The following is a 114,587-nucleotide window of genomic DNA, read 5'->3' on the forward strand; positions in this document are numbered from 1 at the left end:
TGCCATGTTCTCATATCCACTTGCTCAGACCTCATCCTGAGGAGCGCCGGAGGCGCGTCTCGAAGGATGGGCCGCGAATGCGGCACGGGCCTCATGTGGTTTCAGATGCGCTTTGCGCGCCTCACCATGAGGGGAGAGAGAAATTCACATATGTCCGACTTCGTCGGGAACGTCGTAGAAGGTCGGATGGCGGTAGATCTTGGATTCCGCCGGTTCGAACATCATGCCCTTCTCGGACGGATCGGACGCGGTGATCGCGTTCGATGGCACCACCCAGATCGACAACCCCTCGCCGCGGCGGGTATAGATGTCGCGCGCGGCCTGCAGGGCGAGCGTCGCGTCGGCCGCATGCAGCGAGCCGACATGCTTGTGCGCCAGGCCATTGCGGCTGCGGATGAAGACTTCCCAGAGCGGAACGTTCGGCGTGGCCATCTCGGCGCTCCCTTATTCTGCGGCTTGCGCGAGCTGGCGGCGCTTGCGCTTCTCGGCATAGGCCATCGCGGCCTCGCGCACCCAGGCGCCCTCCTCATGCGCCTTGCGGCGCGCGGCGAGACGATCGCGGTTGCAGGGGCCGTTGCCTGCCAGCACCTGCTTGAACTCGTCCCAGTCGATCGGGCTGTGTTCCCAATTGCTGTTCACGTTCTGCTTCATGCCGGGATCGGGGATCGTCAGCCCGAGGAACTCGGCCTGCGGCACGGTGGCGTCGATGAATTTCTGGCGCAGCTCGTCATTGGAGAAGCGCTTGATCTTCCATTTGGTCGAGGTGTCGCTATGCTGGCTGACCTGGTCCGGCGGACCGAACATCATCAGCACCGGCCACCACCAGCGATCGAGCGCGTTCTGCGCCATCGCCTTCTGCTCCGCGGTGCCGCGGCACAGCGTCACCATGATCTCGAAGCCCTGGCGCTGGTGGAACGACTCCTCCTTGCAGACGCGGATCATCGCGCGCGCATAGGGGCCGTAGGAGCAGCGGCACAGCGGGATCTGGTTCATGATCGCCGCGCCGTCGACCAGCCAGCCGATGGTGCCGATGTCGGCCCAGGTCAGCGTCGGGTAGTTGAAGATCGAGGAATATTTCGCCTTGCCCGAGAGCATCGCGTCGACCAGTTCTTCGCGCGAGGTGCCGAGCGTCTCGGCGGCGGCGTAGAGATAGAGGCCGTGGCCGCATTCGTCCTGCACCTTGGCGAGCAGCGCGGCCTTGCGGCGCAGCGACGGCGCGCGGGTGATCCAGTTGCCCTCGGGGAGCATGCCGACGATTTCGGAATGAGCGTGCTGGGAAATCTGCCGGGTCAGCGTCTTGCGATAGGCGGCGGGCATCCAGTCGTTCGGCTCGATGCGCTCGTCGGCATCGATGCGGGCCTGGAACTGACCGGCACGGGCCACATCCTCGACGCCGCGATCGTCGCCGTCGGATGAGTTGAGCGCCTGCGTGTACATGGCCGACCTCCCAATGTGTTGTTAGGCGACATATATAACACAAATTTCAGAATGCAAGATATTTCTGTAACATGTTCAGACGCCCTCGAAACGGCGCGCCACCGCCCCGTTGGGCTTCGGCAGCGGCCCGTCCTCGTTGGTTGCATGGCCGTCAAGCCATTGTTCCGACGGCGAAAGCAGCCCGCGATAGATCTCGCCGCAGAGTTTCCGCGCCGCCCTGCCCGGCCAATCCTTCGGCAGCAGCTGATACGGCAGCAGCGGATCGCGCAGCACGACGCGGCGGTAATGGTGGATCAAGAGAATGCGCGCAGTGAAGGCGTCGGCGTCGCTCAGCTGCTCGCCGCGGATGATTGCGCCGTGCAGCGGCTCGAACGTCTTCATGAACTTCAGATAGGCGTCCGCGGTGCGGTCGAGCGGCCAGCTTTCGCTGAGCAATCGGCGTCCGCTGTCATCCTCGGCGGAGACTTCGAGACGGATCGCACGCGACGCCTCAACGGGGATCGGCACGCCCGACGGCGCGACCCACACGCCGGGCAGCGGGCTGCCGAAGCCGGCATTCTTCAGCGCCTCGCGCGCGGCGTCGCGGTCCTCGGCATTGCCGATCAGCAGCAGTTCGAAGCGGCCGGTCCAGTCCGACGGCGGCGGATCGTAGATGTGCCGCGTCGCGGTGTCGAAGGTCTGCCGGCCCCTGGCGTTCAGCCGATAGAAGCTGTTGCGGCCGACCTTGTTGCGTTCGAGCCAGCCGTCGGCAGCGAGCCGCGACATCGCGGTGCGCACCACATTGCCGTCGATGTCGAGGGACTTGAAGAATTCGAGCAGCGTGCCGAGCCACACCGAGCCGCCGCGCGGGACGATGGAATCGCCGAATACGGTGATGATGATCGAGCCGGTGCGTGACGGCTCGCGCTTCAGCTGATCGACGATGCGGGCAAGCGGCTCTGGCATGCCCAACGCATAGCGCGTTTTGTCGATTCACGACAATGCGCGGATCTTCTCCTTCTCCCCGTGTGCGGGGAGAAGTTCGGGATGAGGGGGAGTCTCCGCAAATGCGGTGAGAGACGACACCTGGAGAGTCCCCCCTCGCCGGATTGCTTCGCAATCCGACCTCTCCCCGCAAGCGGGGCGAGGTGAAGAGAGACCTTCGCAAGATCTACCGATTGGGATCCGGATAAACGATGCTGCGCCAGCCGCTGCGATCGAACGGCGCCCACTCGCCTTCCTTCTGCGCGAGGCGATCGGCGACCGCGTAGACCACGGCCGGGTGATGACCCATGCCGCAATGGCTGCTCTCGACTTCGATGCTGTCGGTCATCGACGAGGACTGCTCGCGGCAGCCCTGCCAGGCGCAGACGCCGTCGGTGCGGCTGAAGATCGCGGTGGTCGGCACCGGCGGCGCTCCGGCGAGCGAGCCGCCGAAACGGGAATCCTCCTCGTCGGCGCGGCGGCCGCTGGCCATCTCATAAACACGCCAGGCATTGGTCGACTTCGGGCCGGCGGCAAACGGGCTGCCGAGCGTGATCACCTGGCGCACACGCTCCGGCATCATCTTGGCGAGCTGGCGCGCGTAGAGGCCGCCGAGGCTCCAGCCGACCACCGAGACCTTGCGGCCGGTGGTTTCATTCATCTCCCGCAGCAGGTCGACCATCCCGTCCTGCACGCCGGAGCGAAGCCCGAGATTGCGGCCCTGGCGCCAGCCGCTGACGGCGTAGCCCTTGCTCCTGAGAAAGTCGCGCAGCGGCCGGGTCGACATGTCGGAGGCAATCAGCCCCGGCAGCACCAGCACCGGGTGCCCGTCGCCGCGCGGCGCGAGGCTGAGCAGCGGCAATGCACCAAGAAAGGCGCCGAGCTCATGAATGGCGCGGCCTTCCAGAAACATCAGCGTCCTGGACGGCGGGCGTAGCGTCTGCGCAGCAACGGACATTTCAGCTCCTCTTCCGGCAGGGCCGCCGGCAATGGGACCAACGAGAATGGGTCAACGGAATTGACGCAAACCCGGCGGAATCGTTCCGCAACGCAACAATCTGTCCTGAAAAGCTAGGGAACCGGACACTTTCGTGCAAGCGGTCCAGGTCACACTTGCCACAACTAAAGTGACGTTCGTGCCCAATCGGTCACAGCCGCAACGTGTACTCCAGGGTGTAAAGCGCGAGGCCGGCAAGCCCGCCGATCAGCGCGCCGTTGAAGCGGATGTATTGCAGGTCCTTGCCGACATTGACCTCGATCAGGGAGATCAGCTGCTCCATGTCCCAGCTCTTCATCTGGTCGGCGATGAAGCCCGAGACGCCGCTCTTCTGCTCGGCGACGACGGTGCGCAGGATGGCCACCAGGCCCTGATTGATCTCGCCGCGCAGGTCGGCGTCGCCGTCGAGCGCGTCGCCGGCCTCGACCAGCATTCGCGCCAGCTGATGCTGCAGCACCTGCGACTCGCCCGAGGCGCTGCGTTCGATGAAGTCCTTGACGTTGGCCCAGACGGTGCGCCCGAGATTGGCCAGCTCCGGCCGCGCCATCAAATCGCGCTTGAGACCATCGATGCGATCGGCGAATGCCTTGTCGCTGCCGAGCCGGTCGACAAAGGACAGCAGCATGCGGTCGAACTCGCCGCGGAACGGATGTTGCGGGTCGTTGCGCACTTCTTCGAAGAATTTCGTGGCGGACGCGATGATCCGGTTCACCACGAACTTGTCGGCGCGATAGAGCCTGAGCAGCGTCGGCATCTCGGCGCGGACCTTGTCGCGGATCACGGCCATGGTCTCCTGCTGCGTCAGCGTCTGGTGCAGCACGCGCAGGATGTCGTCGAGCAGGCCGCCATGCTTGCCCTCCTGCACGAAGCCGCGCAGCGCGCCGGCCGCAAGCGGCGCGAGGTCGATCGCGAGCACCTGCGTCGTGACGCGGCGGCTGATGAACTGCATCAGGCCGGAACTCTCGGTCGCCGCAAACGCCTCGGGCAGCATCCGCAGCACGAAGCGGGCGAGATCCTCCGAACGTTTGCGATCGCGCAGCCAGTCGGCGATGAACGAACCGAAATCGATCTCGCGCAGCTTGGCCTCGACCGGCCCGGACTCCAGAAAATTGTTCTCGATGAACTCGCCGAGCTTCTCGGCGATGCGCGCCTGATTGCTCTGGATGATCGCAGTATGCGGGATCGGCAGGCCGAGCGGCCGCTTGAACAAGGCGACGACGGCATACCAGTCGGCGAGCCCGCCGATGGTCGCGGCCTCGGCAAATGCCGCGATGAAGCCGAACACCGGATGCACCGGCAGCAGCGTCTTCGCTGCGATGAAAATAATGAAGGTTGCCGCCAGCACGCCGGTCGCCAGCCACTTGACGCGCCGCAGCTCGGCGGCGCGTTCGGCATCGACGGGCGTTGCGATGAGGGCGGCGGGAAGGGTCATGGGTTTCGCAGGGGTGACGAACGAAGCATAGCATGGCCCACTGCCGTCATTCCGGGGCGTGCGAAGCACGAACCCGGAATCTCGAGAATCCGGATCGCCGCTTCGCGTCGTCCGGAATGACGGTGGATACGATGAGTTATGAAGGACACCTGCAAAAAAGAAGGCCCGCAATGGCGGGCCTTCGAAAAGGGCAGTCGGTCAGCGCAAGCGCGATCAGGCGGTCTTGCCGTAGACCTTGGCGAAGTTGTCCTGCGCGGTCTTCGCACCGTCGGTGACGAGCTTGCCGAGATACTCGGTGGTGGCCTTTGCCCGCGAGACGAACAGCTCGCCACGCGCACGGGCCAGCTCCGACTGGATCTGGGCGGCTTCGCTCAGCGACTTGGCGGACGCGAGCTTGTCGATACCGGCGAAGAACGCCTCGGCGTCCTGGTAGATCGCCTGCTGGATGTTGCGGCTGATCTTGGCGGCTTCGGTCACCGAACCGGCAACAGCGGACTCGATCACGTTGGTCACCTTCTCCGAGCCGGCATAGGCATCGGCAGCGCGGGTCTTGGCGGCCTCGGCCTGCTTCTTCACGAACTCACGGGCGGCTTCCGGAACTTCCAGGTTCTGAAGCTTGGTGAACGCCTCGGTGACGGGCGCGAAGGCTTCCTTGACGCTGTTCAGCACGGAATTGGTTTCGGTGGTCATTGGGGTCTCTCCATCCTCAGGTTTGAGCTATGGGCTCACCCCGTCCGAATTGGCCCGGGGCAATGGTGTTATGACACGACCCATGGTGCATCGCAACATCAATGTTGCGATGCGATATCACGAACCTGTGAACAGCATGAAAATCCGGCAGGTCGCCTACCGAAAAGGCGATAGAAGGTTTCTAATTACCTCCAACCGCCTCGGAGACCCCATATGCCTCCATCTGTGCCCGGACCTGCGCCACGTTGTGCCCCAGCACGACGATGTCGTGGGTCTTGCCCTCGACGTCGCGGACATGGTCGCGCAGCAGCGCCTCCGCCTTGAAGCCGAGGCTCTCGAACAAGGCGATCGCCGCCCGCTGGTCGACCGTCATCTGCACCGAAAACTTCTCCAGCCCGGCACCGAGCGCGATGGCGAAGGTCTCCTGCGACAGCGCCCGTCCGACGCCCTGCCCGCGTACGTCTGGTGACACCACCATCCGGATCTCGCCGACATGCGGCGACCAGGAGTGCGGATCGCGCACCAGGGTGCCGCAGCCGACCACCTTGCCGTCCTTGATCGCGAGCAGGCTCGTGATGTCGCCGCGCTCGATCTCGTTGATCCAGGCCGACAGCACCTTCGGCTGGCTGATATTGCGCGGCAGGAACAAGAGATCATGCGTCGGCAGCTTCTGCGCGAAAGCCAGCACCGCGGCCTCGTGATCCCGAATCATCAGGCGAAACTCGATGTCGCCTGCTTCGGTCTTGATGCGGCGCGGATAGGAACGTTGTTCGGTCATGTCGATCTCTCTCAAGTCGCCCTTCTCAGGTCGATCTCTTGCCCAGCCAGGAGTCCAGTTTCGGCCACAGCCGCTTGATTGCATTGGCGCCGGCAACCAGCGAGACGTGACCGCCTTTCAGCATCACCTCCTCCTTGTCAGCGGAGCCGATCTTGGTGATCAGATGCTTTGCCGCATCATACGGCACGATGTGGTCGTGCTCGGCGACCGCGTGCAGGATCGGCACCTTGATGTCGGCAAGCTTCGCCTCGCGGCCGCCGACCGTCATGGTGTCGTTGTAGAGCTTGTTGTCCCACATCAGGTCCTTGGTGATGGCGCGGAAATATTCGCCCGCGAGCGGCAGCGTGTCGGTCGCCCAGCGATCGAACATCCGGTACGACTTGACGAACTCGTCGTTCCAGATGTTGTCCCAGAGCTGGATCTGGCCGACGACACGCGCGGCCGGCCGCAACATGTCGAACGATTGCAGGATCAGTTCGGGCGGCATGTTGCCGGTGCTGTCGATCAGGCGGTCGACATCGAAATAGCGGCGGTCGGCGAAATTCGAGAACAGCTTCATCTCGCGGAAATCGATCGGCGTGGTGAAGCAGATCAGGTTCTTCATCGGCCCGTCGTTGAAGATCGAGCCGTAGAGCAGCGACAGCACGCCGCCGAAGCAATAGCCGATCACCGAGACGTCCTTTTCGCCGGAATCCTGCTGCACGCGGCGGACCGATTCCGGGATGAAGTCGAGGACGTAATCCTCCATGCGCAGCGATTTTTCCTCGGGCTTCGGCGCAGTCCAGTCCAGCATGTAGACGTCGAAGCCGCGCTTGAGCAGGAACTCGATGAAGCTCTGCCCCGGCACCAGGTCGAGGATGTAGCCGCGGTTGGTGGTCGCCATCACGATCAGCACCGGCACGCGATAGACTTCGCTGGCCAGCGGCCGGTAGTGATAGAGGTTCATGGTGCCGCGCGAATACAGCACGTCTTTCGGCGTCGAGCCGAGCGAGGGGCCGGAGCTCGAGAAATACTCGACGCCCTTGATGCTGCGCTGGATCGCGCGCTGCACCTCGGACTGTACCCGCTCGGAGATCGAGGCGAAATCAAAGGCGGTGGGAGCATTCATTTGCTGCCTCCCTCCGCCGGCGGCTGCTTGGTGCGCGGTGGCCGTGGCGTTGCGCCGTGGCCGTCGTCCGGCGCCAGCGAATTGTGGTGCACCTGCTGCAGCAGCGTCTTGATCTCGTTGAGCTGGTTCTCCATCGACTGCAGGCGCTCCGCCATGCCGACGAGCTGGGCGCGGCTCGGCAAATTCATCGCCAGCAGATATTTCTCCATCAGCTCGCCGAGCTGCTTCTGCGCGCCGGCCGCGACGCCGCCGGCCTGGTTCATCACCTTGGAAAATTCCGGCGAGGTCATGAGCTGGTTGCCGAAGGAGTTGAACCCCTTCTCCATCTCGCCAATCATCGTCTGCCAGATCACGGCAGGGTCGTTGCCCTTGTCGGCCATGCGGCGCTCCTCCACACCAATTTTGAGCGCTTGCCGCGCTTCCATTTGTTTCTGCCATACGACACTGTTGCTGCTGATCGGTCAACTGCGCGGCGCGACCAGCGACGCCGAGGCTCTTCTGCGCTGCGTCAATCCGTGGCATAGAGGTTCCTGACCGCGACACCAGCAGGGGACGCCCGTGACCACGCTCGCCCATCAGCCGCCGCAGATCATCCGCGCCAATGGCATCGACATCTGCTACGAGATTTTTGGCGATGCGAATGCCGAGCCGCTGCTCCTGATCATGGGCCTCGGCGCCCAGATGATCCATTGGGACGACGAGTTCTGCCGCCAGCTCGCCGCGCGCGATTTTCGCGTCATTCGATTCGACAACAGGGATATCGGCAAATCCTCCCGCCTGAGCGGCGGCAAGCGGCTGACCGCGCTCGAACTGCTCAAGCTCCGCTTTCTGAAGATCCCGGTCGCAGCGCCCTACAAGCTGGCCGACATGGCCCGCGACACGATCGGGCTGATGGATGCGCTCGGCATCCGCACCGCGCATCTGGTCGGCGCCTCGATGGGCGGCATGATCGCGCAGGAGGTTGCGATCACCTTTCCCGAGCGCGTGCGCTCGCTGACCTCGATCATGTCGACCACGGGCAATCCAAAGATCCCGGGGCCGACCCGCGAGGCGACCGCGGTGCTGATGGCGCCACCGCCGAAGAGCAAGGAAGAGTATTTCGTCCGCTTCGGGCAGACCTGGAAGGTGCTGCGCAACGGCTCGTTCCCCGAGGACGAGGCGCTCGATCCCGAACGCGCGCGGCGCACTTATGAGCGTGGCCTCAATCCGGAGGGCGTCGGCCGCCAGCTCCGCGCCATCCTCGCCTCCGGCAGCCGCAAGGAGCGCCTGCGCGGCGTCAAGGCGCCGACGCTGGTGATCCATGGCACCATCGATCCGCTGGTGCATCCCGAAGGCGGCAAGGACACCGCGGTCTCGATCCCGGGCGCGAAGCTCGTGATGATCGAGGGCATGGGCCACGCCCTGCCGATTCCGATGTGGCCGCGGATCATCGACGTCATCGACAAGCACGCGCATGGCGCGGCGTCGAAGGCGGCCTAACTAGAGCGGGATGAGTTTTGGTTGAATCTGCAGGGGCGTCTCGGTTCACCTCTCCCCGCCGGGGAGAGGTCGGATTGCGCCTGGCGATGCGAAGCACCGTCCAGAGCAATCCGGGTGAGGGCTCTTTGCTCTCTGGATAGACCCTAACCCCTCACTCGATTTGCTACGGAAATCGACCTCTCCCAAGGGAGAGGTGAACTTTCGACGCCGATCCAGCTCAACCTGATCTCATCATGCTCCAGGCAGGTATCTTCCGGTAACCATGTGAGCCAGGAGTGCGTTCTTCCGGGCGCGGCATGGACGCTGTAGAGAGCGCTATCCATCGCTCAGCCACCGGGAGTCTCCAGATGAAGACCCTTCTCCGGCCACGGACAGCCGTCGCCGCTCTCCTCCTCGCGCTGGCGTCTTCATCGGCAATGGCGGCCGCCAGCGAAGCGCAGCAGGAAGCCAACCGCAAGGCGGTGCTGGCGTTCTACGAGAAGGGACTGAGCCAGAAGGACGCCGACGCGGCGCTGGCCTATGTCGGCAACCGCTATGTGCAGCACAATCCCGGCGCGGCCGACGGCCCGGAAGGCTTCCGCAAGTTCATCGGCTTCCTGCGCGAGAAGTTTCCGAACTCGCGCAGCGAGATCAAGCGCTCATTCGTCGACGGCGACTACGTGATCCTGCACGTCCACGCCGTGCGCGAGCCCGGCACCCGCGGCAATGCGATCATCGACATCTTCAGGCTCGAGGACGGCAAGATCGTCGAGCATTGGGACGTGGTGCAGCCAGTTCCGGAAACCCCGGCGAACGGCAACACGATGTTCTGAGACATCGTGACGGCTTGTGCTCGGCATCTGGCATGATCAGGCCGGCGAGCGCGCCGGGACGCCGGCTATTGCTTGACCGCGATCCAGATCACGTGGCGGACACCGCGGCCCCGGCCGGTGGCACGGACGGCAATTTCGTTGACCGCGAACCCGGCCCGGGACAGCGATTTCGGGAACCTGGCATTCGGACCGGACGACCAGACGGCGAGCACGCCGCCGCGCCGCAATGCCGTGTGTGCGACCTTGAGCCCGGCGACATCGTATAGCGCGTCATTGGCCTTGCGGGTCAGACCTTCAGGCCCGTTATCGACGTCGAGCAGGATGGCATCGAAGGCGAGCGGTTGGCGTTCGATCACGCTGGCAACATCCTCCTCCCGGATGCTCACACGCGGATCGTTCAGGCTGTCGCCGAAGATCGCCGCCATCGGGCCTCGCGCCCAGGCAACGACCGCCGGCACCAGTTCGGCCACCGTGATCTGCGCCTCGGGCCCGAGCACGGCGAGTGCGGCCCGCAGCGTAAAGCCCATGCCGAGGCCGCCGATCAGAAAATGCGGCCGTGCGACCTTCTCGATCTTCTTCGCGGCAAGCGTCGCCAACGCCTCTTCCGAGCCCGACAGGCGGCTGTTCATCAGCTCGTTGGTGCCGAGCATGATCGAGAATTCGTGGCCTCGCCGCATCAGACGCAATTCACCCTCGGTGCCGGGAATGCGCGCGGTATCGATCTTTTCCCATGGAATCATGCGGCGGCTTGTAACATGGACGTCAGGGCGAGCGAAGCTGGCACCCAGAGCATCCGAATAGTGACTCACGAACGGCGCAACAAACTCAGTGTCGTCCCTGCAAAAGCGACGATGGGAAAGAAAGTCGCACTCAACCACATCACCGTCGTCCCGAGCGCCGAGCCTACCCGCCTGCCCAGACGTCGAGCACGTAGCGATTCCCTGTGCCCATTTCCTCGATCCAGCGCGCGGCGGCGTCGGTGTCGACACCGATGCGCTCGCGATAGATCGACATCAGGGTCGCCTTGACGTCGGGCTCCATCTTGCCGCCGTCGCCGCAGACATAGACGATCGCGCCCTTCTGGATCAGTTCCCAGACCCGGTCCTTCTGCGCGGCGACGAGGTGCTGCACATAGGTCTTCGGGCCATCGGCGCGCGAGAAGGCGGTGTGGAGTTCACTGACGCCGTCGGCTGCGAACGCCTTCAGCTCATCCGCATAGATGAAGTCCTGCTCGGGATGCCGGCAGCCGAAGAACAGCATCGCCGGCCCCAGCGTCGCGCCCTGCGCCTTGCGCGCGGCGCGCTCCTGCAGGAAGCCGCGGAACGGTGCGAGCCCGGTGCCCGGCCCGATCATGATGAGCGGCACGGCATTGTCATCGGGCAGGCGGAAGCCGGCCTTGGTCTCCTTGATGGTGGCGTGGACGGTGTCGCCGGCGCGGCGGCGCGCCAGATAGTTCGAGCAGACGCCCTTGTAGATGCCGCGCCCGGAACTTGCCGGCGCCTCCACCACGCCCACGGTGACACTGCAGCGCTGCGCCTCGCCGGCCGGAGACGACGAGATCGAGTAGTAGCGCGGCGCGAGCAGCGACAGCATTTCAAGATAGAGGTGGAACGGCAGCTCGCAGGCCGGATATTCCTCGAGCAGGTCGAACACCGATTTGCGCTTCGCCAAGACGTCGGTGCGATAGTGCACGGCCGAGACATCGTCATCCCCGACATAGGCCATCAGCTTTGGCTTGGTCACCGGGCAGCGGGTGTGCTCGGCCATGATCTGGATCTGCTTGCGGGTCGCGACCTGCTGCAGCTCGACGAACTCGGTGAGCAGCCGCCCGACCGACACGGCGTTGCCGACCGGCAATTGCGCGCGGCGGCCTTCGGAGACCTGCAGGCGGATCTGGTCGGCCGGCAGGAAGCCGAAGCGGCGCGCAACTGAATCGACCAATGTCGGATCGTTGCGCGGCACCACGCTGAGATGATCGCCGACGCGGTATTTCAGGCCGGCCGGCAGCTCGACCTCGATATGCCGGGTCGAGCGCTCCGACGGATGGGCGCCTGCCTTGGTCTGCAGCTCGTTATTGGCGAGCACCTTCGTCGGCACCGCGCCGCCCTGCGTCACGATGGTGTTGACCGCGTCCTGCGCCACCGGCTCGATCGCATAGAGCGGCTCGTCCTCGGCGGTGCGGGTGAAATTCCAGTCGATGCCGAATTCCTTGGTCGCGACCTTGGCCGCCTCCGGGAACCATTTCTGGAACTGGCCGTCGAGATCGCTGCGCGCATCGCCCTCGCCGCGCGGATAGACGGCGCGCGCGCCATGTTTGGTGAGCTGCTCGTCAATGAAACGCGGCACCGACTGGTAGGTCGCCGCCCAATCGCTGTTGCCGCAACCGAACACCGCGTAGCGGACCTTGGCGAAGGCATCCTTCGGCAGGTCGCTTTCGAGCCATTTGACGAACTGCGTGGCGTTGTCGGGCGCCGCGCCATTGTAGGAGGCGCAGATGATCAGCACGCCGCCCTCCTCCGGCAGCTTGCCGACATAATCGTCCAGCGGGCCCAGCCGCGTGGCGAAGCCGTTGATCTCGGACAGATCCGCCATGCGGGTCGCCAGTTCCTCGGCGGAGCCGAGATTGGAGCCGTACAGCACCAGCATCGGCGTGTTGTGGCCGGGACGCGTGGCCGGCGCGCGCGGGGCCTTCGGCGCGGCCGCAACCGCGCCCGTGCTGCCGGCGAACGCGCCGCGGTCCTTGTCGTCGCGCGGCCGCACCTTGATCCTGAAACCATCCGGCTTGACGGTCAGCGTCTCCTTCAGATGCATCTGGTAGCGATGCACGTCGATCAGCTTGAAGCGTTGAAGGATCATCCCGATCGCCAGCGCCGCCTCGTGCATGGCAAAGCCGCGGCCGATGCAGGCACGCTGACCGTTGCCGAACGGCTTCCAGGCATTGATCGGGCGCTTGGCCTCCGCCTCGCGGCTGAAATTTTCGGGATCGAACACGTCGGGGTTCGGGCCCCAGACGCTGGGATCGCGATGCAACGCCATCACCAGGATGGTGATGAAGGTGTTCTTCTTCAGCTTGTACTTGCCGCCGATCGTCTCATCGGCCAAAGGCGCGATGCCGTAGGCCGGCGCCGGCGGCCACAGCCGCAGCGCCTCCTTCAGGCATTGCGTGATGTAGGTGAGCTGGGTCACCTGCTGATAGGTCGGCCGCGCATCGACGTCGGGTCCAAGGACGCGATCGACCTCCTCATACGCCTTCTTCAGCACCTCCGGGTGCTTCAGCAGCGCGTAGATCGTGCACGACAACAGGCCGCTGGTGGTCTCATGGCCGGCGATCAGGAAGGTGTTGATCTGGTAGCGGATGTTGACGTCGTCGAGCTGCTCGCCGGTGGCGCGGTCGACGCCGGTCATCATCGCCGCCAGCATGTCCTTCTTGTCGTCGGTCGCAGCGGTGTTGCCGCGCCGCTCGGCGATGATCTCGTCGACCATCTTGTTCATGAAGGCGACGTCGTCGGCCAGCGTCTTGCGCCGCTTCTGCATCCACAGACCCTCGAGCGGCAGGCCGCGGGTCATCATGATGGTTTCGAGCGAGCGCACCAGCGATTCCACGAACGGGTGGTAGTCGCGGCGGTAGAACGAGTTGAAGCGGTAGTCGAAGCCGCAGAGGCCGATGGTGTCGAGGGTGAGCGCCGTCATGTCATGGACGACCTCGATCTCCTCGTCGGCGTTGAGGCGCTCCCATTTCTTGACCAGCTGCTCGGCGATGTCGACCATGCTCGGGTGGTACGACTGCATGGCGCGGTTGCCGAACGGCTGCATCAGGATGTTGTGCGCCTTGCTCCAGTTCGGCTCCTTGGTGTCGGCGGTGAACAGGCCGTCGCCGCCGACCGCGCGCACCCGGCGCAGCGAGCCGCGCACCGCCTTGTCGAAGCGCTTCTCGTCGGAGAGCTCGTCGACGAGGTCGTGGCCGGACACGATCACCAGCGGCGCGCCCATCATGTCGAGCCAGAAGATCGGTCCGAGCTCCTTGGAGAGCTTGACGAGGTGCTGCACCGGCGCGGTCGAGTCCAGCGACAGCATGTTGCCGACCACCGGCTTCGTCGGCGGATGCGGAATCGGACTCAGTCTGTTGCCGGACGCCATGTTGAGATTGCCCCCTGCTCGGCTTTCTATTCCGTCATTCCGGGGCGATGCGCAGCATCGAACCCGGAATCTCGAGATTCCGCGGCCGGTCCTTCGGACCATCCCGGAATGACATCAAGCGCCACGCGCGATCGCTTCCACCTCACCCAAACCGCTTTCTGCGCCATTCGATCAGCTTCGCGCTGACTTCGTCAGGCTTTTCCTGCTGCGTCCAATGGCCGCTGTCCTTGACCAGGTACTTCTCGAGGTCCGGCACCAGCCGCTCCATGCCGTCGGCGGCCGAGGGCGGCAGCACCGCGTCGTTCTCGGCCATGATCATCAGCGACGGCACCCGGACGTGATGGTCCAGCCCGGCCGAGCGCTCCCAGTTGCGGGTGAAATTGCGATACCAGTTGATGCCGCCGGTGAAGCCGGTCTTGGTGAAGGTGTCGACGAACACCTTCTTCTCGTCCGCCGACAGGATCGGCGTGCGCGGATCATGCCTGGCGTCGTAGTTCGCGATCATCTGCGGAAACGCCAGATTGAGCCGCGCCGAGGCGCCGACGCCGGCAATCGGCTGTTCGGGTGGCGCATCCGCCGGACGCGGCACCGGCTTGCGCATGAAGGCGTCGAAGGTCTGCTCGACGCGGCTGCCGAAGATGCGGTCGGGCTCGCGCCCCGGATCCTGGAACTGGACGATGTACATGTGATCGCCGAAGCGCTGGCGGAACAGCGCGATCGGGTCCATCGGTGCGCGGTCCCAATGCGGCGTGTTGACGCCGACGACGCCGGCGACCCGCGCAGGATACCTGAGCGGCATCTGCCAGACGACAAAGCCGCCCCAGTCGTGACCGACGAAGATCGCCTTGTCGATCTTGAGATGGTCGAGCAGCCCGACGAGATCGCCGGTCAGGTGCTCCATGTCGTAGGCCTCGACCGGCTCCGGCCGGTCGGTCGCGCCATAGCCGCGCTGATCCGGCGCAATCACCCGGATGCCGGCCTCGCCCAGCGCCTTGATCTGGTGGCGCCAGGAGAACGCCAGTTCAGGCCAGCCGTGGCACAGCACCACCGGCGGCGTGTCGGTCTTGGGGCCCGCTTCATAAAACCCCATGCGGATGCCGTTCGTCTCGGCGAACTGCAGCGGTGGCATCTCAATCATCGGCAGGGATCCTTATTCGGCTGCGCCCTTGATGTCCGCAGGCGGGGGCGCGAACGCCGCCTCGAGTAGATCGAACTCGAGCGGCAGCATGTCGCACATCACCTGCACGTGGGGAATGATGTTGGCGCCCACGATGAAGCCGAAATCGAGCTGATCGCGGTAGCTCTGCACGGTGATGTTGAGCGCCACGCCGTGGGTCGAGATCGAAACCGGGAAGATGTGCAGCAGCTCGGCACCCGCCGCATACAGCGTCTGCCGCGGCCCCGGCACATTCGAGACCGTGATGTTGGTGGCCGGCGGCAGCACGTTGGACAGGTCGGAGCGGCTGTAGAGCAGCGCCAGGATCTGCACCAGGATCGGCGCGCCGAGCAGCGAGATGTTGGTGACCTGCGGCACCAAAGCGCGCAGCGGATGCGACATCTCCTTGGACTTGGTCGACTGCGCGATGATGGTTTCCAGCCGCTTCCTTGGGTCCTCGATGTCGGTCGCGATCGAGCAGATCATGCCGAACACCTGGTTATTGGACTCGGCATTACCCTCCTCGCGCAGCGAGATCGGCACGCCTGCCGTCAGCGACTTGTTCGGCAGCGCACCCTGGCTGATCAGATAGCGCCGCACCACGCTCGAGGCGAGCGCCAGCACGACGTCGTTGAGTTTGCCGCCGGACGCCTTCGCCAGTGCCTTGGCGCGCGACAGCGAGATCGAGGTGCCGGCAAAGCTGCGCTCCGACGAGATCGCCTTGTTGAGGATGGTCGGCGGCGAGGACATCGCCTGCAGGCTCTCGCGCGACCTCGGATCGGCGACCTTGGCGACGACGTCGGACAGGCTCTTCATGACCGTCGGCATCGAGCCGGCGAACTTCACCGCGCTCTCGATCTGGAACATGGCGTTGTCGAACAGGATCGAGCCGAGGTCGCTCTTGCCGGAACGCGGCAGCTCCAGGCTCTTCTGCGCGGCGGCCGCCGCCTCGAACGGCTGGGTCCAGAGCTGCTGATAGGCATCGATCAGATTGGCCGCGATGTCGCGCGGCTCCTGCGCGACTTTCTTCGCGCTCGGCGGCTCGATCTCGCGCGGCACCGGCGTCAGGTCGTAGATCATGCTGGTCAGCGCCGCGCCGGCGCCGCCGTCGATGCAGGCGTGGTGCATCTTGGAATAGAGCCCGATCTCGTTGTCCTTCATGCCCTCGAAGACGTAGAACTCCCAGAGCGGGCGGGCGCGGTTCAACAGCTTGGCGTGCATCCAGCCGACGATGCGCTCCAGCGTCGCGCGGTCGCGCGGCGCCGGCAGGCTGGCGCGGAAGATGTGGCGGTCGATGTCGAACTGGTCGTCCTCGACCCAAGACGGATGATCGATGTCGAGCGGCGCCTTCTGCAGGCGCGCCTTGAGGATCGGCGCGATGTGCAGCCGCGAGGCGATCATCGCCTTGAACTCCTCGAAGAAGTCGCCCTTGTAGCCGTCGGGCAGGCGGAAGATCGCCATGCTGCCGACATGCATCGGCATTTCCGGCGTTTCCAGATAGAGAAACGATGCGTCCAGCGAGGACAGCTTCTTGGCGTCGCTCATGATCTCCTCCCGAGAGCCTACTTACGCGGGCGCCTTGGGCGGCGCTTCTGGTCGTTTGGTCAGGATAGTGCCTGTTCTGCCGGGCCGTAGGCAATGGCAAAGGGGCCCGAGCGGTCAAAATGCCGGAATTCCCCTTCCGGCTGAGCCAGCCGGTCCGCAATCGCCCACAGCGCCGCGGGATTGACGCCGAGGCCGATATGGCTGGCGAAATGCACCTCGATGTTCTCGGCGGTGGCCGACGGCCGCACGCGCGAGGTCCGCCAGTTCACGATGCCATCGGTGCGGGAGTAGATCGAGGTGGTCGGCACCGGCATGTCGCCGGCGATTGCGGCGCGGATTTCCGGGATGTCGTTCACAGCTTCGCCGGACAACAGCTCATAGAGCCGCGTCGCATTGGTGGCGCGGATGTCGTCGGCGAACGGGCTGCCCAGCGTGATGATGGAGCGCACCAGCTCCGGCATCTGCGACGCCAGGTCGCGCGCATAGACGCCGCCGAGGCTCCAGCCGATGATCGAGACCTTGTGCCCCGACGCCTCACGGACCCGCTTCAGCAGGTCGCGCAGCGCAGCCCGCCGGCTGGAAATCCCGCCGAAATTGCGGCCCATGTTCCAGGCATAGGCGTCGTAGCCGAGCTCCTTCAGATAGCGCCGCATCGGCGCCATCGAAAGGTCGCTGGCAAGGAAGCCCGGCAGCGCCAGCACCGGATGACCATCGCCCTTCGGCGCCTGCATCAGCAGGGGCGACAGCAGCAGGCTCGAATTGAGTTCGAGCACGCCGCGCGCCTCCGCCAGCATCAGGAGCAGGCTCGGCGGGCGCAACCGGCGTTCGGTCCCATCAATGCTCCTGTCCATGCCGGTCACTATTTCTTCTTGCTCGCGCCGCCGAAGCCGGCCATCGCCACGAACATGTCCTGGAAGCGCTCGGCGAGCTTGGGATCGAAGGTGAACCAGCTCTGCATCAGCGATTCCGGCGAAATCTTATCGATGTTCGACGTCATCTGCTGCTGCAGCTTGTCCATCACCGCGGTCTGCATCGGCCCGACATCCGGCAGGCCGAAGAATTGCCGCGCTTCGAGGGGCGTACAATCTATCTCGACGTTGACCTTCATATCCGCCTCCTCAAATGCGCCCTGGCCCGCCATAGTATCGCCGGGACGGGGCGAGTTGCGCAAGCGAGCCGTACCTGTCCCGATCGGCGGTCGGCCTCAATCATCCGTTATGGTCAACCAAACCGCTTGGACCCGTCGATCCAAACCCGTTGGAGCGGCCGGCGTAAAGGAGGCGCGCCGGTGATCATTCCCGGGAGCGACAAGCGGCACGCCGAAAGTCGAATGTCACGCGTTCGCGCCAACAGCCTACTCTCTAATCCGGTTCATTGCGCTGCACCCGCGCGGACGGGTTAACCCTTTGGCAAATCGCGCTTGCGCGGCCGGTAAACTCTGGCAACATGGATCGAATACCAGCCGGACACAGCAGCCGGCGGACAAAAACGGGGACGCGGGATCACATGTCGGTACGTTGGAGTTTTGCGGCGGCTGCCGTCGCATTCGTCGCCTTTGCTTTGCCGGCATCGGCCCAGACGCTGAAGTACGCCAACCAGGGCGAGCTGAAGTCGCTGGATCCCTACACGCTGAAGGAAACCACGACGATCGCGCACCACGCCCACGTCTACGAAGGCCTCACCGCGCGCGACAAGGACCTCAAGATCATTCCGGCCCTGGCGGAAAGCTGGGAGACGCTGAGCCCGACCAAATGGCGCTTCCATCTGCGCAAGGGCGTGAAATTCCACAATGGCGATCCCTTCACCGCCGACGACGTGCTGTTCTCGGCCGAGCGCGTCCGCGCCAAGGGCTCCAACTTCCTCAGCAACGTCCCGGCGGACGCCAAGTTCAGCAAGGTCGACGACTACACCGTCGACGTGACGCTGGACTCGCCCAATCCCATCCTGATCTCGCAATGGGATAGCTGGTACATCATGGACAAGAAGTGGTGCGAGGAGAACAACTCGGTCGCACCGACACCGGCTTCCGCAACCACGCCGAGCTACGCGGCGCTGCACGAGAACGGCACCGGCCCGTTCACGATCGAGAGCCACCAGCCCGGCGTGAAGACCGTGTTCAAGGCGTTTCCAGGCTATTGGCGCAAGCCCGAGCATAATCTCAAGGAGATCATCTTCACCCCGATCGGCTCCGACGCCACCCGCGTTGCCGCGCTGCTCTCCGGCGAAGTTGACGTGATCGAACCGGTTCCGCTCCAGGACATCCAGCGCGTCAATTCCAGCGGCGTCGCCACCGTCATGACCGCGCCGGAGATCCGTACCATCTTCATCGGCATGGATACGGCGCGCGACGAGCTGCTGTATTCCAACATCAAGGGCAAGAATCCGTTCAAGGACATCCGCGTCCGCGAAGCCTTCTACAAGACCATCGACGTCGATCTGATCAAAACCCGCGTCATGCGCGGCATGTCGACCCCCTCGACGCTGATGATCGCGCCCGAGCTCTATCCGCTGTCGAAGGAATTCACCCGGCCGAAGCTCGATCCTGATGGTGCCAAGAAGCTGCTGGCCGACGCCGGCTATCCGAACGGCTTCGAAGTCACGATGGACTGCCCGAACGACCGCTATGTCAACGACGCCGCGATCTGCCAGGCGGTGGTCGGCATGCTGGCCCGCATCGGCGTCAAAGTGAATTTGCTGGCGCAGCCGAAGGCGCAGTATTTCGCCAAGGTGCTGAAGCCCGGCGGCTACCAGACCTCGTTCTTCATGCTGGGCTGGACGCCCGCGACGTCCGACTCGCACAACGTGCTGCACGACATCCTCGGCTGCCGCGACGATCCGAAGGATGCCACAAGGGGCGAGGCCAATCTCGGCGGCTATTGCAACAAGGAAGTCGACGCGCTCACCGACAAGGTCCTGATCGAGGGCGACACTGCCAAGCGCGACCAGTTGATCAAGCAGGCCTACGACATCGTCATCAAGGATTACGGCTACATTCCGCTGCATCAGCAACCGCTGGTGTGGGGCGTGTCGAAAAAGGTCAAACTGACCCAGCGCGCGGACAACCAGGTGCTGCTCTACTGGGCGACCAAACAGGGTGAATAGTGGCTTTGGCGCATTGGGTCCCGGAAGCGCAGGCTTCCGGGACGTCGCGTTTTCCGGCCGCGCAAGGCCGCGCGCCGAATGTCAAGGGCAGTGAAAGGTAGAGATGCTGGCTTTCACTCTTCGCCGCTTCCTGCAGGCGATCGGCGTGATGCTCGCCGTCGGCGTGATTGCGTTCGCCATGTTCCGCTTCGCCGGCGACCCGGTGAACCAAATCGTCTCGATCGACACCTCGGCCGCGCAGCGCGCTGAAATCCGGCAGTCGCTCGGCCTTGACGATCCCGTGCTGGTGCAGTTCGGCCGCTACTTCATCAACGCGCTGCAGTTCAAGTTCGGCGTATCCTACCAGTTCCGCCTGCCGGTCTCCTCGCTGCTGGCGGAGCGGCTGCCGGCGACGCTGGAGCTTTCGATTTGCGCCACGCTGTTCGCGATGGTGGCCGGCATCCTGATGGGGGTCTATTCGGCGCTGCGCCGCGACACCGTGCTCGCCAAGTTATTCCAGGCGGTATCGCTGATCGGCATTTCGCTGCCGACCTTCCTGATCGGCATCCTCCTGATCTATCTGTTCGCGGTGACGCTGGGCTGGCTGCCCTCCTTCGGCCGCGGCGAGGTGGTGAAGCTCGGCTGGTGGACCACCGGACTACTGACCGTCTCGGGCCTGAAGGCGCTGATCATGCCGGCGATCACGCTCGGGCTGTTCCAGATGACCCTGATCATGCGGCTGGTGCGCGCCGAAATGCTGGAAGTGTTGCGGACCGACTATATCCGCTTCGCCCGCGCCCGCGGGCTGACCACGCGCGCGATCCATTTCGGCCATGCGTTGAAGAACACCCTGGTTCCCGTGATCACGGTGGCCGGCCTGCAGTTTGGCTCGGTTATTGCTTTCTCGATCATCACCGAAACCGTGTTCCAATGGCCGGGTATGGGACTTCTGTTCGTGCAGGCCGTGCAAAATGTCGATATCCCAATCATGGCCGCATATCTGTTGATGGTCTCGCTGATCTTCGTCACCATCAATCTCGTGGTCGACATCCTCTACACCGTGGTCGATCCGCGCTTGCGATCGACCGTCGGCCGCGCGGCGTGAGGGGCTGACCGATGTCCGATGCCGTCGTCCCCCATCGCTCCCAAGACCACCAGGCCCCTGCCGGCTGGTTCAGGCGCGCGCTCGACAGCGACATCTTCTATTCGTTCCGTCGCTCCAGGCTGACGATGGTCGCCGCCGTGATCACGCTGCTGTTCTTTCTGCTCGCGATCTTCGCGTCGTGGCTCGCGGTGCAGAACCCGTTCGATCCGGCGCAGCTGCAGCTGATCAACTCGCGGATCGCGCCGCTGTGGACCGCCGACGGCCAAAGCCCGTTCCTGCTCGGCACCGACGAGCAGGGCCGCGACGTGCTCTCGGCGATCCTCTACGGCCTGCGCATCTCGCTTGCGGTCGGCCTGGCCGGCGTGGTCTTTGCCGGCGCGCTCGGCATCGCCCTCGGGCTGATCGCAGGCTATTTCGGCGGCGTGGTCGACACCGTGATCATGCGGATCGCCGACGTGCAGCTCACCTTCCCCGCGATCCTGATCGCGCTGCTGGTTAACGGCGTTGCCAAATCGCTGCTCGGCAACCGGCTCGACGAGATAAGCACGCTCGGCGTCCTCATTATCGCGATCGGTCTCAGTTTCTGGGTGCAATATGCCCGCACCGTGCGCGGTTCGGTAATGGTCGAGAAGAACAAGGATTACGTCGCCGCGGCGCAGCTGATCGGTCTGCCGGCGCCGAAGATCATGCTGCGGCACGTGCTGCCCAACACGATGGGCCCGATCCTCGTGATCGCCACCATCAACCTCGCACTCGCGATCATCACCGAGGCAACGCTGTCGTTCCTTGGCGCCGGCATGCCCGACACCATGCCCTCGCTCGGCACCCTGATCCGGATCGGCAACAACTATCTGTTCGCAGGCGAATGGTGGATCGTCGCCTTCCCCGGCATTGCGCTGGCCGGCCTGATCCTCTCCATCAACCTGCTCGGCGACTGGCTGCGCGACGCCCTCAATCCGAAGCTCCGATGACCAAGCCTGTTCTTTCCGTGCGCAATCTCGAGGTGGAATTCGTCACCCGCCGTGCGACCTTGCGCGCCATCAACGGCGTGTCGTTCGACATCGCCAAGGGCGAGGTACTCGGCGTGGTCGGCGAATCCGGCGCCGGCAAGTCGGTCACCGGCCTTGCCGTGATCGGCCTGATCGATCCGCCCGGCCGCATCTCCGGCGGCGAGATCGAGCTCTCGGGCACGCGGATCGATCATCTGCCGCCCGAGGAGATCCGCCGCATCAGGGGCAAGCGGATCGGCATGATCTTCCAGGATCCGCTGACCAGCCTCAATCCGCTCTACCGGATCGGCGACCAGATCGTCGAGACCATTCGCACCCACGGCAATCTGAGCGAAAGCGCCGCGCGCAGGCGCGCCATCGATCTGTTGGCCGAGGTCGGCATTCCTGCGCCGGAAAAGCGCATCGACGGCTACCCGCACGAATTCTCCGGCGGCATGCGCCAGCGCGTCGTGATCGCGCTCGCGATCTGCGCCGAGCCCGAGCTGATCATCGCCGACGAGCCGACCACCGCGCTCGACGTCTCCGTGCAGGCGCAGATCATCGCGCTGATCAAGCGGCTCGGCCGCGACCACGGCACCGCCGTGATGCTGGTGACCCACGACATGGGCGTGATCGCCGAGACCTGTGACCGCGTGGCGGTGATGTATTCCGGCCGCATCGCCGAGATCGGCCCGGTGCAGGAGGTGGTGCGCAATCCGCTGCATCCCTACGCCAAGGGCCTGATGGGCGCGATCCCGACCCTCGCCGGCGAGGACAAGCGCCTGGTGCAGATCCCCGGCTCGATGCCGCGGCTGTCGGCGATCCCGCCTGGCTGCCCGTTCAATCCGCGCTGCGCATTCGCCTTCGACCGCTGCCGCGTCGAACGCCCCGAGCCGATCCGGCAGGGCACGCAATCCGTCGCCTGCCACCTGTTCGAGCCGCAGAAGGAGACGGCGGCATGAGCGGGACATTGATCGAGGTCAGGAACCTGCGCCGCGTCTTCGACGTCTCCAAGCCGTGGCTCAACCGCGTGATCGAGGGCGGCCATCTCGAATTCCTGAAGGCCGTCGACGGCGTCTCCTTCGACATCAAGCGCGGCGAGACCTTCGCGCTGGTCGGCGAATCCGGCTCCGGCAAGACCACCGTCGCGCGCATGGTGGTCGGCCTGCTGCCGCCGAGCTCGGGCGAGGTCGTCATCGACGGGGTCTCGATGACCGATCCGCGGCACGGCCAGGCGCGCCGCCGCCTGCGCCGGCGCATCCAGATGGTTTTTCAGGATCCCTATGCGAGCCTCAATCCACGCTACCGGGTCGCCGCCATCGTCGCCGAGCCGATCCGCGCCTTCGACCTGATCCAGGGCGAGCGCGACATCAAGGCCCGGGTCGGCGAATTGCTCTCGCTGGTCGGCCTGCACCCCGACGACGGCCAAAAATTCCCGCACGAATTTTCCGGCGGCCAGCGCCAGCGCATCGCGATCGCCCGCGCGCTGGCATCGGAGGCCGAGTTCATCGTCTGCGACGAGCCGACCTCGGCGCTCGACGTTTCCGTGCAGGCGCAGATCCTCAATCTGATGCGCGACCTGCAGGACAAGTTCGGCCTCACCTATCTCTTCATCAGCCACAATCTCGCAGTGGTCCGCCACATGGCGAGCCGGATCGGCGTGATGTATCTCGGCCGCATCGTCGAGATCGCCGAGGGCCGGGAATTGTTCGAGAACCCGCGGATGCCCTACACGAAGATGCTGCTCGGCGCGGTTCCGGACCTTGCGATGTCGGGCCGCCAGCGCATCCCGGTGAAGGGCGAGATTCCGAACCCGATCGATCCGCCGCCGGGCTGCTCGTTCAACCCGCGCTGCCCCCTCGCCTTCGATCTCTGCCGCCAGAAGACGCCGGAACTGATCGACGGCGTCGCCTGCCATGCCGTCAACAGTCCCGCCGCCGTTCCGGCATGATCACGCGGATGGGAGCGGCCATGTCCACCAAGCGGTTGGCATACCAGCCGGCCTGTGATCAAGTGCGCCCGCCAAAGAGGCCCAGCAACAAACCGACGAACGGTCAATCGCCATGAGCAACATCAACCCCGATCCGTTCACAACCCGGCCCGAGATCGAAGGCACCTTCGGCGTCGTCACCTCGACGCACTGGATCGCCACCGCGGTCGGCATGGCGACGCTGGAGAAAGGCGGCAACGCCTTTGACGCCGGAGTGGCCACCGCCTTCACGCTGCAGGTGGTTGAGCCGCATCTGAACGGCCCCGGCGGCGACGTGCCGATCATCGTACACGACGTCAAGCGCGGCAAGAGCGAGGTGATCTGCGGCCAGGGCCCGGCGCCGGCGAAGGCAACCATCGCGCATTACCGCAGCGAGGGCCTCGAGATGGTGCCCGGCACCGGCCTGCTTGCCGCCTGCGTGCCCGGCACATTCGAATCCTGGATGCTGCTGCTGCGCGACTACGGCACCATGAAGCTGCGCGACGTGCTGGAGCCCGCGATCGCCTACGCCCGCGACGGCTATCCGCTGGTCGAGCGTGCATCGGCCACCATCAAGACCGTCGAGCAGCTGTTCCGGAAATACTGGACCACGTCGGCGGACGTCTATTTGCCAAACGGCGAGGTGCCGAAGCCCGGCACCATCTTCACCAACAAGAAGCTCGCGGAGACTTACACACGCATCCTGAGCGAGGCGGAGAGCGCAGGCCACGACCGCGTGGCGCAGATCGAGCGCGCGCGGCAGGCCTGGTCGAAGGGCTTCGTCGCCGAGGCGATTGACAAGTTCTGCCGCACCCAGGAGGTGATGGACGTCTCCGGCTCGCCGCATCGCGGCGTGTTGTCGGCCGACGACATGGCGCGCTGGCAGCCGACCATCGAGGCGCCGCTCATCTACGAATACGGCCGCTACACCGTGCAGAAGGCCGGGGTCTGGAGCCAGGGTCCGGTGATGCTGCAGCAGCTCGCGCTGCTGAAGGGTTTCGAGCTCGACGGCCTCGATCCCGCAGGTCCCGACTTCATCCATCTGCAGATCGAAGCCGCCAAGCTCGCCTATGCCGATCGCGAGACGTTCTACGGCGATCCCAAGTTCGCCGACATCCCGATCGAGACGCTGCTGTCCGATGCCTATAACAACGAACGGCGCAAACTGATCTCGAAAGACAAGGCTTCGCTCGACTTCCGCCCCGGCTCGGTCGAGGGTTTTGGCGGCGTCGTGAAGCTGCGACACGCCGAAGGGCATCGCGAAGCGGTCGGTGCCATGGGCGCGGGCGAGCCGACCGTCGGCCGGTTCGGCGAGGTGCGCGGCGACACCGTGCATTTCGACATCATCGACAAGGCCGGCAACATGATCTCGGCGACGCCGTCCGGCGGCTGGCTGCAGTCCTCGCCGGTGATTCCCGAGATCGGCTTCTGCCTCGGCAGCCGCGCCCAGATGTTCTGGCTCGAGGAGAACCACCCTGCCTCGCTCGCGCCGGGCAAGCGGCCGCGCACCACGCTCTCGCCGACCATGGCGCTGCGCGACGGCGAGCCGTATCTCTCCTGGGGCTCGCCGGGCGGCGACCAGCAGGATCAGTGGATCACGCAGTTCTTCCTGCGTCATGTCCACGCCAAGCTCAATCTGCAGGAGGCGATCGACGCGCCAGCCTGGCACTCCGAGCATTTCCCGATCTCGTTCTGGCCGCGCACGTCGCGGCCCGGCGTGCTGGTGCTGGAAAACCGCGTGCCGAAATCGACCATCGACGAATTGAAGCGCCGCGGCCATGTGGTTGAGATTGGTCCCGATTGGTCGGAAGGCCGCCTCACCGCGGCCTCGAAGGTCGGCGCCCGCCGCCGCGCCGCCGCCAACCCGCGCGGCATGCAGGGTTACGCCGCAGGCCGCTAAACACGAAGGTTTGAGATGACCTGGTCGATCATCGCCCGCGACAGCGCCACCGGCCAGCTCGGCATCGCCGTCGCGACGCGGTTCTTCGCGGTCGGCGCGCTGGTGCCGCACATCGCACCCGGCATCGGCGCGGTGGCGACACAGGCGCTGGTCAATCCCTATTACGGCATCGACGGCCTCGCATTGCTACGCGGCGGCAACAGCCCGCATGAGGTGATCGCGGCGCTGATTGCGCCCGACAGCGGCCGTGAGAGCCGGCAGCTCCATGTCATGGACGCCAGCGGCCGCATCGCGGCGCATTCCGGCAAGGACTGCATCGATTGGTTCGGCCATATCGCCGGCGACCGGTTCTCGATCGCCGGCAACATGCTGGCCGGACCCGCGGTGCTCGACGAGACCGCGCGCGTTTATGCCGAGAACGAGAAGCTGCCGTTCGCAGAGCGGCTGATCAAAGCGATGTTCGCCGGCGAAGCGGCCGGCGGCGACAACCGCGGCAAGCAATCCGCTGCTCTCTTAATTCACGGCGCGGAGGAATGGCCATTGCTCGACCTGCGCGTCGACGACCACGCCGATCCCCTTCACGAGCTTGAGCGGCTGGAAGCCGTCAGCCGTGAGCACTGGGTGCCGTTCCGGAGCTTCATGCCGACCCGCGGCAACCCGGCCGGAACCAGCGATCGCGCCAAAATCGACGCCGGCATCGCAGCGGCAACCACGAGCCGCGAATGACGGCAGGCCCGCTGATCGAGATCGAGGGCCTGCGCGTCACCTTCCAGGGCGATGACGGCCGCAAGACGCATGCCGTCGACAGCGTCGATCTTTCCGTCGCCAACGGCGCCACGCTCGGCCTGGTCGGCGAGTCCGGCTGCGGCAAGAGCGTGACCTCGCTCGCGATCATGGGGCTGCTGCCGAAACAATCCGCCGCGGTCTCCGGCGCAATCCGCTTCGACGGTTTCGACCTGCTCGACGTACCGGATGCGACGCTGCGCGACCTGCGCGGCAATCGCCTTGCGATGATCTTCCAGGAGCCAATGACCTCACTCAACCCGAGCTTCACCATCGGCGACCAGATCATCGAGACCATCTTGCGCCACCGCGGCGGTTCCCGGCGCGCGGCGCGCGAACGCACCATCGAGCTGCTGCGCCGCGTCCACATCCCCTCGCCCGAGAAACGCATCGACGAGTTTCCGCACAAGCTGTCCGGCGGCATGCGCCAGCGCGTGATGATCGCGATGGCGCTGGCCTGCGATCCGCAGCTTCTGATCGCCGACGAGCCGACCACCGCGCTCGACGTCACCCTGCAGGCGCAGATCCTCGATCTGATGCGGGAGCTGAAGGCCGCGAGCGGCGCCGCGATCATCCTGATCACCCACGACCTCGGCGTCGTCGCCGAAGTCTGCGACGAGGTCGCGGTGATGTATGCCGGCGAAATCGTCGAGCGCGCGCCGGTCGACGAACTGTTTGCCAATCCGCAGCATCCCTACACGGTCGGCCTGCTCGGCTCGATCCCGCGGCTCGACCGCCGCACCAGCCATCTCGCCACCATCGAGGGCATGGTGCCGAACATGGCAGACCCGCCCGCCGGCTGCCGCTTCGCCGCGCGCTGTCCGTTCGTGGAACTTGCCTGCACCCGATCGCCGCCGCCGCTCGCGATGCTGAGCGCGACCCACGCCTCGCGCTGTATCCGCGCGCCGCTGGAGCGGCTGGTGTCATGACCGCGCTGCTCGAGGTCGAAGGGCTGGTGAAGCATTTCGTCGCCGAACGCTCGCTGCTCGGCCGGCCGACCGCCCATGTGAAGGCGGTCGACGGCGTCAGCTTCACGGTGGAGGCCGGCAAGACGCTGGCACTGGTCGGCGAATCCGGCTGCGGCAAATCCACCGTCAGCCGGCTGGTGCTGCGGCTGATCGAGCCGGACGCCGGACGTATCCGCTTCGAAGGCCGCGACCTCGGCACACTCAACGCCGAGCAGCTGCGCGCATTCCGCCGCGACGCGCAGCTGATCTTCCAGGACCCCTACGCCTCGCTCAACCCGCGCATGACGGTGAGCCAGATCCTGACCGAGCCGCTGGCACTGCATAATCTCGTCCCGGCCGCGGACCGCCGCGCACGCGTCGAGGAGCTGTTGCGTCTGGTCGGGCTCGAGCCGCGCTTTGCGCGCCGCTATCCGCACGAATTCTCCGGCGGCCAGCGCCAGCGCATCGCGATTGCCCGCGCGCTCGCGGTCGAGCCGAAGCTGATCATCTGCGACGAGCCGGTGTCGGCGCTCGACGTCTCGATCCGTTCCCAGATCCTGAATTTGCTGCGCGACCTGCAGGATCGCCTGAAGCTTGCCTACATCTTCGTCTCGCACGATCTGGCCGTGGTGAAGCACATCGCGGACCGCGTCGCGGTGATGAATCTCGGCACCATCGTCGAGACCGCAGATGCACAGGCGCTGTTCGCGGCCCCGCGCCATCCCTATAGCCGCGCGCTGTTGTCGGCGATCCCGGTGCCGAAGCCGCGCGCCAGACGCAGCCGCATCGTGCTCGAGGGCGAGCTGCCGAGCGCGCTCAATCCGCCGTCCGGCTGCCGCTTCCATACCCGCTGTCCCTATGTGATCGCGCGCTGCCGCAGCGAGGTTCCGCAATTGCGCGAAGATGGCACCGGATATGCAACGGCCTGTCACCGGAGAGGCGAGTTGCCCGGCGCGGAGGCAATCGTGCCCTCCGATGGCGGGTTCTCGCCGACACTGGAAAAGCTGGTGGCGGCGTTCAATGCGGCGGAAGTCTCGGGGCGGCCCGGGGTTATTTCACAGGGAACAAAGGCGTAGGGAATAAGGGGTTGGCGATGAGATTTTGGCGCTTGGCGGTCCTGATGGCGGCCCTCGTGACTTGGTGCGGAACGAGCGCGCGTGCCGAGACGACCCTTCGCATCGGGCTCGCCGAGGACCCCGACATCCTCGATCCTTCAATCGGACGCACCTATGTCGGCCGCATCGTCTTTTCAGCCTTCTGCGACAAGCTGTTCGACATTGACGAGAAGCTGAACATCGTTCCGCAGCTCGCGCTGTCCTACGAGAACTCGACTGACGGCAAGGAGATGACGATCAAGCTCCGGCCGGGCGTCAAGTTCCACGACGGCGAGCCGTTCGACGCCGAAGCCGCCAAATTCTCGCTGGAGCGCCATCTGACGCTGCCGACCTCGTTTCGCAAACCGGAATTGGCTGCGCTGGACCACGTCGACGTCGTTGATCCCCTGACCATCAAGCTGGTGCTCAAGACGCCCTACTCGCCGCTGATCGCCCAGTTGACCGACCGCGCCGGCATGATGGTTTCGCCGAAGGCGGTGAAGGAAGCGGGCGACAAATTCGGCCTGCATCCAGTCTGCGCCGGACCCTACAAGTTCGTCGAACGCGTGCAGCAGGACCGCATGGTGTTCGAGAAATTCGGGGATTACTGGAACAAGGACAACGTCTTCATCGATCGCATCGTGTTCCTTCCCATCGTCGATGCCACGGTGCGGCTCGCCAATCTGAAATCCGGCGGGCTCGATCTGATCGAGCGCGTGCTCGCCACCGATATCAAGGACGTCCGAGCCGACAAGCGGCTCGTGCTGTCGACCGCACCTGAACTCGGCTATCTCGGCCTCACCATCAACATCGGCAACGACAAGAGCAAGGGGCCGCTCAGCCAGTCGGAAAAGGTGCGCCAGGCGCTCGATCTGTCGATTGACCGCGAGGCGCTCAACCAGGTCGTCTTCAACGGCGAGTTCACGCCGGGCAATCAGTGGGTCAGCCCGACGCATCCTTACTATCAGAAGGCGTTTCCGGTTCGGGGACGCGACATTGCCAAGGCCAAGGCGCTGCTGAAGGAGGCCGGCGTCACGCTGCCCGTCGCCATCGACTACATGGTCCCCAAGGGCGCCGAGAACGAAGCCGTAGCCCAGGTCGTGCAGTCGATGGCGGCCGAAGCAGGCTTTGACATCAAGATCCGCGTGGTCGAATTTGCGACGACTTTCAAGCAGGCCCAGGCCGGCGAATTTCAGGTGTTTCAGATCAACTGGAGCGGCCGGATCGATCCTGACGGCAATTCCTATGTCTTCCTGCACACCAAGGCGCCGCAGAACGATGGCGGCTATTCCAGCGCGGAAGCCGACAAGCTGATGGAAGATGCGCGGCTGATCAACGATCCCGCCCAGCGCAAGGCGATCTACGAGAAGATGACCGGGATCGTGCTCAACGACGAGCCGATCATCTATCTCTATCACCGCACACTCCTGATCGCGCACTCCACCAAGGTCGAGGGTTACCGGCAGATGCCGGACGGATTGGTGCGCGTGGTCGGGCTGAAATTGAAATGATCGCCACAGCGCAGGACACGCGGGGCCGACAATGCTGAACTTCCTCGCCAAGCGGCTGGTTCAGCTGGTCCCGACGCTGTTCTTCGTCTCGCTCCTGATCTTCTCGCTGCAACATTTGCTGCCCGGCGATCCGGCACTCGTCATGGCCGGCGAGGAGCGCGACCCGGCCGTCATCGAACAGATCCGCCAGCAATACCATTTGGATCAACCGATCCCGGTACAATACGCCTATTGGGTCAAGGGCGTGCTCATGGGCGATCTCGGCGAGTCGCTGCGCAACAAGATGCCGGTGTCGAGCCTGATCGCGCAGAAGCTGCCGGTCACGACGCAAATCGCCGGCATGGCGATCGTGGTGGCGTTCCTGATCGGCATTCCCGCCGGCATCATCTCGGCGGTGAAGATCGGCACGGCGTGGGACTACGGCGCCAATTTGTTCGCGCTGTGGGGTATCTCGACGCCAAATTTCTGGCTCGGCATCATGCTGATCTTCCTGTTCTCCGTCGAACTTGGCTGGCTGCCAGCCTCCGGCTACGTGCCGCTCAGCGAAAACTGGCGCGCGAGCCTCGCCGCATCCGTCATGCCGGCCTTCGTGCTCGGCAATGCGATCGCGGCGATCCTGATGCGGCATACGCGAAGCGCGATGCTGCAGGTGCTGGAGAGCGACTATGTCCGCACCGCGCGGGCGAAGGGCCTGTCCGAGCGCACGGTGATCCTCAAGCATGCGATGCGCAACGCGCTGACACCGATCATCACGCTCGGCGCGCTCGAGCTCGGCACGCTGCTGTCGGGTGCGGTGCTCACCGAGCAGATCTTCTCGATCCCGGGCTTCGGCAAGCTGATCGTCGATGCCGTGTTCAACCGCGACTATGCCGTCGTGCAGGGCGTGGTGCTGACCACGGCGACGATCTACATCACGCTCAATCTGATCGCTGACATCGCCTACATCCTCGTCAACCCGCGGCTGAGGGGCTGATCGGATGACCGACGCCGCACTCAGCCCCCTCGCTCCGCTTGCCGCCACTGAGGCGCTCGAGAGCCCGGCGCGGCGCGCCTGGCGGCGGCTGATCCGGCGCAAGGGTGCCGTGCTCGGGCTCGCCGTGATCGCGCTCTTTGTCCTGCTCGCCGGGTTTGCGCCGCTGATCGTGCCCTATGATCCGGTCGCGACGAGCTGGTCGCTGGTACGCAAGGCGCCGTCGGCGCAGCACTGGTTCGGCACCGACGAACTCGGTCGCGACGTGTTCGCCCGCGTCGTGTTCGGCGCCCGCGCCTCGCTGCTTGCCGGCGTCATCTCGGTCGGCATCGCGCTTGCGATCGGCGTGCCGCTCGGCCTCGTCGCCGGCTATCGCGGCGGCTTCATCGACGCGCTGATCAGCCGCATCACCGATGCCATGCTGGCTTGTCCGTTCCTGATCCTGGCGATCGCGCTCGCAGCGTTCCTCGGCCCGAGTCTGAGCAATGCCATGATCGCGATCGGCGTCTCGGCGACCCCGATCTTCATCCGCCTGACCCGCGGCCAGGTGATGAGCGTCAAGGTCGAGGATTATGTCGAGGCGGCGCGCGCCATGGGCAATCCGCGCTGGCGCATCGCGCTGGTCCACATCCTGCCGAACATCCTGCCAGCGCTGCTGGTGCAGGCGACGCTGTCGATTGCGGCCGCGATCATCGCCGAGGCCGCGCTGTCGTTCCTCGGCCTCGGCCAGCAGCCGCCGGCGCCGTCCTGGGGCAGCATGCTCAACGCCGCGCAACGCTTCCTGACCAGCGCGCCCTGGATGGCGGTCTGGCCGGGACTTGCGATCTTCCTGGTCGTGCTGTCGTTCAATTTGGTCGGCGACGGCCTGCGCGATGCGCTCGATCCGAAGGCGCGGTGACATATCGGTCAAATCTCAACTCTGGGATGCACGGTTTGTTTACGCGATGCGCCGACCTTCGCGGCGCCGACCGGCATTTCCGTTCGAGGTTCTCATGCGGTTGTTCCTTGCATTACTCTTGATCTGCGGGTCGATCGCGCTGGCGCACGGGGCTTCACTCGACCGTCCGAAGGACAGCCAAATCGCGCGAAACGAGCCGTGCCGGGTACGGGTTGCCAGCGCTCGGCGTCCGAAGCCAGCAACGCTCATCCGAATGAGCCGCCGCAGCGCACTCTACATCATCCGACACGTTCACAAGGCCTGCCGAATCCTCGCCGGCGCAGATGCAGATCGTTCGCGATCTGACTCAATTCGCGCCGATCTCTACAGGAGCTTTGTCCGCCCGATCTACAGGGTTCATCCGAGTGTCGCGGCCGCCTCGTTGAGGCCTTTTACGCCAAGGGCGTTGCATGCAACGTCGCAAGATATTGGGCGATCAACTGCGGAACGACTGAACACCGAGTTCGCGCGATTGCAGAGAGACATATCCGAGCTCGGCCAGGATGCGGTTCGGCAATCCGCCGACGAGAAGACAGCCAAGGCAGAGCTTGAGATATTCCTCGATGCCACGGCCGAACTCGCATTCGCCGGCCACATCGCATTCGAGGCCTACCCTGACCTGTTTGCAAAATCGCTCGATGATGTTCCGGCTCAGCCCCGTACGGCCGAGTCAGACGCTGGTTTTCGCAAGGCGGCTCCGCCCATCGGCTCCGTCAAGCTGAGCGATGCTGCGCTAATCCTAATACAATCGTTCATGCAAGAGGTTCATCGCTCGTCGAGACGCGATCAGGTCGCGGTCATCTTCTGGGCACATGATCGGCAGTCAAAGGGTCCTGGCGACGTGGCATGGTCCAGCCAGGGTTCCGGCTGGACGCTGGGCTCGTACGAGAAAACGCAAATTCCACCTGACGTCATCGACACCGTTCGAGACGTCGAGATCGTGTTCAGCGCCGAAGACCCCTCGGCGCTCGCAGGCAAGACAATTGATGCGACCAAGCAGAAGTTGTTCGTTCGCGACTGAACTTAGGCAAGCGCATCCGCCTAAATCACCACCTCGCGCAGCACCCTGCGGCAATCCATCTCGTATTCAAGATCGACCACCGGCGGGCGGCAGAAGTGCCAGGTCAGGCCGTAGCGGGTGGCGCCGCGGCGGACCAGCTCGTCGACGAGCACCGGATGGATGTCGTGCACGGTGTAGGCCTGCACCGCCGTCGTCTCCTGCCAGCCGAAGCTGAACTCCGCCAGACGGCGCTCCATCTCGCCGGCGGTGAAGCGGACCTTCTCCCGCCACGCGCCGGGACTGAGATCGCGATAGCAAACGATGCGGTCCGGATAGCTGGCGGTGCCGCCGCGCGCCTCGGCGCCGCCGGCGATCACGAAGGACGGCGACGTCGTCGTGCTCGGCCGCGTGAACGAGAACGCATGGAACGACGGCTCGGCTGGCGGATCGATCTCGGGACAGACGTTGCTGCGCGCCACCGGATTGATGCCGTCGAACAGGCCCCATTCGGCGAGCGTCTTGACGTAATGCTGGTTGAAGGCGCGGAAGCCGTCCTCGGTGAAGGCGGCCGGCGAACGCAATTCGCAGGCGCAGAACGCGGTCAGCGGCCGGCCGGCGTCGCGGATGTAGGCCGCGATCCGCGCAAAGCCTTCCGCGAGCGGCTGCAGGCGATCGAAGCGCACCCGCTCGATCTCATAGCTCGCGTTGGCCTGCGCGCCGCTCGAATATTGGAACACGGCCGGAATGAACCGGTAGTTGCCCGCCGCAAACTCGCTCGCCATGCCTGTTTCCTCCGGATTTCCTGAGGCGAGTATTTTCTGCCCGCCATCGGCAAAGCCTATCACGAGACAAAGAAAAGGCGGCAGTGGCTTTCGCCAGTGCCGCCTTCTCTGCGAGCATGAGCTTGGAGGGCTCAGGTCGGTTTCAGCGCGCCGCCGCGCCGGTCGAGCTCGTAGTCGGCGATCTGCTTGGCACGATCGGAACGGGCCGCAGCCTGGTGGTCGGTCGCAATCACCGTGTAGACCATCGGTAGCACGAACAACGTGAACAGCGTGCCGATCGTCATACCGGCCACGACCACAAGCCCGATCGAGAAGCGGCTGGCGGCACCGGCGCCCGAGGCCGTGAGCAGCGGCAGCAGGCCGGTGACCATGGCAGCCGTCGTCATCAGGATCGGACGCAGGCGGATCCGAGCGGCCATCTCGATCGCCGCGCGGCGGTCCAGTCCCTCGTTGAGCTGCAACTCGTTGGCGAACTCCACCATCAGGATGCCGTGCTTGGTGATCAGTCCGACCAGCGTCAGCAGGCCCACCTGGGTGTAGATGTTCATAGTGGCGACGCCGAAGAACAGCGGGATCAAGGCGCCGACGATCGCCATCGGCACCGAGATCATGATCACGAACGGATCGCGCAGGCTCTCGAACTGCGCCGCCAGCACCAGGAAGATGATGATGATGGCGAACGCGAAGGTGACCAGCAGCTGGTTGCCTTCGTGGACGTATTGCCGTGAGTCGGCCAGGAAGTCGTAGCTGAAGCCGGACGGCAGCTTCTTGGCTTCACCCTGCAGGAACTCCACCGCCTGGCCCATCGAGACGCCGGGCATCGGCACGGCCTGGAAGGTCGACGAGTTGAGCTGGTTGTAGTGGGTCAGCGCGTTGGGATCGACGCCGGTCTCGACCGAAACCACGGTCGACAGCCGCACCAGCTGCCCGGTCGCGGTGGGAACGTAGTAATCGTTGAATGCCTCGGGCGCGAGCCGGCTGGCGCGCGGCACCTGCGGGATCACCTGGTAGGAGCGTCCTTCCAGATTGAAGCGGTTGACATAGTTGCCGCCGAGCAGCGTCGCCAGGGCGCCGCCGATCGACTGCATGGTGATGCCGAGATCGCTCGCCTTCGAGCGATCGACCTTCACCCGGACCACCGGCTGGTTGAAGTCGAGGTCGCTGTCGGTGACGATGAACAGGCCGCTCTTGCGCGCCGCATCCTTCAGCTTGTTCATCTGGTCGAACACCTGCTGGAATCCGGCCGTCGAAGAGATCACCATCTGCACCGGCAGACCGCCGGGGCCGCCGGGCAGCGGCGGCAGGCTGAACGCGAACGCGCTGATGCCCTCGATCTTGGACAGCTCGGCCTGAACCAGCGGCTGCAGCGCCTGCGCGCTGCGCTTGCGCTCATCCCACGGCTTGAGCAGCATGCCGGCGAAGCCGCCCTGCGGACCGGTGATGCCGTTCAGGATGAACCGCAGGTCGGTCTCGGGAAACTTCTGGAACTCCTTGTCCATCTTGTCGCCGTAGAAATCGATGTAGTCGATGTTGGCGTATTTCGGCGCCTTGGTCACCGCGAACACGATGCCCTGATCCTCCTGCGGCGCCAGCTCCTTCTGGATGTGCATATAGAGGAAGCCGACCAGACCGAGGATGGTCACGGCGAACAGCGCCGTGATCGGGCGGTAGTCGAGCGAACGGTCGAGCTGGCGGCCATAGGCCCGCGTCAACCCGCCGAACACGCGATTGACCAGCCTGGCGAAACGCCCCTCCTCCGCGCTCTTGAGGAACACCGAGCACATCATCGGCGACAGCGTCAGCGCGATCACGCCCGACACGATCACCGAGCCGGCCAGCGTGAAGGCGAATTCGCGGAACAGCGTGCCGGTCACGCCGCCGAGGAAGCCGATCGGCGCGTACACCGCCGCCAGCGTGATCGTCATGGAGATGACGGGACCGACGATCTCGCGGGCACCCTTCAGCGATGCCTGCACCGGTGGCAGGCCCTCCTCGAGATGTCGATGGATGTTCTCCACGACAACGATCGCGTCGTCGACCACGAGGCCGATCGCCAGCACCATCGCCAGCAGCGTCAGCAGGTTGAAGCTGAAGCCGGCGGCCAGCATCAGGATGCAGACGCCGATCAGCGACAGCGGGATGGTGACGACGGGAATGATCACCGACCGCAGCGAGGCCAGGAACAGGAAGATGACGACGACGACGATCAGGACCGCTTCGGTGAGCGTCTTCTCGACCTCGTCGATCGACGATTGAATGAACTTGGTGGAATCGTAGGCCACCTTCATCTTCATCGACGGCGGTAGGTTGCGCTCGAGGTCGGGGAACAGCGCACGCACGCCCTTCACCAGGGTCAGCGGGTTGCCCTGCGGCGTCGCCTTGATGCCGATGAAGATCGCGTGCTCGCCATTGAAGGCGACGCTGGCGTCCGTGCTCTGCGCCGCGAGCTCCACCGTCGCGATGTCCTCGATGCGCACGAAGCCGCCGTCCTTCGCCTTCACGATCATCCGCTTGAACTGATCGATGTTCTGAAGGTCGGTATTGGCCGAGACGTTGGAGACGATGAAGAATCCCTTGGTCTGGCCGGCGGCGGCCTGGAAGTTGTTGGCCGCGATCGCGGCGGCGACGTCGTTGGGCGACACGCCGCGTCCGGCCATGCGGGTCGGATCGAGCCAGACGCGCATCGCAAAGGTCTGGCCGCCAAGGATGTCGGCCGACGCGACGCCATCGACCGTCGAGAGCACCGGCTGCACGACGCGGGTCAGGTAGTCGGAGATCGACGATCCGGTCAGCTCTTCGCTGGAGAAGCCGAGATACATCACGGCGATGGTGTCACCGGTCGCCTTGGTCACGACGGGATCGAAGGCTTCCTTCGGGATCAAATATTTGACCGAGTTGACCTTGGCGAGCACCTCGGTCAGCGCTTGGTTCGGATCGTGGTTGAGCTTGACGTAAACCTGAATCGTCGAGGTGCCGAGCACCGAGTTCGACGTCATGTAGTCGACGCCTTCGGCCGACGCGACGGCCTGCTCGATCGGCGTGGTGATGAAGCCGTTGATCAGCTCGGGCGACGCACCGGGGTATGACGTGGTGATCGTCACGACAGTGTTCGAAAGATTCGGATATTGCCGGATTGGCAAAACCATCGCCGCGCGCAGGCCGATCAGCAGGATCAGCAGGCTGACGACGACCGACAGCACCGGGCGCTTGATGAAAATATCAGTGAAGGCCATCGCCAACTCGATTCGTGTTCTGCCGGCTTGCGGCAAGATGTGGCGGAGGGCCAATGGCCCTCCGAGTTCGATGAATGAAGATCAGTAGCGCGGCGGTTCGGCCGGAACCGGCGGCGGCGGATCGGTCGAGATCGCAACCGCCATGCCCGACTGCAGCTTGATCTGGCCGACGGCGACGACCTTGTCGCCCGCCTTCAGTCCCTTGAGGATCTCGACACGGCCCTCGACGCGGTTGCCCGTCTTCACGAAGGTGCGGTCCGCAGTCAGGGTGGTCTTGCCGTCGTCGCCCTTCTTCTCGGTGATCAGGAACACCGAGTCGCCGTACAGCGTGTAGTCGACCGCGGTTTCCGGAATCGTCACGACCGGCGGCTTCCCGGGCAGCACGATCGTGGTGGTCGCGAACATGCCGGGCTTGAGGATGCTGTCCGGATTCTGGATCGTGGCCTGAACCCGGATGTTGCGGGTGTCGGTCGCGATCTGCGGCTCGATGGTCGTGATCTTGCCCTCGAAGGTGCGGCCCGGATAGGCGTCGACCGAGACCCGTACGGCCTGGCCGACCTTGATCTGCGAGCTCTGCTTCTCGGTGACGGTCAGGTTGGCGTACAGCACCGACAGATCGGTCAGCGACACGATCTGGGTGCCGGCCGTCAGGTACTGGCCGACTTCGACCTGGCGCACGCCGAGATCGCCTTCGAACGGTGCGCGCACCAGCTTCTGCGAGATCAGCGCTTCGGTCTTGGCAATGCCCGCCTTGGCCTGGTCGTAGGCAGCCTGCGCGGTGTCGACGGTCGATTGCGGACCGAACTGGCGCGATGCGAGCTGCTTGGCGCGGTCGAGTTGCAGCTCGCCGACGGTCGCCTGCGCCTTGTAGTTGGCGAGGTCGCCCTGCTCCGGTGCGTCGAACAACTGCACCAGCGGCGTGCCGGCCTTTACATGGCTGCCGGCGGTGAACAGGATCTCGGTGATGCGGCCCGGCACGTCGGTCGTGACGTTGACCTGGTGCACGGCGACGAGATCGCCGACGGCGGTCAGCAGGTTCGGAATCACCTCGGTCTTCGCCTCGACGGCCGACACATTCGCCGGCGGCGGCTTATTGTTGGCAAAGAACTGCGCGATCATGTGGCTGCGGAAGGCATTGAAGCCGACCAGCGCACCGACGAGCAGGGCCAGCAACAGGCCCACGATGATGAACCAGCGCACCATGCGGACGGGACGCTTGGCTTGCTTCTCCTTGATCGGTTGCCCCGAGATGTGGCTTTCGGTCTGAATATTCATGTCATGCACTTTCTGCAGTTACCGACGGTCCTGCGATCGGCGACGGCTGGCGGCCCAAATGAGTTGAAATTGCGGCTTCGGTAAGTCCGATGCCGCGAAGGATGAATTGGCAAAGCTGCCGCTCGGCCGCGGCGGCATCACCGTAGGGGAGGCATGGTGTCGCAGGCAGCTGCGTCAGCGCACCCATCAGCACGGTATGGTGCGCAAACCAGAACAGGTTGAGCGGCGCGTCGCCGATCTTCGTGGCCTCGCCGGCGGCGATCGCCCGCTCGAGCGAGGCGGCGAAGGTCGGACCGATCAGCTTGCCGACCTTGTCGTAGAGCAGGCGCGCAAACTCGCCGTCGTCGAGATGGCTCGTCACCATCAGCCGCATCCGCTGCGCCTCTTCCTGGTCCGGCGCATTACGCAACTGCATGAAGTGACCGACCATGCCTTGCACCAGTTCGACCAGCGTCGCGGTCGAGGGCTCCTGCCCGAGCAGATGCGCGAGATCGGGATCCGCCTCGCACTCTTCGGCAAGGATCTCGGCATAGAGCGCCGCCTTGGACGGGAAGTGCTTGAACAGCAGCCCTTCCGAAATGGCAGCCGCGGCCGCCACGCTCTTTGTCGTGGTGCCGGCAAAGCCGTTGCGGGCGAAACACCGCTTGGCGGCGCTCAGGATCAACTGACGCCGCAAGTCACTCGTCATGCGTAAGGTAGACATTTGGGTCGTGAGTAATCACTCACTTTACCAAAAGTCAAGGTTCTATTGCACCGCGAAAGCCACTTTAAATAGGAGTGTGGCCGATCGACCCTCTGATGCGGTTCACGAGGTAGGTGCCGTCGCGGCTGGACAGCACGCGCTCCAGATTGGCCCCGTCGATCTTGGCGCTGGCGAACCGCGGCCCCGCCGTAACGTCTTGCAAAGACAAGGCAAAAGCTTCGACCTCAGCCATGGTGCTGATCGCCCGGCTATCCCCGATTCCGCAGGCTTTGGCAACACCCACGAGGTCGGCGGTTCCGCCGGTGTGGCTGGCCTGGCCGCCGGTCTCGCCATAGGCCTCATTGTCCAGCACGATGATCGAGAGATTTTTGGGCTGCTGCAGGCCGACGGTGGCGAGGCTTCCCATCCCCATCAGCATCTCGCCGTCACCGGTGATCACGACGACCGGCAGCGTCGGCTGGGCCAGCGCGAGGCCGAGCCCGATCATCACGGCGCCGCCCATGCCGCCCCAGAGATAGAAATTGCGGTCGTGGTCGCCGGCGGCGGCGATGTCATAGGTCGAGGCGCCGAGGCCGCCGACGGCAAAGGCGCCCTTGCGATCCTTCAGCAGTTCGGCAACGACGGCACGGCGGTCGAGGAGATTGGCTTTGCTCATTTGGTGAAGACCTTTGCCCCGATCAGGCGCTGCGACAGCAGGACGGCGGTCGGCGTGCAGGCGTTATAGGCCTGCGCTGCGCCGGCCTCGACGACTTCGCGGACCTCTTCAGGGTGCGAGGCGCGCAGCACCTTGATCCCGGACAATTCGAGAATCCCCTGCGTGTTCGAGCCCATCGGCACTTGCCAGGGATTGAACTCGCCCCATTCGCCGCGCATCGTCACCAGCGTGAGGAACGGCAAGCGGAAGATCTGAACCAGCGACAGCATGTTGATGCAATTGCCGACCCCGCTCGACTGCATCAGCAGCACGCCGCGCTGGCCGCCGGCCCAGGCGCCCGCGAGCAGCGCCACGCCCTCTTCCTCGGCGGTCAGGGCGATGCCGCGCATCGAGGACGACCCCAGCACCCGCTCGATCAGCTCTGAATGGCCGGCGTCCGGCACGTAGGGCACCTGACGCACCTCGAAGCGCTGCAATATCGAGAAGATCTCCTCGGGCCAGGAGGCCGCAGTGTCGGCACGGGCATGCATTGGCGTTTCCGGTCTTGTTGTTTGGTCGCGACTGTAGAGGGGCGCGCGCGCTTCATCAAAGCGCAAAACCGCATATCGCTCTGCGCTTTGCTCGCACCACGCGACGCCCGGCGCGCTGTTCCCGGCGCCTGGCAAATTGTGTTGCGCGGCCGCCGCCCGCGGCTTACGATAGTTGCAAATGAAACTAATTGGGTTGGATGCGCCATGAACGGACACGCGCGCGAGCTGGCTGACAGCTTCGACCTCGAGAAGCTGGCGCCGGAGTTCTACGCCGACCCCTACCCAACCTATCGCGCGTTGCGCGAGAACACGCCGGTCAAGCGGCTGCCGAACGGCTGCTATTTTCTCACCCGCTACGACGACCTCATCGCCGCCTACAAGAACACCAAGGTGTTCTCCTCCGACAAGAAGAAGGAGTTCTTGCCGAAATACGGCAACTCGCTGCTCTACGAGCATCACACGACCAGCCTCGTCTTCAACGATCCGCCGGCGCATACCCGCGTGCGGCGGCTGATCATGGGCGCGTTGTCGCCGCGGGCGATCGCCGGCATGGAGCCTGACCTGATCGCGCTGGTCGACAGCCTGCTCGACCGGATCGAGACCCGCGACCGCTTCGAGCTGATCGGCGACTTCGCCTCGGCAATTCCGGTCGAGGTGATCGGCAATCTGCTCGACGTGCCGCACGACGAACGCCAGCCGCTGCGCGACTGGTCGCTGGCGATCCTGGGCGCGCTGGAGCCGGTGATCGGCAAGGACGCGTTCGACCGCGGCAACAATGCGGTGAAGGATTTTCTCGCCTATCTCGAAACCCTGGTTGAACGCCGCCGCGCCAGACCGGGCAATCCCGAACGCGACGTGCTGACAAGGCTGATCCAGGGTGAGGATAGTGGCGAGCGGCTGACCGCGAAGGAATTGCTGCACAATTGCATCTTCCTGCTCAACGCCGGCCATGAGACCACGACCAATCTGATCGGCAACGGGCTGGTGACGCTCACCCAAAATCCGGATCAGAAGCAACGACTGATCGCGCACCCCGAGCTGATCAAGACCGGTGTCGAGGAGATGCTGCGCTATGAAAGCTCGAACCAGCTCGGCAACCGCATGATCGTGGAAGAGACCGAGCTCGGCGGCATCAAGATGCCGGCGGGCACGCTGGTCACGCTGTGCATCGGCGCGGCCAACCGCGACCCCGCGCAATTCCCCAATCCTGAAGGCTTCGACGTCGCGCGTACGCCGAACCGCCACCTTGCGTTCGGCACCGGCGCGCATCAATGCGCCGGCATGGCGCTGGCGCGCCTCGAAGGCGCCATCGCGATATCGCGGTTCCTTGAACGCTTCCCGAACTACGCGCTCGACGGCGAGCCGGTGCGCGGCGGGCGGGTGCGCTTCCGCGGCTTCCTCAGCGTGCCCTGCAGCATCAGCGCCTAAGACGACACATTGTCGCCTGCGAATTTGGCCGGCGACACACTTCCCTGTGGAGGAACTGATGCCCAAATCAACTGCAGGCACGATTTGATGTAATCTCTCGTGCGCTGCAGCGGGAGTGACGCATGATGAATGCATCGGTCACTGATTTCCTCGCAACCGAAGCGCAGTTCGGCACCTACAATTATGAGCCGATCGGGGTCGTGCTGTCCCGCGGCGAAGGCGTCTGGGTCTGGGATACCGATGGCAACCGGTATCTCGACTGTCTGTCCGCCTATTCGGCGGTGAGCCAGGGCCACTGCCATCCGAAGATCCTCGCAGCAATGATCGAGCAGGCGCATCGGCTGACGCTGACCTCGCGTGCCTTCCACAACGACCAGCTCGCTCCCTTCTACCGCGAGCTCGCGGAACTGACCGGCTCGCACAAGGTGCTGCCGATGAACAGCGGCGCCGAGGCGGTGGAGAGTGCGATCAAGTCGGTGCGCAAATGGGCCTATGAGGTCAAGGGCGTGCCGGACGGGCAGGCCGAGATCATCGTCTGCGCCAATAATTTCCACGGACGCACGCTCGGCATCGTCGGCTTCTCGACCGACCCCGGTTCGCGCGACCATTTCGGCCCGTTCGCGCCGGGCTTCAACATCATCCCGTTCGGCGATGCCGCCGCGCTCGAGCAGGCGATCACGCCGAACACCGCGGCCTTCCTGGTCGAGCCGATCCAGGGCGAGGCCGGCGTCGTGATTCCTCCGCCTGGCTATTTCACACGCGTGCGCGAGCTGTGCACCGCGCACAATGTGATGCTCGTGCTCGACGAGATCCAGACCGGGCTCGGCCGCACCGGCAAGCTGCTCGCCGAGCAGCACGAAGGGATCGAAGCCGACGTGACGCTGCTCGGCAAGGCGCTGTCGGGCGGCTTCTATCCGGTGTCGGCGGTGCTTTCCAACAACGCCGTGCTCGGCACCTTGCGGCCCGGCCAGCACGGCTCGACCTTCGGCGGCAATCCGCTGGCCTGCGCGGTGGCGCGGGCGGCGCTGCGCGTGCTGATCGACGAGGGAATGATCGAGAACGCGGCGCAACAAGGCGCGCGCTTTCTCGCCGGATTGCAGGACATCCGCGCCAACGTGATCCGCGAGGTGCGCGGGCGCGGGCTGATGCTGGCGATTGAGCTGCACCCCGAAGCCGGCGGCGCCCGCCGCTACTGTCTGGCGCTGCAGGCGCGCGGCATCCTCACCAAGGACACCCATGAACACACCATCCGGATTGCTCCGCCGCTGGTGATCACGGGCGATCAGGTCGACTGGGCGACGGAGCGGATCGCGGCGACCCTCACGCAGGACGTCTCCTGACGGTTCCCGCGCCGGAAGACCGTAACGCCGGCCGTTGCCACAACGAACGAATCCGACGTCAGTGCGTTAAAGCACTGCGGGCGACCGTTGAAAGGAGAGAGCTACGCTCATGCTTTCCCGTCGCGCTTTGTTTGTTGTCTTTTCGATTGCCAGCTCGATGCTCGTGGCGAACGGCGGCGCGTCAGCCCAGCCACACGGAAAGGGTCCACCGGCGGCAAGGCCGGCTGCACCGGCCGCAATGGCGCGTCCCGCCGCGCCGATGGTACACGCCGCCCCTCCCGCAATGGCCAGGCCGCCCGCAATGGCGCGCCCACCCGCGATCGCACGGCCTGCAGCACCCGCGTTCCACGCCCCGCAGCGACCGGCGATGGCGCCGCGCCCGGCACCGCATTTCGCCGCCCCGTCGGTGCGCCAAGCCCCCCATATCGCAGCGCCGCGTGTCGCAGCGCCACGCCCCGAATTCCGTCGAGGAGCACCGCAGCGTCAGGCCCCGCATATCGCGGCGCCATCACGCCCAAGCCCACCGTCGCGCTCGAGCGAGCGGCCGTCGCCGACGGAGCGCGTTCAACGGCGCGCGCAGCAGCAGCAGCAAATGATCCAGCAACGCCAGCAGGCGGCGCAGCAGCGGCAGCGTGACGCGCTCACGCGCCAGACCACCGAGCGGCAGACCCGGATCGATCGCCTGCAGCAACGCGTGCAGCAATTGCAGTCGCAAAAGGTCCAAGGCGCACGCGCGCAGCGCGTCCATGACCGTGCCCTGCAGGCGCAGAACCGCCTGTTGCAGCGCGAGCAGCGTGCGCAGCAGGCCGATGTTGCCCGCCAGCAGCGATTGGCGCCCGCAGCGACGGTTGGCGCCGCGGTCGCGACCACCGCCGCGACGCAGGCGGCTCAGCGCGAGCGATTTGCCGCGCACTTCCGCGAGCAGGCAAGTGCGCAAGGCCAAGCAGGGCTTGCGGCGCGCCAAGGCGGCTGGGCGCCCCGGCATGCCTGGCGGCGCGGCAGCCGCGCGGCCTTCGTGGCGTGGCTTGGGCCGGTGTTCTGGCCCTACGCCTATTCGGACATCTTTGACTACACATTCTGGTCCTATGCCTACGAGCCCGGCTATTGGGCCTACGCCTATGACGACTTCGTCGACACCGTGTTCTGGGACACCAACACTCCGTACTCCGCCTATGCCAGCATCAACCCTGGCGACTATCGGGCGACCACGGGCCGCGATCGGTCCCGTCAACGCAGCGACACGAGCCCGCAGGCAATCAGGCAGCTCTGCGGCCAGCCGGACAAGGGCGTCACGGCCTGGCCGCTTGCCGACATCGCGCGGGCGGTACGGCCGGACCAGCAGCAGCGCGCGTTGCTCGACGAGTTGAAGACATCAGCGGCAAAGGCCGCCGATATCTTCAAGGACTCCTGTTCGGACAGCTATGCCATGACGCCAACCGGCCGCTTGCGGTCGATGCAAAACCGCATCAGCGCGACACTCGAGGCGATCAAGATCGTGCGGCCGGCGCTGGAGAATTTCTACAGTTCGCTCAGCGACGAGCAACAGGCCCGCTTCAATGCGCTCGGTCCACATGTCGGCGAGCGTTCGGCGCAACAGCAGGAGGCGGCCGCGCAAACCGGCAACTGCGGCGATTCGAAATCCGATCTGGCCCGGCTGCCGATCAACCGGATCGCGGCCTCGCTTCATCCGGCGGGCAAACAAAAGGAAGCGCTCGACCGCCTGGGCGATGCAACCACAAAAGCCATCGCGGATCTGCAGGCGGCCTGCCCGAACGACGTGCCGCTGACGCCAGTCGGCCGGTTGGAGGCGATGCAGCACCGGCTCGAGGCCATGCAGAAGGCCGCGAAGCTGATCGAGCCTGCACTGGACGAGTTCTATGCGTTGCTGAGCAGCGAGCAGAAAGCCCGCTTCAACACGCTGCAGCAGATCGCGAGCCCCTGAGACGGCCGGCGAGCGATCCGGATCGCCGGGTGCGCCACAGAATGCAAGTCCCCCATCTTGCCTTTGCGGCCGGCGCGCAGCAATCTCTGTCACCGACATCCTGATGCGATGCCGAATGACGGGGCGGGAATGAAGCGCGGCTGGATGAGCACTGGCGAGCTACGCGAGCGCTGGGGCGATTCCTTATTGACGGTGCTCACCATCCTGCTCGTGGTCATGATTTTCGTGGTGGCGCCGTTGCAGGCGCTGGGCCTGTTCGGATTCCAGATTTTTGAACTCCTGCTCGCGCTGGTCCTGGTCGGCGGCGTCTTCCTGATGTCAGGCAGCGCGCTGGCGGTCGTCACGATGCTTGTCGCGCTCGTCATGATCGTCATGGGCGGAATCCTGAGACTGCGCTCACCTTCAATTGTCGATCTCAACCTGTTCGCCGCATCCTGGCTGCTCGTCGGCCTCACCATGGCCGTGACGGTGGCGCGTGCGACGTTCGCGCCAGGCCGCGTCACCTATCACCGTGTGATCGGCGCGGTCCTGCTCTATCTCACGGTCGCCGTGATCTTCGCGGCGCTCTACACCTTTGTCGGCACGCTGAGGCCCGACGCATTTCCCGGCATGAAGGTGGAAGACAGCCCGACGCTGGCGAGCCGCGTCCTCTATTTCAGCTTCGCCACGCTCACGACGACAGGTTATGGCGACGTCGCCCCGCTGCATCCAATCGCGCGGAGTCTGTGCAATCTCGAGGCGATCTTCGGTCAGCTCTATCCGGCAACGCTGCTGGCGCGGCTCGTCACGCTGGAGATCGAGCACCGCAACGAGGAGTCCTGAGCACGAAGCAGGCAAGCAGCGCAGCGTCCACCTGACGGCGTCCTAGACCACCGTCCGGTGCCGCTCGATGCAGGTTCGCAGCACCTCGTCCAGCGGACGGCCCCACCAGTCGTTCGAGAAGATCTCGATCTCCGAATACCCGGCAAAGCCCTGCGCCTCGACGGCGGCGCGCACCGATCTGACGTCGATGACGCCGTCGCCCATCATGCCGCGGTCGTTGAGGATGTCCCTGGTCGGTACCAGCCAGTCGCAGACGTGGAACGCAAGCAGGCGATCCTGGCCGGCGCGCGCGATCTGGGTCATCAGCTCCGGATCCCACCAGATGTGATAGACGTCGAGCGCGACGCCGATCGCGCCGGTTCTGCCGGGATCGAGCGCGTCGCAGATATCGAGCGCATGCTTTGTGGTGTTCACGCAGGCGCGGTCGGCGGCATAGGCCGGATGCAGCGGCTCGATCGCGAGCGGCAGCTTTGCCTGCTTCGCATAATCCAGCATCTCGGCGATGCCGTCGTGCACCTGATGGCGCGCGGCCGCGATGTCCTTCGAAGCCGCGCTGCCCGGCCGCGAATATTGCGGCAGGCCGCCGACCACCAGCACGATGCAGGAAGCGCCGAGTGCCGCCGCCTCGTCGACCGCGCGGCGGTTGTCGTCGCGCGCCTCGCTGCGATGCGCACCATCTGCCGTGAACATGCCGCCGCGGCAATAGCCCGACAGATCGAGCCCGGCATCCTTGACCGCACGGACGGCGCGATCGAGGCCGACCGCTGCGACCTGGTCGCGCCAGGGATCGATGGCGCGGATACCATGGCGCGCGCAGGCCTCCACGATGGCGATGAGATCGCCCTGCTTGCGAACCGTCGCCGTGTTCAGCGACAGCCAGCGGTGGTCATTGGAGAAGTCGCGCATCAGGCGTCGATGCCGCGGGTGGCCAGGATCGTCGCCATCCGCCGCGTCGCGGCCTCCGGATTGGCGAGCAGACCTGCCTTGTCGGCGAGCCGGAACAGCTCGGCAAGATGCAAGGTGGAGCGCGCACTCTCCTGCCCGCCGACCATGGTGAAGTGATCCTGGTGTCCGTTGAGATAGGCCATGAACACGATGCCGGTCTTGTAGAAGCGCGTCGGTGCCTTGAAGATGTGGCGCGACAGCGGCACCGTGGGCCCGAGCACATCGTGGAAGCCGGCCTCATCGCCCGCGGCGAGCCGCGACAGCGCATAGGACGCCGCCGGGGCGATGGCATCGAAGATGCCGAGCAGCGCGTGAGAAAACCCCTTGTCGTCGCCGGCGATCAGTTCGGCATAGTTGAAGTCGTCGCCGGTGTACATCTTCACGCGCGGATCGAGCCGGCGCCGCATGTCGATCTCGCGCTGCTTGTCGAGCAGCGAGACCTTGACGCCATCGACTTTGGCCGCATTGGCATTGATGATCGCAACCGCCGTATCCATCGCCTTGTCGAGATCGGCCGTGCCCCAGTAACCCGATAGCGCCGGATCGAACATATCGCCGAGCCAGTGGATGATCACGGGCTCACGGACCTGCGACAGCACGCGGTCGTAGACCCTGGCGTAATCCTCCGCGCTCTTGCCGAGCTTCGCCAAGGCGCGCGAGGCCATCAGAATGATGCGACCGCCGGCCTTCTCCACCGCCGCGATCTGCTCCTCATAGGCTGATATGACGTCGTCGATCGACCTGGCGTCCTCGACCGCGAGATGGTCGGTGCCGGCGCCGGAGAACACCAGCGCGTTGCCTTTGGCCTTCGCCGCCCTCACCGAGCGCTGGATCAGTTCGAGCGAGGTCGCCCAGTCCAGCCCCATGCCGCGCTGCGCGGTGTCCATGGCTTCGGCGACGCCGAGGCCGAGGTCCCAGACGTGCTCACGAAACGCGATCGTCTTGTCCCAGTCGATCGCCGTCGCCAGCCAGGGATCGACGTCGGCGCGCGGATCGGCCACCACATGCGCGGCCGAGAATGCGACACGATTGAGCGTACCCTCGAGCTTCGCCGGAAAGGTCCGCGACGCCGCCAGGCGATAGGTCTCGAGGCCGCCATCGGCGGTCGGCAGCTTCAGCGACAGCGATGATTTGGTCAGGGCGGGCTTGGGCAGGACTGGCTTGTTCATGGCAAGGTCCTTTCTCAGACCGATATCGGGGCGACGTCGATCCAGCGCCGCTCCTTCCAGCTCTTCAGCGCGCATTCGGCGAGCTGCACGCCCTTGGCGCCTTCCAGCAGCGTATATTTGTAGGGCGCATCCTCGCAGACATGGCGGATGAACATCTCCCACTGCTCCTTGAAGCCGTTGTCGTACACGACGTTTTCGGGCAGCTTCTGCCAGTCGGCATAGAAATCATGCATCCGCTTTTCGTCCGGATTCCATACCGGCCGCGGTGTCGCCTGACGTGCCTGGATCACGCAGTCGGTGAGGCCCGCCACCGCCGAGCCATGGGTGCCGTCGACCTGGAAGGTGACGAGGTCGTCGCGGTAGACGCGCGTCACCCAGCTCATGTTGATGTGGGCGATGACGCCGCCCTTCAGGCGGAAGGTGGCGTAGGCGGAATCATCGGCGGTCGCCTGGTATTTCTTGCCCTTCTCGTCATAGCGCTCGGGGATGTCAGTCGTGCCGAGACAGGTCACGCTCTCGACTTCGCCGAACAGATTGTCGAGCACGTAGCGCCAGTGGCAGACCATGTCGAGGATGATGCCGCCGCCGTCCTCGGCGCGGTAATTCCACGACGGCCGCTGCGCCTCCTGCCAACCGCCCTCGAACACCCAGTAGCCGAACTCGCCGCGCACCGAGAGCATGCGGCCGAAGAAACCGGAGTCGCGCAGGAAAGCGAGCTTCTTCAGGCCCGGCAGGAACAGCTTGTCCTGCACGGTGCCATGCTTGAGGCCCTTGGCATTGGCGAGCTTCACGACCGCAACGGCCTCCTCGAGATTGGTCGCGATCGGCTTCTCGCAATAGACATGCTTGCCGGCATTGATCGCCTTGGTCAGCAGCGAGGGCCGCGCCTGCGTGGTGGCGGCGTCGAAGAACACGGAGTCGCCCTTTTCCGCGAGCGCGCGATCGAGATCGGTGGTGTGACGTTCGATGTTGTAGCACTTTGCCAACGCGCCGACCTTCTCGGCGTCGCGGCCGACCAGGATCGGATCGGGCATGACGCGGTCGCCGTTCGCGAGCAGCACGCCGCCCTGCTCGCGGATCGCGACGATCGAGCGAATCAGGTGCTGGTTGAGCCCCATCCGGCCGGTGACGCCGTTCATGATCAGGCCGAGGCGCTTGGTCGTCATACTGTCTGCTCCTGCGAAACGCGTGGTGTTGGCCGCCGCAGCGGCTGCATGGTGGACCAGTCCGGATGAACCGAACTGGCAAAGCCCGATGCGGCGGCGATCGATCCGGTCAGCAGATCGCCGTCATGGATCGCGAGGCGGACCTTGCCGCCCGCGCGCGTGTAGAGATCGGGATGCGCGGTGAGGAAGGCGTCGGCCTCGTCAGCCGGGGTGTCGGCAAAGCCATCGACATAATGATGCCCGTTGCGCTCGGCATGGGTGACGCCGATCAGCGCGCCGAGCGCAAGGTCCTGCTGCACGCCGAGCCCGGCCTGGCAGGTCAGGTCCTCGCCGCTGATGAAATAGCCGCCGCTCTCAGCGCTCCACGCCGCGGCGCGGGTGGCGTTGACGATCGACTTATAGATGCCCTTGCACGATTTCGAGGAGATGCCGCGATAGCCGAGCGCCCGCGCCCGCGGGAATGCATCATAGGAATCGTCGGCCTCGTCGATGATGAAGCCGTGCGTCGCCAGCTTCCCGAGTGGCGAGGCTCTTGTGATATCGCGCGGCATCGGCTGCTCGATATAGAGCAGGTTTGCCCTGATCGGCTGCAGCGCCGCGTCATGATCGAGCCGGTCGACCAGCGCGCGCAGCGCGGCAAGGTCGGCATATTGCTCGTTGGCGTCGAGCGTGATCTTGGTTGCGTAGGGCAGCTTCGCGAGCTCGCTGCCGATCCGCGCCAGCCGCGCCGCGTCATGCGCGGGATCGCCGCTCAGCTTGAGCTTGAAATAGCGCGCACCTGCGTTCTCGTTGCGGTCGGCAACGCCGCCCTCGCCTTCAACCTTGTCGTCCATTCCGACCGTGTGCCTGACGGCGACACGCTCGAGCCGTTTGCGCGCCGACAGGAACCGCATGATCGCCGCGTCTTCTAGATCAGGCGTCAGCCGCGCGTCGATGCCGGCGATATTGCCGGCCATGCCGTCGAAGAAATTCGCACCGGCCGCGCGCAGCAGCGCATCCAGGATTCCCTTGTCGATCTCGGCCGGGCCGAAGCCGGCGGCAAGTGGAGGGATGTCTTCCGCGGCGCAGGCCGCGACCTGCGGGCCGATACGTTCGGCATGGAGGCCGAACGCGGTCTCAAAACCCCTGTTCGCAAGATAGAGCTCGCGTGCAATCGCAAGCGAGCGGCGCAGGCCGTCGAGCGACTGCGCTTCGGTCAGATGCGGCCGCTTGTCGAACCATTTCGGCGCCAGCATCTCGGCGCCGGCGCCGGTGGCGCGGCCCCTGCCTTCCACCTCGATCTCGACCCGCGCGAACATCTGCGTCGATGTGGTGATCGTCACCGCGCCGAAGCGGAACGGCCTGGCGAACACCAGCGGCCGTTCGAAGAACGCGATATCGTTGACTTTGAGGCGAAGCGACATTGAAGGCTCGGATGTTAGTCCAGCGACCCCTGTGTGAAGAAATGCTTCCGGATCCGCTGCACCAGTTCGTTGAAGACAGGATCGGACATCGTCTCGAGCGAGCGCGGCCGCGGCATCGGCACGTCGTAGATCGCGGCGATCGCGCCGGGCCGCTCGGTCATCACGAGCACGCGGTCGGCGAGGAACACGGCCTCGGGAATCGAGTGCGTGATCAGCAGCACCGTCTTGCCGGTCTCGCGCTGGATCCGCATCAATTCGACATTCATCCGCTCGCGCGTCATGGCGTCGAGCGCGCCGAACGGCTCGTCCATCAGCATGATCTTGGGGTCGTGCACCAGCGCGCGGCAGATCGAGGCGCGTTGCTGCATGCCGCCGGACAGCTGCCAGGGCAGCTTCTTCTCGAAACCTTCGAGGCCGACCAGCTTCAGCAGGTCCTTGGCGCGGGCAAGATATTTGTCCCGCGGCAGCTGCTTCATGTCGATCGGCAGCATCACGTTGGAGAGGATGTTGCGCCACGGCAGCAGCAGCGCGTTCTGGAACACGATGCCGACATTGCCGTGCGGCCTGGTCACCGGCTCGCCGTCGACCAGCACTTCGCCCGTCGTCGGCGGCAGCAGGCCCGAGATCATCTTGAGCAGCGTGGACTTGCCGCAGCCAGAGGGCCCGACCACGACGAAGAACTCGCCGTCATTGATGGTGAAGTCGAGCGGCCGCAGCGACGGCACATCGCCGTCGCGCGAGCGGTAAGTCTTCGACACGCCGGAGAGTTTGATGCCCGGCGCGGCGCCAACCGCGCGGTCAGAGACCAGGCGCAGATGCGCGGCGGGCTGCTCGACATGGGTTGGTTTGGTCGCGGGGTTCATCGCAGCTTTTTCCCCCCGTCGTCCCTGCGAAAGCAGGGACCCATACGCCGCGGCTTCTCGTTCGCGCACGCGGGGAGAGAACTCTCGCAACAATCAAAGCCGGTGGTTATGGGTCCCTGCTTTCGCAGGGACGACAGTGGGGCGAGTTGGGTCACGAGTCACCCTTCGGCAGATAGTCGTTGGTGTAGAACGCCTTCGGATTGGCCTTGGCCTTGGCGTCGAGGCCGCCATACTCGACCATCAGATTGACCGACTCGGTCATGTTCTGGTCGGTGACCTGGAACGGCCGCTTGGTCCTGGTCTCCGGCGTGCGATAGAGCGGGATCGTCAGCTCGAAGCCTTGCGTCAACGTGTCGATCTTGCCGCCCTTCGGATTGGCGTCGAGGATCGACTGCGCGGCGGCCTCGGGGTCCTTCTCCGCGGCTTCCACCGCCTTGGTGGTCGCCGACATGAAGCGGCGGACCAGGTCGGCATTGGCCTTCACATAGTCGGAGTTCGCGATGATGCCCGACGACACCATGTTGATGCCGTAGTCGGCGAACTTGATCGGATAGACGTCCTTGCCGGTGGCGTCCTTGATCTTCATCGACTGGTCCATGACGTAGCCGAGCAAGAGGTCGGCCTGGCCATTGATCACGGCGTTGAGCTTGGTCTGGCCGTCGCCGGCGACGGTGTTGAAATCGCTTTCCTTCAGACCGGTCTTCTTCAGGAACAGCGGCCAGATCTGCGTCATCGAATCCGCCGGCGTGATCGCGACCGTCTTGCCCTTGATGTCCTCCGGCTTCCTGATGTTCTTGTCGGCAAGGCTCATCGCCGACATCGGGCTGGTCTGCAGCAGCACGCCGGTGGCGATCACGGGTGCGCCCTTCACCGCGGCACGCATCATCGTGGGCACGTCGACATAGCCGAAATCGGCGGTCTTGGCGGCCACCGCCTGCGTGGTCGAAGCCGAACCGCGGCCTTCCTGGATCTCGAGGTCGATGCCCTCAGTGGCGTAGATACCCTTGGCCTTGCCGTAATAGAACGGCGCATGCTCGCCATAGACGTACCAGTTCAGCATGAGCACGACCTTGTCGGCCGCGGACACCGGTGCCACCGCAAGCGCGGTCCAGGCCAGCGCGGCACCTGCGACCGCAATCAAACGCTTCATGGTTGTTCTCCCTTTATTGTCCGCGGTCCTTGTGTGGACCGCTTGTCCGGTTGCTGCGCTAGGAAGCGAAGATGATGTCGTCGCGCTGGCTGACGTGCCAGGGGATCACCAGCCGCTCGATGCGGTCGACGATCCAGAACAGGATGACGCCGAGCAGCGCGAGGATCACCAGCGCGGCGAACATCGTCGGCAGGTCGAAGGTGCCGATCGAGCGCTGCATCACATAGCCGATGCCGGAATTGGAGCCGACGAACTCTCCGACGACGGCGCCGACTACGGCGAGCGTCACCGAGACTTTCAGGCCGGAGAAGATCGCGGGCATCGCGTGCGGCAGGTTGACTGCGCGGAACACCTGGAAGCGGCTGCCCTGCATCGCGCGCGCCAGATCGACCATATCAGGGTCGACCGACTTGAAGCCCTGCACCGCCGAGACCACGACGGGGAAGAAGCCGAGCAGGAATGCGGAGATCACCTTGGGAATGATGCCGAAGCCGAACCACACCACGAACAGCGGCGCGATCGCGATCTTCGGCACGGACTGGGAGAACACCAGGAGCGGATAGACGTAGCTCTCGACCGTCTTCGAACCCGCGATCAGCATCGCGACGGGAATGCCGAACAGCGCCGAGAGCAGGAAGCCGCAAATCGTTGCATAGGTGGTCGGCCAGGACTGCCGCAACAGCTCCGGCCAGTCGCTCCAGAGCACCGCCACGACGTCGCCGGGCGAAGGAATTTGGTAGGCCGGAATATGGAGCAGGCGGATCGCGAGGTCCCAGGCCGCCACGACGACGACCAGGAACAGGAACGGACGTACCCACGCCGCATTCAGCACCTTCGACAGGCCCGAAGGGCTCTTTGCCTCCGCCACGTCACGCTCCCTTTGCAGTCTCTCTGTTCGTTCAGAAATTAACCCGTTGGATAAATACTGTCCAGCCCCAAGCGCGCGGCAAAATCGCACCGAAATACGCTACTTTCGTCAGGTGAGAATTCTATGATCCGTAGCCCGGATGCAGCGGAGCGTAATCCGGGGCCCGGAGTGTCTACGGATAAAGCTGCCCTGGATTGCGCTGCGCTGCATCCGGGCTACAAGACACCATTGGCAGTGAGCGCGAACGCGCCGCCTCACACCACGCGATGTTCCATCGACTTCAGCGTCGGCATCGTCCCGCCGAATGCCGCCGTCGACTTGCCGGTCAGCGCCGCCAGCACCAGCGCGGTCATGTGCTCGAGGCGCTCGTCGCGGGCGTCCTTCTTCAGGAGGTCGCGGCCGAAGATCACGCTCAGCGTGGCGCTGTTGGAAAGATAGAAGAACGCCAGCCCGGCGATCGAGATGTAGAGCTGCACCGGATCGACGACGACGCGGAAATCGCCGCTCTCGACCCCGCGCGTCACCACGGTGCGGATCATCTCGACAAAGGGCGAATGCATCGACTTGACCTTGGTCGATCGCTTCAGGTGTTTTGCCTTGGCGAGGTTTTCCGTGTTCAGCAGTGCCAGGAACTCGGGATTGCGCAGAAAATAGTTCCACGTGAAGTCGATCAGGCGTCCGATCGCCTCGGGCGGATCGAGATGCTCGAGATCGAGGGTGCGCTCCTCGGCGCGGATCTTCTCATAGGCGCCTTCCAGCACCTCGAGATAAAGATCCTCCTTGTTGCCGACGTGGTAGTACAGCATGCGCTTGTTGGCGCCGGCGTTGGCCGCGATGCGGTCGACCCGCGCGCCGGCGAGGCCATGGGCGGCGAATTCCTGCTTGGCGGCCTCGAGAATCCGCAGCCGCATCCCCTGGGGGTCGCGCTGCCATCTCTGTATTCGCTTTGCCTTGGCCAAATCGATCGCCCGGTGATGCTGGGTTGGTAAGTGTAGCATGACGCGCGACGTTTGAGAACGAATGTTGTCGTGATGCTCGTGCGGGAATATTTCTCGCAACCACCCTCCTCGTCATTCCCCGGTGCGCAATTGCGCACCTGAGGGCGTGCGCAGCACGAACCGGGATCCATCGGGCAACATGTTCCGTGCGTGGATGGATTCCGGGTTCTCGCTTCGCGAGCCCCGGAATGACGAGAAATTCAAAACACGCACTGTCGTGACGACCCGCGGATGAGACGCGGCCTAGTCCGGCTTTCCTTGTGACGGCTGCACCAGAAGCGTCGGCACGCCGCATGTGCCGTTGCGCACCGTCATTACGCGCGTGCCGGGCTTGCGGCCGGTGCGGACTTCGGAGACGTCGACGCCAGCGGCAATCAGCCGCGTACGTGTGGCATCGATGTCGGCGACGCGCCAGCAGATGCCGCGCAGCCGGTCCGGCGCGTCCGTCTCCGATTTGCCCGGCCGGTGCGTGATCTCGACCACGAGGTCGCCGCAGCGGAAGAACATCAGCCGGCCCCACTCCGGATGCGATCGGTCGAGCGCCATGTCGAGGCCGAGCCGCGCGCCATAGAGCGCGGCGGCGCGTTCCGAATCGGCGGTCGAAACCACCACGTGATCCATCGCGGTGATCGATGCGGTCGTGGTGCGGACCGACAGCGGCCGCTCCTGCTCGCGCTCCAGGAAGAACATGCGCACGCCGCGCGTCGCATCGGTCGCAGCGCGGGTCCGCTTCCACGACAGTGTGGCGCCACTGGCCTCGTCGCGGCTTTCGACTTCAGTGACGGGTTCGGGCTTCAGCGTCAGCCGGTCGAGCCTGCGGTGTGTCCTGGCGATGTCGCTGGTGCGGAAGCAGAGGCTCGCAAGCCCCTCGCCCTGGGTGGCAAGCGCGCTGCGGACGCGCTGAGCTGCATCGTCGTCGCCGAGCGGCGCCACCAATTCCAGCGTGGTGTTGTCGAGCGTGAACAGTGTGCGGTCCGCGCCACCGCCGCTGTAGCGCCAGGAAGGCGTCCGCGCGAACAGCGTCTCGTAGGCCGCGCTGGCAGCCGCGATGTCGCCGGTCAGGACGACGACGTGATCGAGACCGGTAATCATGGCTGCAACCTCCCCGAATCTGCCGTCATTGTGTTTCTCCCTTGACCCAACCCGGAACCACGGACTGCCGCCGGCCGTTATGCCGCATGCCAGAACGGCCCGGCGCAGTCATCACCTCTACCTGTAAACCAGGCAGGGTTGCGAATAATTTCAGCGATATCGGCCGATCAGCAATGCTAGTCTGGAACCGCCGGCCGGGATCACACCAAGCCACGACGGAAAGCGAATGCAGGCTCTCTTCATCGGACAGACCTATATCGACGTCACCTTCATCACGGATCACATGCCCGTCGGCGACGAAAAGCACGTCGCCGACGCCTATGCGGTGTCGTTCGGCGGCAACGCCGTGACCGCAGCATTCTGCTGCGCCAAGCTCGGCGTCCCGCCGGACCTGATCGCCACCATGGCCAATGACTGGCTGGGACGGATGTTCTGGGACATGGCCGACAGGTACGGCATCTCGTTCCACCCCCGCAAGGTCAACTCCTCCTCGCTGTCCTTCATCATGCCCAACGACGGCAAACGCGCCATCGTCCGCTGCCGCGACGACCAGCACATCCACCCCTTTCCGCTGCTGAACATCAAGGGCTGCCGCGCGCTGCACATCGACGGCCACCAGCCGGACGCCGCGATCCATTATGCGAAGCTGTGCCGCGAGGACGGCATCCTGACCTCGCTCGACGGCGGCGGCCTGCGCACCAACACCCACGAGCTGCTCGCATTCATCGACATTGCGATCGTCGCCGAACGGCTGTGCGAGCAGATGGACAAGACGCCGGAGCAGATGCTCGACTATCTCAAGAGCCGCGGCTGCAAGGTCGGCGGCGTCACCATGGGCGAGCGCGGCCTGCTCTGGTATGACGAGGCCGGCACAATGCGCACGCTGCCGGCCTTCCCGATCCCGCGCGCGCGCGTGATCGATACCAACGGCGCCGGCGACGTCTTCCACGGCGCCTACATCTATTCCTACCTTTCGAACCCGAGCAAAGGCTGGCATGAGCACTTCAAGTTCGCGCGTGCAGCCTCGACCTTCAAGATCCAGAAGCTCGGCAACGAGGCCGGCTTGCCGACACTCGCCGACATCGCAGCCGTCAAGCAGGAATTTCGCGCCGAGGCCTGATATCGGTGAACGCGGCTAGGCCATGAGACACGTCTTCGTTGCCGGCAGCATCAATATGGACGTGGTGGCGACCACCGAGCGCCATCCGCGGATCGGCGAGACCGTGGCCGGCGAGGCCGTGCTGTATTTTCCCGGCGGCAAGGGCGCCAACCAGGCGGTGGCTTCGGCCAAACTCGGCATACCGACCACGCTGATCGGCCGGCTCGGCGCCGACGCGTTTGGCAAGGAGCTGCGAGCGTTCCTTGCCGCGCAGGGCGTCGATCTCACCTCGGTCAAGACCACGCACGGTACGCATTCCGGCACGGCGATCATCACGATCGCCAATGCCGACAACACGATTGTCGTCGTGCCGGGCGCCAACGGGCTCGTTGACACTCATGATGTCAAGGTCCCCTCACTTATGAAGGGTGACGTCGCGGTCAGCCAGTTCGAGATTCCGCTGCCGGCGATCGCTGCCTTCTTCCGGCGCGCCCGCGCCGTCGGCGCCACCACGATCCTCAATCCGGCACCGGCGAAACAGGCCGACAAGGCTCTGCTCGATCTCGTCGACATCCTCGTTCTGAACGAGACCGAACTCGGCTACCTGACTGGCACGGAGCTGCGCGACGGCGACACGCCGGAGCGCTTCGCACAGGCGGCACGGGCGTTGGGGCAAGGCAGGATCGTCTGCGTCACGCTCGGAAAACGCGGCGTGCTGGCGCTGGTCGAGGACCGACCGCTGCTCGTGCCGGGACGCGAGGTCAAGGCCGTCGACACCACAGGCGCCGGCGATTGCTTCGTCGGCGCCCTCGCCTCACAGCTCGCCATCGGCAAGCCGCTCGGCGACGCACTGGCCTACGCCAACGCCGCCGCCTCGATTTGCGTGCAACGGATGGGCGCCGCGCCGTCGATGCCGACGGCGGATGAGGTGGCCGCTGTTCTTTCCACGCGTCGTCCCGGCGAAGGCCGGGACCCATGACCACGACTGTCAAATGTTGCGCGGCGTTAGAACGACGAGTCTCGTTCACCAGACCCGCCGCGGAGTATGGTCCCGGCGTTCGCCGGACGACAAGGGGGTTAGGCCAACGCACTCTTCAAATCGAAGCTCGCATCCGCTGCCTGCTCCGGGGTGATCGAGCCGCCGGCGCCGAGCAGCCGGCGGCCGAACATGTGATCGCCGGCGCGGTTGACCGATTCGATGCCGAGCAGTTTGTCACCGCGATAGCAGAACGCCGAGAACGCGCCCTGGGCGCGGTCGCCGCGCACCACGACGCGATCGTAGCCGGTGGTGAGACCCGCCATCTGCAGCTTGTCGGGGCCCTGGTCGCTCCAGAACCACGGCAGGCCGTCATAGACCTCGGTCTTGCCGGTCAGCCGCGACGCCACGCAGCGCGCATGGTCGGTCGCGTTCTGCACCGACTCCAGCCGCAGCGATCCGCCGAAGCGTTTGCTGGTATAGAGCGCGCAATCGCCGATCGCGGAGACATTCGGATCGGCGGTCAGAAGATGCTCGTCGACGATGATGCCGGATGCCACCGGCAGGCCGGCCTCCGCCGCAAGCTCGACATTCGGCAGCACGCCGACGCCGACCACGACGAGATCGGCCGGGATATGCGTGCCGTTGCTCAGGCTGACGCCGGTAACCTTGCCGCCATCGGCCTCGATCGCCGTGACCTGCACCCCGAGGTGAATCCGGATGCCGGCCGCGCTGTGGCGGGATTGCGAGAACTCGGAAATCTCCGCGGTCACCGCCCGCGCCATCACGCGGGAGGCGAGTTCGACCACGTCGACCTCGAGGCCCTTGGCCCGCGCGGTGGCGGCGAATTCGAGCCCGATGAAGCCCGCGCCGATCACGACAACACGCATGCCGGGCGCGATCAAGTCGCGCAGCGCCTGGCTCTCATCCAGGATGCGCAGGTAGCGGACTGCATCGAGCCTGGCGTTGGGGATATCCAGCAGCCGGTTGCGCGCGCCGGTGGCGAACACCAGGTGGCCGTAGTCGAGCGATGCGCCGGAGGCGAGCACCACTTTCCGCGCATTGCGGTCGATCGCATGGGCGCGATCGGTGATCAACTCGATCTTGTTGTCCTGGTAGAATTTGTCGGGCCGGAACATCAGGGTCTCGGGCCCGCCGGTCCCCTTCAGATAGGCCTTCGACAGCGGCGGCCGCTGATACGGCAAATGGCCTTCATCATTGATCAGGGCGATGCGTTCGGCGAAGCCGGCCTGGCGCAGCGACGCCGCGAGCTGGAAGCCGGCGTGTCCGGCGCCGACGATGATGACCGAGCCCGTCATCGGAACAACCCAAATACGCGCGAGCAGGAGTGACCCATGCCGTTTCCTCTTGTCGATGTTAGCTTGCTTGCCCCGTCCCCACAGCGCTCGTGTCTGCGTACCGAAGGCGCGTGCCATTTGGCCTCATGGCTCGCACCGATGCAAGGGGGTCTCAGGCGATTCTGGGCGCACCCGCGGTCCCCGGCCGCCGGGCCGGATTGCCACGGCTCCCGCCAAGGCCTTAAATGTGCGGAACCAACAAGCCCAAGGTCTTCAATATGCCAGCACCCGCCCCCTCCGCCAACGACCCCGCCTTGCTCCGCATCGACGGCGCCATCGCGACCATCACGCTGAACCGGCCGGCCGCGTTCAACGCGATCGACATGACGATCGCCAAAAAGCTCGAGCAGCTCAGCGCCGAGGTCGAAGCCAACAAGGACGTTCGCGTGTTGGTCATCGAGGGCGAAGGCCGCTCCTTCTGCGCCGGCGGCGATCTGCAGACCATCGGCGCCGCGACCGAAGCCAACAATGTCGCTCCCGTGGTCGGCGAGATGCTTCACCACTACCATGCCTTCATCGAGACGGTCCGGCGGATGCCGAAGATCGTGCTATCCAGCGTGCATGGTTCGGCGGCCGGCGCCGGCATGGGCCTCGCGTTCGTGACCGACCTGTGTATCGCCGCAGACGATGCCCGCTTCACGCCCGCCTATGCCAAGATCGGCGTATCGCCGGATGGCGGCAGCACGGTCGGCATCGTCGGCACGGTCGGTACCCGCCGCGCGCTGCAGATTTTCCTCGCCGAGGATGGCTTCACCGCGCAACAGGCCTATGAATGGGGTCTCGTCGTCAAGACCGTCCCCGCGGCCGAGCTGAAGGCGGCCACCCGGCAGCTCGCCGAGCGGCTGGCGCAAAATCCGCCCGCCGCAATCGCGGGGACCAAATCTCTGGTCTATCAGGCCGCCACTACGCCGACCAAGCAGCAGCTCGACGCCGAGGAACACAAGATCATCACGGCGATGCATACCGACGATTTCCGCGTCGCCGTGAAGAAGTTCACCAGCAAGTCGAAGTAGAGGTTGGCTAGTTCGGGCAGATGTATCCCGTGCCGCCGGGCGCCTTGAAGCACCCGACCGACTCCGGGATCACCTGCTTGGGCAGCCACAGCACGACCTTCGGAAAATAGATCGTGAAGCAGATCGTGACCAGGAACACGACATAGATCGGCAACGCCGCCCGCAACGCTTTTGCAAAGCTGATGCCGACGAATTTCGAGGCCATCAGCAGCACGAGCCCGTAGGGCGGCGTGATCAGGCCGAATGCCAGCGTTGCGATGAGCACCACGCCCATATGCACGCCGTTGATGTCGCCGGCCTGGGTCAGCGCGTTGACCAGCGGCATGAAGATGATGATGGTCGGCACCGGCTCGATGAAGTCGCCGACCACGGTGAACAGCAGCACCATCAGGAGCATGATGAGGTGGGGATCGTTGCCGGCGATCGAGGTGATCCAGTCGGCGATGTAGATCGCGCCGCGCAGATAGGCCAGCATCCAGCCGAACGCGTTCGCCGCGCCGATCGTGATCAGCGGCAGCGAGAAGATCAGGCCGGCCAGACAGAAATCATACGGGATCTTTTTCAAATGCCCGCGATTCAACGCCGGGATCACCACGACAATGATGTAGGCGACCGCGACCACGCCGGCCTCGGTCGGCGTGAACCAGCCGGTCAGGATGCCGCCGAGCAGGATCACCGGGATCATCATCGGCAGCGCCGCATCACCGGCGGCGAACACTACCTGGCGCAGCGGCGCGCGCGGCTTGCGCAGGCCCGAGGGCCCGAAGAAATAGCAATAGATCATCAGCCCGAAGCCGATCATCAGCCCGGGGACCACGCCGGCCATGAACAGCCCGGCGATCGAGACATTGCCGACCGCACCATAGACCACCGCCGTGATGCTCGGCGGCACCAGCGCTGCGATCGTCGACGCCGAGGCGATGATCGCGGCGATGAAGGCCGGCTCATACCCTTCCCGCCGCATCGGGCCGCCGAGCGCCCGGCTCATGACCGCGACGTCGGCGGTGGTCGAGCCCGACATCTCCGAGAAGAACATGCTGAAGACGACGACGACCTGCGACAGCCCGCTCCTGATGTGACCGACCAGCGAGACCGACAGGTTGGCAATGCGGACCACGACATTGGCCGAGCTCATGAGCTCGCCGACCAAGAGGAAGAACGGGATCGCAAGCAGCGCCTCGGAATCGACGCCGTCGAAGATCTTCTGGATGATCGCCGCCAGCGAGACGTCTGATAGCACTGCGCCGACGAACACGCCGGCCATCAGCGAGAACGGCACGGGCACGCCGAGATAGCCGAAGAACAGGAAGCAGGACGACATCAGCGCAAGCACGACCGGTGCGCTCACGGCTGCACTCCCGTCGTCGCGGGGGTGTCGATCGCAGGAATCGGAAGGTCGTCATCCGGCGGCTCCGGATGGTCGAAGCCGTTGCGGATGCCGTTGACGAGCTGCTCGATCGTGAACAGGCCGATCAGGATGCCGGACAGCGGGATCACCGCATAGAGCGAGGCGATCGGCGTACCCGACGGCAGGCGGAAGCTGCCGAAGCCGCGGAGGTAATTTTGATAACCGTACCAGACCAGGCAGAAGGCGACGCCCAGCACCACCAGACGGATGACGATCTCGACGAACAGCCGCGACCTGCCATGCAGCGCTTCGGAGATCGCGGTGAGATAGAGATGGTCGTTGCGCCGTGTCGCGACCGCGGCCCCGATGAAGATCGCGTAGATGAACAGCGTCGAGGTCACCTCCTGCAGCCACAGCCAGGGATGACCGATGGTGCGGGTGACGATATCGGCGGTCACCGACAGCGAGAAGCCGAAGCACAGCAAGCCGCACAGCATCATCAGGATCAGCTCGAGCCGGTCGAGCGCCCGCCATTTCAGATGCCGCTGCCGTTGCAGCACCAGCGTGTCGGCGATGGCCATGGCTCGCGCCCCCCGTCGACCCGGGCTAGTTGACCGCGCGGATCAAATTCTTGATCTTCTCCGCATGCGGCCCGAGATCCTTGGCGAGCTTGTCGAGATAGGGATCGGCGATCGCGGTAAAGCTCTTCTTGTCGACGTCCTCGACCACCTTGACGCCGAACGACTTCAGTTTTGCAGCCGCGTTCTTCTCCAATTCGAACGCCTTCGCCGGCTCCTTGGCGCTCACCTCGGCGGCCGCCGTCGTCACCCAGGTCTTCTGCTCGGCTGAAAGGCTCCGCCACAGCTTGTCGCTGACGAACAGCAGCGCATTGTTGGCCTCGTGCTCGGTCATCGAGAGCACCGGCGCGACTTCGTAGTGCTTGTTGACGAGGTAAACGTTCACGCTGTTTTCCGCCGCATCGACGACGCCGGTCTGCAATGACGTGTACACGCTGCCGAACGGCATATGGACGGTTTGCGCCGCGTAAGCCGGGAAGATCGTGTCTTCCGTAGCCGTCGCCTGTACGCGAATCTTTACACCCTTGAGGTCGCTGACGTTGTGGATTTCCTTCCTCGCATAGATGCTTCTCACACCTTGGCTGCCCGTCGCGATGACATGCAGGCCTTGCGACGTGTCGTCGATCATCGCCTTGATCGCATCGATCACTTTCTGATCGGCAAGCGCCTTGACCACGTGGTTGGCATCGCGGAACAGGAAGTGCAGCGACATCACACCGGCCTGCGGCGAGATGGTTGCCGTGTTCGCCGACGAGATGATGGCGAATTCAATGTCTCCGGATTTCACAAGCTGCAGCAGCTGCGGCTCCTGTCCGAGCTGCGCCCCCGGATACTGGTCGACGATCATGGTCCCCTTGCTCAATTCCTTGAGCTTGGCGGAGAACATGTCGTAGGCGACGCTGTAACCGGTATTGAGCTGCTGATCGTGCGCGAAGCGGTAGTGCTTGACCTCCTGCGCGCCAGCACGCGGCGGCAGCAGCAACGCTGCCGCAGCCATGGCAATCCCGACGATCCCAGCCGAATAGCCCATCGCGACGTTCCCCCTGTTCTTAATTGAGGGGATCATCCCACCAGTCGCGCGGGATTGTCAATAAAACAGGCGAAACGAGCCGCCCGCGGGCATTATAGAGCGCCGCATCGCAGAAATTATCGACAATTCGACCTTGCTACTTCCCCTTGGCGCGCATGAAGTCGAAATCGCAGCCCTCGTCGGCCTGCAGGATGGTCTCGTTGAAAAGGTGCGCGTAGCCGCGCTTGGCCCAATCGGGCGTACCGGCCGGCGCGAGTGCGGCGCGGCGCTTCTGCAATTCGGCCTCGTCGACCAAAAGATCGATGCTGCGCTTGGCGACATCGAGCCGGATCATGTCGCCGTTCCGCACCAGCCCGAGCGGACCGCCGACGGCGGATTCCGGCGTGATGTGCAGCACGATGGTGCCGAACGCGGTGCCACTCATCCGCGCATCGGAGATGCGGACCATATCCTTCACGCCGGCGCGCGCGAGTTTCTTCGGGATCGGCAGGTAACCCGCCTCCGGCATGCCCGGCGCGCCCTTCGGGCCGGCATTGCGCAGCACCAGCACGTCGTCGGCGGTCACATCGAGCGCGGGATCGTCGATCCGCAGCGTCATGTCCTCGACCGACTCGAACACCACGGCGCGGCCGGTGTGCTGCAGCAGCTTCGGGCTCGCAGCCGACTGCTTGATCACGGCACCGCGCGGCGCGAGATTGCCGTGCAGGATCGCCATGGCGCCTTCGGATTTGATCGGGTTCGCCTTGGAGCGGATCGCATCTTGCCCCGGCACATCCTCGGCATTGGCGACGACCTCACGCAAGGTCTGGCCGGTGATGGTCTTGGCATCGAGGTCGATGAGATCGCCGAGCTGCGCCATCAGCTTCGGCACGCCGCCGGCATGATGGAAATGTTCCATGTAGTGTTCGCCCGACGGCTTGAGGTCGATTAGCACGGGGACCTCGCGGCCGAGCCTGTCGAACGCCTCGAGGTCGATCTTGTGCGGCGAGCGGTTGGCGATGGCGGTGAGATGGATCAGCCCGTTGGTCGAGCCGCCGATCGCCTGCATGACGACCTGGGCGTTGCGGAACGAGGATGGCGTCAGGATCTCGCTCGGCTTCGGTCCCTTGGTCTTCGCCATCTCGGCGGCGACGCGGCCGCTGGCCTCCGCAGAGCGGAAGCGCTCGGCATGCGGCGCCGGGATCGTCGCGCTCATCGGCAGCGACAGGCCAAGCGCCTCGGTGATGCAGGCCATGGTGGAGGCGGTGCCCATCACCATGCAAGTGCCCACGGAAGGCGCGAGGCGGCCGTTCACCGCCTCGATCTCGTTGTCGTCGATCTCGCTGGCGCGATACTTGCCCCACAGCCTGCGGCAGTCCGTGCAGGCGCCGAGCACCTCGCCCTTGTGATGGCCGACGACCATGGGCCCGACCGGAATCACCACCGTCGGCAGATCGGCGCTGATCGCGGCCATGATCTGCGCCGGCAAGGTCTTGTCGCAACCGCCGATCACGACCACCGCATCCATCGGCTGGGCGCGGATCATCTCCTCGGTATCCATCGCCATCAGGTTGCGCAGATACATCGAGGTCGGGTGCGCAAAGCTCTCCGCGATCGAGATCGTCGGGAACACGAACGGCATCGCGCCCGACAGCATCACGCCGCGCTTCACGGCCTCGATGATCTGAGGCACGTTGCCGTGGCAGGGATTGTAGTCGCTGTAGGTGTTGGTGATGCCCACGATCGGGCGATTGAGCGCATCGTCCGAATAGCCCATCGCCTTGATGAAGGCCTTGCGCAGGAACAGCGAGAAGCCGGCGTCACCATAGCTTGTCAGTCCCTTGCGAAGTCCGTCGGCCATTTTCTTCTCGTCCCGTGGTTGTTCGCCGCACTTAAGGAGCAGCAGGAATTATTGTCAATATGAGATAATCCGGTCGCAGCAGTGGCTGGTCTGCGACAAAATCGCCCCCATTATTGACAATAACCGTAGCGCCATGCTGACCTCAGGCATCGATCCGAAGCCGAGAGCGCATGACAGCCGAGCCAACATTGCCCGAACTCCAGGCCCCCTCGCGCGAGGAGGAACAGGCCGAGGTGATCCGCCGGCTGGAGGAGGACATCATCTTCGGCCGCTTCGCGCCTGGTTTGCGGCTGGTCGAGGATACCCTGATGCAGCGATATGGCGCGAGCCGGCATTTCGTCCGCCAGGCACTGTTCCAGCTCGAGCGCCAGGGCATCGTGCTGCGCGAGAAGAATGTCGGCGCCACGGTTCGGTTCTATTCGGCCGAGGAAGTACGGCAGATCTATGAGGTACGCGAGATGCTGACGCGCCAGGCCGCGCTGATGATCGCCCTGCCCGCGCCGCAAAGCCTGATCGACCAATTGAGCGAGCTGCAACGGCATTACTGCACCAAGGCCGAGGTGCAGGACATGCGCGGCATTCACGAGACCAACGATGCGTTCCACCTCGCGCTGTTCTCCGCCTGCGGCAATCCCTACCTCGTCCGCTCGCTGCAGGACTACATGAACCTGACGCTGCCGATGCGCGCCAAAAATCTCGCCGACAGCGAGGGCCTCGCATTGTCGCGCCGCCAGCACGAATTGATGATCGAGCTCTTGAAAGGCCGCGACAGCTGGGCGCTGGCGCAGCTCTGCGTCGATCACATGCAGTACAGTAAGGCGGATTATCTCGTCCGCATCTCCAACGACAAAAAGCCGCAATAGCGCGATACGCGGCCTCCTCGTGAAGGAGACGGCGATGCGCTACGTGGCTATATTCCTTGGATCGTTGACCGTGCAGCTTGCGTTCGGCGGCGTCGGTGAAGCGGCCGATCCGCGCGCGACGCAGCTCACCTACGAGCCGTGGACCAAGACGTGCCTGACAGAGGCGAGCTGCTTCGTCGGCGCCGCCGCGCGCGGTCAGTGCTCGCCGTCGGGCGGCACACTCAGCGTCTCGCCGCAGAGCAGCAAGCGCGCGATCGTGAGCGCCAATGTCGGAACGCGGACCATGCTGGAAGGCACGATCAGCCTCCGCATCGATCAGGACGAGCCGATCCGGATCGCCAAGCCGCATTGCTACACGCTCGGCTGCGGCGGCACGCTCGAGGCCGATGGCGAAATGATCGAGCGGCTGAAGCACGCGCAGACCATCGCCGTCGAAGCCAAGAACCTCACCGGGCAGACCATCAGCCTCGCCTTTCCCCTCACGCACTTCGCCGAGACCTTTGACGGGCCCGGCAGCCCGCCCAAGACATCCGGGCAAGGTTCGAAGGACGCGCAGCAGCACACCGAATCCGTGAAGCAACTGCCGCAATGCGAGGATTGATCATTTCTGCCAGTCGATCACCCTGCCTTTGTCGCCATCGAACTCCATGCTGCAGAACGCACCGCCCTGGTAATAGTCGCCGACCGGATCCGGCGGCAGCTTGGCCTGCTCGGCCATCGCGTGCTCCCGGAAATCCTCAGCCCTTCCGGTCGGGCGATAGCCGAGATCGTAGGCGCGGTGATTGTCCCACCACGAGCGCTCATTGTAGGACGCGCCGTACAGCACCTCGAAATGGATGTCGGGATGCTCGAGCCCGATGCGGCAGAGCTGAACCAGATCTTCGGGCTTGAGCCAGATCGAGAGCCGCCGGTGATCGAGCGGCGCCTCGCCGAAATTGCCGATCCGCAGGCAGGTGACCTTGATGCCGTGCTTGTCGGCATAGAGCGCGCCGACGCCTTCGCCGAACACCTTGCTGACACCGTAGCGACTATCCGGCCGCGCGGTGACGTCGGTGCCGATGCGGTGATGACGCGGATAGAACCCGACCGCGTGATTGGATGAGGCGAAGATCACGCGCTTGACGCCCTGCTTGCGCGCCGCCTCGAACAGGTTGTAGCAGCCGATGATGTTGGACTGCAGGATCGCGTCCCAGGGTCCTTCGACCGAATAGCCGCCGAAATGCAGGATGCTGTCGACGCCCTCGCAGATCGCCTCGACCTCTGCGAGGTCGGCGAGATCGGCCGCCTTGAATTTTTCGTTGTTGCCGAGATCGGCCGGCGGCTTGATGTCGCTCAGCAGGAGATCCGGATAGATCGGCGGCAGCAGCTTGCGCAGGCTCGTTCCGATTCCCCCCGATGCGCCGGTCATCAATATGCGTGGCATGCCGTCCCTCTTCCTTCCTGATTGCTGCGATCGAATTGCGGTCGCAGGCCGACAATGATAGCAAACCAGGCGCTCAAGGAAACACCATCGAAACACAACAACGAGAACAGCAAATGTCCGATGTTCATTCCGCCGGCTGGCGTCCCGCGACCTGCTATCCCGATCCCGCGATCCATGCGCTCGATCCGCGCTTCGAGAAATACTGGCTGAAACTCTCCGCCGTTGAACGCATCGCGACCGGCCTGCGCTGGGCCGAAGGTCCGGTGTGGTTCGGTGACGGCCGCTATCTGCTGTGCAGCGACATTCCGAACCAGCGCATCCTCAAATGGGAGGAAGAGACCGGCGCGGTCAGCATCTTCCGCAAGCCGTCGAACTTCGCCAACGGCAACACCCGCGACCGTCAGGGCCGGCTGATCACCTGCGAGCATGGCGGCCGCCGCGTGGTGCGCACCGAATATGACGGATCGATTACAGTGCTGATCGACGCCTTCGGCGGCAAGCGGCTGAACTCGCCGAACGACGTCGTGGTGAAATCCGACGGCTCGATCTGGTTCACCGATCCGATCTTCGGCCTGCTCGGCAACTACGAAGGCTACAAGGCCGATCCCGAGATCGAGCCCAACGTCTACCGGTTCGATCCTGAAACCGGCAAGGCCACCATCGTCGCCGAGGGGGTACTAGGGCCGAACGGGCTGTGCTTCTCGCCGGACGAGAAGATCCTCTATGTCGTGGAATCCCGCGGCGAGCCGAACCGCAAGATCCTCGCCTATGACGTCGCAGCCGACGGCAGGACGATCTCCAACAAGCGCGTCTTCATCGACGCCGGCCGGGGCACGCCCGACGGCATGCGCTGCGACATCGACGGCAATCTGTGGTGCGGCTGGGGCATGGGCGATCCCGAGCTCGACGGCGTCGTCGTGTTCGCGCCCGACGGCGTCATGATCGGCCGCATCGCGCTGCCGGAGCGCTGCGCCAACCTCTGCTTCGGCGGCGTCAAGCGCAACCGCCTGTTCATGGCGGCAAGCCAGTCGATCTATGCGCTCTACGTCAACACCCAAGGCGCGCTCGGCGGTTAGCTCGTCGTCCCGGCATTAGTGCGCAATTGCGCATTTGGAGCCGGGACCCATAACCATCGATGCATCTGGTTGAGTAAGCTTGGGGCCGCATTCTTCGCAAAACGAAGGCCTGTGGTAATGGGTCCCGGCCTTCGCCGGGACGACGATGAAAATTCTAGCTTCAAAACGTCTGACGCCGGAGCAGTTGTCTGCCCCGGCGCCAAAAGTCGCGTCTCTCGTGGCACGGCTTACGCAGCGTTGTAGCCGGCGACCGCCTTGGCCTCGAGATATTCTTCCAGACCGTAACGGCCCCACTCGCGGCCGTTGCCGGACTGCTTGTAGCCACCGAATGGCGCGGTGCGCTCGTTCGGCACGCCCTGCAGGTTGATGTTGCCGGCGCGGATCTGGCGACCGACGCGGCGCGCGGTTTCCACGGTGTCGGCCGAGACGTAACCGGCCAGACCATACGGCGTGTCGTTGGCGATCTTCACGGCATCGGCTTCGTCCTTGGCGCCGAGGATGGTCAGCACCGGTCCGAAGATCTCTTCGCGGGCGATCGTCATGTCGTTGGTGACGTCGGCGAAGATGGTCGGACGGACATAGAAGCCCTTGTTGACGCCCTCGGGCAGGCCAGGGCCGCCGGCAACAAGCGTTGCGCCCTCGTCGATGCCCTTCTGGATCAGCGCCTGGATCTTGTCCCACTGGCCGCGGTTGACGACCGGACCGATCGTGGTGCCGTCGGCACGCGGATCGCCGGCCTTGGTCTTGTCGGCGACGCCCTTCGCGATCGCGGCCACTTCCTTCATCTTGGAGAGCGGCACGATCATGCGCGACGGCGCGTTGCAGGACTGGCCCGAGTTGTTGAACATGTGCATCACGCCGCCGGTCACCGCCTTGGTCAGGTCGGCACCGTCGAGGATCACGTTCGGCGACTTGCCACCGAGCTCCTGGCTGACGCGCTTCACGGTCGGCGCCGCACGCTTGGCGACGTCGACGCCGGCGCGGGTCGAGCCGGTGAACGAGATCATGTCGATGTCGGGGTGCTCGCTCATCGCCGCACCCACCTCGGGGCCGAGGCCGTTGAGCAGGTTGAATACGCCCTTCGGCACGCCGGCTTCATGAAGGATTTCCGCGAAGATCAGCGCCGAGGTCGGGGTGAACTCCGACGGCTTCAGGATCATGGTGCAGCCGGCGGCGAGCGCTGGCGCGACCTTGCAGGCGATCTGGTTCAGCGGCCAGTTCCAGGGGGTGATCATGCCGACGACGCCGACCGGCTCGCGCACGATCACGGCGGTGCCCATGGTCTCCTCGAACTCGTACTTCTTCAGCACTTCGAGGGTATTCATGAGGTGGCCAAGGCCGGCGCCGGCCTGCAGCTTCTCGGCCATCGGCAGCGGCGCGCCCATCTCGTCGGAGACGGCGGCGCCGATCTCCTTCATGCGGCCCTTGTAGACCTCGACGATCTTGGTGAGCAGCGCAACGCGCTCCTCGCGGCTGGTCTGGGAATAGGTCTCGAAGGCGCGCTTGGCGGCGGCGACAGCCTTGTCGACATCGGCCTTAGAGCCGAGCGCAATCTCATACATCGCTTCTTCGGTCGCCGGATTGACGACCGGGGTGGACTTGCCTTTGACGACGGGATCGACCCAGGCGCCGTCGATGTAGAATTGCATGCGATTGACCATCGGAAACCTCTTGTGCGGGGCGTATGGAATGGGGAACGAAAGCGTTCGGCAGGCATCCTTGCACGAAAGCCCGGCGAATTGAACCCGCCATATGCGGGACGCGGCTCGTGCGCGTCCGCGAGATATAAGGTCCGAGCCGCGCGTGTGGCAAGGCTCCTCGGCACTCCCCTTCCAGTGACGCTACACCGCCATCTTGCGATGCCGCACCGGGGCGCCGACCGAGACGCTTTCCGCCGCGTCGATGATGGCGTTGGCGTCGATGCCATAGTGGCGGTAGAGGTCGCCGATCGTGCCGGTCTGGCCGAAATGCTCGACACCGAGCGCCTCGACGCGGTGGCCGCGCACGCTGCCGAGCCAGCCGAGCGTTGCCGGATGGCCGTCGATCACGGTCACAATGCCGCAGTCGCGGCCGAGCGGCGCCAGCATGCGCTCGATAGGACTCAAGTGCTGCGCGCCGCGGCGGTCGCGGCGCAAATTCCGTGCGGCGGACCAACCCGCATAGAGCCGGTCGGCGGAAGTTACCGCCAGCAGACCGACGTCGCGGTGGCTCTCGCCGATCAGACCGACCGCCTCGATCGCCTCCGGCGCGACGGTGCCGGTATACGCAATGACGATGTCGCAGTTCGGGCCCGGCTTGCGCATCCAGTAGGCGCCGTCGGTGATGTCGCGCTGCAGATCCGGGGTCATGATCCGTTGCGGCTGCTCCAGCGTCCGCGTCGAGAGTCGCAAGTAAACCGAACCGCCCTCGGCACCCTCGCGCTGCATGTGGCCAAAGCCCCAGCCCATGATCACGGCAAGTTCATCGACAAAGGCCGGATCGAACGAGGCGAGCCCGTCCTGCCCGATCCCGATCAAGGGCGTCTTGATCGACTGATGCGCGCCGCCTTCCGGCGCCAGCGAGATGCCCGACGGCGTCGCCGCCACCATGAAGCGGGCATCCTGGTAGCAGGCGTAGTTCAACGCATCGAGACCGCGTTCGATGAAGGGATCGTACAGCGTACCGACCGGCAAGAGCCGCGCACCGTTGATCTGGTGCGACAGGCCGAGCGCCGAGAGCATGATGAACAGATTCATCTCGGCGATGCCGAGCTCGAGGTGCTGTCCCTTCGGCGAATATTCCCAGGTGTAGGCCGACGGGATCTTCTCCTGCCGGAACAGGTCGTGGTTTTCCGCCTTCGCGAACAGGCCGCGGCGGTTGACCCAGGCGCCGAGATTGGTCGACACGGTGACATCGGGCGATGCGGTGACGATGCGCGAGGCGAGTTCGCTGTCGCCGCGCGCCAGTTCGTGCAGCACGAGACCAAAACCCTGTTGCGTCGACATCTGCGCCGAGGCCTTGAACGTCAGCCGTTCCGGCACATCGATTTCAGGCGCCGACAGGCGGCGGCGCCCCTCGCGGTTGAACGGCGCCTCGGCGAGGAACGCCTCGAGCTTCGCAGGCTGCTGCGACAGGCCCTCGAACTTGTCCCACTCGTGGCCGGGGCGGATGTTCTGCGCGGCGCGCCACTTCTCCATCTGCGCCACCGTCATCAGACCGGCGTGGTTGTCCTTGTGGCCCTGCATCGGCAGGCCGACACCCTTGATGGTGTAGGCGATGAAGCAGACCGGCCGATCATGGTCGATCGCCTCGAAGGCCTCGATCATGCTCGCCATGTCGTGGCCGCCGAGGTTGGACATCAGCGCCAGCAACTCGTCGTCGCTGCGGCGCTCGATCAGCGCCGACACCTCGCCCTGGTCGCCGATGTCGTCGCGCAGATGCTTGCGGAACGCGGCGCCGCCCTGGAAGCAGAGCGCGGCGTACATCTGGTTCGGGCAGTTGTCGATCCAGCGCCGCAGCGCTTCGCCGCCGGGCTCGGCGAACGCCTCGAGCATCAGCTTGCCGTACTTCACGATCACCACGTCCCAGCCGAAGTTGCGGAACATGGTCTCGAACTTGGCCCACAGTCCCTCGCGCACCACGGCGTCAAGCGACTGCCTGTTGTAATCGACCACCCACCAGGTGTTGCGCAGGCCATGCTTCCAGCCCTCGAGCAGCGCCTCGAAGATGTTGCCCTCGTCCATCTCGGCGTCGCCGACCAGCGCGATCATGCGGCCCTCCGGCCGGTCGTTCAGCCAGCCATGCGCCTTGACGTAGTCCTGCACCAGCGAGGCGAACAGCGTCTGCGCCACGCCGAGGCCGACCGAGCCGGTGGAGAAGTCGACGTCGTCGCTGTCCTTGGTGCGCGAGGGGTAGGACTGCGCACCCTTGTAGCCGCGGAAATTCTCCAGCTTGTCGCGGTTCTGGTGGCCGAACAGATACTGAATGGCGTGGAATACCGGGCTCGCATGCGGCTTCACCGCGACGCGGTCCTGCGGGCGCAGCACCGAGAAATAAAGTGCCGACATGATGTTGGCGAGCGAGGCAGACGACGCCTGGTGGCCGCCGACCTTCAACCCGTCGGTCGAGGGCCGCACATGGTTGGCGTGATGGATGGTCCACGACGACAGCCACAGCACCTTGCGGGCCAGGGCGGACAGCATGTCGAGGCGTTCAGGCGCGATTCCCATGGCGATGCTCCGGGCGATATACCGGAATGTTACTGCCGCAAGCGGCGGCGAAAATCTCAATTCCACGCGACAGCACAGGAAAAATTGGGATAAATTCCCACGATCCGACTTCAACTGACGAGTTCATCCCAATGCCTGCCCTCGATGCCATCGACCGCAAGATCCTGAGTCTGCTCCAGACCGACAGCCGCATGACCATGCAGGAACTCGCCGACAAGGTCGGGCTGTCGGTGTCGCCTTGCCACCGCCGGGTCAAGCTGCTCGAGGAGCGCGGCGTGATCTCTCGCTATATCGCAACCGTTGACCAGAAGTCGATCGGGCTGCACGTCTCGGTCTTCATCTCGATCAAGCTGGCGCGGCAGAAGGAGGAAGACCTCAACCGCTTCGCGCGCGCGATCTCGAAATGGGACGAGGTGCTCGAATGCTACCTGATGACGGGCAATCGCGACTATTTGCTGCGCGTCGTCGCCGCCGACCTCTCCTCCTATGAAGCATTCCTGAAAAACAAGCTGACCCGGCTCGACGGCATCGCCTCGATCGAGTCGAGCTTTGCGCTGAGCCAGGTGAAGTATTCGACGGCGTTGCCGGTGTGAGTATTGCTTGCATCTGAATGCTGCCGTCGGTCGCGACGGTGCGTCACATCCACATTCTCGCAACATGAATCGTCCGACTTGTTCCGTTTTGCAAAAGAGGCTTGCGCCGTCGGGCAACTCAGTGATTGGCGCTGGCGCCCTGCCCCGGCTGGACGGCCTCGCCGCGACAACTAGGCTACGGCGCGATCCATATCCCAATCACGATGATCGCCAGTGAGACGGCAATGACCAGCATATCGGTGGTAAGCCAATCGGGCATTCCGTTTGATGGCTGCTCGCTCATGTCCGCGACTCCTTCTGTTCGCGTCGAGCCAATATGCTGGAGCGAACCGGCGCGAACGAGGATGAACTGGTTCACATAAAGCCAGGAAAAAGCGGCAAATTCCTCGTGTTTTAGCGCGCTCAAGTTGCGCCACACGGTCGCTCTGCCGCACAGGTTTCTGAACATGTTCGACAATGCCGCCGCTTCGGCACAGTCACCATCATCATCGTTCAACGCGCTGCAAGAGGCGGCTGAACGTCACTGGATTGCCGGCGCAATTCAGCGCCGACCTGCCGCCACGCGACAGGCCGCACATGGCCGACGAAACGGCCGAGGTGGTGGACTCGCCGTCCCGTCCCGATCCTCACAGCACCTTGCGCTGTGCGAGGTTCTTCATCAGTGCACCGACGCCGAAGGTCCAGGGCTCGCACTCGTCGCTGCCCCGCATCCGGTTGACCAGCTTGCCGAGCTGCGGCGCGGCGATGGTGACGATATCGTCGCGCTTGTGGGTAAAACCCTCGCCCTTGGCGTCGCGGTCCTTGACCGGCGCGAACATCGTGCCGAGGAACAGCGCAAATCCATCGGGGTATTGATGCACGGGGCCGATGGTCTGGGCGACCAGATCGGTCGGGTCGCGGCTGATCTTGCTGATCGAGGAATGGCCCTCGAGCACGAAGCCGTCTGCGCCAGTTACGGTCAGGCCGACATCCATCTTCCTGACATCGTCGAGCGAGAAGGTCTGGTCGAACAGCCGGAGCAGCGGGCCGATCGCGCAGGACGCGTTGTTGTCCTTGGCCTTCGACAGCAAGAGCGCCGAGCGCCCCTCGAAGTCGCGCAGATTGACGTCGTTGCCGAGCGCGGCGCCGACGATCTTGCCGGCGGCGGAGACGACAAGCACGACCTCCGGCTCCGGATTATTCCAGGTCGACTTCGGATGCAGCCCGGCATCCATGCCTGATCCGACCGAGGACAGTGTCGGCGCCTTGGTGAACACTTCGGCATCGGGACCGATGCCGACCTCGAGATACTGGCTCCAGGCATTCTGATCGATCAGCACCTGCTTCAGTTTCATCGCCTGCTCGGAGCCGGGCTTCAGCTTGGAGAGATCGTCGCCGACCAGGCGCACCACCTCCTTGCGGATCGCGTCCGCCGAGGACGGATTGCCGCGCGCCCGCTCCTCGATCACGCGCTCCAGCATCGAGATTGCGAAGGTGACGCCGGCGGCTTTCAGCACCTGGAGATCGACCGGCGCCAGCAGATGCGGCCTGGCCTTGTCGCGGCCGTCGGGCGGGGTGTTGGCGAGGATCGCCTCGAAATCGCCGATCCGCTCGCCGCGGGTGGCGCGCAGCGCGGCCGCGGGATCGCTTTCCTCACAGAGCGCGCTCACCGTCGGGAACCGCGCCGTGACGTCGAACACACCGTCTGCCCGTACCGCGACGACGGCCGGTCCGCCGGCCTGCGGCAGCCAGACCCGTCCGACCAGCGTGCCGGCGGTGCCGTCCTCCGGCAGGACGTCTTTTGGCGTGAGCGAAATCATCGGCACATCTCCCTTTTTGGTTTTGTCGACTTGTTAGCACAGTCCGCCCGGCGGCGTGAAACAGCGGTCATGGCATTGTCATAGAGGGGTAACATCGCCCGTCAATGCTGCCGTCCGATCCATCTAACATACTGAAAGACGGACCTTCATGACGACCTCCGCCCTCACCGACGAAGCCTCCCGGGATGAAGCCTTGCGCGATGAAGCCTTGCACGACGAAGCCTTGCGCGCCCGCATCCATCAGGAGATGGCCGACAGCCTCGACGAGGAACTCGAGCTCGAGCTCGACGACATGAGGCTCGACGAGCTCGAGCATGACGGCGCCGCCGGCAAGCCGTCGATCGACCGCAAGTTCTACTTCCGCGAATTGCTGCGGCTGCAGGGCGAGCTGGTCAAGCTGCAGGACTGGGTACAGCACGAGAAGAAGAAGGTCGTCGTGCTGTTCGAGGGCCGCGATTCCGCCGGCAAGGGCGGCGTGATCAAGCGCATCACCCAGCGGCTCAATCCGCGGGTCTGCCGGATCGCGGCCCTGCCGGCGCCGAACGAGCGCGAGCGCACGCAATGGTACTTCCAGCGCTATGTCTCGCATCTGCCGGCCGGCGGCGAGATCGTGCTGTTCGACCGCAGCTGGTACAACCGCGCCGGCGTCGAGAAGGTGATGGGGTTCTGCACCGACGAGCAGTATGAGGAATTCTTCAACTCGGTGCCGGAATTCGAGCGCATGCTGATCCGCTCCGGCACCATCCTCCTGAAATACTGGTTCTCGATCACCGACGAGGAGCAGGCGTTCCGCTTCTCGATGCGGATCCAGGATCCGCTGAAGCAGTGGAAGCTGAGCCCCATGGACGTCGAGGCGCGGACCCGCTGGGAGCTCTACACCAAGGCCAAGGAGACGATGCTGGAACGCACGCATCTGCAGGACTCGCCGTGGTGGATCGTCGATGCCGTCGACAAGAAGCGCGCCCGCCTCAACTGCATCTCTCATCTGCTCAGCCAGATCCCCTATCAGGCGGTCACCCATCAGCCGGTGGTGCTGCCGCCGCGGGTGCGCAACCCCGACTATCACCGCGGCCCGATCCCGCCGGAAATGTACGTGCCGGGACGGTATTGAGAGCCGCGATCTCTGATTCTCTCCCGCTCGCGGAACCGCTGAATGTCCCCACAACCTCGTCATGCCCGGGCTTGTCCCGGGCATGACGGTGCGCTGAGAGCTCAGTCCAAGGCGAGGTGAAGAAATAGCCACCCTATCGCCTACTATTGGCGCAGGCCGGCGGTATTGCTGGCGCCGGATACCGACGCTAGGCTTCCGCCGATCTGGTGCAAGGAGGCCCGCTTGACTCAATCCGACGACATCACAATTTCGGAAGATCGCCGCGACGCGCTGCGCTATGCGCTCGGGATCGGCAGCGGCGCGGCACTCGCGGCCGCGATGGCCGCCCCGGCCTCGGCGCAGACGTCAGCCGACAACACGCTGGATCGCATCCGGGCCAGCAAGGTGCTGCGGATCGCAGTGCTCCCGGGCGAATTGCCCTATTTCAACAAGGATCTCGCCACCGGTAGCTGGTCCGGCTTCTCGATCGAGATGGCCAACGACCTCGCCAAGCTGCTCGACGTCAAGCTGGAATATGTCGAGTCGACCTACGGCAATTCAATTCTCGATCTGCAGGCCAACAAGATCGACCTCGGCTTCGCGCTCAACCCGACGCCGCAGCGCGCGCTGGTGGTCGATTTCACCAACCTGGTGTTCCCGCATCCGTTCGGCGCGATGCTGAAGAAGGGGCTCGAGGCCAAGACCTGGGCCGACATCAACAAGCCCGAGGTGAAGATCGCAGTCGACGTCGGCTCGGCCAACGAAGCCGTGGCGCGGCGCTTTGCGCCGAACGCCACCATCAAGTCGCTGAAGTCGCGCGACGAGGTGATGCTGGAAATGTCGTCGGGCCGTGTCGATTGCGTGGTCAACGCGCTGGTGCTCGGGCTGACCGCGATCGCCAAGAACCCGAACCTCGGCACCTACAAGATCCTGGCCTCGCCCTCGGTGACGATCGCGAGCGGCACGGCGGTGCGGCGCGAAGCCGACAAGCGCTGGCGCGATTTCCTCTCGGTGTGGATCGACTACAACCGCGGCATCGGCCAGATGCGCGAATGGTTCGTCAAGGGCCTCGGCCTCGCCGGCGTCAAGCCCGAGGACGTGCCGGTGGAGTTGAGTATTTGAGGCTATTGCCGAGACGGCAGTGATCTCCCTCTCCCGCAAGCGGGAGAGGGCAAACAACTCACACCTTGTCGTAGGTCAGCCCGCGCTCCAGCCGCCTGGCCACCAGCGTCGACGGGAACAGGATCGCAAAATAGATCAGCGCGACGATGGTGTAGACCTCGAGCGGCCGGTAGGTGTCGGCGTTGATCAAGGTCGCGTTGTAGACGAGGTCGGGCACCGCGATGATCGAGACCAGCGAGGTGTTCTTGAGCTGCGTGACCGACTGGTTGACATAGGGCGCCATCATCGGCTTCAGCGCTTGCGGCAGGATCACGAGCCGCATCAGGCGCCAGCCGCGGAAGCCGAGCGCCTTCGCAGCGTCCCATTGCCCGACCGGCACGCTCTCGATCGAGCCGCGCACGATCTCGGCGTAGAATGCGCCGCCATAGAGCGACAGCACGCTGACGGCTGCGACATGCGCCGGGATGTTGACGCCGATCACCACCGGAAACGCGTAGTAGAACCAGATGATCTGCACCAGCAGCGGCGTGCAGCGGAAAGTTTCGATATAGGCGATCAGGAGCCAGTCGATCACCGGAATGCGCCGCAGCCGCAGCATGCCGACGATCAGGCCGATCAGGGTCCCGAGGATGATGGTGCCGATGGTGTAGGCGATGGTCCAGCCGAGCCCGAGCCAGAACAGATGGCTGTATTTGGCAAGGATGCCGAAATCCCAGACGTAGTTCATCCTGCCCCTCGGTTGCCGCGCGCTTGATCGCCAAACATCGCAGGCGGCCTCGCGCGTGTCACGCGATATACCGGTCCGGCGAAAATGCCTGCACCTCGAACGGCGGCGCATCACTCGCGATCATCGCCGCTATTGCGGCGCCCGTTCCGGGGCCGGTGGTGAAGCCGATATGCTGGTTGCCGAAGGCGAGCCAGAGCCCGCGATGCCGCGGCGCCTTACCGATCATCGGCAGGCTGTCGGGCAGCGTCGGCCGCGCGCCCCGCCAGCGCTCGCCGACCGCATCGCCGAATTCGACCACGCTGCGCGCCATCGGCACCACCGCCTCGAGCTGCGAAAAATTCGATGGCGCGTCGCGCGCGGTGAGCTCGACGCCGCTGGTGACGCGAACGCCCTGCTCCATCGGTGTCATCAGAAAGCCGCCCTCCGCATCATGGATCGGCCGCAGCAATTTGCGTGCCGGGTTCGGCACGAAATGCTGGTGATAGCCGCGCTCGAACGCCAGCGGCACGCGATAGCCGAGCGGCCGCAGCAGCTCGGCCGACCACGGCCCGAGCGCGACCACGACATGGCGCGCGGCGATCTCGCCGTCGGCGAGCTGCACGCGCCAGCCGTCGCCGTGCGGTTCGATCCGCCGGATCCCGGATTGCCTGATCGTGCCGCCGCCAGCGGCGAGCATCTGAGCGTAGGCCTTGACCACCGCGCCGGGTGAATCAACCGATGCCGTCTGCGTGTGCAGGAGACCCGTGCTGTAGGCAGGGATGATGTTCGGCTCGAGCGCGGAGATCGCCTGGCGATCAAGTACCTCGCTTCTGATGCCGAATTCGGCGAGCGCGGCCTGCTCGGCCTGCGCGGCGGCGAGCCCGTCGCCGCGCCACGCCTTGAGCCAGCCGGTTTCGCGGATGCGATGGCCGGCGCCGGCTTGCACGATCCAGTCGCGATGCAGCTTCAGCGAGGTCCCGATCAGGCCGTGCAGCGCGGCGGCGCGCGGTCTGGTCTGCGATGGCGCAGCGGCCGCAAGGAAGCGCATCACCCAGCCGGCATTGGCGAGCGCCCACGCAATGTTCCAGCGCAGCGCCGGATGCCCGTTGGTCAGATATTTCGGCAGGTTTTTCAGCAGCGACGGCGTATTGAGCGGCAGGATCGAGCCCGACGAAATGATGCCGGCATTGCCGTAGGAGGTTTCGCTGCCGGGCTCGCGGCGATCGACGACGACGGTGGAGAGCCCGCGCTGCCGTGCGGCGAGGCCCGCCGAGACGCCGACCATCCCGGCGCCGAGCACGGCGACATCGACCTGTTGTGCTGGCGTGCCCTCGCTCATGCCGTCACATCAAGGTCAGGCCGCCATCGACCGGCAGCGTCGCGCCGGTGACGTGGCCTGCTTCCGGCGACAGCAGGAAGGCGACGACGGCGGCGACCTCGTCAGGCTCCGCCAGCCGTTGCATCGGATTGGCCTTTGCGACGCGCTCCCAGGTCGCGGTATCCAGCGCGCCGAACAGGCCCGGATCCTTGCGGGTATAGCCGGGCATCACGGCATTGGCGGTGGCGCCCGACGCGGCGAGCTCGATCGCGAGCGACTTCACCAGCACTTCGAGCGCGGCTTTCGCGGCCGCCGATCCCGGATAGGTGGCGCCGGGCACGAAGCGATGCGGCCCGAAGCTCGACACCGCGACGACGCGGCCCTGCGCGCTGCGCGTGAGGTCGGACAGCGCGGCCGCCGCGATTTCATGGAAGGCCGCCGCCATCACCGCGAAGGCACGCTCCAGCGCCTCGCGCGGCAGGCTTGAGAATTCGCGCCGGTCGGCAAAGCCCGCGGCGTGCACGATGCTGTCGACCGGCCCGAACGCGGCCCGCGTTATCGCGACCAGCGCGGTGCCGGCGCGGGACTTGGCGAGATCGCCGGTGCTCACCTCGACCTTCGCGCCCTTGCTGCGGCATTCCTCCGCAACCGAATGCAGCCGCGCGAGCCCGGCGGGGTCAGTGCCCTGTCCGTGCAGCATCAGCGATTGAGCGGGGCCGGCGAGCCGGCGCGCGACCGCGGCGCCAATGCCGGAGCCGCCTCCCGTGATGATTGAAACGCGCATGAGGTTCGTGCAGTCAGTGCGATAAGAGACAGCGAACTATAGGTTCGGCATCACGAAATGCAAACCGTGCCCATCGCCATCAGTTTAGCGTCAGGTTCAACGCCAAGTTATCGCCACGGCTCGACCAGGATCTTGGTGTGCGCCTCGGGATTGGCGAGATCGGCAAAGGCCTGCGCGACGCCGTCGATGCCGACACGGCCGGTGACGAGCGAGGCGGCATCCACCTGGCCTTCCGCGATCAGGCGCAGCGAATAGGCAAATTCCTCGGGCGTATAGCCGAGCACGTACTGGACGTTGAGCTCCTTGATGATGCCGAGCATCGGCTCGGACTTGTCGGTCTCCATGCAGACGCCGACCACGACGACACGGGCGCTGCGCGGGGCGCCCTCGAACACCTGCTGCAGCACGCCGGGCACGCCGACGCATTCGAAAATCAGCGCAGGCTTCAGCGGTGGCAACAGCGCCTGCATCGGCGGACGCGCCGCCTTCTCCGCGTCGGTCATCTGGGCGTGCTCGGCCCAGCTCGCATAGGGCTGCGTCTTGGCGGGATCGACCACCACATCGGCGCCCATCTTCTCGGCGAGCAGGCGCCGCGCCGGCGAATAATCGGCAGCAACGATCGGTCCGAGCCCCCTGATCTTCAGCGCGGCGATCACCGCCAGCCCGACTGGCCCGCAGCCGATCACCAGCGGTACCTCGCCGCCATGGATATTGGCCATCGCCACCGCATGCACGCCGACCGCAAGCGGCTCGGTGAGCGCGGCGTGCTCGGCCGCAAGCCCGTTCGGCACTTCGAGCAGCAGCGGCTCGCTGAGCAGCATCTGCTCGGCATAGCCGCCGAGATAGTCGTTGGAATAGCCGATACCCTTTGGGCCCTCCGGCGTCAGCAGCGCCGGCAGCGAGCACACGCGCGTGCCTGGCTTCAGCTTGCGCGTGGTGTTCGGGCCGTAATCGAGAACCTCGCAGCAGAACTCGTGCCCGAACACGACGTCGCGCGACAGATCCATCGGCGTGCGACCGGGCAGGAACTTGCTCAACTCGACCATGCGGTGGGCATGCTTGCGTGCGTGCAGATCGGATCCGCAGATGCCGCAGGCGAGTGATTTGACCAGCACCTGGCCGGCGCCGGGCTTCGGCTCGGGCAACCGGTCGACGACAATCTCGCCGTTCCTGAAAATCGCTGCGCGCATATTCCCTCCCGCGTGGGTTTTGTCCCACTCATTTTGATGCGTATTTCGTCCCGCGAAATGCCGTCGCGGATCACGTCCGGGACAGGCTTTCGCCGCAGGAGGCTATAGCACGGAGGGTCACCACGTATAGCGCATAACGCCCTTGCCGGCGAAAGACTGTGTCACGTTGGAGAATTCGCCTTCGAAGGTCGCGGCGGCCGACCAGCCGTTGCGCCACCTCAGCTCGGCGGAGGCCGTGGTCAGCACCGAGTCGCTGGCCTGCGCCGCACCGTTGACCACGAAGGCCGCGCCGGGCAGCGTCTGGAACACCGCACCGACGGCGCGGTCCGGATTGAAATCATGCGCCCAGGCGACGCGGCCGCGCAGCGTGAAGATGCCGCCATCGACCGCGAACGACTTGTCGGAGCGCAGGCCGAGTTCGCTCCTGACGTCGGTGACGCTCTTCGCTGCATAATTCAGCGCGAAGGCGCCGCCGCCGGAAACCATGCTCTCCGCATAGGCCGGCAGCTCGAAGCTCGTGAACTGTGCCGCCGCGTAAGGCGTCAGCCCGATCCACGGCGTGGCATGGCGATAGCCGCCCTCGAGCCGGCCCGACCACGCATTGGCATTGAAGTTGGCGCGCAGGTGATCGGCGCCGGCCGCGGTGACGATGCGGTCGGTTGTGACATCCTGCCAGCCATAGGCGAGCGCCGCGCTTAAGTACGCCGCGCCGACGCTGTGGCGAACGAACGCGCCGGCCTGGAACAGATCGGAGCGGCCCCAGCCGAGACCGTTGACGCTGAAGCTGGTGGCGCCGCCGGCGAGCGCAAAGCCAGCAATGGTGTTCGGCGACAGGCGGTAGTCGGCGCCGACCGCGGTGCCATAGAGGCTGCTGCTGGTGTTGTTCGAGCCCAGCACCGCATTGCCGCTGGTGGTCTGCGAGCCGCCATAACCCGCCACCCAAACGCTCCAGCGCTGCTCGAAGCTCGGCTGCAGTGGCGGCGCCTTGGTGTGAATCGCGGCCAGCGCATCGCGCGGTTCGGTCTTGCGCGCCGCATAGGCGAGCGGCGTGCTCTCCTCGGTGAACGGCGTCGTCCCCGCGCCGCCGCCGAAGCCACCATCACGCCCGGCGACGAACGGATCGGTCAGCAGACCGAGGAACAGGCCCATCGCGTTGAACGTCGCCTGCTGCGAGCCGGTCGCGCCCTCACCCGAGGCCTGCGTCAGGCCGTTCGGCGACAGTCCGGCGAACACCGCGTTGATACCGCCATTGGCGTTGAAGAAGTTCTGCAGCGTGGTGGCGACGTTCTGCTGATTGACGTTCAGCTTCGACTTCGCGCCGTAATCGAGCGTGAAGTTCAGATAGGCGTTGCTCGCGTCATAGCCGAGCGTCGCGACGAGGTTCGACGGCAGCCCGGTTGAATCGACACCCGCAAACGTGCCGCTGCGGCCGCCGGCCGCCGACAGGATGGTGTATTGCTTGGCGATCGTACTGCCGGCGGCGACGCTGACGCCGACCGATCCGGCCAGCGTCGCGGTGCCGGTCACCTTGGCAAAGGTCGACGCCGTCGAACTGAGCGCGACGAGGTACAGTGCGCCCGACTGGAACGCGAGATTTCCTGCCACGTTCAGGAAGGTGCCTGGCGTCGCATTGCCGGGCAAGAGGATGCCGCCGCTTGCAATCGTCGTATTGCCGACGGTGCCGACGCCGGAGAGCGCGCCGCCGGCATTCACCGTGGTGAGGCTCGACGAGGCGATCGAGCCGTCGACCTGAAGAATGCCGCCGTTGACCGTCGTGGTGCCGGTATAGCTGTTGACACCGGACAGCGTCAGGGTGCCGCTGCCGGTCTTCTCGAAATTGGCGGGACCGGTCGGACCGCAACCGCAGGGATCGGAATCCGCGATCACGCCGCTGACGACAGTCGAAAGATTGTTGCCTCCGACGACGAGCGTGTTGCCGCCGCCGATATAGTAGGCGCCGGAGCCCGCGATCGAGCCTGCTGTGATGCGGCCGTCGCCGTTCGGCCCAAGGCTGCCGCCGAAGTCCACATAGCCAGTGCCTTGAGTGATGAACTGCGCAGTGCCGCCGGTCGAATTGCCGAGGAACGTGACGCTGGCCCCACTCTCGGTCGTGATCGTGGCGTTGCCGGCCGTTGCGTAGACGTCGAAGACCAGCGTGCCGCCGGAGCGGTTGGTGATCGTCGCGTTGCCCGCGGTCGGCGCCTCCGTCAGGCTGAGACCGGACGTGCCGAAATAGGTCAGGCCGCTGTTGTCGATCGTCGCGTTCGCCGCAGTGCTGTTCTGGTAGAAATTGGTAAAGCCGGTGGCCGTCGTTGTGATCGTCGAGGATGCGGCCGACGAGAACTCGAAGAACAGCGACCCGCCGCCGTTGTCGCCATTGGTGATCTTGGCCTGGCCCGCATTGGTGTGCCCCAGGAACACTGTGCCGGCACCATCATGATTGTGGATCACGGCCTTGCCGGCCGTGCTGGCGTCCAAGCCACCAGGAGGTCCAAGCGCATCGCCAAATACCAGGGTGCCGCCATTGCTGTTGTCAAACTTGGCGTTGCCGGCAGAACTGGTGTCGCGGAAGATCGTGAGCGCACCATTGGTGTTGCTCACGGTGGCATTGCCCGCGGTGCTGCTGTCGCGAAACTCCGTGATGCCGAAATTCTGGTTGACGATCGTCGCCGTCGACGCCGTGGTGGAATTGTAGAACGCCGTCGTGGCAATTCCGTTGAAGCCGTCGTTGACGATCTTGGTGATTCCGGCCGTGTTGGCATTGACGATGTCGAACTTGCCGTCGACGGCGACCTCGCCGACGATCGAGGCAATGTGGCTGGCGTCGCCGAGTTGCAAGGTCGCGCAATCGCAGATCGTGGTGCCGCCGGTGTAGGTGTTGGTGCCTGTTAGCACCACGCGGCCGAGACCGCCCGAATTGTCCAGCACAGTCAGCTTGCCGGGGCCGTTGCCGTCGGCAATGTTGCCGGCGATCGTGAGCGTCACACCATTGGCGTCGATCGCGCTGCCAATGGCCGACGTGTTGATCTTAAAGTTGTTGGCGAAAGTCAGGTTGCCGAGACCATCGGCCTGAAACGAGGCATTGTCGAGCGTGACGGTGCCCGACCCGACCGAGTTGTTGTTGCCGACGACGACGGTCGTATCGACCACCAGCGTGCCGCCGGAATAGGTGTTGGCGCCGGAGAGCTGCACGTTGGAGAAACCGGACGCCGACGAGTCGATAAGGCGCAGAACGCCGGCGCCGGCACCGTCGGCGATCACGCCCTGGAGATTGACCTGGGCACCGTTCGCATCGACCGTGCCGCCGGCCGCATTGACCGCGATGCTGTTGGAGAAGGCGACGCTCGAGACTGTCGCCGACTGCATCTGGAAGGTGCCGCCATTGAGCTTGATGGTGCCGGTGCCGACCGAATCCGCATTGGTCACCTGCACGGTGCCGGCCGAGATCAGCGTGCCGCCAGAATAGCTGTTGTGGCCGGACAAGACGAGCGTGCTCGCGCCGAGTTGCTGAACTTGGGCAACAGGAGTTGTTTCGCCAATGTTGTTGGAGATTGAAATCGTCTGATTCGAGTTGGCAAAATTGAAGATGCCCCAGGCTGCTGAGCCGAAATTGATGTCGGCTCCGCTCACCACATATGATTGCGAGTTTGCGGTGAACGTCCATAAATAGGGCGTGACTGCGCTTGTCACATCGACAGTGGCCGATCCAGTCGCGTCGAAAATGGCTCCCTGGCCATTGTTCACCGGTGGCGCGCCCACCGGCGGATTGGACCAGTTGGTTGCGAGATTGTAGTCCGGCGTTGCTCCGGAGCTGCCCGTGCCGCCCCAAGTGTAGCTCTGCGCTCGTGCCGAACCGGTCGGTGACGCGATTGCGGTGGTCAGGGCACAGAGTGCCAAGGCCATCGCAGCGCGAGACGACCGACCGCCTGACAGAAAAAAGAACAAACCAAAATGCACGTACCCAACCCCCAAACGCTCTGCGGCGCTCTTGGGGCTAGGGTTAGCATGCGGCGAACCGCGAGGTTGCCGATTGTTTCCGAAATCCGGTGGTTCAGCGACTCGAGATCAAAGATTCTGGCCCGACTGTTGTACCCGCGCAACGCTAGTTGAAGCCGGCTTCGCAACCAACGCACGATTTCGTCCGGACGCTCAGGCGTTCGGCGACGGCTCGCTGGCCACGGTCAGCAGCTGCGACCGTCGGACGCGCTCGCGATGCGCGGTGTAAAGGCCCGAGGCGACGATGAAGCCGGCGCCGAGGATGGTCCAGCTGTCGGGCACTTCGCCGAAGATCAGGAAGCCGAGGATGCTGACCCACAGCAGCTGCGTGTAGGAGAACGGCGCCAGCACCGAGGCATCGCCATAGCGGAATGCCAGCACCACGATCCACTGTCCGACGGTGGACGCAACGCCGATCAGGATGCCGAACATGATGTCGTGCCAAGTCGGCGTGACCCAGACGAACGGCACCAGCGCGCTGACGATGGCGACGCCGACAATGGACGAATAGGTCATCACTGTGATCGGGCGCTCGCTGCCGCTCATCATGCGCGTCAGGATCAGCGTGCCGGCCCAGGCCAGCGCGGAAACGAGCGGGAAGATCGCGGCGGGATGGAACGCGCTGGTGCCCGGCCGCAGGATGATGAACACGCCGGCGAGGCCGACCGCGGTCGCGATCCAGCGTCGCATGCCGACCCTCTCACCGAGGAAAGCGATCGACAGCGCGGTGACGAACAGCGGCGAGACGAAGCTGGTGGCGGAGGCTTCGGCGATCGGCAGGAAGCCGAGCCCCGTGATGAAGATCAGCGAGGAACCGAGCAATGCGGCGCCGCGCAGCACGTGCAGCCGACGGCTGCTGCGCAGCGCGAACAGCGGCGAGCCCGGCAGCATCGCCGGCGTCATGATCATCGCGAACACCAGGAAGCGGATCCAGGCGATCTCGATCGAGGGCAGCGTGGAGGAGAGATATTTTGCCGTGACGTCGGAGGTGCCCAGGAACACGGTCGACAGCAGGATCAGCGCGATGCCCTTGAACGGCCGGTCGGTGCGGGCGGGCGCCTTGCTTGTCGCTGCGGGCGCGGTCTTTGCGGGCAATGAAAGGGGAACGCTGTCCAGCCTGGCGGCCACGGCTGCGGGGGGCGGTGTCACGGCAATCTCGAAGGCAAATAAAGGGAATCTGCAGCTCGTACAAAACGCCAATTCTGCCGCAAGAACAATGCCCGAAAACGGGACTCCGATATGCACCAGCGCGCGCGACCGCCCACCGCAGACTGTGTGCCGCCGCAACTGCAACAGTTTGTTAAGAACTGTGTGGAGCGGAACGCGCTCAGAGCATCGGCAGCGAGCGCGGCTTCGGCCCGCGCGGGAACGCGGCATCGAGCGCGGCGAGTTCATCGCCGCTGAGCTCGAGCTTGCCGGCGGCAGCATTCTCGGCTGCGTGTTCCGCGTTCGACGCCTTCGGGATCGCGAGCACCGACGGCAGCCGCGTCAGGAAGCTCAGCGCGACCTGGCGCGGCGTCGCCTTGTGCGCCTGCGCAATCGATTGCAGCACCGCGCCGGCCTTGCTCGATGGCGCGGGAAAATCATTGTGACCGAACGGCGAGTAGGCGACGACGGCGACGCCGTGCTGCTCGCACCACGGGATCACGGCATGCTCGATGGCGCGCTCCTGCAGATGGTAGAGCACCTGGTTGCAGGCGATCGTGCCCTCACCCGCGACATCGAGCAGTTCGTCGAGATCCTCGGTGTCGAAATTGCTGACGCCCCAGGCGCGGATCTTGCCGGCCGCGATCAATTCGTCGAACGCCGCGACCGTCTCGGCGAGCGGAGTGGTTCCGCGCCAGTGCAACAGATAGCAATCGAGGCGATCGGTCTTCAGCCGCTTCAGCGAGCGCTCGCAAGCGGTGATGGTGCCGCGCCGCGAGGCGTTGCTCGGCAGGACTTTCGAGACCAGGAACAGCTCGTCGCGGCGGCCTGACATCGCATCCGCGATCACAAGCTCGGCGTCGCCATACATCTCGGCGGTGTCGATATGCGTCATGCCGGCATCGATGCCGCGCTTCAGCGCAGCGACAGCCGCCTTGCGGTCACCGCGATCGAGATACCAGGTGCCTTGCCCGATCACCGAGACTTGCGGGCCGTTGTTGCCGAATTTTTTTGTCTGCACGATCGCCTCGTTCTGCGTGGTTCGCCTTTGATCCCGCGCACGACGATAAAGCAAACGGAAGACCATGTCTCCACATCGACGTCCCGGCGATATTTTCACAGCGTCGTCCCGGGGAAGGCCGGGACCCACACTCCGCAACAGTCATTGTTGGCGGGACTCGTCATTCCGCCCGTGTGCAACAACAGATATTCGTGGTTATGGGTCCCCTGAGTTCACAAACGAAGTGCAACACTTCCTTGAGGAGGTGTTGCCATGGGGCGGACTTACAAACAGCTCTCTCTGGACGACCGATGCGAGATTGCCTGCCTATCGGCCAATGGCCGCTCGGTCCGGCAAATCGCGGCAGCTCTGGATCGCTCGCCATCAACGATCTCTCGGGAGCTGAGGCGCAATCGGGGGAGCCAGGTCGGCTACAAGCCAACTATGCCCAGCACCAGATGCGCGCGCGGCGCTGGACGGGCGGACGCCTCGAACGGGAGCCCGGCCTGCGCCGCGCGGTGTTGGAACGCCTTCGCCGGGGCTGGTCGCCCGAGCAGGTCGCTGGCCGGCTGGCGCGCGAGTACGGGCGCAAGGTGATCTGCCACGAGACCATCTACCGCTTCATCTATGCCCAACTCAGACGCACCACGGACTTCAACTGGCGGCGCTATTTGCCGCGCGCCAAGAGCAGGCGGGCTGCCGCGGCAAGAGGGGCGGCAGCCCCGCGAGCTTCATCGAAGGCCGTGTTTCCTTGGCAAATCGGCCGATCGAGGTGGCTGACCGCAGCGCGCCCTCATGTTTGCCGATCTCGACATAATCGAGGATCGAGCGCATCTGCTTCTCGGAGATGACCGGCCCAAGTGCAGTGGCGCGATCTGCGGGATCGCCCATCCGCAATGCCTCGGCGCGGGCGACCCGACGCTCGACCACCTCGTCATAGGCGTTCTCCTGCACCAGCACGCGCGAGCCGGCCGAGCAGACCTGCCCGGCGTTGAAGAAGATACCGGCAGCCGCGGCCTTGGCAGCGGCTTCGAGATTGGCATCGTCGAAGATCACATTGGCGGACTTGCCGCCGAGCTCGAGCGAGACCCGTTTGAAGTTGCCGGCGGCGCCCTTCATGATGCCGCGGCCGACGCCGGGCGAACCGGTGAACGTCACCTTGTCGACATCGGGATGATTGACCAGCGCATGGCCAACGATGCGGCCGGGCCCAGTCACGATGTTGAGCACGCCCTTCGGCAACCCGGCCTCCAGCGCAAGCTCGCCGATCCTGAGCGCCGACAGCGAGGTCAGCTCGGCCGGCTTCATCACCACTGTGCAGCAACCAGAACTCGCTGGTCTCGCTGGCGCAGGGCGCCTGCGATCTCTCCGGCGTGCATCTGCCGCGCGGCGAACTGCGCGCGCAAGGCATCAAGGCCTGCCGCGAATGGCTCGATCCGCGCGAGGACCGCGTCATCAATTTCGTGACGCGCGAGATGGGCCTAATGGTCAAGCGCGGCAACCCGCTGAAGATCACATCGCTGAAGGACCTGGTCGAGCGCAAGGCCCGTTTCGTCAACCGCGACCATGATTCCGGCACGCGGCTGCTGTTCGATCAATTGCTGGCGCTGCACAAGATCCCGGAAGGGCGGATCAACGGCGCCCAGCACATGGAATTCACCCATGCAGCGGTCGCCGCCTATGTCGCCAGCGGCATGGCGGATGCGAGCTTCGGCGTCGAGGCCGCCGCGCGGCAGTTCGGGCTCGATTTCATCCGCCTGCTCACGGAAGATCATTTTTTCGTCTGCAAGCGCGCCTTCCTCGAGACCGAGCCGATGCAGCGGGTGCTCGACATCATGAAGAGCAGCGAGTTCCACAAGGCGGTGGGCGCCCTTCCCGGCTATGTCGTCTCCAACACCGGCGCCGTCAGCGGCGTGAAGGAGTTTCTCGAGAAGGTGCATTCGGACCGCTGATCAGCCACACCCGACGTGCGGCCGACCTGGTGGCCGTCGATCCTTCGGGACTCGCGCCAGGTACGATTGACGAGGATCGACAGACAGGAAGATATCTAGCCGAGGCCGCCGATGTCGGCGACCAGCACCGAGCCCGTCACCGACTCCGTGATGTAAAGACGGTCGCAGTTGGCGCCGCCGATCGCGACGTTGGTGCAGCTCGGCCCGGCGCAGGACTTGATCCGCGCGATGCACTCGCCGTTCGGCGCGAACACGAAGACGTGGCCGAGCGAGGCGTGCGCGACGAACAGCCGACCGGCGGCGTCCATCGTCATGCCGTCGGGCCCGCTCGGGCCGAACAGCGAGCAGAAGCGGCCGACCTTGGAGACGCTGCCGTCCTTCATGAACGGCGCGCGCCAGACCGCATTGTCGCGCGTCATGGCGACGAACAGCACCGCCTCGTGCGGATCGAGCACCAGGCCGTTCGGGCTGATGCCGGTGTCGATCAGGCAATCGAGCGCGCCGCTCACCCGCAGCCGATAGACGCGGCCGGTCGGATCGTGCAGTCCGGTCTGGCCCTGATCGGTGAAATAGATGTCGCCGTTCGAGGCGATGTGCAGGTCGTTGCAGCCGCGGAACGATTCCGAATTGCGCGAGCGCAGCAGCGGCGTGACCTCGCCCGATTTGGCATCGAGCTCCATCAGCCCGTGCCGATAGTCGGCGATCAGGATGCGGCCCATCGGATCGATCTTCAGCCCGTTCGGCCAGCCGTCATATTCGGCGACCTGCGTCCATGACTTGTCCGGCGCGATCCTGAAGATGCGGCCGAACGGAATGTCGACGATGTAGAGATTGCCTGACGCGTCGAAGGACGGTCCCTCGATGAAGCAGTCCGTCACCGCACCCGGCCGGTTGGCGTCGGCCCATTCGCTCGCCACCTTGCGGCGGAATTCGGCGGGAACCGCGGAGAAGATTTCGGTCGGGATCAGTTTCGGCGGCGTTTCCAGGAACATCATTTTTTGGTTCACCCGTTGGCGGAACGGGGTGGACCATAGAGAAGATTGTTGGCGCCGTCGAATACCCGAAAGCCCACCACGTCATTACGAGCGAAGCGAAGCAATCCATACCTCCATGCGTGGCAAGATGGATTGCTTCGTCACTTCGTTTCTCGCAATGACGGTTGGACGGCCGTCCTGTGCTTACGACGTTTTCCTACTCGGTCGGCTGCGCCGGGCCGTAGGCTTCCGAGATCATATATAGCCCGACAGCGTGCCGTAGGCCGCGGTCCATGCGGCGGCGACATCAGGCGTCCAGGCGGGGCCAAGGCCCTTCTCCAAGGTCCAGAGCAACGCGCCGCCGACCACCGGATAATGCTCGGGCCTCGCGCCATAGTTGACATGACGCTTGGCGAGTGCACTCGCGGCCGGCAAAATCGTGTCGAGATTGCTCAGCCCGTTGACGACGACGGCGAGCGTCGTCATCAACTTCTTGCGCTGCTCCTTCATGTCGGCGGGAAACATTGCCTTTACGGCTGGCGCGACTTCGAACAGACGGTCGTAGAAGATGACCGCAGCTTGCTCCGAGATCGGCGCGACCTTGCCAAAGCTTTCCTGAACCAGCTTGATTTGGGCCGGATTCATCTCGACTCTCCTCGGTTGAAATGAATTCTGAAACGATTTTTCAAAATGCGAGCATTGGTAATCCCGTCCGGCGTTTCGGTTCAAAGCGGAAACGCGCTTGCCGTCGACGTGATCATCACGCCGCCTCGACGAAGCTGTGGCGCTCATAGAGGAATTCGAGCACGCGCTGCCGGCACTTCAGGTAGCCTTGATTGGTCGCGAGCTCGAGCCGCTTGCGCGGCCGCGCCAACGGCACCTCGAGCACCTCGCCGATCCGCGCGCTCGGACCGTTGGTCATCATGACGATGCGGTCCGACAGCAGCACCGCCTCGTCGACGTCGTGGGTGATCATCAGGATGGTGTTGCCGAGCTTCTGGTGCAGCGCCATCACCGAATCCTGCAGATGCGCCCGCGTCAGCGCGTCGAGTGCGCCGAACGGCTCGTCGAGCAGCAGCACCTTCGGCTCCATCGCGAGTGCACGCGCGATGCCGACGCGCTGCTTCATGCCGCCCGAGATCTCGCTCGGCCGCTTGTCCTTGGCATGCGCCATCTGCACGAGGCTGAGATTGTGCATCACCCAGGCGTCGCGCTCGGCCTTGCTCTTGATCCTTGCAAACACCTTGTCAACGCCGAGCTTGACGTTCTCGTAGACGGTGAGCCAAGGCAGCAGGCTGTGGTTCTGGAACACCACGGCCCGATCCGGTCCCGGCGAATTGACCTCGCGGTTCTCCAGCAGCACGCCGCCATTGGTGGCGCCGGTAAGGCCGGCGACGATATTGAGCAGGGTCGACTTGCCGCAACCGGAGTGACCGATGATGGAGACGTATTCGCCCTTCTCGATCGTCAGGTTGATGTCCTTCAGCACCTCTGTGGTGGCGCTGCCGCGGGTGAAGGTCTTGTCGATGTGATCGAGCTTCAGATAGGCCTGCATGACTTACTCCTCAGTTCGCCGCCGTGCCGCGGGTCACGATCTTGCCCAGCCCTGCGATCAGGCGGTCGAGCACGAAGCCGATGATGCCGACATAGAACAGCGCCAGGATGATTTCGCTGATATGCGAGGAATTCCACGCATCCCAGATGAAGAAGCCGATGCCGACGCCGCCGATCAGCATTTCCGCGGCGACGATCGCGAGCCAGGACAGGCCGATGCCGATGCGCAGGCCGGTGAACATGTAGGGCGCGGCCGCCGGGATCATGATCTTGGTGAAGAACTCCAGCGGATTGAGCTGCACGACCGCGGCGACGTTGCGGTAGTCCTGCGGGATGTTGCGGATGCCGACCGCGGTGTTGATGATGATCGGCCACACCGAGGTGATGAAGATGACGAAGATCGCCGAGGGCTGGCCGTCGCGGAACGCGGCGAGCGACAGCGGCAGCCAGGCGAGCGGCGGGATGGTGCGCAGCACCTGGAACAGCGGATCGAGCCCGCGCATCGCCCAGACCGATTGTCCGACCAGCGTGCCGAGCGCGATGCCCGCGATCGCCGCGAGCGAATAGCCATAGGCGACGCGCTGCAGGCTGGCGGAGAGATGCCAGAACAGACCCTTGTCGATGCCGCCATTGTCGAAGAACGGATCGAGGATCAGCTCCTTGGTGTCCTTGAACACTTTTGACGGCGGCGGCAGGCTGGAGCCGGCGCGCCGGCAGATCAGCTCCCACACCACGAGCAGCAGCGCGATCACGATCAGCGGCGGCACCACGCGCGCCGCGGTCGCCTTCGCCATCCTGGCGTAGGCCTCGGCGCGCGGCGCGCGCTTCGGCGTCATGGTCACGACCGGCGCCGCGGCAATGGCCGGCGGGATCGCCACCGCCGACACATCGGTCTTCATGGCAGGCATCGACATTGAACAAAAATCTCCGTGGTCAAAGGGAGAGCCGCGCTGCACGCGCGGCTCGCTCAAATCAGACGTCAACACGCTTGATGGACAACGACTTCAGATAGGCGGCGGGATCGGCGGGATCGAACACCTTGCCGTCGAAGAAGGTTTCCTTGCCGCGCGAGGTCGAGGCTGGAATGTCGGACACGCCAAGCTCCTTGGCAGCCTCCTTCCAGAGATCCTCACGGTTCACCTTGGCGATCAGCGCCTTGGTGTCGAAGCCTGCCTCGTACTTGCCCCAGCGGATGTCCTCGGTGAGGAACCAGAGGTCATGGCTCTGATACGGATAGGAGGCGTTGTCGCTCCAGAACCGCATCTGCTGCGGCGAATTCTCGACCACGCGGCCGGTGCCGTAGTCGAACTTGCCCTTCATGCGGTCGGTGATGTCCTCGACCGGGCAGTTGATCCACTGCCGCTTGGCGCAGATCGCCGCGGCCTCCTCGCGGTTCTCCGCCTTCTCGCACCACTGCTGGGCTTCCATCACCGCCATCAGCAGCGCCTTCGCGGCCTTCGGATTCTTGTCGACCCAGGCGGCGCGCAGACCGAACGATTTCTCCGGATGCTTGTCCCAGAGCTCGCCGGTCGTGATCGCGGTATAGCCGATGTTCTGATGGATCAACTGCAGATTCCACGGTTCGCAGACGCAGAAGCAGTCCATCGTGCCGACCTTCATGTTGGCCACCATCTGCGGTGGCGGCACCACGATGGTCTCGATGTCCTTGTCGGGATCGATGCCGCCGGCGGCGAGCCAGTAGCGGATCCAGAGATCATGCGTGCCGCCGGGGAAGGTCATCGCGGCCTTCACTGCCTTGCCGGAAGCTTTCTTCTTCTCCAGCGCCGCCTTGAACGGCGCGGTGTCGATGCCGACCTTGAGATCGGCATATTCCTTGGCGACCGAGATGCACTGGCCGTTCAGGTTGAGCCGCGCCATGATGTACATCGGCGTCGGCTGATTGTTCTGCGTCACCTTGCCGGCCGAGATCAGATACGGCATCGGGGTCAGGATGTGCGCGCCGTCGATGCCGTTGCCCTCGGAGCCGAGCACGAGATTGTCGCGCGTGGTGCCCCACGAGGCCTGCTTCTGGACCTCGACGTCGGGCATGCCGTATTTGGCGAAGATGCCCTTCTCCTTGGCGACGAACAGCGGCGAGGCATCGGTCAGCGCAATGAAGCCGAGCTTGGCGCCCTTCACTTCGGGACCCGCGCCCTCCGCGAATGCACCAGCGGGAAAGTTGAGCTTGGCCGCGGCGAGCAGCGCGGCGGCGCCACTGGTTGCCTTCAGGAACTGGCGACGGTTGATCGCGCGGCCTGAGGGCTTGTTGGTGGGCTTGGTCATCGGTCGTCCTTTGCGTCGTTGCGTTGCGGTGATGCGGCTTTGCGTCGAGCGCCCTCCTTCGGGTGGCGACGCGCGCAGGGCGCAAAAGGGCGTGCACCGGGGAGGCCCCGGTCTGGCGGCGTCAGAAATCCGATGGGGTAGCCTCGAGGGACGGCTTCAATGGCGTCGGCTAATGATTATTCAAGCCTTGTGCCAACCTACCGCAGTGCGAAAATCGATTTCGATGCAAAGCCTTGCGCAACATGTCGCAGCGCGCGCGAATTTTCCGCGCGCTGTCAAAATTTGCGGTTCGCTTAATTATTACGCGACGCACAAGAATTAAGCAGAAGCGTTCGGGAACCATTCAGGCGTCTTCGGTGACCTTGGTGCCGAGCGGCGCGGGCGCCATTCCGCCACCGGGCTTCACGTGGAATTCGTAGGTCATCAGGCTCCACGGCCCATCCGATTGCTGGCCATCGGGCATCACAGGATCGGTGCGCCGCTCGACCTTGGCGATCAATTCATCCTTCACGCCGAACACGACGTCGGAATCGATGTATTTGTCGCCCTCGACGAAGACATGCGTGATCAGCGGCTCGTAGCCCTTGGCGTTGACCAGGAAGTGCACATGCGCCGGCCGCATCGGGTGACGGTTGGTCTGCGTGATCATCTGCCCGACCGGGCCATCGGTCGGGATCGGATAGCTGCACGGCACGATGGTGCGGAAGAAGAAGCAACCGTCGGCATCGGTGATGAAGCGCGCCCGCGACGACGGACCTTCGGTGGCATAGCTCGGCTTCTGCGAGTCATAGAATCCGTCGTCATCCGCGTGCCAGACGTCGACCGGCACATTGGCCAGCGGCTTGCCGCCGAGGTCGGTGACGCGGCTCTGCACGAACATGCGCTCGCCGGGCAGGCTTGCCGAGATGTCGGTGCCGTGCGGCGTCACCTTGTGCTCGCCGACGTAGAACGGGCCGAGCACGGTGGTCTCGGTCGCGCCGTCGCGATCGCGATGGTTGACCGCATCGACCAGCATCGACACGCCGAGCACGTCGGACAGCAGGATGAACTCCTGGCGGATGTCGGTGCACTTCTGCCCGGTGCGGGTCAGGAAGCCGATCGCGTGGTCCCATTCCTCGAAGGTGAGATCGGTCCTGCGCACATAATCGTGCAGCGACTTCACCAATTCCTGCAGCAGGAACTTGGCCCGCGGATCGGGGGTCTGGTCGAAGCTGCGGATGACGGCGGCGGTGAGCTCGGTTTCGTTGAACTGGGTCATCTCGGCGTTTCCCTTGACGGATACCTTGGCAGATATTTTGGGCCCCTTCGGGGGCGCGATTGCAGGGGCGACCGTACACCACCAGCTCAATGCCAGTAAGCGGCAGCGGATTGGTGCGGCAGACACTTTTCGGCTATCAAGGCTGCCTTGCAAGCCGGAGAAACGCCTGATGCTAGCCCCCACGCCTGCCTCGCCCGAATCCGCGGGAATGTCGACCACTGCCCTCAACCGCCTCGAAGCGCACCTGAAGAGCCGCTACATCGATGCCGGCCGTTTTCCCGGCACGCAGGTCCTGATCTATCGCCGCGGCAAGATCGTGCATTCCACGGTCCAGGGCTTTGCCGATCTCGAGCGCAAGGTGCCGGTCAGGGACGACACCATCTTCCGCATCTATTCGATGACCAAGCCGATCACGTCGGTCGCCTTCATGATGCTGGTCGAGGAAGGCAAGGTCGCGCTCGACGAGCCGGTCGCGAAATACATTCCGGAATGGAAGAACCTCGGCGTGTTCGTCGCCGGCACCGCGCCTGCCTTCCTGACCCGCCCACCGACGCGGCCGATGCAGATCGTCGACCTCTTGCGCCACACCTCGGGCCTCACTTACGGCTTCCAGCAGCGCTCCAATGTCGACGCGGCCTATCGCGAGAAGAAGATCGGCGAAGTCATCAAGGCCGGCACGCTCGACGGCATGATCGAGGACCTGGCGAAGATCCCGCTGGAGTTCTCGCCGGGCGAAGCCTGGAACTACTCGGTCTCGACCGACGTGCTCGGCTATCTCGTCGGCAAGATCTCAGGTGTGCCGTTCGAGCAATTCCTGAAGGAGCGCATCTTCAAGCCGCTCGGCATGAACGACACGGATTTCTTCGTGCCGGACGACAAGGCGCATCGGTTTGCCGCCTGCTATTCCGCCGATCCGCAGGGCGGCTTCAACCCGCTCGCCGCCGAGCGCAAGGGCACGCTGACGCTGCAGGACGATCCGACCACCAGCTCGTTCCTGGCACCGCCTTCGCTGATCTCGGGCGGCGGCGGACTGTGCTCGACTGCGGCCGACTATCTGACCTTCTGCCGGGCGCTGCTCAATGGCGGCGAGCTCGGCGGCGTCAGGCTGCTCGGCCCGAAGACGCTGAAGCTGATGACCTCGAACCATCTGCCCGGCGGGGTCGACCTGCCGGCGATGTCGCGCTCGATGTTCGCCGAAGCCGCCTATAACGGCATCGGCTTCGGCCTCGGCTTCGCCGTCACCATGCACCCGGCGCAGACGCTGATCGCCGGCAGCCCGGGCGAATTCAACTGGGGCGGCGCCGCGACGACGTCGTTCTTCATCGACCCGGCCGAGGAGCTGATCACGATCTTCATGACCCAGGTGCTGCCGTCGAGCGCCTATCCGCTGCGGCGCGAGCTGCGCACCATGGTCTACGCCGCGATCACCGAGAGCAATCTCTGACATGACGTCATTCCGCGGCGCATACCGTGCGCCGCGGAACTTTTCCGATAACCAGCTGTTTCCTTTGGCGGATTTTCCCGCCTCCCCTAAGCTCACAGCAAATGGGCACCGACCTGGGGACATCGTGCCGAAACTGACATTGCCAGTCCGTCTCGCGCTTCTGGTCGCGGGAACGATGTTGCCGCTGATCATTTTCGCGGTCGGGATCGTCTTCCACAATTATCAGCGGGATCGCCAGGCGGCCACGCAGCGCGTGCTGGAAACGGCGCGCAGCATCCGCCTGCTGCTCGATGCGGAAATGCAGCGCATGACCGGCGGGCTGCAGGTGCTGGCGCTGACCAACTCGCTGCGCAACAGCGACTTCGACAACTTCCGCCGCGTCGCGGTCGGCTTCATCGACCAGTACGGCAAGGACGGCGTGGTGCTGGTGGCGGACCGCGCCGGACGCCAGGTGTTCTCCTCGCTGACGCCGGACACCGCGAGCCTGCCGCCACGCAACAATCTCGAGATCCTCGAGAAGGTGTTCACGACGCGGCAGCCGCAATACTCCAACCTGTTCTTCGGCGCGGTGAAGCAGCGGCTGATCATCACCGTCGAGGTGCCGGTGATGCGCGACGGCGAGGTGCTCTACGACATCTCCTTCAGCCCGCCGATCGAGGTGTTCCAGGCCATCATCGAGAAGCAGCGCCTCAACCAGGACTGGACCATCTCGATCTTCGACAGCGACGGCGTCAACCTGGCGCGGGTGCCAAACCCGCAGGCGACCATCGGCCAGCGCGCCTCGCCATCGCTGTTTGCCGAGATGTTCCGCCAACGCGAGGCGACGCTGCCGACCGTCTCGTTGGAAGGCGTGGCGCTGATCACCGGTTTCACCCGGTCGCGCGTCACCGGCTGGACGGTCGCCGCGGGGATCGCCGAGAACTCGCTGGTGGCGCCGCTGTGGCGCTCGCTGGCGATCACCAGCGTGATCGGTGGCGTCCTGCTGCTGGTCGGGCTCGGCTTTGCGGTGCGGATGGCGACCACGATCGCGCGCGGCGAGACGCTGCACGACCTGCTGATCGAAGAGCTCAACCACCGCGTCAAGAACACGCTGGCGATCCTGCAATCGATCGCCACGCAGACCTTCCGCAGCGCAAGCCGCACCGAGCGCGACAAGTTCGAGGGGCGGCTCGGCGCGCTCGCCGAGGCGCACAATCTGCTCTCGACCGACAAATGGCAGGGCTCCGACTTCCAGGACGTGGTCAGCCGCGTGCTGCGGCCGTATCTCTTGAACACGTCCGAGCGGGTCAGGATGTTCGGACCCCGCGTACCGCTGTCGCCCCGGCTTGCTTTGGTGCTGTCGATGATCCTGCATGAGATGGCAACCAACGCCGCCAAATATGGCGCGCTGTCCAACGACACCGGCACGGTGACGCTGGACTGGGAGATCCTCAACGAGAGCCCCGGACCGAAGCTGCGGATGATCTGGACCGAGACTGGCGGCCCGCCGGTCACCGCGCCGGTCCAGCGCGGCTTCGGCTCCCGCCTGATCGAGCGCAGCGCCCGCGACCAGCTCGGCGGCGAGGCCACCGTGGATTTCCTGCCCCATGGCGTCGTCTACACCGTGACCAGCGCCCTCGAAATCGACGGCTGACCGGGCAGGAGTGGCCGATCCTGCGACATCTTGGCACGCAAGTTGCTACGATGGGCGGGTTCGGCGCCGGAACCAGGGAGAAGTCATGTCGACCATCGCAGCGGAAGCGACAATTGCACGCAAGCCGCTCTACACATCACTGTTCGTGCAGGTGCTTGTCGCGCTGCTGCTCGGCATCGTCATCGGCATGGCCGCGCCCGATTTCGCGATCGGGTTGAAGATCTTCAGCGATGCCTTCCTGAAGCTGATCTCGATGATCGTGGCGCCGATCGTGTTCTGCGTCGTCGTGCACGGCATTGCGGGTGCCGGCGACCTCAAGAAGGTCGGCCGGGTCGGCGTCAAGGCGCTGGTCTATTTCGAGGCGATGACGACGGTTGCGCTCGTGGTCGGCCTGCTGCTCGCCTATCTGTTCGGCCCCGGCCACGGCATGAACATCGACACCTCGACGCTGGATGCGAAGGCGCTCGGGAACTACGCCAGCAACGCACAGAAGCTGAAGGGCGAAGGCATCGGCAGCTTCCTGCTCAACATCATCCCAACCACCTCGTTCGACGCGCTGTCGCGCAACGACGTGCTGCAGGTGTTGTTCTTCGCCATCATCTTCGGCGTCAGCCTGGCCCTGGTCGGCGGCGACAAGGGCGAGAAGATCTCCTCCTTCATCGACGCGGTCTCGACCGTGCTGTTCCGCGCCATGGGCCTGATCGTGCGCTTCGCTCCGATCGGCGTGCTCGGCGCCGTCGCCTATACGGTCGGCAAATACGGCGTCGGTTCGCTGAAGCAGCTGCTGTCGCTGGTCGCGCTGTTCTACGTGTCGGTCGCGATCTTCGTGGTCGGCGTGCTCGGCACCGTGATGGCGCTCGCCGGCATCAACATCCTCAAGTTCCTCGGCTACCTGCGCGAGGAGCTGATGATCGTGGTCGCCACGGCATCGTCCGACGCAGTGCTGCCGCAGGTGATGCGCAAGCTGGAGCGTTTCGGCGTCAAGGATTCGGTGGTCGGCCTCGTGATTCCGACCGGCTATTCCTTCAACCTCGACGCCTTCTCGATCTACCTGACGCTTGCGGTCGTCTTCATCGCGCAGGCGACCAACACACCGCTGTCGTTCGGCGACCTGATGCTGGTGCTCGGCGTGTCGTTGATCACCTCGAAGGGTGCGCATGGCGTACCCGGCTCGGCGATCGTCATCCTGGCAGCGACGCTCAACGCCGTGCCGAGTATCCCGGCGATCGGCCTCGTGCTGGTGCTCTCGGTCGACTGGTTCATCGGCATGGCGCGCGCGGTCGGCAATTTGATCGGCAACTGCGTCGCCACCGTCGTGGTCGCGGCATGGGAAGGTGACCTCGACCGCGACAAGGCCCGTCGCGTGCTCGAAGGCGCCGAGGCGGTTGACGTGACTGCGGGCTGAGCGGCGCGCCCAAAGCGAGCAGCGTCCCGCGCGTGACGCGGGGCGCGACTTACTTGATCAGCCTCAAATACGGCGGCAGTTGCCGGGTCGTCGATTGTTCCTGGACGGGCTCGTCCGACGCAATCATGTCACAGAGGGCCTTCAACTCGGAATCAGTCACCTTGTGGAGCTCCATCCGAAGCTCGAGGATGGCAAGGGACAACAGCCGCGCCGTCTCCGTGTTCGCCCGGTCGGTCAGGAACGCCTGACATTCCTCCAGCGTTGCGAGCAGCGCCAGCAACCGTTCTTCCGTGTTTGCGACCGGCATATCTTCAACTCCCGAAGCCGCGAGGTAGAGTCGAGGCCTTCCCCTCTTTCGCTTCATTGGCCCCTCCCGCCAGAGTTCGCCGGCTTGTCGTAGGCACATATTTGTTCCAGATGATCGAGAACTTTTGGGCAATTGTCCAGCAACATTCCGAAAGCCTGACTTGGACTTACGTCAAACTCTTGCAAACCGGATGATTCAGTCAAGCGCTCGCCGGCCGCTTCTCGACCTCAGGCTGCACTAGCTGGGGTTGCATCCACGCAACGACGCCCGTACAATATACCCGCCCGTAGAACTACGGGCACGGTGCATTGACGCCTATTATGCATGTACGCAAAATCTGTGTCGATCAAACTCGCGCTAGTTGTGGTTTGGTCAATATTTTGCCAAATGTAGAGGGCGGGGTGTCGACAGACACCTTGGCGCGGTCGACTTCAGGTAGTCGACCGAGTCGGTACTAGGGTGCTTCCGATGCGCTTTTGCGGTTGGATACCATCCCGCGATCTTCCTGGATTTCGTAGTTCAGACGAACTGGCGATCCACTCGAGCTTAACGCGGTACATCATGAACGTGTCTCTGACCCAGCCGGGCCAGGGATTCTCGATTTGAAGGACGGGTCACAAGAATGAACAGATCAGCAGCAAAGAAGATGAAGCAGCGCAGTGCCGGCAAGCCGGACATTGAGTTGGGCAAGCGGATTCGCCTGCGCCGTGTCGAGCAAAAGATCTCGCAGGCCGAACTCGGCGACAAGCTTGGCGTCAGCTTCCAGCAGGTTCAAAAGTACGAGAAGGGCGTCAACCGTGTCGGCGCTGCCCGCCTTCAGCAGATCGCGACGGCGCTGGATGTGCCGGTCACCTTCTTCTACGACGGCGACAACAAGGCTCGCGAAGTCGAGAGCCTGCTGTTCCTCGACAGCGCGTTCAGCCTCCGGTTGCTGCGCGCCTACAGCAAGATCAAGGATCAGACGGTGCAGCGTCAGCTGGTGTCGCTGATGGAATCGATCGCCGCCAACGAAGACTGAGCGCGGATCGGGTCGCGGCGCCGCGAACGCGATCCACCACACCGCAACGGCCGGTCCGCCGGCCGCCGCGGCCGCACATGCCGGTCGGACCGAGAAGATGTCGAAGCGCTGCCATTGCCGATGGCAGCGCTTTTTCTTGAGGCGCTGCTGTCTTTCAAGATTTTGTGATCCAGGCAGATAGCTTCAGTCCCCCGCGCCGGATGCGCGGTCATGAAGCGGCGACGAGCATCGCGTCATGATCTCATCGCTCCACGTGAGCATGCGCGCAGATCGCCGCGCATGCGCGCCGCGCTTTTCCAGTTCGCGCTCCGACTGCCCATCTCGCGCAGCGCAGGCGCACGCAATGCGTCGCTATTCTGTCGCGCGGCCAATTGTCGCCCGCACATCCGGCGACCTCATAACTCCCGCATTTCCTCAGTTGAACCGGCGCCGCCAGAACCGAGTGCACAAGCCAGTCTTTTTTGCCGCAGCAACGAAGTGGCCCGCATGGACGTTTTCAGGCTTCAACCAAGGAGATCTCGATGAATATCAAGCTTGCCGTTATTGGACTCGCCGCGCTTGGAAGCGCAGCGTTGATGTCCGGCGCGGCATCCGCGATGCCCAACGGGCTTCCGCAAGCCGGTCACATCGCGGGCGAAACGTCCAATGTCGACAAGGTGCGCCAGGTCTGCGATCGCTGGGGCCGCTGCTATTGGCGACCGGGCGCATACGGCTATTACGGACCGCGCCATCACGGATGGCATCATCGTCCGCACTTCCACCATCGCCTGCATCATTACGGGCACCGCCCTCATCACGGCGGACATCATGGCGGCCATCACGGCGGTGGACATCACGGCGGACACCATCGCTAATCATCAAGGAGGGGGCTTCGGCCCCCTCACCTTCCACGCTAGAGCGCTGCCAGCACCGCCTTCGCGACATCGGTCGTGCCGTTGCTGCCGCCGAACTCAAACGGCTTGATGCCGTCGGCGTAGACCTTGTCGACCGCGCGCTCGATCCGCTCTCCGGCCTCGGCGGCGCTTTCGAGTCCATGCTTGTCGGCGAGCCAGTCCAGCATCATCGCGGCCGACAGGATCATCGCGGTCGGATTGGCCTTGCCCTGCCCCATGATGTCGGGCGCCGTGCCATGACACGGCTGAAACACCGCGTAGCGGTCGCCGATGTCGGCTGACGGCGCCATGCCCATGCCGCCGATCAGACCGGCGGTGAGATCGGACAGGATGTCGCCGAACATGTTCTCGGTCACCATGACGTCGAAGTCCCACGGGCGCTTCACCAGCGCTGCCGCGGTCGCATCGATGTAGAGATGGTCAGCCCTGACGTCGGGATGACGCTTCGCAGTCTCGTCGAAGATGTTCCGGAAGAATGCGAAGGCCTTGAACACGTTCGCCTTGTCGACGCAGGTCAGCCCGCCGTTGACCTTGCCGCGCGCCTTGCGGCGTTCGGCGAGCCGGAACGAGAACTCGAACAGCCGCTCGGAGGTGTGGCGCGTGATCACCATCGTCTCGCGCGCCTCGCTGTCGGTGACGACGCCCTTGCCCATCGAGGCGAACAGGCCCTCGGTCGATTCCCGGATCACGACGAGGTCGATGCCCTTTCGATCGGCGCCGACGATCGTGCTCGATACGCCCGGGATCAATCGCGCGGGCCGCACGCCGGCATAGAGATCGAAGATCATCCGCAATTCGATCTGCGGCGCGATCTCGGTGTTGTCGGGGTAGCGCACCGACGGCAGGCCGCAGGCTCCGAGCAGGATCGCATCGGCCTCCTCGCACAGCCGGATCGTGCTCTCCGGCATCGACTTGCCGGTTTCCCTGTAATGGCCTGCGCCGGCCGGCGCCTCGGTGAAGCGGAATTTGAGACCGGCCGACGCCTCGATCCTGCGCAGCACGTCGAGCGCCGGCGCCATTACCTCGGGGCCGATGCCGTCGCCACCGAGGACGGCGATGTGAAGTGCATCGTTGGCGGACATGGGGATTCTCCGGAACACAACAGTCATTCCGGGGCGGCGCGGAGCATCGAACCCGGAATCTCGAGATTCCGGGTCTGGTGCTGACGCACCATCCCGGAATGACGGCGACCCGATTTACGGCGTCAGCACCGCGCGGCCCACCAGCTGGCCCTTCTGCAGGTTGGTCAGCGCCTCGTTCGCCTTTGCCAGCGGCATCGGCGTGACCGGGATCGCCGGAATCTTCTTGGTCCGCACGAGGTCGAGCAGCTCCTGGGTCTCGCGCAGATTGCCGACATAGCTGCCCTGGATAGTGACCGCCTTGATCGGGATCAGCGGCAACGCCCAGGTTGCGCCACCGCCGAACAGGCCGACGATCACGAGCTTGCCGCCCTTGGTCAGGCAGTCGAAGCCGAGCTGCGAGGTCTGGGCGTTGCCGACCAGATCGATCGCGGCGCGGATCGGCTGGCCGGCCTTCTTGATGAGCTGCTCCAGCGCGTCGGGCGCCTTGCCGTCGACGGTCGCGAGCGCGCCGGCGGCTTCGGCCGCCTCGCGCTTCCTGGCGTCGATATCGACCACGATCGCGCCCTTGCCGCCCATCGCCTTCAACAGCGAGAGCGCCATCAGGCCGAGGCCGCCGGCGCCGAAGATCACGATCGGCGTATCGAGGTCCTTCTCGACCTTCTTCAGCGCGCTGTAGGTCGTGACGCCGGAGCAGGCGTAAGGCGCGGCCGTGACCGGATCGAGCCCCTTGAGGTTCAGCAGATACTTCGGATGCGGCACCGTCATGTGATCGGCGTAGCCGCCGTCGCAATAGACGCCGAGCGCATTCGGCTTGATCGCGCACATGTTCTCGTCGCCGCCGAGGCAGGTCGGGCACTTGCCGCAGCCGAGCCAGGGATAGGCCAGCGCGACATCGCCGACCTTGAGGCCGCCCTTGTCGGCGTCCTTGACGTCGGGCCCGAAGGCCACGATCTCGCCGACCGTCTCATGGCCCATCGTGCGCGGCAGCGAGACGCCGCGATCCTTCAGCGACAGCGGCTTGCGGCCGTGGCCGAGATCATAGCCGCCCTCCCAGATATGCAGATCGCTGTGGCAGACGCCGGCGGCCTTGACCTTGATCAGCACCTGCGTGCCCGACGGCTGCGGCGTCGGCTGATCGACCTCCTTCAAGGGGGCGTTGAAATCGACGACCTGGAAACTCTTCATCGCTGTTCTCCCGTAGCTTGTTCTTAGCCCGGACCTTGCCACGCCTGCCCGTCCGGGACAAACGCGGTGTCGGCCTCCGGATATTTAGATCAGGGGATGATGGCAAGCCGCGAACTGGCCGGGCGCAACCACGCGCAGTTCCGGCACTTCGCTGGCGCAGCGCGCGTCGGCCCGCGGGCAGCGGGTGCGGAAGCGGCAGCCGGAGGGTGGCGCGATCGGCGACGGCGGCTCGCCGACCGGCACGCTTTGGGTCGGGCGGACATCCGGATCCGGCACCGGGATCGCCTCGATCAGCAGCGCGGTATAGGGATGCGCCGGCCGTGCAAACAGCTGCTCCGACGGGCCGACCTCGCAGAGCCGGCCGAGATACATCACCGCGACACGATCTGAGACCGCCTTCACCACGGCGAGGTCGTGGGCGATGAACAGCAGGGTCAGGCCGTAGCGCGCCTTCATCTCCTCCAGCAGATTGAGGATCTGGGCACGAATTGAAACGTCGAGCGCGGACACCGGCTCGTCGCAGATCACGAATTCCGGATTGAGCACCAGCGAGCGGGCGATGCAGATGCGCTGGCATTGACCACCGGAGAATTCATGCGGCAGGCGTCCGCTCACCAGCGCCGGATCGAGGCCGACCGCCGACAGCACGTCGCTGACGCGCCGCCGACGTTCCTCGGGATCATTGACGCCCGCGATCACCAGCGGCTCGGCGACGATGTCGCCGATCCGCCGCCGCGGATTGAGCGAGGCAATCGGGTCCTGGAAGATCAGCTGCACGCGCCGGCGCATCTTGCGCAGCGCCTCGCCCTTCAGGGAGGTGAGATCGTGCCCGTCGAACAGCACTTTGCCGGAGACGGCCTGGCGCAGTTGCAGCACGGCGCGGCCGAGCGTGGACTTGCCGCAGCCGGATTCGCCGACCAGCCCCAGCGTCTCGCCGCGCGCGATCTCGAGGCTGACATCGGAGACGGCATGGATGGTCTTGCCGCCGACCGAATATTCGACGACGAGGTTTTCCACCTTCATCAGCGGATCGGGTGCGGCCTGCAGCATCATGCGCCGACCCCGGCGGTGATCGGATGGAAGCAGGCGTAGAGATGCTCCGGCGTCTCCGCCCGGCTGAGCTGCGGCTTCTCCGCGCCGCAGCGCTCCGCGGAATAGCGGCAGCGCGGCGAGAACGAGCAGCCCTTGAGCGGCCGGGTCGGGTCGGGCGGCCGTCCCGAAATCGCCGGCAACGGTGTATGCGGCGCGACGTCGAGCTTCGGCAACGCGGCGAGCAGCGCCTCGGTGTAGGGCATCCGCATCTGCTTGAACAAGGCCGGCGTCGGCGCGCGTTCGACGACGCGCCCGGCATACATCACCGCGACCTCGTCGGTACGGCCGGCGACCACGCCGAGGTCATGCGTGATGATGATCATCGCCATGTGACGGCGCTCCTGCTCGCGCGCCAGGAGATCGAGGATCTGGGCCTGGATCGTGACGTCGAGCGCGGTGGTCGGCTCGTCGGCGATCAGGAGCTGCGGCTCGCAGGACAGCGCCACCGCGATCGCGACGCGCTGGCGCATGCCGCCGGAGAGCTGGTGCGGATATTGCGCCAGGCGCTGCTCGGGCGCGGGAATGCCGACCGCCGCCAACAGTTCGATGCTGCGCTGCCGGGCCTCGGCCAGATCGAGCTCGAGATGTTCCACAATGGTCTCGATCAGCTGTGTGCCGATGGTCAGCACCGGATTGAGCGAGGTCATCGGGTCCTGGAACACGACCGCGAGCGAGCGACCGCGCAGCTTGCGCAATTTCTCCGCCGGCAGTTTCGTCAGATCCTGCCCGTCGAACATCACGCGGCCGGACAGTTTCGCCTTCTTGGGCAGCAGTTGCAGGATCGCGCGCGACAGCATGGTCTTGCCGCACCCGGACTCGCCGACGATGCCGAGCGTCCTGCCGGCGCCGACGGCGAGATCGACGTGATCGACTGCCCGCAGATTGCCGCGCGGCGTCGGCAGGTCGACCACCGCATTCTCGACCGAGAGCAGCGTCCGGCTCATAGCGCCCCCTGCCTGGGATCGGTCAGTGCGCGCATCGTATCGCCGATCAGGTTGAACGAAAGCACGGTCAGGAACATCGCGATCGCCGGAATGAAGGCGAGCCGCGGCGCCACATCGAGGCTTTCACGGCCCTCCCCGATCATGCTGCCCCAGCTCGAGATCGGCGGCGGCACGCCGAGGCCGAGGAACGACAGCGACCCCTCGACCACGATGGTGACGGCGACGCCGAGCAGGAAGAAGGCGAGCAGCGGCAGCATCACATTGGGCAGCAGCTCGCGCAGCAGGATGCGCGCATGCGTGGCGCCGAGCGCCTGCGCCGCGATGACGAATTCGCGCCGCGCCAGCGACAAGGTCGCCGCCCGCGCCACCCGCATGAAGGCGGGAATGCCGAGCACGCCGAGGATGCAGGTCAGATTGAAGATCGACTGGCCGAGATAGGCGGTGACCGCAAGCGCCAGGATCAGCGGCGGGAACGCCAGCAGCACGTCCATGCTGCCGACCACGAAGGATTCGAACCGGCCGCGGAAATAGCCCGCGAGCATGCCGAGCGCGCCGCCGATGGTGACACCGATCATCGGTGCGCAGAGGCCGACGATCAGCGAGATGCGCGCGCCATAGATCAGCCGCGACAGCTCGTCACGGCCGAGACCGTCGGTGCCGAGCCAATGCTCGGCCGAGATCAGCGCCCGCCGCTCCAGCATGTCCATGTCGGTGGGGCTCGGCAGCGGCAGCAGGTCGGCAAAGATCGCGACCGCGAACACCAGCGCCATCCAGCCGATCGCGATCCAGAACAGCATGCCGAGCCCGCGGCGACGCCGGGCCGGCGTCGCACCGGCCTCTTCCTCGAGGCTGAGCTCAAGCGTGGCCATGGCGGATCCTCGGATCGAGAAGGGCGTAGAGCATGTCGACGACGAAGTTCATGATCACGAAGCCCGCGGCAACCAGCAGCACCACGCCCTGCAGGATGATCAGATCGCGGGTATAGATCGCGCCGACCAGGAGGCGGCCGATCCCCGGCAAGGCGAAAATCGACTCGACGATGACGGCGCCGCCGATCAGGCGGCCGATATTGATGCCGGTGATGGTGACGAGCGTCAGCGACGACGGCTTCAGCGCGTGCACGAACAGGATGCGCGACGGCTTGAGGCCCTTCGCCTTGGCGAGCGCGATATAGTCCTCCTGCAGCGCCGCGATCATGTCGGAGCGCAGCACGCGCATGATGCCCGGCCATTCCGCGAGCCCGAGGGTCAGCGCCGGCAGCACCATGAAACGCAGATTGGCGACCGGGTCCTCGGTGAACGGCACATAGCCGGTCGCCGGCAGCAGGCGCAGCTCGACCGCAAACAGGTAGATCAGCAGGATCGCGGACAGGAAGGTCGGCACCGACAGCATGCCGAACGCCGAGCCGGTCATGAAGCGGTCGAACGCGCTGCCGGCCTTGGCCGCGCAGGCGATCGCGAGCGGCACGCCGATCGCAAGCCCGATCAGCTCGGCCAGGATCATCAGCTCGAACGAGATCGGGACGCGTTCGCTGACCGCCTGCAACACGGTCTGCCCGGTGCGAAAGGATCGTCCGAAATCACCCTGCAGGATGTGCCACAGCCAGCCGAGATAGCGCAGCCAGATCGGCTGATCGAGCCCCATGTCGTGACGCAGGGCTGCGACGTTCTCGGGCGTCGCCTGGTCGCCGAGGATCACGTAGGCCAGATCGCCGGGCAACAGCGAGGCGATCACGAAGGTCAGCACCGAGACCGCGATCAGCACCGGTACAAGGTACAGCAGCCTGCGCGCGACGAAGAACAGCATGAAAGGCTATTCCTTCCAGGCGTAGGAGACGTCGAGCACCCCGTTGAACATCTTCGGCACGCCCTTCACCTTCGCGCTCGAGATCGCGTAGTAGGTGTTCTGAAAGGTCCAGAACCAGATCGCCTCCTTGTTGATCAGTCGGCTGATCGCGCAGTAGTCCTCGGTACGCTGGGCAACGTCGGCGGTGGTTCGTGCATGCTCCAGCAGCCGGTCCAGCTCCGGATTGGAGTAGTTCGCCAGCGCCACCGGGCTGCCGGTGTGGAAATTGGCGTACATCTGCGGATCGGGATCGGCGAGATCGACGATGCGCCACGGCGTCAGCTGGAACTGGCGCATGAAGGCGCGCGGCGGAATGGTCGCCTGATCGACCTGCTCGATCTCCATATTGGCGCCGATGCGCTTCCAGAATTGCTGCAACACCTGACCACCGGTGCGGCCGCGCGGCGTCGCCGTGACCAGCATCTTGAATTCGACCGGCTTGCCGTAATCCTTGATCAACGCCTTGGCCTTTTCGACATCGTAGGGCAACGCGCCGTCATCCTTGCACTTCACCCAGGAGCCGTCGCCATAGGGATTGCTGGCCGGTCGCGCCAGGCCATTGGTGATCGCTTGCGACATCTTCGTGCGGTCGAGCGCCATCACCAGTGCCTGGCGCACGCGCACGTCGTCGAACGGCGGGACCTTGGTGTTGAAGGCGGCGACTGCAGCCCCCGAGCCTTGATAGGTATGCACGGTTAGACTGGTGTCCTTGCGCGCCTTGATAATGTTGTCGGCGTCGGCCTCGTCGTCCCAGATGATGTCGGCCTCGCCCGATTGCAGCGAGGCAAAGCGCGACTGCGCATCCGGCAGCGGCTTTAAGATGATGCGATCGAGATAGGGCTTGCCCTTGTCCCAGTAGTCCGGATTCTTCTCCAGCAGCATGCGGTCGCCGGCGGTCCAGGATTTCAGGATGTAGGGTCCAGTGCCGACCGGGTTGCGGTTGTAGTCGTCGCCTTTGGTCTTCCATGCGGTTGGCGACTGCATGACGTTGTTAGAGCTCTGGATCGATTGGGTCGCCGGGAAGTTCACCGACGGATCGCTGAAATTGTAGACCACCGTGAGGTCATCGACCGCCTGCACACTGATGATGCTCGTGATGTAGAAGGCGCAGCGGCACTTGTTGGCCGGGTCCTTCTGGCGGTCGAAGTTCTCCTTCACCGCCTGCGCATTGAACGGCGTGCCATCGTGGAATTTCACGCCCGGCCGCAGCTTGATGGTCCAGGTCTTGAAGTCGTCGGAATGCGTCCACGACAGCGCAAGCTTCGGCTTCGGCTCGCCCTTGTCGTCGAGCGTCGTCAGCGTGTCGAAGATCGCGGCCGCGGCGGTGTTGGCCGACGTGTCGTAAACGCCGACCTTGAGCGGATCGAAGCCCGGAATGTCCAGTTCCTGGCCGACGGTGAGCGTGCCGCCCTGCTTCTGCGCATGGGCGGGTGCAGCGGACATCGCCCCACCTAATCCCGCCACAAGAAATATGCGCGCAACTGCGCGCGCGCGCCCGACCAGCTTCATCAATGCTCCCTCCCAGGTGGGCGACGTCCGGTGTTCCGGATCGTCGTCTGTTGGGCGGCAGATTGTCCGGAATCGCCGCGCGCGACAAGACCGTAATACGGATGAAAAGCCGCAGGGCGATCACGATGCGATCTCGTGAGCTCGCATCGTGATCTGATCTACGTGTTTGAGCATGATCTTTCGGAAAACCGGTACCCACTTTGTGCGAACGCGCCCTCCGGGTCCAGCTCTAACTACGCGCCGTCTTCGCCGGTTGCGCTGCGAAGCCTGCGATCTGATCCTCGGAGAGGCCGATCTCCTTCAGATAGGACAGTGTGTGCTCGCCGAGCGTCGACATCCGCTTGCGCGCACCGACTGTCGCGCCGGACATGCGGAACGGCAGATTGAGCACCTTGAAACTGCCGCCGCCGTCCGCAACCTCGGCCAGCGCGCCGCGATGGGCGATTTGCGGATCGGCAAGCGCCTCGCGCACGGTGCGATAGGCCGACGACGGCACGCCATACTCATTGAGCGCGGCAAGGCAGGCCTGCGTGCTGATCGAGCGCGACCACGCCTCCACGCCCTCCATCAGGCCCGCCCAATTGTCCCGTCGATCGGAATATTTGGCGAAGCGCGGATCGGACACCCAATCGGGACGGCCGATCACCTGCATCAGGTTCTGGAACGTCTTCTCGCTGGCGATCGCCACCATCACGTAGCCGTCGGTGGTTTCGATCGGGCCGAACATCGGGCGCTGGGTTTGCTTCACCTCGAATTGCGACCATTGCAACTCGTTCAGGGTCAGGCTCAGCATCGATTCCAGCATCGAGACGTCGATGTGCTGTCCCTTGCCGCTGGCGGCGCGCTGGTAGAGCGCCGCCGAGATCGCACCGAAGGCGTAGACGCCGGTCAGCACGTCGGCGTGGTAGATGCCGCAATAGTCCGGCCGGCTGCGTCCCGGCTGATAGGCGAGATGCGCCATCTCGTAACCTGAGGCGGCATGGATCACCGGCGCATAGGCCGGCAATTCCGCCGACGGGCCGGTCTGACCGTAGCCGGAGATCGAGCAGAAGATCAGCTTCGGATTGATGTCGCGGACCGAGGCGTAATCGAGCTTCAGCCGCCGCATCACGCCGGGACGGAAATTCTCCACCAGCACGTCGGCGGTGGCGATCAGCCGGCGCACGGCTTCGACGCCGGCCGGCGACTTCAGGTCGAGCACCAGGCTGTTCTTGCCGATATTGAGCTGGCCGAACGCCGTCGAGCAATTGTTGCGCACCGGCGGCCGCGTCCGCATCGTCTCGCCTTCGGCGGGCTCGATCTTGATCACCTCGGCGCCCATGTCGGCGAGCATCCGCGTGCAATGAGGTCCGGCGATCGTAGTCGAAAAATCGAGCACACGAAGGCCGTCGAAGCTCCGTGTCAAATTCCCCTCATCGTCAGCGGGTATGGTCGTCGGCAAGGCTTCCTCCACCTTCGTCATTGGTTGTTCGGCGTCGCGTGACCCTAAAGTGAGCCGCCCTGGCAGGAAAGCGTCTCGTCCAAACCGGGAGCGCGGGCCGTCTTGCATTTTACTCAAAGGCAGATTGGACCCGATCTTGCATAGCCATGTCACGGGCTGGAACGAGGGCGCTTGTTGAAGGTCTTATTCGTCACGACGGAGATGGACGATTTTGTCCGCGTGGGCGGGCTCGCCGCCGTTTCCGCTGCCCTTCCGCGGGCGCTCCGCCCGTGGAGCGACGTCAGGATCATGCTTCCCGGCTACCGGGATGTGGTCGAACAGTTCACGCATATTGAAATCGTTGGGCAATGCCCAGCGCTCGCCGAGATGCCGGCCTGCATGCTCGGACGTGCGTCGACCAGGGACGGACTTCCGGTCTACGTGCTGCTGTGCCCGCAACTCTACGAGAGGCCGGGCAATCCCTATGGCGATGAGTCCGGCCGCGACTGGCCCGACAACGACATCCGCTTCGGCCGCTTTGCCTCGGCCGCTGCCGAACTTGCAGCCGGGATGCTGGACAAGAATTGGGCAGCGGACCTCGTACACGCCAACGATTGGCAGGCCGCGCTCACACCGGCCTACCTCGCCTGGCGCGGCGCGCGGATTCCATCGATCCTGACCATCCACAATCTCGCCTATCAGGGCCTGTTTCCGAAGGACTCGCTGCGGCGGATCGGCGCACCGGAGAGCTCGTTCCACATCGACGGGCTGGAGTTCTACGACAAGCTCTCCTTCCTCAAGGGCGGCCTCGTCTACGCCTCGCATCTGACCACGGTCAGCGCGACCTATGCCAGGGAGATCACGACCGCGGAGCTCGGCTGCGGCCTGGAAGGCCTGCTCCGCGTGCGCTCCGATGCCGATCAGCTGACCGGCATCCTGAACGGCATCGACGAAAGCTGGGATCCGCGCCGTTGCGCGCAGCTCGCACAGCCGTTCGGCTCCGGCGACTGGAAGGGCAAGCAGGCCAACGCCGACTATGTCCGCCGCCAGTTCGGGCTTGCGGTCTCGCGCGGGCCGATCTTTGGCCTCGTCGCACGCCTCGTGCATCAGAAGGGCGTCGACCTCGTGCTATCCGCCGCCGACGAGATCATCAGGGACGGCGGGCAGATCGTCGTCACCGGCAGCGGCGAGCCCGCCATCGAGGATGCACTGGTGGCCGCGCATCGCCGCCGGCCCGATGCCATCGGCGTGATCATCGGCTTCAACGATGGGCAGGCGCGCCGGATCTTCGCCGGCAGCGATTTCACTTTGATGCCGTCGCGCTTCGAGCCCTGCGGCCTCAGCCAGATGTATGCGCAGCGCTTCGGCTCGCTGCCGATCGGCCACCAGACCGGCGGGCTTGCGGAAACCATCGCCGACGGCGAGACCGGCTTCCTGTTTGCGCAGCCGTCGGCGGAATCCTTCCTCGGCGGCGTCAGGCGCGCCTTCGACGCCTACCGCGCCAAGGACCGGCTCAACGCCATGCGCTCCAGCGCGATGGCCAAGTCCTACAGCTGGGACCTGTCGGCCGCCTGCTATGGCGCGCTCTACAAAAGGCTGGTCATGCCGCGCGTGATGGCGTAGGCGGCCCGCCTTACGGGCTTGTGAAGCCCGGCGGCTGTGGGATCCCACCGGCCCGGTAACAATCGGGTCATTGCACCGAACCTTTCAGGCGATCACGTCGCCCCACGGCTGGACGACGACGCATGCGTGAAATTGCGAATGATGACTTTTGGCCAAACGCGATTGCGATGGAGGAACATCATGGACGTCAACGAAGAGCGCCTCAATTCATTCATGGGAAAGATGATCGGCGATGTCGGCGCGGCGATGAATGCCTCGTTGATGCTGCTGGGCGACAAGCTCGGGCTCTACAGGGCTCTCGCGCAGGGCGGGCCGATGAATGCCGCAGCCCTGGCCAAGGCGACGGGAACGGCCGAGCGCTACATCCAGGAGTGGCTGTCGGCGCAGGCGGCTTCCGGCTACATCGAGTACGACAAGGCAACCGGAAAATTCTCGATGCTGCCCGAGCAGGCGCTCGCGCTGGCCGACGAGGATAGCCCGGTCTTCCTCGGCGCCGTCGGAAGCCTTGTCGGCGCGACCTTTCTCGATGAGCCAAAGATTACCGACGCCTTCAAGACCGGGAAGGGCGTCGGCTGGAACAGGCGCAGCGAGTGTCTGTTCTGCGGCACCGCCCGCTTCTTCCGCACCAGCTACAAGCACTATCTGGTCCAGGAATGGCTGCCGGCGCTCGAGGGCGTCGTCGACAAGCTGAAGAAAGGCGCTGTCGTCGCCGACGTCGGCTGCGGGCACGGCGTCTCGACGCGACTGATGGCGGAGGCGTTCCCGAAATCAACGTTCTACGGCTTCGACTATCACGACGGCTCGATCGAGGCGGCGCGGAAGTCCGCGCGGGAAGCGGGACTGTCGGACCGCGTTCATTTCGAAACGCACTCCGCCAAGACATTCCCAGCCAAGGGCTATGACCTCGTGTGCTTCTTCGACTGCCTGCACGACATGGGCGATCCGGTCGGCGCCCTCAAGCACACCCGCTCCACCCTCGCCGACGACGGCACCTGCATGCTGATCGAGCCGTTCGCGGGCGACCGGCTGGAGGACAACCTCAATCCGATCGGGCGCGTTTACTACGCGGCGTCGACGATGATCTGCACGCCGGCGTCGCTGGACCAGGAAGTCGGGCTCGCGCTCGGCGCGCAGGCCGGAGAGGCAAGACTGCGCGAGGTGGCACGCCAGGGCGGCTTCTCGCGGTTCCGCCGCGCCGCGGAAACGCCGTTCAACCTGATCCTGGAGGCTCGCCCGTAAGGCAGTCCAAGGCGCAGACGGCGGCATCACGCCGCCGTCTGCGCTCACCGTGATGGGCTGCCCGCCCCCGGCAGCGCCCCGCTACCAGTCCTGTTGCGATTGCCAGTAGTACTGGCCGCCGCGCCGGCGCGGGTTGGCGGCTTGAGGATTGCCAAAAATCTGAGGGCTACCGAACTGGGGAGCGCCGTATTGGGGGCTACCATAATTGGTCGGCGCCTGGGGATTCCAGCTGCGCTGATAGAAGAAGCCGAAACCGTCCTCGTCCCTGCTCGCAATCATGTCGTCGGTCATCATGGGCCGGGTCGGCTTGCGCGTGATGAAACCGCCCTGGGGCTGGTTGCTCAGCACGGCCACGAACTCGGTGCGATAGTTGGTCTCGGCGCTCAGCGGCTCGTCCGAGATGATGATCGAAGAGCGCGGCACGGCGGTCGGCGCGATGCGATCCAGCACATCCTGCGGGATGGTGATGCGGTCGAGCGCGTCCTTGGCGTTGTCTCCGTCGTCGATCGTCACCTGGGTCCAGCGCAGGCCGCCCGCGTCGTTGCGCGCCATCGCCGTGTAGATGTGCGTGCCGATCGGCTTGTCCGGATCGCGGATTGTGACGGGGACCTCGATGCTTGAATCGAACACCTCGCCGCCATCCGCCCATGGCTTGTGGGTGTTGCGGCGGACGTAAAGCTTCTGCGTCGCGCGGCTGATGTAGACGGACACCGGCTCGAGCGCGAGCTTCGCCTCGGTCGCCGCCTTCTGGGTATCGGCCTTCTTGGCCTCGGCCGCCTTGGCGGCGTCCTTGGCGGCGGCTGCGGCGTCGAGCTTCGGCTTGGCGTCACCCTGGGCGGCCTCGAACTGGGCGGTCGCTTCCGCGGCCTTGGCCACTGCCTTCTGCTTCAGATCCTCGGCGCGCGCCTTGGCCTGATCGGTCTTGGCCGCGGCGAGCGTCTTGTCGGCCAACGCAACCGCCGCGTCGGCACGGGTCTTGATCTGTTGCAATTTGCGCAGCGACGCCGGCGTGAACAGTGCGGCTTCCTTGGACGCGGCCACCGAAGCCTTCTTCGCCTCGTCGGCCGCCTTGGCCGCATCCGCGGCCTCGCGGGTAAGCTTTTCGGCACGCGCCGGCGCAGCCGCGATGGCTTGCGCGTTCGGCGCGAACAGCGCCGGGTGGGTGAAATCGACCGGGGCCGGATCGT

Annotated in this window: 100 protein-coding genes and 3 pseudogenes (1 of these 103 running past the window's edge); 37 read left to right on the forward strand and 66 right to left on the reverse strand. The window is 64.9% G+C overall.

The annotated features are described in order from the left end of the window. Nucleotides 1-144 precede the first annotated feature (144 nt). From paaB to E2I15_RS09975, 9 genes are all read right to left on the reverse strand, one after another. Nucleotides 145-432: a 1,2-phenylacetyl-CoA epoxidase subunit PaaB gene (gene paaB / locus E2I15_RS09935; protein WP_016842890.1), complete on the reverse strand. Its 288-nt coding sequence runs from the start codon at nt 430-432 to the stop codon at nt 145-147. A gap of 12 nt (nt 433-444) precedes the next feature. Further along, a complete protein-coding gene (gene paaA / locus E2I15_RS09940; protein WP_137477019.1) occupies nt 445-1,437 on the reverse strand; it encodes a 1,2-phenylacetyl-CoA epoxidase subunit PaaA in 993 nt (330 codons plus the stop codon). A gap of 75 nt (nt 1,438-1,512) precedes the next feature. Continuing rightward, a complete protein-coding gene (paaX, locus tag E2I15_RS09945; RefSeq protein ID WP_137477020.1) occupies nt 1,513-2,382 on the reverse strand; it encodes a phenylacetic acid degradation operon negative regulatory protein PaaX in 870 nt (289 codons plus the stop codon). Nucleotides 2,383-2,587: 205 nt separating this feature from the next. Next, nucleotides 2,588-3,358 carry an esterase/lipase family protein gene (locus tag E2I15_RS09950; RefSeq protein ID WP_137477021.1) on the reverse strand — a complete coding sequence of 257 codons (771 nt, stop codon included), beginning with the start codon at nt 3,356-3,358 and terminating at the stop codon, nt 2,588-2,590. A 190-nt stretch (nt 3,359-3,548) separates the two neighbouring features. After that, nucleotides 3,549-4,829, reverse strand: coding sequence for a DUF445 domain-containing protein (locus tag E2I15_RS09955; RefSeq protein WP_137477022.1), 1,281 nt, complete (start codon nt 4,827-4,829; stop codon nt 3,549-3,551). 213 nt (nt 4,830-5,042) lie between these two features. Beyond that, entirely contained in the window at nt 5,043-5,519 is a 477-nt protein-coding gene (locus E2I15_RS09960; protein WP_028331816.1) for a phasin, read from the reverse strand. 181 nt (nt 5,520-5,700) lie between these two features. Continuing rightward, a complete protein-coding gene (locus tag E2I15_RS09965) occupies nt 5,701-6,297 on the reverse strand; it encodes a GNAT family N-acetyltransferase (RefSeq protein WP_016842896.1) in 597 nt (198 codons plus the stop codon). Between the two features lie 25 nt (nt 6,298-6,322). Next, on the reverse strand, nt 6,323-7,405 hold the full coding sequence (locus E2I15_RS09970) for a PHA/PHB synthase family protein (protein ID WP_137477023.1): 1,083 nt from the start codon (nt 7,403-7,405) through the stop codon (nt 6,323-6,325). Beyond that, nucleotides 7,402-7,785 (reverse strand): hypothetical protein, encoded by a 384-nt coding sequence (locus E2I15_RS09975; protein WP_038383828.1) that lies wholly within the window; start codon nt 7,783-7,785, stop codon nt 7,402-7,404. The genes E2I15_RS09970 and E2I15_RS09975 overlap by 4 nt, the downstream gene beginning before the upstream one ends. A gap of 178 nt (nt 7,786-7,963) precedes the next feature. Here E2I15_RS09975 and E2I15_RS09980 point away from each other — a divergent pair, with 178 nt between their 5' ends. Further along, nucleotides 7,964-8,884 carry an alpha/beta fold hydrolase gene (locus E2I15_RS09980; RefSeq protein ID WP_137477024.1) on the forward strand — a complete coding sequence of 307 codons (921 nt, stop codon included), beginning with the start codon at nt 7,964-7,966 and terminating at the stop codon, nt 8,882-8,884. 416 nt (nt 8,885-9,300) lie between these two features. After that, entirely contained in the window at nt 9,301-9,696 is a 396-nt protein-coding gene (locus tag E2I15_RS09985) for a nuclear transport factor 2 family protein (RefSeq protein WP_422109817.1), read from the forward strand. Between the two features lie 65 nt (nt 9,697-9,761). Here E2I15_RS09985 and E2I15_RS09990 read toward each other — a convergent pair whose 3' ends face one another. The 6 genes from E2I15_RS09990 to E2I15_RS10015 all read right to left on the reverse strand — a co-directional run bounded on the left by E2I15_RS09990 (nt 9,762) and on the right by E2I15_RS10015 (nt 17,642). After that, on the reverse strand, nt 9,762-10,436 hold the full coding sequence (locus tag E2I15_RS09990) for a polyamine aminopropyltransferase (protein WP_137477336.1): 675 nt from the start codon (nt 10,434-10,436) through the stop codon (nt 9,762-9,764). Nucleotides 10,437-10,599: 163 nt separating this feature from the next. Continuing rightward, the gene (locus E2I15_RS09995; protein WP_137477026.1) at nt 10,600-13,833 is read right to left on the reverse strand and encodes a bifunctional cytochrome P450/NADPH--P450 reductase; all 3,234 of its coding nucleotides are present in this window, start codon (nt 13,831-13,833) and stop codon (nt 10,600-10,602) included. A gap of 142 nt (nt 13,834-13,975) precedes the next feature. After that, nucleotides 13,976-14,971, reverse strand: a complete 996-nt coding sequence (locus tag E2I15_RS10000; protein ID WP_137477027.1) for an alpha/beta fold hydrolase — start codon at nt 14,969-14,971, stop codon at nt 13,976-13,978. Nucleotides 14,972-14,983: 12 nt separating this feature from the next. Then, entirely contained in the window at nt 14,984-16,534 is a 1,551-nt protein-coding gene (locus E2I15_RS10005; RefSeq protein WP_137477028.1) for a WS/DGAT/MGAT family O-acyltransferase, read from the reverse strand. A 59-nt stretch (nt 16,535-16,593) separates the two neighbouring features. Further along, the gene (locus E2I15_RS10010; RefSeq protein ID WP_137477029.1) at nt 16,594-17,385 is read right to left on the reverse strand and encodes an alpha/beta fold hydrolase; all 792 of its coding nucleotides are present in this window, start codon (nt 17,383-17,385) and stop codon (nt 16,594-16,596) included. Nucleotides 17,386-17,393: 8 nt separating this feature from the next. Then, the gene (locus E2I15_RS10015) at nt 17,394-17,642 is read right to left on the reverse strand and encodes a DUF6489 family protein (protein WP_137477030.1); all 249 of its coding nucleotides are present in this window, start codon (nt 17,640-17,642) and stop codon (nt 17,394-17,396) included. A gap of 398 nt (nt 17,643-18,040) precedes the next feature. Between E2I15_RS10015 and E2I15_RS10020 the strand changes: the two genes are divergently transcribed. The 13 genes from E2I15_RS10020 (at nt 18,041) to E2I15_RS10080 (ending at nt 32,841) form a co-directional block, all read left to right on the forward strand. Further along, complete coding sequence (locus tag E2I15_RS10020; protein WP_137477031.1) at nt 18,041-19,636, forward strand: ABC transporter substrate-binding protein; 1,596 nt, start codon at nt 18,041-18,043, stop codon at nt 19,634-19,636. 103 nt (nt 19,637-19,739) lie between these two features. After that, the gene (locus E2I15_RS10025) at nt 19,740-20,720 is read left to right on the forward strand and encodes an ABC transporter permease (RefSeq protein WP_038383837.1); all 981 of its coding nucleotides are present in this window, start codon (nt 19,740-19,742) and stop codon (nt 20,718-20,720) included. 11 nt (nt 20,721-20,731) lie between these two features. Next, a complete protein-coding gene (locus tag E2I15_RS10030; protein ID WP_038383838.1) occupies nt 20,732-21,691 on the forward strand; it encodes an ABC transporter permease in 960 nt (319 codons plus the stop codon). Then, nucleotides 21,688-22,671, forward strand: coding sequence for an ABC transporter ATP-binding protein (locus E2I15_RS10035; protein WP_137477032.1), 984 nt, complete (start codon nt 21,688-21,690; stop codon nt 22,669-22,671). The genes E2I15_RS10030 and E2I15_RS10035 overlap by 4 nt, the downstream gene beginning before the upstream one ends. Further along, nucleotides 22,668-23,660: an ABC transporter ATP-binding protein gene (locus tag E2I15_RS10040; RefSeq protein WP_137477033.1), complete on the forward strand. Its 993-nt coding sequence runs from the start codon at nt 22,668-22,670 to the stop codon at nt 23,658-23,660. Before E2I15_RS10035 ends, E2I15_RS10040 begins: the two co-directional genes overlap by 4 nt. 112 nt (nt 23,661-23,772) lie before the next feature. Next, nucleotides 23,773-25,578: a gamma-glutamyltransferase family protein gene (locus tag E2I15_RS10045; RefSeq protein WP_137477034.1), complete on the forward strand. Its 1,806-nt coding sequence runs from the start codon at nt 23,773-23,775 to the stop codon at nt 25,576-25,578. A 15-nt stretch (nt 25,579-25,593) separates the two neighbouring features. Continuing rightward, complete coding sequence (locus E2I15_RS10050) at nt 25,594-26,304, forward strand: DUF1028 domain-containing protein (RefSeq protein WP_137477035.1); 711 nt, start codon at nt 25,594-25,596, stop codon at nt 26,302-26,304. Next, nucleotides 26,301-27,290 (forward strand): ABC transporter ATP-binding protein, encoded by a 990-nt coding sequence (locus E2I15_RS10055; protein WP_137477036.1) that lies wholly within the window; start codon nt 26,301-26,303, stop codon nt 27,288-27,290. The genes E2I15_RS10050 and E2I15_RS10055 overlap by 4 nt, the downstream gene beginning before the upstream one ends. Beyond that, a complete protein-coding gene (locus E2I15_RS10060) occupies nt 27,287-28,384 on the forward strand; it encodes an ABC transporter ATP-binding protein (protein WP_137477037.1) in 1,098 nt (365 codons plus the stop codon). The genes E2I15_RS10055 and E2I15_RS10060 overlap by 4 nt, the downstream gene beginning before the upstream one ends. Nucleotides 28,385-28,401: 17 nt before the next feature. After that, nucleotides 28,402-29,913: an ABC transporter substrate-binding protein gene (locus E2I15_RS10065; RefSeq protein ID WP_137477038.1), complete on the forward strand. Its 1,512-nt coding sequence runs from the start codon at nt 28,402-28,404 to the stop codon at nt 29,911-29,913. Between the two features lie 31 nt (nt 29,914-29,944). Next, nucleotides 29,945-30,886, forward strand: a complete 942-nt coding sequence (locus E2I15_RS10070) for an ABC transporter permease (protein ID WP_137477039.1) — start codon at nt 29,945-29,947, stop codon at nt 30,884-30,886. A 4-nt stretch (nt 30,887-30,890) separates the two neighbouring features. After that, nucleotides 30,891-31,781, forward strand: coding sequence for an ABC transporter permease (locus tag E2I15_RS10075; protein WP_137477040.1), 891 nt, complete (start codon nt 30,891-30,893; stop codon nt 31,779-31,781). 94 nt (nt 31,782-31,875) lie between these two features. Then, nucleotides 31,876-32,841 carry a hypothetical protein gene (locus E2I15_RS10080; RefSeq protein ID WP_137477041.1) on the forward strand — a complete coding sequence of 322 codons (966 nt, stop codon included), beginning with the start codon at nt 31,876-31,878 and terminating at the stop codon, nt 32,839-32,841. A gap of 20 nt (nt 32,842-32,861) precedes the next feature. On the opposite strand, the gene cnbZ is transcribed toward E2I15_RS10080, so the two are convergent. The 6 genes from cnbZ to E2I15_RS10110 all read right to left on the reverse strand — a co-directional run bounded on the left by cnbZ (nt 32,862) and on the right by E2I15_RS10110 (nt 39,998). Continuing rightward, nucleotides 32,862-33,602, reverse strand: coding sequence for a 2-amino-5-chloromuconate deaminase CnbZ (gene cnbZ / locus E2I15_RS10085; protein WP_137477042.1), 741 nt, complete (start codon nt 33,600-33,602; stop codon nt 32,862-32,864). Nucleotides 33,603-33,733: 131 nt separating this feature from the next. Then, nucleotides 33,734-36,835, reverse strand: coding sequence for a multidrug efflux RND transporter permease subunit (locus E2I15_RS10090; protein WP_137477043.1), 3,102 nt, complete (start codon nt 36,833-36,835; stop codon nt 33,734-33,736). A gap of 81 nt (nt 36,836-36,916) precedes the next feature. After that, nucleotides 36,917-38,110 carry an efflux RND transporter periplasmic adaptor subunit gene (locus E2I15_RS10095; protein WP_016842923.1) on the reverse strand — a complete coding sequence of 398 codons (1,194 nt, stop codon included), beginning with the start codon at nt 38,108-38,110 and terminating at the stop codon, nt 36,917-36,919. A gap of 1 nt (nt 38,111) precedes the next feature. Next, on the reverse strand, nt 38,112-38,813 hold the full coding sequence (locus E2I15_RS10100) for a TetR/AcrR family transcriptional regulator (RefSeq protein ID WP_137477044.1): 702 nt from the start codon (nt 38,811-38,813) through the stop codon (nt 38,112-38,114). Between the two features lie 64 nt (nt 38,814-38,877). Further along, a complete protein-coding gene (locus E2I15_RS10105) occupies nt 38,878-39,468 on the reverse strand; it encodes a thiamine pyrophosphate-dependent enzyme (protein ID WP_137477045.1) in 591 nt (196 codons plus the stop codon). Further along, a complete protein-coding gene (locus E2I15_RS10110) occupies nt 39,465-39,998 on the reverse strand; it encodes a thiamine pyrophosphate-binding protein (RefSeq protein WP_137477046.1) in 534 nt (177 codons plus the stop codon). Before E2I15_RS10110 ends, E2I15_RS10105 begins: the two co-directional genes overlap by 4 nt. Nucleotides 39,999-40,202: 204 nt before the next feature. On the opposite strand from E2I15_RS10110, the gene E2I15_RS10115 reads away from it, so the two are divergent. Both E2I15_RS10115 and rocD read left to right on the forward strand, forming a co-directional pair. After that, the gene (locus E2I15_RS10115; RefSeq protein ID WP_137477047.1) at nt 40,203-41,426 is read left to right on the forward strand and encodes a cytochrome P450; all 1,224 of its coding nucleotides are present in this window, start codon (nt 40,203-40,205) and stop codon (nt 41,424-41,426) included. Between the two features lie 125 nt (nt 41,427-41,551). Continuing rightward, complete coding sequence (rocD, locus tag E2I15_RS10120; RefSeq protein ID WP_137477338.1) at nt 41,552-42,766, forward strand: ornithine--oxo-acid transaminase; 1,215 nt, start codon at nt 41,552-41,554, stop codon at nt 42,764-42,766. A 508-nt stretch (nt 42,767-43,274) separates the two neighbouring features. Here rocD and E2I15_RS39175 read toward each other — a convergent pair. After that, nucleotides 43,275-43,730 (reverse strand): hypothetical protein, encoded by a 456-nt coding sequence (locus tag E2I15_RS39175; protein ID WP_246667929.1) that lies wholly within the window; start codon nt 43,728-43,730, stop codon nt 43,275-43,277. A 51-nt stretch (nt 43,731-43,781) separates the two neighbouring features. Between E2I15_RS39175 and E2I15_RS39700 the strand changes: the two genes are divergently transcribed. Continuing rightward, on the forward strand, nt 43,782-44,708 hold the full coding sequence (locus tag E2I15_RS39700) for a Spy/CpxP family protein refolding chaperone (protein ID WP_246667930.1): 927 nt from the start codon (nt 43,782-43,784) through the stop codon (nt 44,706-44,708). A 129-nt stretch (nt 44,709-44,837) separates the two neighbouring features. Continuing rightward, the gene (locus E2I15_RS10130) at nt 44,838-45,530 is read left to right on the forward strand and encodes a potassium channel family protein (protein ID WP_137477049.1); all 693 of its coding nucleotides are present in this window, start codon (nt 44,838-44,840) and stop codon (nt 45,528-45,530) included. Nucleotides 45,531-45,572: 42 nt separating this feature from the next. Here the strand turns inward: E2I15_RS10130 and E2I15_RS10135 are convergent, their stop codons facing one another. The 9 genes from E2I15_RS10135 to E2I15_RS10175 form a co-directional block, all read right to left on the reverse strand. After that, entirely contained in the window at nt 45,573-46,436 is an 864-nt protein-coding gene (locus E2I15_RS10135) for a sugar phosphate isomerase/epimerase family protein (RefSeq protein ID WP_137477050.1), read from the reverse strand. Then, nucleotides 46,436-47,644 carry a dihydrodipicolinate synthase family protein gene (locus E2I15_RS10140; RefSeq protein ID WP_137477051.1) on the reverse strand — a complete coding sequence of 403 codons (1,209 nt, stop codon included), beginning with the start codon at nt 47,642-47,644 and terminating at the stop codon, nt 46,436-46,438. Before E2I15_RS10140 ends, E2I15_RS10135 begins: the two co-directional genes overlap by 1 nt. A gap of 14 nt (nt 47,645-47,658) precedes the next feature. Further along, complete coding sequence (locus tag E2I15_RS10145) at nt 47,659-48,810, reverse strand: Gfo/Idh/MocA family protein (RefSeq protein ID WP_137477052.1); 1,152 nt, start codon at nt 48,808-48,810, stop codon at nt 47,659-47,661. Continuing rightward, a complete protein-coding gene (locus E2I15_RS10150; protein WP_137477053.1) occupies nt 48,807-50,213 on the reverse strand; it encodes a hypothetical protein in 1,407 nt (468 codons plus the stop codon). The genes E2I15_RS10145 and E2I15_RS10150 overlap by 4 nt, the downstream gene beginning before the upstream one ends. 14 nt (nt 50,214-50,227) lie before the next feature. Further along, a complete protein-coding gene (locus tag E2I15_RS10155) occupies nt 50,228-51,076 on the reverse strand; it encodes an ABC transporter ATP-binding protein (RefSeq protein WP_137477054.1) in 849 nt (282 codons plus the stop codon). Between the two features lie 151 nt (nt 51,077-51,227). Continuing rightward, nucleotides 51,228-52,226 (reverse strand): ABC transporter substrate-binding protein, encoded by a 999-nt coding sequence (locus E2I15_RS10160; protein WP_137477055.1) that lies wholly within the window; start codon nt 52,224-52,226, stop codon nt 51,228-51,230. A gap of 58 nt (nt 52,227-52,284) precedes the next feature. Further along, nucleotides 52,285-53,094: an ABC transporter permease gene (locus tag E2I15_RS10165; RefSeq protein WP_137477056.1), complete on the reverse strand. Its 810-nt coding sequence runs from the start codon at nt 53,092-53,094 to the stop codon at nt 52,285-52,287. A 254-nt stretch (nt 53,095-53,348) separates the two neighbouring features. Further along, the gene (locus E2I15_RS10170) at nt 53,349-54,005 is read right to left on the reverse strand and encodes a TetR/AcrR family transcriptional regulator (protein ID WP_137477057.1); all 657 of its coding nucleotides are present in this window, start codon (nt 54,003-54,005) and stop codon (nt 53,349-53,351) included. 330 nt (nt 54,006-54,335) lie between these two features. Continuing rightward, entirely contained in the window at nt 54,336-55,184 is an 849-nt protein-coding gene (locus tag E2I15_RS10175) for a VOC family protein (RefSeq protein WP_137477058.1), read from the reverse strand. 226 nt (nt 55,185-55,410) lie between these two features. Between E2I15_RS10175 and E2I15_RS10180 the strand changes: the two genes are divergently transcribed. Together E2I15_RS10180 and rbsK are read left to right on the forward strand one after the other, a co-directional pair. Further along, a complete protein-coding gene (locus tag E2I15_RS10180; RefSeq protein ID WP_137477059.1) occupies nt 55,411-56,304 on the forward strand; it encodes a sugar kinase in 894 nt (297 codons plus the stop codon). Between the two features lie 22 nt (nt 56,305-56,326). Further along, nucleotides 56,327-57,262 carry a ribokinase gene (gene rbsK / locus E2I15_RS10185; RefSeq protein WP_137477060.1) on the forward strand — a complete coding sequence of 312 codons (936 nt, stop codon included), beginning with the start codon at nt 56,327-56,329 and terminating at the stop codon, nt 57,260-57,262. Between the two features lie 98 nt (nt 57,263-57,360). On the opposite strand, the gene E2I15_RS10190 is transcribed toward rbsK, so the two are convergent. Further along, complete coding sequence (locus tag E2I15_RS10190) at nt 57,361-58,578, reverse strand: NAD(P)/FAD-dependent oxidoreductase (protein WP_137477061.1); 1,218 nt, start codon at nt 58,576-58,578, stop codon at nt 57,361-57,363. Between the two features lie 257 nt (nt 58,579-58,835). On the opposite strand from E2I15_RS10190, the gene E2I15_RS10195 reads away from it, so the two are divergent. Beyond that, nucleotides 58,836-59,630, forward strand: a complete 795-nt coding sequence (locus E2I15_RS10195; protein WP_137477062.1) for an enoyl-CoA hydratase/isomerase family protein — start codon at nt 58,836-58,838, stop codon at nt 59,628-59,630. A gap of 7 nt (nt 59,631-59,637) precedes the next feature. Here the strand turns inward: E2I15_RS10195 and E2I15_RS10200 are convergent, their stop codons facing one another. The 4 genes from E2I15_RS10200 to E2I15_RS10215 form a co-directional block, all read right to left on the reverse strand. Further along, nucleotides 59,638-60,978: a TRAP transporter large permease gene (locus E2I15_RS10200; protein WP_137477063.1), complete on the reverse strand. Its 1,341-nt coding sequence runs from the start codon at nt 60,976-60,978 to the stop codon at nt 59,638-59,640. After that, nucleotides 60,975-61,559, reverse strand: coding sequence for a TRAP transporter small permease (locus E2I15_RS10205; RefSeq protein ID WP_137477064.1), 585 nt, complete (start codon nt 61,557-61,559; stop codon nt 60,975-60,977). Before E2I15_RS10205 ends, E2I15_RS10200 begins: the two co-directional genes overlap by 4 nt. A 25-nt stretch (nt 61,560-61,584) precedes the next feature. Next, nucleotides 61,585-62,586, reverse strand: coding sequence for a TRAP transporter substrate-binding protein (locus tag E2I15_RS10210; protein WP_422109812.1), 1,002 nt, complete (start codon nt 62,584-62,586; stop codon nt 61,585-61,587). 136 nt (nt 62,587-62,722) lie between these two features. Then, a complete protein-coding gene (locus E2I15_RS10215) occupies nt 62,723-64,426 on the reverse strand; it encodes an IlvD/Edd family dehydratase (protein ID WP_137477065.1) in 1,704 nt (567 codons plus the stop codon). 170 nt (nt 64,427-64,596) lie between these two features. Between E2I15_RS10215 and E2I15_RS10220 the strand changes: the two genes are divergently transcribed. Both E2I15_RS10220 and E2I15_RS10225 read left to right on the forward strand, forming a co-directional pair. After that, nucleotides 64,597-65,289, forward strand: coding sequence for a GntR family transcriptional regulator (locus E2I15_RS10220; RefSeq protein WP_137477066.1), 693 nt, complete (start codon nt 64,597-64,599; stop codon nt 65,287-65,289). Nucleotides 65,290-65,323: 34 nt separating this feature from the next. Then, on the forward strand, nt 65,324-65,890 hold the full coding sequence (locus E2I15_RS10225) for an invasion associated locus B family protein (RefSeq protein WP_137477067.1): 567 nt from the start codon (nt 65,324-65,326) through the stop codon (nt 65,888-65,890). On the opposite strand, the gene E2I15_RS10230 is transcribed toward E2I15_RS10225, so the two are convergent. After that, the gene (locus E2I15_RS10230; protein ID WP_137477068.1) at nt 65,891-66,712 is read right to left on the reverse strand and encodes an NAD-dependent epimerase/dehydratase family protein; all 822 of its coding nucleotides are present in this window, start codon (nt 66,710-66,712) and stop codon (nt 65,891-65,893) included. A gap of 113 nt (nt 66,713-66,825) precedes the next feature. Between E2I15_RS10230 and E2I15_RS10235 the strand changes: the two genes are divergently transcribed. Continuing rightward, nucleotides 66,826-67,788 (forward strand): SMP-30/gluconolactonase/LRE family protein, encoded by a 963-nt coding sequence (locus E2I15_RS10235; protein WP_137477069.1) that lies wholly within the window; start codon nt 66,826-66,828, stop codon nt 67,786-67,788. A gap of 227 nt (nt 67,789-68,015) precedes the next feature. Here E2I15_RS10235 and E2I15_RS10240 read toward each other — a convergent pair whose 3' ends face one another. Both E2I15_RS10240 and E2I15_RS10245 read right to left on the reverse strand, forming a co-directional pair. Further along, on the reverse strand, nt 68,016-69,449 hold the full coding sequence (locus tag E2I15_RS10240) for an aldehyde dehydrogenase family protein (RefSeq protein WP_137477070.1): 1,434 nt from the start codon (nt 69,447-69,449) through the stop codon (nt 68,016-68,018). Nucleotides 69,450-69,629: 180 nt separating this feature from the next. After that, the gene (locus E2I15_RS10245) at nt 69,630-71,996 is read right to left on the reverse strand and encodes a thiamine pyrophosphate-binding protein (RefSeq protein ID WP_137477071.1); all 2,367 of its coding nucleotides are present in this window, start codon (nt 71,994-71,996) and stop codon (nt 69,630-69,632) included. 131 nt (nt 71,997-72,127) lie between these two features. Here E2I15_RS10245 and E2I15_RS10250 point away from each other — a divergent pair, with 131 nt between their 5' ends. Further along, nucleotides 72,128-72,589: an Lrp/AsnC family transcriptional regulator gene (locus E2I15_RS10250; RefSeq protein ID WP_016841346.1), complete on the forward strand. Its 462-nt coding sequence runs from the start codon at nt 72,128-72,130 to the stop codon at nt 72,587-72,589. Nucleotides 72,590-72,764: 175 nt separating this feature from the next. Here the strand turns inward: E2I15_RS10250 and E2I15_RS10255 are convergent, their stop codons facing one another. Both E2I15_RS10255 and E2I15_RS10260 read right to left on the reverse strand, forming a co-directional pair. Continuing rightward, nucleotides 72,765-73,085: a hypothetical protein gene (locus tag E2I15_RS10255; RefSeq protein WP_246667932.1), complete on the reverse strand. Its 321-nt coding sequence runs from the start codon at nt 73,083-73,085 to the stop codon at nt 72,765-72,767. Nucleotides 73,086-73,215: 130 nt separating this feature from the next. After that, nucleotides 73,216-74,388 carry a fumarylacetoacetate hydrolase family protein gene (locus tag E2I15_RS10260; protein ID WP_137477072.1) on the reverse strand — a complete coding sequence of 391 codons (1,173 nt, stop codon included), beginning with the start codon at nt 74,386-74,388 and terminating at the stop codon, nt 73,216-73,218. A 247-nt stretch (nt 74,389-74,635) separates the two neighbouring features. Here E2I15_RS10260 and ppk2 point away from each other — a divergent pair, with 247 nt between their 5' ends. Together ppk2 and E2I15_RS10270 are read left to right on the forward strand one after the other, a co-directional pair. Continuing rightward, the gene (gene ppk2, locus E2I15_RS10265) at nt 74,636-75,499 is read left to right on the forward strand and encodes a polyphosphate kinase 2 (protein WP_137477344.1); all 864 of its coding nucleotides are present in this window, start codon (nt 74,636-74,638) and stop codon (nt 75,497-75,499) included. 222 nt (nt 75,500-75,721) lie between these two features. Further along, nucleotides 75,722-76,600, forward strand: a complete 879-nt coding sequence (locus E2I15_RS10270; protein ID WP_137477073.1) for a transporter substrate-binding domain-containing protein — start codon at nt 75,722-75,724, stop codon at nt 76,598-76,600. A gap of 58 nt (nt 76,601-76,658) precedes the next feature. Here the strand turns inward: E2I15_RS10270 and E2I15_RS10275 are convergent, their stop codons facing one another. The 7 genes from E2I15_RS10275 to E2I15_RS10305 all read right to left on the reverse strand — a co-directional run bounded on the left by E2I15_RS10275 (nt 76,659) and on the right by E2I15_RS10305 (nt 86,761). Continuing rightward, on the reverse strand, nt 76,659-77,327 hold the full coding sequence (locus E2I15_RS10275; protein ID WP_074128493.1) for an amino acid ABC transporter permease: 669 nt from the start codon (nt 77,325-77,327) through the stop codon (nt 76,659-76,661). Between the two features lie 58 nt (nt 77,328-77,385). Next, nucleotides 77,386-78,645, reverse strand: coding sequence for an NAD(P)/FAD-dependent oxidoreductase (locus E2I15_RS10280; protein WP_137477074.1), 1,260 nt, complete (start codon nt 78,643-78,645; stop codon nt 77,386-77,388). A gap of 4 nt (nt 78,646-78,649) precedes the next feature. Next, the gene (locus E2I15_RS10285; protein WP_137477075.1) at nt 78,650-79,408 is read right to left on the reverse strand and encodes an SDR family NAD(P)-dependent oxidoreductase; all 759 of its coding nucleotides are present in this window, start codon (nt 79,406-79,408) and stop codon (nt 78,650-78,652) included. 107 nt (nt 79,409-79,515) lie between these two features. Beyond that, entirely contained in the window at nt 79,516-80,598 is a 1,083-nt protein-coding gene (locus E2I15_RS10290; protein ID WP_137477076.1) for a zinc-binding dehydrogenase, read from the reverse strand. Between the two features lie 117 nt (nt 80,599-80,715). Next, entirely contained in the window at nt 80,716-84,501 is a 3,786-nt protein-coding gene (locus E2I15_RS10295; protein ID WP_137477077.1) for an autotransporter domain-containing protein, read from the reverse strand. Between the two features lie 246 nt (nt 84,502-84,747). Beyond that, complete coding sequence (locus E2I15_RS10300; RefSeq protein ID WP_422109818.1) at nt 84,748-85,722, reverse strand: DMT family transporter; 975 nt, start codon at nt 85,720-85,722, stop codon at nt 84,748-84,750. 199 nt (nt 85,723-85,921) lie between these two features. Continuing rightward, nucleotides 85,922-86,761, reverse strand: coding sequence for an aldo/keto reductase (locus E2I15_RS10305; RefSeq protein WP_137477079.1), 840 nt, complete (start codon nt 86,759-86,761; stop codon nt 85,922-85,924). A 252-nt stretch (nt 86,762-87,013) separates the two neighbouring features. Here E2I15_RS10305 and E2I15_RS39830 point away from each other — a divergent pair, with 252 nt between their 5' ends. Then, on the forward strand, nt 87,014-87,337 hold the full coding sequence (locus tag E2I15_RS39830) for a helix-turn-helix domain-containing protein (RefSeq protein ID WP_137477080.1): 324 nt from the start codon (nt 87,014-87,016) through the stop codon (nt 87,335-87,337). A 189-nt stretch (nt 87,338-87,526) separates the two neighbouring features. Here E2I15_RS39830 and E2I15_RS10315 read toward each other — a convergent pair. Then, nucleotides 87,527-88,060: pseudogene (locus E2I15_RS10315) on the reverse strand (aldehyde dehydrogenase family protein); the annotation flags it as partial. On the opposite strand from E2I15_RS10315, the pseudogene E2I15_RS10320 reads away from it, so the two are divergent. Beyond that, nucleotides 88,060-88,692 (forward strand): annotated as a pseudogene (locus tag E2I15_RS10320) (substrate-binding domain-containing protein); the annotation flags it as partial. The pseudogenes E2I15_RS10315 and E2I15_RS10320 sit on opposite strands and share 1 nt — an antisense overlap. Before the next feature lie 95 nt (nt 88,693-88,787). Here E2I15_RS10320 and E2I15_RS10325 read toward each other — a convergent pair. From E2I15_RS10325 to E2I15_RS10350, 6 genes and pseudogenes are all read right to left on the reverse strand, one after another. Beyond that, entirely contained in the window at nt 88,788-89,687 is a 900-nt protein-coding gene (locus tag E2I15_RS10325; RefSeq protein ID WP_170991413.1) for an SMP-30/gluconolactonase/LRE family protein, read from the reverse strand. 196 nt (nt 89,688-89,883) lie between these two features. Then, nucleotides 89,884-90,311, reverse strand: a pseudogene (locus tag E2I15_RS10330) (globin family protein). A gap of 115 nt (nt 90,312-90,426) precedes the next feature. Beyond that, a complete protein-coding gene (locus E2I15_RS10335) occupies nt 90,427-91,221 on the reverse strand; it encodes an ABC transporter ATP-binding protein (RefSeq protein WP_069276981.1) in 795 nt (264 codons plus the stop codon). A 10-nt stretch (nt 91,222-91,231) separates the two neighbouring features. After that, the gene (gene ntrB, locus E2I15_RS10340; protein ID WP_137477081.1) at nt 91,232-92,134 is read right to left on the reverse strand and encodes a nitrate ABC transporter permease; all 903 of its coding nucleotides are present in this window, start codon (nt 92,132-92,134) and stop codon (nt 91,232-91,234) included. A 58-nt stretch (nt 92,135-92,192) separates the two neighbouring features. Continuing rightward, nucleotides 92,193-93,503 carry a CmpA/NrtA family ABC transporter substrate-binding protein gene (locus E2I15_RS10345; RefSeq protein ID WP_137477082.1) on the reverse strand — a complete coding sequence of 437 codons (1,311 nt, stop codon included), beginning with the start codon at nt 93,501-93,503 and terminating at the stop codon, nt 92,193-92,195. Between the two features lie 343 nt (nt 93,504-93,846). Continuing rightward, nucleotides 93,847-94,761: an intradiol ring-cleavage dioxygenase gene (locus E2I15_RS10350; RefSeq protein ID WP_137477083.1), complete on the reverse strand. Its 915-nt coding sequence runs from the start codon at nt 94,759-94,761 to the stop codon at nt 93,847-93,849. 169 nt (nt 94,762-94,930) lie between these two features. On the opposite strand from E2I15_RS10350, the gene E2I15_RS10355 reads away from it, so the two are divergent. From E2I15_RS10355 to E2I15_RS10365, 3 genes are all read left to right on the forward strand, one after another. Then, complete coding sequence (locus tag E2I15_RS10355) at nt 94,931-96,205, forward strand: serine hydrolase domain-containing protein (RefSeq protein ID WP_137477084.1); 1,275 nt, start codon at nt 94,931-94,933, stop codon at nt 96,203-96,205. A gap of 124 nt (nt 96,206-96,329) precedes the next feature. After that, nucleotides 96,330-97,838, forward strand: a complete 1,509-nt coding sequence (locus E2I15_RS10360; protein WP_170991414.1) for a sensor histidine kinase — start codon at nt 96,330-96,332, stop codon at nt 97,836-97,838. 85 nt (nt 97,839-97,923) lie between these two features. After that, on the forward strand, nt 97,924-99,243 hold the full coding sequence (locus E2I15_RS10365; RefSeq protein ID WP_137477085.1) for a dicarboxylate/amino acid:cation symporter: 1,320 nt from the start codon (nt 97,924-97,926) through the stop codon (nt 99,241-99,243). Between the two features lie 49 nt (nt 99,244-99,292). Here E2I15_RS10365 and E2I15_RS10370 read toward each other — a convergent pair whose 3' ends face one another. After that, nucleotides 99,293-99,550, reverse strand: coding sequence for a hypothetical protein (locus E2I15_RS10370; protein WP_018270462.1), 258 nt, complete (start codon nt 99,548-99,550; stop codon nt 99,293-99,295). A 622-nt stretch (nt 99,551-100,172) separates the two neighbouring features. Here E2I15_RS10370 and E2I15_RS10375 point away from each other — a divergent pair. Then, the gene (locus tag E2I15_RS10375) at nt 100,173-100,568 is read left to right on the forward strand and encodes a helix-turn-helix domain-containing protein (RefSeq protein ID WP_016844123.1); all 396 of its coding nucleotides are present in this window, start codon (nt 100,173-100,175) and stop codon (nt 100,566-100,568) included. Nucleotides 100,569-100,982: 414 nt separating this feature from the next. Here E2I15_RS10375 and E2I15_RS39835 read toward each other — a convergent pair whose 3' ends face one another. Further along, nucleotides 100,983-101,075, reverse strand: a complete 93-nt coding sequence (locus tag E2I15_RS39835; protein ID WP_422109813.1) for a hypothetical protein — start codon at nt 101,073-101,075, stop codon at nt 100,983-100,985. Nucleotides 101,076-101,089: 14 nt separating this feature from the next. On the opposite strand from E2I15_RS39835, the gene E2I15_RS10380 reads away from it, so the two are divergent. Beyond that, complete coding sequence (locus tag E2I15_RS10380) at nt 101,090-101,422, forward strand: hypothetical protein (protein WP_155262310.1); 333 nt, start codon at nt 101,090-101,092, stop codon at nt 101,420-101,422. 38 nt (nt 101,423-101,460) lie between these two features. On the opposite strand, the gene E2I15_RS10385 is transcribed toward E2I15_RS10380, so the two are convergent. From E2I15_RS10385 to E2I15_RS10420, 8 genes are all read right to left on the reverse strand, one after another. Beyond that, complete coding sequence (locus E2I15_RS10385) at nt 101,461-102,543, reverse strand: isocitrate/isopropylmalate dehydrogenase family protein (protein ID WP_137477087.1); 1,083 nt, start codon at nt 102,541-102,543, stop codon at nt 101,461-101,463. A gap of 114 nt (nt 102,544-102,657) precedes the next feature. Next, nucleotides 102,658-103,728 carry an alcohol dehydrogenase gene (locus tag E2I15_RS10390; RefSeq protein WP_137477088.1) on the reverse strand — a complete coding sequence of 357 codons (1,071 nt, stop codon included), beginning with the start codon at nt 103,726-103,728 and terminating at the stop codon, nt 102,658-102,660. An 84-nt stretch (nt 103,729-103,812) separates the two neighbouring features. Next, nucleotides 103,813-104,781 (reverse strand): ABC transporter ATP-binding protein, encoded by a 969-nt coding sequence (locus tag E2I15_RS10395; RefSeq protein ID WP_137477089.1) that lies wholly within the window; start codon nt 104,779-104,781, stop codon nt 103,813-103,815. Then, nucleotides 104,778-105,764: an ABC transporter ATP-binding protein gene (locus E2I15_RS10400; RefSeq protein WP_137477090.1), complete on the reverse strand. Its 987-nt coding sequence runs from the start codon at nt 105,762-105,764 to the stop codon at nt 104,778-104,780. The genes E2I15_RS10395 and E2I15_RS10400 overlap by 4 nt, the downstream gene beginning before the upstream one ends. After that, a complete protein-coding gene (locus tag E2I15_RS10405; RefSeq protein ID WP_137477091.1) occupies nt 105,761-106,633 on the reverse strand; it encodes an ABC transporter permease in 873 nt (290 codons plus the stop codon). Before E2I15_RS10405 ends, E2I15_RS10400 begins: the two co-directional genes overlap by 4 nt. Then, a complete protein-coding gene (locus E2I15_RS10410; protein WP_016846520.1) occupies nt 106,620-107,570 on the reverse strand; it encodes an ABC transporter permease in 951 nt (316 codons plus the stop codon). Before E2I15_RS10410 ends, E2I15_RS10405 begins: the two co-directional genes overlap by 14 nt. A gap of 6 nt (nt 107,571-107,576) precedes the next feature. Next, entirely contained in the window at nt 107,577-109,052 is a 1,476-nt protein-coding gene (locus E2I15_RS10415; protein WP_246667934.1) for an ABC transporter substrate-binding protein, read from the reverse strand. A gap of 295 nt (nt 109,053-109,347) precedes the next feature. After that, nucleotides 109,348-110,580, reverse strand: coding sequence for a CaiB/BaiF CoA transferase family protein (locus E2I15_RS10420; protein WP_137477093.1), 1,233 nt, complete (start codon nt 110,578-110,580; stop codon nt 109,348-109,350). 153 nt (nt 110,581-110,733) lie between these two features. Between E2I15_RS10420 and glgA the strand changes: the two genes are divergently transcribed. Beyond that, a complete protein-coding gene (gene glgA, locus E2I15_RS10425; protein WP_137477094.1) occupies nt 110,734-112,161 on the forward strand; it encodes a glycogen synthase GlgA in 1,428 nt (475 codons plus the stop codon). A 180-nt stretch (nt 112,162-112,341) separates the two neighbouring features. Beyond that, complete coding sequence (locus tag E2I15_RS10430) at nt 112,342-113,400, forward strand: class I SAM-dependent methyltransferase (RefSeq protein WP_170991415.1); 1,059 nt, start codon at nt 112,342-112,344, stop codon at nt 113,398-113,400. A gap of 81 nt (nt 113,401-113,481) precedes the next feature. On the opposite strand, the gene E2I15_RS10435 is transcribed toward E2I15_RS10430, so the two are convergent. Continuing rightward, nucleotides 113,482-114,587 carry the 3' portion of a L,D-transpeptidase gene (locus tag E2I15_RS10435; RefSeq protein ID WP_137477096.1) on the reverse strand. 514 nt of this gene lie beyond the right edge of the window, so 1,106 of the gene's 1,620 nt are visible here — the last part of the coding sequence; its start codon lies off the right edge, out of view; the stop codon is at nt 113,482-113,484.

The sequence above is a fragment of the Bradyrhizobium sp. BR2003 genome, assembly GCF_009720285.1.
Classification (GTDB): domain Bacteria; phylum Pseudomonadota; class Alphaproteobacteria; order Rhizobiales; family Xanthobacteraceae; genus Bradyrhizobium; species Bradyrhizobium elkanii.

Excerpts from the sequence above, each read along its gene's own strand:
- E2I15_RS10135 (WP_137477050.1), bottom strand. The coding sequence starts at position 46,436 with ATGCGCGACTTCTCCAATGACCACCGCTGGCTGTCGCTGAACACGGCG.
- E2I15_RS10390 (WP_137477088.1), bottom strand. The coding sequence starts at position 103,728 with ATGAAGAGTTTCCAGGTCGTCGATTTCAACGCCCCCTTGAAGGAGGTC.
- E2I15_RS10205 (WP_137477064.1), bottom strand. The coding sequence starts at position 61,559 with ATGGCCATCGCCGACACGCTGGTGCTGCAACGGCAGCGGCATCTGAAA.
- E2I15_RS10170 (WP_137477057.1), bottom strand. The coding sequence starts at position 54,005 with ATGCGGCTGCGGATTCTCGAGGCCGCCAAGCAGGAATTCGCCGCCCAT.
- E2I15_RS39830 (WP_137477080.1), top strand. The coding sequence starts at position 87,014 with ATGGGGCGGACTTACAAACAGCTCTCTCTGGACGACCGATGCGAGATT.
- E2I15_RS10015 (WP_137477030.1), bottom strand. The coding sequence starts at position 17,642 with ATGAAGGTCAACGTCGAGATAGATTGTACGCCCCTCGAAGCGCGGCAA.
- E2I15_RS10240 (WP_137477070.1), bottom strand. The coding sequence starts at position 69,449 with ATGGTCAATCGCATGCAATTCTACATCGACGGCGCCTGGGTCGATCCC.
- E2I15_RS10355 (WP_137477084.1), top strand. The coding sequence starts at position 94,931 with ATGCTAGCCCCCACGCCTGCCTCGCCCGAATCCGCGGGAATGTCGACC.
- E2I15_RS10335 (WP_069276981.1), bottom strand. The coding sequence starts at position 91,221 with ATGCAGGCCTATCTGAAGCTCGATCACATCGACAAGACCTTCACCCGC.
- paaB (WP_016842890.1), bottom strand. The coding sequence starts at position 432 with ATGGCCACGCCGAACGTTCCGCTCTGGGAAGTCTTCATCCGCAGCCGC.
- cnbZ (WP_137477042.1), bottom strand. The coding sequence starts at position 33,602 with ATGGCGAGCGAGTTTGCGGCGGGCAACTACCGGTTCATTCCGGCCGTG.
- paaA (WP_137477019.1), bottom strand. The coding sequence starts at position 1,437 with ATGTACACGCAGGCGCTCAACTCATCCGACGGCGACGATCGCGGCGTC.
- E2I15_RS10420 (WP_137477093.1), bottom strand. The coding sequence starts at position 110,580 with ATGACGAAGGTGGAGGAAGCCTTGCCGACGACCATACCCGCTGACGAT.
- E2I15_RS10250 (WP_016841346.1), top strand. The coding sequence starts at position 72,128 with ATGCCTGCCCTCGATGCCATCGACCGCAAGATCCTGAGTCTGCTCCAG.
- E2I15_RS10095 (WP_016842923.1), bottom strand. The coding sequence starts at position 38,110 with ATGAATATTCAGACCGAAAGCCACATCTCGGGGCAACCGATCAAGGAG.
- E2I15_RS10285 (WP_137477075.1), bottom strand. The coding sequence starts at position 79,408 with ATGCGCGTTTCAATCATCACGGGAGGCGGCTCCGGCATTGGCGCCGCG.
- E2I15_RS10400 (WP_137477090.1), bottom strand. The coding sequence starts at position 105,764 with ATGAGCCGGACGCTGCTCTCGGTCGAGAATGCGGTGGTCGACCTGCCG.
- E2I15_RS10080 (WP_137477041.1), top strand. The coding sequence starts at position 31,876 with ATGCGGTTGTTCCTTGCATTACTCTTGATCTGCGGGTCGATCGCGCTG.
- E2I15_RS10225 (WP_137477067.1), top strand. The coding sequence starts at position 65,324 with ATGCGCTACGTGGCTATATTCCTTGGATCGTTGACCGTGCAGCTTGCG.
- rocD (WP_137477338.1), top strand. The coding sequence starts at position 41,552 with ATGAATGCATCGGTCACTGATTTCCTCGCAACCGAAGCGCAGTTCGGC.
- E2I15_RS10065 (WP_137477038.1), top strand. The coding sequence starts at position 28,402 with ATGAGATTTTGGCGCTTGGCGGTCCTGATGGCGGCCCTCGTGACTTGG.
- E2I15_RS10245 (WP_137477071.1), bottom strand. The coding sequence starts at position 71,996 with ATGGGAATCGCGCCTGAACGCCTCGACATGCTGTCCGCCCTGGCCCGC.
- ntrB (WP_137477081.1), bottom strand. The coding sequence starts at position 92,134 with ATGTCGATGCCTGCCATGAAGACCGATGTGTCGGCGGTGGCGATCCCG.
- E2I15_RS10180 (WP_137477059.1), top strand. The coding sequence starts at position 55,411 with ATGCAGGCTCTCTTCATCGGACAGACCTATATCGACGTCACCTTCATC.
- E2I15_RS10160 (WP_137477055.1), bottom strand. The coding sequence starts at position 52,226 with ATGAAGCGTTTGATTGCGGTCGCAGGTGCCGCGCTGGCCTGGACCGCG.
- E2I15_RS10215 (WP_137477065.1), bottom strand. The coding sequence starts at position 64,426 with ATGGCCGACGGACTTCGCAAGGGACTGACAAGCTATGGTGACGCCGGC.
- E2I15_RS09995 (WP_137477026.1), bottom strand. The coding sequence starts at position 13,833 with ATGGCGTCCGGCAACAGACTGAGTCCGATTCCGCATCCGCCGACGAAG.
- E2I15_RS10410 (WP_016846520.1), bottom strand. The coding sequence starts at position 107,570 with ATGCTGTTCTTCGTCGCGCGCAGGCTGCTGTACCTTGTACCGGTGCTG.
- E2I15_RS09950 (WP_137477021.1), bottom strand. The coding sequence starts at position 3,358 with ATGTCCGTTGCTGCGCAGACGCTACGCCCGCCGTCCAGGACGCTGATG.
- E2I15_RS10190 (WP_137477061.1), bottom strand. The coding sequence starts at position 58,578 with ATGACGGGCTCGGTCATCATCGTCGGCGCCGGACACGCCGGCTTCCAG.
- E2I15_RS10370 (WP_018270462.1), bottom strand. The coding sequence starts at position 99,550 with ATGCCGGTCGCAAACACGGAAGAACGGTTGCTGGCGCTGCTCGCAACG.
- E2I15_RS10005 (WP_137477028.1), bottom strand. The coding sequence starts at position 16,534 with ATGAGCGACGCCAAGAAGCTGTCCTCGCTGGACGCATCGTTTCTCTAT.
- E2I15_RS10365 (WP_137477085.1), top strand. The coding sequence starts at position 97,924 with ATGTCGACCATCGCAGCGGAAGCGACAATTGCACGCAAGCCGCTCTAC.
- E2I15_RS10030 (WP_038383838.1), top strand. The coding sequence starts at position 20,732 with ATGTCCGATGCCGTCGTCCCCCATCGCTCCCAAGACCACCAGGCCCCT.
- E2I15_RS10385 (WP_137477087.1), bottom strand. The coding sequence starts at position 102,543 with ATGTCCGCCAACGATGCACTTCACATCGCCGTCCTCGGTGGCGACGGC.
- E2I15_RS10380 (WP_155262310.1), top strand. The coding sequence starts at position 101,090 with ATGAATATCAAGCTTGCCGTTATTGGACTCGCCGCGCTTGGAAGCGCA.
- E2I15_RS10110 (WP_137477046.1), bottom strand. The coding sequence starts at position 39,998 with ATGCATGCCCGTGCCGACACTGCGGCCTCCTGGCCCGAGGAGATCTTC.
- E2I15_RS10130 (WP_137477049.1), top strand. The coding sequence starts at position 44,838 with ATGAAGCGCGGCTGGATGAGCACTGGCGAGCTACGCGAGCGCTGGGGC.
- E2I15_RS10140 (WP_137477051.1), bottom strand. The coding sequence starts at position 47,644 with ATGAACAAGCCAGTCCTGCCCAAGCCCGCCCTGACCAAATCATCGCTG.
- E2I15_RS10040 (WP_137477033.1), top strand. The coding sequence starts at position 22,668 with ATGAGCGGGACATTGATCGAGGTCAGGAACCTGCGCCGCGTCTTCGAC.
- E2I15_RS10345 (WP_137477082.1), bottom strand. The coding sequence starts at position 93,503 with ATGACCAAGCCCACCAACAAGCCCTCAGGCCGCGCGATCAACCGTCGC.
- E2I15_RS10020 (WP_137477031.1), top strand. The coding sequence starts at position 18,041 with ATGTCGGTACGTTGGAGTTTTGCGGCGGCTGCCGTCGCATTCGTCGCC.
- E2I15_RS10010 (WP_137477029.1), bottom strand. The coding sequence starts at position 17,385 with ATGGACAGGAGCATTGATGGGACCGAACGCCGGTTGCGCCCGCCGAGC.
- E2I15_RS10055 (WP_137477036.1), top strand. The coding sequence starts at position 26,301 with ATGACGGCAGGCCCGCTGATCGAGATCGAGGGCCTGCGCGTCACCTTC.
- E2I15_RS10430 (WP_170991415.1), top strand. The coding sequence starts at position 112,342 with ATGGACGTCAACGAAGAGCGCCTCAATTCATTCATGGGAAAGATGATC.
- E2I15_RS10150 (WP_137477053.1), bottom strand. The coding sequence starts at position 50,213 with ATGTCGCTTCGCCTCAAAGTCAACGATATCGCGTTCTTCGAACGGCCG.
- E2I15_RS10260 (WP_137477072.1), bottom strand. The coding sequence starts at position 74,388 with ATGATTTCGCTCACGCCAAAAGACGTCCTGCCGGAGGACGGCACCGCC.
- E2I15_RS10145 (WP_137477052.1), bottom strand. The coding sequence starts at position 48,810 with ATGACGACCAAGCGCCTCGGCCTGATCATGAACGGCGTCACCGGCCGG.
- E2I15_RS10070 (WP_137477039.1), top strand. The coding sequence starts at position 29,945 with ATGCTGAACTTCCTCGCCAAGCGGCTGGTTCAGCTGGTCCCGACGCTG.
- E2I15_RS09970 (WP_137477023.1), bottom strand. The coding sequence starts at position 7,405 with ATGAATGCTCCCACCGCCTTTGATTTCGCCTCGATCTCCGAGCGGGTA.
- E2I15_RS10090 (WP_137477043.1), bottom strand. The coding sequence starts at position 36,835 with ATGGCCTTCACTGATATTTTCATCAAGCGCCCGGTGCTGTCGGTCGTC.
- E2I15_RS10280 (WP_137477074.1), bottom strand. The coding sequence starts at position 78,645 with ATGAGCGAGGGCACGCCAGCACAACAGGTCGATGTCGCCGTGCTCGGC.
- E2I15_RS10290 (WP_137477076.1), bottom strand. The coding sequence starts at position 80,598 with ATGCGCGCAGCGATTTTCAGGAACGGCGAGATTGTCGTCGACCGGTTG.
- E2I15_RS10235 (WP_137477069.1), top strand. The coding sequence starts at position 66,826 with ATGTCCGATGTTCATTCCGCCGGCTGGCGTCCCGCGACCTGCTATCCC.
- E2I15_RS10230 (WP_137477068.1), bottom strand. The coding sequence starts at position 66,712 with ATGCCACGCATATTGATGACCGGCGCATCGGGGGGAATCGGAACGAGC.
- E2I15_RS10105 (WP_137477045.1), bottom strand. The coding sequence starts at position 39,468 with ATGAGCAAAGCCAATCTCCTCGACCGCCGTGCCGTCGTTGCCGAACTG.
- E2I15_RS10075 (WP_137477040.1), top strand. The coding sequence starts at position 30,891 with ATGACCGACGCCGCACTCAGCCCCCTCGCTCCGCTTGCCGCCACTGAG.
- E2I15_RS10220 (WP_137477066.1), top strand. The coding sequence starts at position 64,597 with ATGACAGCCGAGCCAACATTGCCCGAACTCCAGGCCCCCTCGCGCGAG.
- E2I15_RS10415 (WP_246667934.1), bottom strand. The coding sequence starts at position 109,052 with ATGTCCGCTGCACCCGCCCATGCGCAGAAGCAGGGCGGCACGCTCACC.
- E2I15_RS09975 (WP_038383828.1), bottom strand. The coding sequence starts at position 7,785 with ATGGCCGACAAGGGCAACGACCCTGCCGTGATCTGGCAGACGATGATT.
- E2I15_RS09990 (WP_137477336.1), bottom strand. The coding sequence starts at position 10,436 with ATGATTCCATGGGAAAAGATCGATACCGCGCGCATTCCCGGCACCGAG.
- E2I15_RS09955 (WP_137477022.1), bottom strand. The coding sequence starts at position 4,829 with ATGACCCTTCCCGCCGCCCTCATCGCAACGCCCGTCGATGCCGAACGC.
- E2I15_RS10060 (WP_137477037.1), top strand. The coding sequence starts at position 27,287 with ATGACCGCGCTGCTCGAGGTCGAAGGGCTGGTGAAGCATTTCGTCGCC.
- E2I15_RS10405 (WP_137477091.1), bottom strand. The coding sequence starts at position 106,633 with ATGGCCACGCTTGAGCTCAGCCTCGAGGAAGAGGCCGGTGCGACGCCG.
- E2I15_RS10000 (WP_137477027.1), bottom strand. The coding sequence starts at position 14,971 with ATGATTGAGATGCCACCGCTGCAGTTCGCCGAGACGAACGGCATCCGC.
- E2I15_RS10045 (WP_137477034.1), top strand. The coding sequence starts at position 23,773 with ATGAGCAACATCAACCCCGATCCGTTCACAACCCGGCCCGAGATCGAA.
- E2I15_RS10295 (WP_137477077.1), bottom strand. The coding sequence starts at position 84,501 with ATGGCCTTGGCACTCTGTGCCCTGACCACCGCAATCGCGTCACCGACC.
- E2I15_RS09965 (WP_016842896.1), bottom strand. The coding sequence starts at position 6,297 with ATGACCGAACAACGTTCCTATCCGCGCCGCATCAAGACCGAAGCAGGC.
- E2I15_RS10175 (WP_137477058.1), bottom strand. The coding sequence starts at position 55,184 with ATGATTACCGGTCTCGATCACGTCGTCGTCCTGACCGGCGACATCGCG.
- E2I15_RS10375 (WP_016844123.1), top strand. The coding sequence starts at position 100,173 with ATGAACAGATCAGCAGCAAAGAAGATGAAGCAGCGCAGTGCCGGCAAG.
- ppk2 (WP_137477344.1), top strand. The coding sequence starts at position 74,636 with ATGGCCGACAGCCTCGACGAGGAACTCGAGCTCGAGCTCGACGACATG.
- E2I15_RS10025 (WP_038383837.1), top strand. The coding sequence starts at position 19,740 with ATGCTGGCTTTCACTCTTCGCCGCTTCCTGCAGGCGATCGGCGTGATG.
- E2I15_RS10035 (WP_137477032.1), top strand. The coding sequence starts at position 21,688 with ATGACCAAGCCTGTTCTTTCCGTGCGCAATCTCGAGGTGGAATTCGTC.
- E2I15_RS10115 (WP_137477047.1), top strand. The coding sequence starts at position 40,203 with ATGAACGGACACGCGCGCGAGCTGGCTGACAGCTTCGACCTCGAGAAG.
- E2I15_RS10050 (WP_137477035.1), top strand. The coding sequence starts at position 25,594 with ATGACCTGGTCGATCATCGCCCGCGACAGCGCCACCGGCCAGCTCGGC.
- E2I15_RS10100 (WP_137477044.1), bottom strand. The coding sequence starts at position 38,813 with ATGTCTACCTTACGCATGACGAGTGACTTGCGGCGTCAGTTGATCCTG.
- E2I15_RS10210 (WP_422109812.1), bottom strand. The coding sequence starts at position 62,586 with ATGGGCTATTCGGCTGGGATCGTCGGGATTGCCATGGCTGCGGCAGCG.
- E2I15_RS09960 (WP_028331816.1), bottom strand. The coding sequence starts at position 5,519 with ATGACCACCGAAACCAATTCCGTGCTGAACAGCGTCAAGGAAGCCTTC.
- E2I15_RS10275 (WP_074128493.1), bottom strand. The coding sequence starts at position 77,327 with ATGAACTACGTCTGGGATTTCGGCATCCTTGCCAAATACAGCCATCTG.
- E2I15_RS10195 (WP_137477062.1), top strand. The coding sequence starts at position 58,836 with ATGCCAGCACCCGCCCCCTCCGCCAACGACCCCGCCTTGCTCCGCATC.
- E2I15_RS10325 (WP_170991413.1), bottom strand. The coding sequence starts at position 89,687 with ATGATGTTCCTGGAAACGCCGCCGAAACTGATCCCGACCGAAATCTTC.
- E2I15_RS10350 (WP_137477083.1), bottom strand. The coding sequence starts at position 94,761 with ATGACCCAGTTCAACGAAACCGAGCTCACCGCCGCCGTCATCCGCAGC.
- paaX (WP_137477020.1), bottom strand. The coding sequence starts at position 2,382 with ATGCCAGAGCCGCTTGCCCGCATCGTCGATCAGCTGAAGCGCGAGCCG.
- rbsK (WP_137477060.1), top strand. The coding sequence starts at position 56,327 with ATGAGACACGTCTTCGTTGCCGGCAGCATCAATATGGACGTGGTGGCG.
- E2I15_RS10395 (WP_137477089.1), bottom strand. The coding sequence starts at position 104,781 with ATGATGCTGCAGGCCGCACCCGATCCGCTGATGAAGGTGGAAAACCTC.
- E2I15_RS10155 (WP_137477054.1), bottom strand. The coding sequence starts at position 51,076 with ATGAACCCCGCGACCAAACCAACCCATGTCGAGCAGCCCGCCGCGCAT.
- E2I15_RS09985 (WP_422109817.1), top strand. The coding sequence starts at position 9,301 with ATGGCGGCCGCCAGCGAAGCGCAGCAGGAAGCCAACCGCAAGGCGGTG.